89 protein-coding genes (2 of these 89 cut by a window edge) are annotated in these 115,343 nt (G+C 58.6%); 27 read left to right on the top strand and 62 right to left on the bottom strand.

Annotated elements, in window-relative coordinates; translation table 11 throughout:
• Nucleotides 1–1,019, bottom strand: partial view of a phosphoenolpyruvate synthase gene (ppsA, locus tag RYC18_RS21735; RefSeq protein ID WP_046835258.1) — the start only. 1,357 nt of this gene lie to the left of the window's left edge; 1,019 of the gene's 2,376 nt are visible here — the first part of the coding sequence; it begins with the start codon at nucleotides 1,017–1,019; its stop codon lies off the left edge, out of view.
• 205 nt (nucleotides 1,020–1,224) lie between these two features.
• On the opposite strand from ppsA, the gene RYC18_RS21730 reads away from it, so the two are divergent.
• Nucleotides 1,225–2,043 carry a pyruvate, water dikinase regulatory protein gene (locus RYC18_RS21730; RefSeq protein WP_002553036.1) on the top strand — a complete coding sequence of 273 codons (819 nt, stop codon included), beginning with the start codon at nucleotides 1,225–1,227 and terminating at the stop codon, nucleotides 2,041–2,043.
• A gap of 53 nt (nucleotides 2,044–2,096) precedes the next feature.
• Here RYC18_RS21730 and prpF read toward each other — a convergent pair whose 3' ends face one another.
• The 5 genes from prpF to RYC18_RS21705 form a co-directional block, all read right to left on the bottom strand.
• Entirely contained in the window at nucleotides 2,097–3,278 is a 1,182-nt protein-coding gene (gene prpF, locus RYC18_RS21725; protein WP_316886827.1) for a 2-methylaconitate cis-trans isomerase PrpF, read from the bottom strand.
• Between the two features lie 136 nt (nucleotides 3,279–3,414).
• The gene (acnD, locus tag RYC18_RS21720) at nucleotides 3,415–6,003 is read right to left on the bottom strand and encodes a Fe/S-dependent 2-methylisocitrate dehydratase AcnD (RefSeq protein WP_316886826.1); all 2,589 of its coding nucleotides are present in this window, start codon (nucleotides 6,001–6,003) and stop codon (nucleotides 3,415–3,417) included.
• A gap of 69 nt (nucleotides 6,004–6,072) precedes the next feature.
• Nucleotides 6,073–7,200, bottom strand: a complete 1,128-nt coding sequence (prpC, locus tag RYC18_RS21715) for a 2-methylcitrate synthase (protein ID WP_316886825.1) — start codon at nucleotides 7,198–7,200, stop codon at nucleotides 6,073–6,075.
• A 297-nt stretch (nucleotides 7,201–7,497) separates the two neighbouring features.
• Entirely contained in the window at nucleotides 7,498–8,391 is an 894-nt protein-coding gene (prpB, locus tag RYC18_RS21710; RefSeq protein ID WP_002553032.1) for a methylisocitrate lyase, read from the bottom strand.
• Nucleotides 8,388–9,095, bottom strand: coding sequence for a GntR family transcriptional regulator (locus RYC18_RS21705; RefSeq protein ID WP_316886824.1), 708 nt, complete (start codon nucleotides 9,093–9,095; stop codon nucleotides 8,388–8,390). The genes prpB and RYC18_RS21705 overlap by 4 nt, the downstream gene beginning before the upstream one ends.
• Nucleotides 9,096–9,391: 296 nt before the next feature.
• Between RYC18_RS21705 and RYC18_RS21700 the strand changes: the two genes are divergently transcribed.
• The 4 genes from RYC18_RS21700 to pabB all read left to right on the top strand — a co-directional run bounded on the left by RYC18_RS21700 (nucleotide 9,392) and on the right by pabB (nucleotide 13,879).
• Complete coding sequence (locus RYC18_RS21700) at nucleotides 9,392–9,943, top strand: ATP-dependent zinc protease (RefSeq protein WP_316886823.1); 552 nt, start codon at nucleotides 9,392–9,394, stop codon at nucleotides 9,941–9,943.
• A 4-nt stretch (nucleotides 9,944–9,947) separates the two neighbouring features.
• Complete coding sequence (locus RYC18_RS21695; protein WP_316886822.1) at nucleotides 9,948–11,483, top strand: inactive transglutaminase family protein; 1,536 nt, start codon at nucleotides 9,948–9,950, stop codon at nucleotides 11,481–11,483.
• Nucleotides 11,483–12,460 carry an alpha-L-glutamate ligase-like protein gene (locus tag RYC18_RS21690; protein ID WP_161794680.1) on the top strand — a complete coding sequence of 326 codons (978 nt, stop codon included), beginning with the start codon at nucleotides 11,483–11,485 and terminating at the stop codon, nucleotides 12,458–12,460. Before RYC18_RS21695 ends, RYC18_RS21690 begins: the two co-directional genes overlap by 1 nt.
• A gap of 75 nt (nucleotides 12,461–12,535) precedes the next feature.
• Complete coding sequence (pabB, locus tag RYC18_RS21685) at nucleotides 12,536–13,879, top strand: aminodeoxychorismate synthase component I (RefSeq protein ID WP_316886821.1); 1,344 nt, start codon at nucleotides 12,536–12,538, stop codon at nucleotides 13,877–13,879.
• 118 nt (nucleotides 13,880–13,997) lie between these two features.
• Here pabB and thrH read toward each other — a convergent pair whose 3' ends face one another.
• Complete coding sequence (thrH, locus tag RYC18_RS21680; RefSeq protein WP_002553026.1) at nucleotides 13,998–14,615, bottom strand: bifunctional phosphoserine phosphatase/homoserine phosphotransferase ThrH; 618 nt, start codon at nucleotides 14,613–14,615, stop codon at nucleotides 13,998–14,000.
• Between the two features lie 139 nt (nucleotides 14,616–14,754).
• Between thrH and RYC18_RS21675 the strand changes: the two genes are divergently transcribed.
• Nucleotides 14,755–15,489 (top strand): phosphoadenylyl-sulfate reductase, encoded by a 735-nt coding sequence (locus tag RYC18_RS21675; RefSeq protein ID WP_002553025.1) that lies wholly within the window; start codon nucleotides 14,755–14,757, stop codon nucleotides 15,487–15,489.
• Between the two features lie 91 nt (nucleotides 15,490–15,580).
• On the opposite strand, the gene cysB is transcribed toward RYC18_RS21675, so the two are convergent.
• From cysB to RYC18_RS21655, 4 genes are all read right to left on the bottom strand, one after another.
• Nucleotides 15,581–16,555 carry an HTH-type transcriptional regulator CysB gene (gene cysB / locus RYC18_RS21670; protein WP_002553024.1) on the bottom strand — a complete coding sequence of 325 codons (975 nt, stop codon included), beginning with the start codon at nucleotides 16,553–16,555 and terminating at the stop codon, nucleotides 15,581–15,583.
• 159 nt (nucleotides 16,556–16,714) lie between these two features.
• Complete coding sequence (locus RYC18_RS21665) at nucleotides 16,715–17,203, bottom strand: universal stress protein (RefSeq protein ID WP_005746089.1); 489 nt, start codon at nucleotides 17,201–17,203, stop codon at nucleotides 16,715–16,717.
• 76 nt (nucleotides 17,204–17,279) lie between these two features.
• Nucleotides 17,280–18,200, bottom strand: a complete 921-nt coding sequence (locus tag RYC18_RS21660) for a 5'-nucleotidase (RefSeq protein ID WP_316886820.1) — start codon at nucleotides 18,198–18,200, stop codon at nucleotides 17,280–17,282.
• A 3-nt stretch (nucleotides 18,201–18,203) separates the two neighbouring features.
• Nucleotides 18,204–19,175, bottom strand: a complete 972-nt coding sequence (locus RYC18_RS21655) for a putative 2-dehydropantoate 2-reductase (RefSeq protein WP_316886819.1) — start codon at nucleotides 19,173–19,175, stop codon at nucleotides 18,204–18,206.
• Nucleotides 19,176–19,418: 243 nt separating this feature from the next.
• Here RYC18_RS21655 and RYC18_RS21650 point away from each other — a divergent pair, with 243 nt between their 5' ends.
• Nucleotides 19,419–20,495 carry a 3-deoxy-7-phosphoheptulonate synthase gene (locus tag RYC18_RS21650; RefSeq protein ID WP_054995703.1) on the top strand — a complete coding sequence of 359 codons (1,077 nt, stop codon included), beginning with the start codon at nucleotides 19,419–19,421 and terminating at the stop codon, nucleotides 20,493–20,495.
• An 85-nt stretch (nucleotides 20,496–20,580) separates the two neighbouring features.
• On the opposite strand, the gene RYC18_RS21645 is transcribed toward RYC18_RS21650, so the two are convergent.
• Nucleotides 20,581–20,868: a GNAT family N-acetyltransferase gene (locus tag RYC18_RS21645; RefSeq protein ID WP_002553019.1), complete on the bottom strand. Its 288-nt coding sequence runs from the start codon at nucleotides 20,866–20,868 to the stop codon at nucleotides 20,581–20,583.
• A gap of 473 nt (nucleotides 20,869–21,341) precedes the next feature.
• Here RYC18_RS21645 and oprI point away from each other — a divergent pair, with 473 nt between their 5' ends.
• Complete coding sequence (gene oprI / locus RYC18_RS21640) at nucleotides 21,342–21,593, top strand: outer membrane lipoprotei OprI (RefSeq protein WP_002553018.1); 252 nt, start codon at nucleotides 21,342–21,344, stop codon at nucleotides 21,591–21,593.
• A 1,312-nt stretch (nucleotides 21,594–22,905) separates the two neighbouring features.
• Here the strand turns inward: oprI and RYC18_RS21635 are convergent.
• The 3 genes from RYC18_RS21635 to RYC18_RS21625 form a co-directional block, all read right to left on the bottom strand.
• Complete coding sequence (locus RYC18_RS21635) at nucleotides 22,906–23,871, bottom strand: L,D-transpeptidase family protein (protein ID WP_016981050.1); 966 nt, start codon at nucleotides 23,869–23,871, stop codon at nucleotides 22,906–22,908.
• A 112-nt stretch (nucleotides 23,872–23,983) separates the two neighbouring features.
• A complete protein-coding gene (locus RYC18_RS21630) occupies nucleotides 23,984–24,265 on the bottom strand; it encodes a hypothetical protein (protein WP_002553016.1) in 282 nt (93 codons plus the stop codon).
• A 56-nt stretch (nucleotides 24,266–24,321) separates the two neighbouring features.
• The gene (locus RYC18_RS21625; RefSeq protein ID WP_057404358.1) at nucleotides 24,322–24,927 is read right to left on the bottom strand and encodes an arylesterase; all 606 of its coding nucleotides are present in this window, start codon (nucleotides 24,925–24,927) and stop codon (nucleotides 24,322–24,324) included.
• Between the two features lie 10 nt (nucleotides 24,928–24,937).
• On the opposite strand from RYC18_RS21625, the gene RYC18_RS21620 reads away from it, so the two are divergent.
• Together RYC18_RS21620 and RYC18_RS21615 are read left to right on the top strand one after the other, a co-directional pair.
• Nucleotides 24,938–25,621 (top strand): ABC transporter ATP-binding protein, encoded by a 684-nt coding sequence (locus tag RYC18_RS21620; protein ID WP_004664748.1) that lies wholly within the window; start codon nucleotides 24,938–24,940, stop codon nucleotides 25,619–25,621.
• Complete coding sequence (locus RYC18_RS21615; protein WP_316886818.1) at nucleotides 25,621–28,137, top strand: ABC transporter permease; 2,517 nt, start codon at nucleotides 25,621–25,623, stop codon at nucleotides 28,135–28,137. Before RYC18_RS21620 ends, RYC18_RS21615 begins: the two co-directional genes overlap by 1 nt.
• Before the next feature lie 37 nt (nucleotides 28,138–28,174).
• Here the strand turns inward: RYC18_RS21615 and greB are convergent, their stop codons facing one another.
• The 5 genes from greB to RYC18_RS21590 form a co-directional block, all read right to left on the bottom strand.
• Nucleotides 28,175–28,648 carry a transcription elongation factor GreB gene (gene greB / locus RYC18_RS21610; protein WP_057433546.1) on the bottom strand — a complete coding sequence of 158 codons (474 nt, stop codon included), beginning with the start codon at nucleotides 28,646–28,648 and terminating at the stop codon, nucleotides 28,175–28,177.
• A 46-nt stretch (nucleotides 28,649–28,694) separates the two neighbouring features.
• Nucleotides 28,695–29,024, bottom strand: a complete 330-nt coding sequence (locus RYC18_RS21605; protein ID WP_002553011.1) for a hypothetical protein — start codon at nucleotides 29,022–29,024, stop codon at nucleotides 28,695–28,697.
• A 104-nt stretch (nucleotides 29,025–29,128) separates the two neighbouring features.
• On the bottom strand, nucleotides 29,129–29,437 hold the full coding sequence (locus RYC18_RS21600; RefSeq protein WP_002553010.1) for a hypothetical protein: 309 nt from the start codon (nucleotides 29,435–29,437) through the stop codon (nucleotides 29,129–29,131).
• A gap of 242 nt (nucleotides 29,438–29,679) precedes the next feature.
• Nucleotides 29,680–30,114, bottom strand: coding sequence for a DoxX family protein (locus RYC18_RS21595; protein ID WP_117139853.1), 435 nt, complete (start codon nucleotides 30,112–30,114; stop codon nucleotides 29,680–29,682).
• Nucleotides 30,115–30,220: 106 nt separating this feature from the next.
• Complete coding sequence (locus tag RYC18_RS21590; protein WP_117139854.1) at nucleotides 30,221–31,642, bottom strand: transglycosylase SLT domain-containing protein; 1,422 nt, start codon at nucleotides 31,640–31,642, stop codon at nucleotides 30,221–30,223.
• Between the two features lie 181 nt (nucleotides 31,643–31,823).
• Between RYC18_RS21590 and RYC18_RS21585 the strand changes: the two genes are divergently transcribed.
• From RYC18_RS21585 to RYC18_RS21575, 3 genes are all read left to right on the top strand, one after another.
• Complete coding sequence (locus tag RYC18_RS21585; protein ID WP_117139855.1) at nucleotides 31,824–32,660, top strand: TatD family hydrolase; 837 nt, start codon at nucleotides 31,824–31,826, stop codon at nucleotides 32,658–32,660.
• A gap of 84 nt (nucleotides 32,661–32,744) precedes the next feature.
• Nucleotides 32,745–34,220 (top strand): methyl-accepting chemotaxis protein, encoded by a 1,476-nt coding sequence (locus tag RYC18_RS21580; protein ID WP_016981045.1) that lies wholly within the window; start codon nucleotides 32,745–32,747, stop codon nucleotides 34,218–34,220.
• Between the two features lie 124 nt (nucleotides 34,221–34,344).
• Entirely contained in the window at nucleotides 34,345–34,587 is a 243-nt protein-coding gene (locus tag RYC18_RS21575) for a hypothetical protein (protein ID WP_016981044.1), read from the top strand.
• Between the two features lie 13 nt (nucleotides 34,588–34,600).
• Here the strand turns inward: RYC18_RS21575 and RYC18_RS21570 are convergent, their stop codons facing one another.
• The 12 genes from RYC18_RS21570 to kdpF form a co-directional block, all read right to left on the bottom strand.
• Nucleotides 34,601–35,398 (bottom strand): thioesterase family protein, encoded by a 798-nt coding sequence (locus tag RYC18_RS21570; RefSeq protein ID WP_316886807.1) that lies wholly within the window; start codon nucleotides 35,396–35,398, stop codon nucleotides 34,601–34,603.
• 121 nt (nucleotides 35,399–35,519) lie between these two features.
• Complete coding sequence (locus RYC18_RS21565; RefSeq protein ID WP_016981042.1) at nucleotides 35,520–36,281, bottom strand: CHAD domain-containing protein; 762 nt, start codon at nucleotides 36,279–36,281, stop codon at nucleotides 35,520–35,522.
• Between the two features lie 24 nt (nucleotides 36,282–36,305).
• Nucleotides 36,306–38,315, bottom strand: coding sequence for a DUF3488 and DUF4129 domain-containing transglutaminase family protein (locus RYC18_RS21560; protein WP_046832692.1), 2,010 nt, complete (start codon nucleotides 38,313–38,315; stop codon nucleotides 36,306–36,308).
• A complete protein-coding gene (locus RYC18_RS21555) occupies nucleotides 38,312–39,295 on the bottom strand; it encodes a DUF58 domain-containing protein (protein WP_039847526.1) in 984 nt (327 codons plus the stop codon). Before RYC18_RS21555 ends, RYC18_RS21560 begins: the two co-directional genes overlap by 4 nt.
• The gene (locus RYC18_RS21550) at nucleotides 39,265–40,182 is read right to left on the bottom strand and encodes an AAA family ATPase (RefSeq protein ID WP_002553000.1); all 918 of its coding nucleotides are present in this window, start codon (nucleotides 40,180–40,182) and stop codon (nucleotides 39,265–39,267) included. The genes RYC18_RS21555 and RYC18_RS21550 overlap by 31 nt, the downstream gene beginning before the upstream one ends.
• Before the next feature lie 393 nt (nucleotides 40,183–40,575).
• Nucleotides 40,576–40,854 (bottom strand): hypothetical protein, encoded by a 279-nt coding sequence (locus RYC18_RS21545; protein ID WP_002552999.1) that lies wholly within the window; start codon nucleotides 40,852–40,854, stop codon nucleotides 40,576–40,578.
• Between the two features lie 96 nt (nucleotides 40,855–40,950).
• Nucleotides 40,951–41,643 (bottom strand): response regulator, encoded by a 693-nt coding sequence (locus RYC18_RS21540; RefSeq protein ID WP_004664726.1) that lies wholly within the window; start codon nucleotides 41,641–41,643, stop codon nucleotides 40,951–40,953.
• Nucleotides 41,640–44,303, bottom strand: coding sequence for a sensor histidine kinase (locus RYC18_RS21535; protein ID WP_046832708.1), 2,664 nt, complete (start codon nucleotides 44,301–44,303; stop codon nucleotides 41,640–41,642). The genes RYC18_RS21540 and RYC18_RS21535 overlap by 4 nt, the downstream gene beginning before the upstream one ends.
• A gap of 66 nt (nucleotides 44,304–44,369) precedes the next feature.
• The gene (gene kdpC, locus RYC18_RS21530) at nucleotides 44,370–44,942 is read right to left on the bottom strand and encodes a potassium-transporting ATPase subunit KdpC (protein ID WP_004664723.1); all 573 of its coding nucleotides are present in this window, start codon (nucleotides 44,940–44,942) and stop codon (nucleotides 44,370–44,372) included.
• 54 nt (nucleotides 44,943–44,996) lie between these two features.
• On the bottom strand, nucleotides 44,997–47,075 hold the full coding sequence (gene kdpB, locus RYC18_RS21525; protein WP_005779898.1) for a potassium-transporting ATPase subunit KdpB: 2,079 nt from the start codon (nucleotides 47,073–47,075) through the stop codon (nucleotides 44,997–44,999).
• A gap of 10 nt (nucleotides 47,076–47,085) precedes the next feature.
• Nucleotides 47,086–48,780 (bottom strand): potassium-transporting ATPase subunit KdpA, encoded by a 1,695-nt coding sequence (kdpA, locus tag RYC18_RS21520; RefSeq protein ID WP_316886793.1) that lies wholly within the window; start codon nucleotides 48,778–48,780, stop codon nucleotides 47,086–47,088.
• A gap of 2 nt (nucleotides 48,781–48,782) precedes the next feature.
• Nucleotides 48,783–48,878 (bottom strand): K(+)-transporting ATPase subunit F, encoded by a 96-nt coding sequence (gene kdpF / locus RYC18_RS21515; RefSeq protein WP_003406089.1) that lies wholly within the window; start codon nucleotides 48,876–48,878, stop codon nucleotides 48,783–48,785.
• A 242-nt stretch (nucleotides 48,879–49,120) separates the two neighbouring features.
• Here kdpF and RYC18_RS21510 point away from each other — a divergent pair, with 242 nt between their 5' ends.
• Nucleotides 49,121–49,384, top strand: a complete 264-nt coding sequence (locus RYC18_RS21510) for a helix-turn-helix domain-containing protein (protein ID WP_004659166.1) — start codon at nucleotides 49,121–49,123, stop codon at nucleotides 49,382–49,384.
• 85 nt (nucleotides 49,385–49,469) lie between these two features.
• Here the strand turns inward: RYC18_RS21510 and RYC18_RS21505 are convergent, their stop codons facing one another.
• The 4 genes from RYC18_RS21505 to RYC18_RS21490 form a co-directional block, all read right to left on the bottom strand.
• Nucleotides 49,470–54,266 (bottom strand): RHS repeat-associated core domain-containing protein, encoded by a 4,797-nt coding sequence (locus RYC18_RS21505; RefSeq protein ID WP_316886786.1) that lies wholly within the window; start codon nucleotides 54,264–54,266, stop codon nucleotides 49,470–49,472.
• Nucleotides 54,267–54,357: 91 nt separating this feature from the next.
• Nucleotides 54,358–54,843 carry a hypothetical protein gene (locus RYC18_RS21500; protein WP_005753400.1) on the bottom strand — a complete coding sequence of 162 codons (486 nt, stop codon included), beginning with the start codon at nucleotides 54,841–54,843 and terminating at the stop codon, nucleotides 54,358–54,360.
• A gap of 51 nt (nucleotides 54,844–54,894) precedes the next feature.
• Nucleotides 54,895–60,084 (bottom strand): imidazole glycerol phosphate synthase, encoded by a 5,190-nt coding sequence (locus RYC18_RS21495; protein ID WP_316886784.1) that lies wholly within the window; start codon nucleotides 60,082–60,084, stop codon nucleotides 54,895–54,897.
• Nucleotides 60,085–60,133: 49 nt separating this feature from the next.
• Nucleotides 60,134–64,423 carry a hypothetical protein gene (locus RYC18_RS21490; protein WP_316886782.1) on the bottom strand — a complete coding sequence of 1,430 codons (4,290 nt, stop codon included), beginning with the start codon at nucleotides 64,421–64,423 and terminating at the stop codon, nucleotides 60,134–60,136.
• A 281-nt stretch (nucleotides 64,424–64,704) separates the two neighbouring features.
• Here RYC18_RS21490 and RYC18_RS21485 point away from each other — a divergent pair, with 281 nt between their 5' ends.
• The 5 genes from RYC18_RS21485 to RYC18_RS21465 all read left to right on the top strand — a co-directional run bounded on the left by RYC18_RS21485 (nucleotide 64,705) and on the right by RYC18_RS21465 (nucleotide 75,393).
• A complete protein-coding gene (locus tag RYC18_RS21485) occupies nucleotides 64,705–69,912 on the top strand; it encodes an RHS repeat-associated core domain-containing protein (protein WP_316886780.1) in 5,208 nt (1,735 codons plus the stop codon).
• A gap of 356 nt (nucleotides 69,913–70,268) precedes the next feature.
• On the top strand, nucleotides 70,269–70,823 hold the full coding sequence (locus RYC18_RS21480; protein WP_029240880.1) for a fimbrial protein: 555 nt from the start codon (nucleotides 70,269–70,271) through the stop codon (nucleotides 70,821–70,823).
• A 107-nt stretch (nucleotides 70,824–70,930) separates the two neighbouring features.
• A complete protein-coding gene (locus RYC18_RS21475) occupies nucleotides 70,931–71,677 on the top strand; it encodes a molecular chaperone (protein WP_031594897.1) in 747 nt (248 codons plus the stop codon).
• Nucleotides 71,678–71,713: 36 nt separating this feature from the next.
• A complete protein-coding gene (locus RYC18_RS21470; protein WP_316886774.1) occupies nucleotides 71,714–74,230 on the top strand; it encodes a fimbria/pilus outer membrane usher protein in 2,517 nt (838 codons plus the stop codon).
• Nucleotides 74,231–74,277: 47 nt separating this feature from the next.
• On the top strand, nucleotides 74,278–75,393 hold the full coding sequence (locus RYC18_RS21465) for a fimbrial protein (RefSeq protein WP_016981028.1): 1,116 nt from the start codon (nucleotides 74,278–74,280) through the stop codon (nucleotides 75,391–75,393).
• 41 nt (nucleotides 75,394–75,434) lie between these two features.
• Here the strand turns inward: RYC18_RS21465 and RYC18_RS21460 are convergent, their stop codons facing one another.
• The 3 genes from RYC18_RS21460 to RYC18_RS21450 all read right to left on the bottom strand — a co-directional run bounded on the left by RYC18_RS21460 (nucleotide 75,435) and on the right by RYC18_RS21450 (nucleotide 81,622).
• On the bottom strand, nucleotides 75,435–76,967 hold the full coding sequence (locus RYC18_RS21460; protein ID WP_044294584.1) for a hypothetical protein: 1,533 nt from the start codon (nucleotides 76,965–76,967) through the stop codon (nucleotides 75,435–75,437).
• A gap of 89 nt (nucleotides 76,968–77,056) precedes the next feature.
• On the bottom strand, nucleotides 77,057–79,252 hold the full coding sequence (locus tag RYC18_RS21455) for an autotransporter outer membrane beta-barrel domain-containing protein (RefSeq protein WP_080164691.1): 2,196 nt from the start codon (nucleotides 79,250–79,252) through the stop codon (nucleotides 77,057–77,059).
• 321 nt (nucleotides 79,253–79,573) lie between these two features.
• Nucleotides 79,574–81,622: a hypothetical protein gene (locus RYC18_RS21450; RefSeq protein ID WP_316886769.1), complete on the bottom strand. Its 2,049-nt coding sequence runs from the start codon at nucleotides 81,620–81,622 to the stop codon at nucleotides 79,574–79,576.
• 372 nt (nucleotides 81,623–81,994) lie between these two features.
• On the opposite strand from RYC18_RS21450, the gene RYC18_RS21445 reads away from it, so the two are divergent.
• From RYC18_RS21445 to xopAW, 3 genes are all read left to right on the top strand, one after another.
• The gene (locus RYC18_RS21445; protein WP_005745271.1) at nucleotides 81,995–82,744 is read left to right on the top strand and encodes a response regulator; all 750 of its coding nucleotides are present in this window, start codon (nucleotides 81,995–81,997) and stop codon (nucleotides 82,742–82,744) included.
• Nucleotides 82,741–83,766, top strand: a complete 1,026-nt coding sequence (locus RYC18_RS21440; RefSeq protein WP_004664713.1) for a sensor histidine kinase — start codon at nucleotides 82,741–82,743, stop codon at nucleotides 83,764–83,766. The genes RYC18_RS21445 and RYC18_RS21440 overlap by 4 nt, the downstream gene beginning before the upstream one ends.
• A gap of 115 nt (nucleotides 83,767–83,881) precedes the next feature.
• Entirely contained in the window at nucleotides 83,882–84,640 is a 759-nt protein-coding gene (gene xopAW / locus RYC18_RS21435; RefSeq protein ID WP_005779923.1) for a XopAW family type III secretion system calcium-binding effector, read from the top strand.
• Between the two features lie 45 nt (nucleotides 84,641–84,685).
• Here the strand turns inward: xopAW and RYC18_RS21430 are convergent, their stop codons facing one another.
• From RYC18_RS21430 to RYC18_RS21395, 8 genes are all read right to left on the bottom strand, one after another.
• Entirely contained in the window at nucleotides 84,686–85,735 is a 1,050-nt protein-coding gene (locus RYC18_RS21430; protein ID WP_004664709.1) for an AI-2E family transporter, read from the bottom strand.
• Nucleotides 85,736–85,826: 91 nt separating this feature from the next.
• Nucleotides 85,827–86,645, bottom strand: a complete 819-nt coding sequence (locus tag RYC18_RS21425) for a DUF4892 domain-containing protein (RefSeq protein ID WP_044299511.1) — start codon at nucleotides 86,643–86,645, stop codon at nucleotides 85,827–85,829.
• Between the two features lie 139 nt (nucleotides 86,646–86,784).
• Complete coding sequence (locus RYC18_RS21420) at nucleotides 86,785–87,639, bottom strand: alpha/beta fold hydrolase (protein WP_005779928.1); 855 nt, start codon at nucleotides 87,637–87,639, stop codon at nucleotides 86,785–86,787.
• Nucleotides 87,636–88,445 (bottom strand): alpha/beta hydrolase, encoded by an 810-nt coding sequence (locus RYC18_RS21415; RefSeq protein WP_316886760.1) that lies wholly within the window; start codon nucleotides 88,443–88,445, stop codon nucleotides 87,636–87,638. The genes RYC18_RS21420 and RYC18_RS21415 overlap by 4 nt, the downstream gene beginning before the upstream one ends.
• 119 nt (nucleotides 88,446–88,564) lie before the next feature.
• The gene (locus RYC18_RS21410; RefSeq protein ID WP_004664705.1) at nucleotides 88,565–89,008 is read right to left on the bottom strand and encodes a hotdog fold thioesterase; all 444 of its coding nucleotides are present in this window, start codon (nucleotides 89,006–89,008) and stop codon (nucleotides 88,565–88,567) included.
• Between the two features lie 60 nt (nucleotides 89,009–89,068).
• Entirely contained in the window at nucleotides 89,069–89,524 is a 456-nt protein-coding gene (gene sixA / locus RYC18_RS21405; protein WP_316886757.1) for a phosphohistidine phosphatase SixA, read from the bottom strand.
• The gene (locus RYC18_RS21400; RefSeq protein ID WP_316886755.1) at nucleotides 89,521–89,865 is read right to left on the bottom strand and encodes a DUF4389 domain-containing protein; all 345 of its coding nucleotides are present in this window, start codon (nucleotides 89,863–89,865) and stop codon (nucleotides 89,521–89,523) included. Before RYC18_RS21400 ends, sixA begins: the two co-directional genes overlap by 4 nt.
• A gap of 25 nt (nucleotides 89,866–89,890) precedes the next feature.
• Complete coding sequence (locus RYC18_RS21395) at nucleotides 89,891–90,916, bottom strand: NAD(P)H-dependent glycerol-3-phosphate dehydrogenase (protein WP_002552991.1); 1,026 nt, start codon at nucleotides 90,914–90,916, stop codon at nucleotides 89,891–89,893.
• Nucleotides 90,917–91,201: 285 nt separating this feature from the next.
• Between RYC18_RS21395 and RYC18_RS21390 the strand changes: the two genes are divergently transcribed.
• The 3 genes from RYC18_RS21390 (at nucleotide 91,202) to fabB (ending at nucleotide 95,110) form a co-directional block, all read left to right on the top strand.
• The gene (locus tag RYC18_RS21390) at nucleotides 91,202–93,139 is read left to right on the top strand and encodes an ATP-binding protein (RefSeq protein ID WP_316886752.1); all 1,938 of its coding nucleotides are present in this window, start codon (nucleotides 91,202–91,204) and stop codon (nucleotides 93,137–93,139) included.
• Nucleotides 93,140–93,360: 221 nt separating this feature from the next.
• Nucleotides 93,361–93,876, top strand: coding sequence for a 3-hydroxyacyl-[acyl-carrier-protein] dehydratase FabA (gene fabA, locus RYC18_RS21385; RefSeq protein WP_002552989.1), 516 nt, complete (start codon nucleotides 93,361–93,363; stop codon nucleotides 93,874–93,876).
• A 10-nt stretch (nucleotides 93,877–93,886) separates the two neighbouring features.
• Complete coding sequence (fabB, locus tag RYC18_RS21380; protein WP_002552988.1) at nucleotides 93,887–95,110, top strand: beta-ketoacyl-ACP synthase I; 1,224 nt, start codon at nucleotides 93,887–93,889, stop codon at nucleotides 95,108–95,110.
• 742 nt (nucleotides 95,111–95,852) lie between these two features.
• Here fabB and RYC18_RS21375 read toward each other — a convergent pair.
• Complete coding sequence (locus RYC18_RS21375; RefSeq protein ID WP_016982436.1) at nucleotides 95,853–96,581, bottom strand: dienelactone hydrolase family protein; 729 nt, start codon at nucleotides 96,579–96,581, stop codon at nucleotides 95,853–95,855.
• Nucleotides 96,582–96,671: 90 nt separating this feature from the next.
• Nucleotides 96,672–98,579, bottom strand: coding sequence for a molecular chaperone HtpG (htpG, locus tag RYC18_RS21370; RefSeq protein ID WP_005745258.1), 1,908 nt, complete (start codon nucleotides 98,577–98,579; stop codon nucleotides 96,672–96,674).
• 313 nt (nucleotides 98,580–98,892) lie between these two features.
• Here htpG and RYC18_RS21365 point away from each other — a divergent pair, with 313 nt between their 5' ends.
• Entirely contained in the window at nucleotides 98,893–99,153 is a 261-nt protein-coding gene (locus tag RYC18_RS21365; RefSeq protein WP_002552985.1) for a lipoprotein, read from the top strand.
• A 108-nt stretch (nucleotides 99,154–99,261) separates the two neighbouring features.
• On the opposite strand, the gene brnQ is transcribed toward RYC18_RS21365, so the two are convergent.
• The 10 genes from brnQ to sdhC form a co-directional block, all read right to left on the bottom strand.
• On the bottom strand, nucleotides 99,262–100,575 hold the full coding sequence (gene brnQ / locus RYC18_RS21360; protein ID WP_005745257.1) for a branched-chain amino acid transport system II carrier protein: 1,314 nt from the start codon (nucleotides 100,573–100,575) through the stop codon (nucleotides 99,262–99,264).
• A gap of 370 nt (nucleotides 100,576–100,945) precedes the next feature.
• Nucleotides 100,946–101,827 carry a succinate--CoA ligase subunit alpha gene (gene sucD / locus RYC18_RS21355; protein ID WP_004664700.1) on the bottom strand — a complete coding sequence of 294 codons (882 nt, stop codon included), beginning with the start codon at nucleotides 101,825–101,827 and terminating at the stop codon, nucleotides 100,946–100,948.
• Nucleotides 101,827–102,993: an ADP-forming succinate--CoA ligase subunit beta gene (gene sucC / locus RYC18_RS21350; RefSeq protein ID WP_002552981.1), complete on the bottom strand. Its 1,167-nt coding sequence runs from the start codon at nucleotides 102,991–102,993 to the stop codon at nucleotides 101,827–101,829. Before sucC ends, sucD begins: the two co-directional genes overlap by 1 nt.
• A 208-nt stretch (nucleotides 102,994–103,201) precedes the next feature.
• On the bottom strand, nucleotides 103,202–104,638 hold the full coding sequence (gene lpdA / locus RYC18_RS21345) for a dihydrolipoyl dehydrogenase (RefSeq protein ID WP_002552980.1): 1,437 nt from the start codon (nucleotides 104,636–104,638) through the stop codon (nucleotides 103,202–103,204).
• A gap of 170 nt (nucleotides 104,639–104,808) precedes the next feature.
• A complete protein-coding gene (gene odhB / locus RYC18_RS21340; RefSeq protein ID WP_005732400.1) occupies nucleotides 104,809–106,044 on the bottom strand; it encodes a 2-oxoglutarate dehydrogenase complex dihydrolipoyllysine-residue succinyltransferase in 1,236 nt (411 codons plus the stop codon).
• 41 nt (nucleotides 106,045–106,085) lie between these two features.
• Complete coding sequence (locus tag RYC18_RS21335) at nucleotides 106,086–108,917, bottom strand: 2-oxoglutarate dehydrogenase E1 component (RefSeq protein ID WP_004658941.1); 2,832 nt, start codon at nucleotides 108,915–108,917, stop codon at nucleotides 106,086–106,088.
• Between the two features lie 259 nt (nucleotides 108,918–109,176).
• Complete coding sequence (locus tag RYC18_RS21330) at nucleotides 109,177–109,881, bottom strand: succinate dehydrogenase iron-sulfur subunit (RefSeq protein ID WP_004658943.1); 705 nt, start codon at nucleotides 109,879–109,881, stop codon at nucleotides 109,177–109,179.
• 12 nt (nucleotides 109,882–109,893) lie between these two features.
• On the bottom strand, nucleotides 109,894–111,666 hold the full coding sequence (gene sdhA / locus RYC18_RS21325; protein WP_002552976.1) for a succinate dehydrogenase flavoprotein subunit: 1,773 nt from the start codon (nucleotides 111,664–111,666) through the stop codon (nucleotides 109,894–109,896).
• Between the two features lie 3 nt (nucleotides 111,667–111,669).
• A complete protein-coding gene (gene sdhD, locus RYC18_RS21320) occupies nucleotides 111,670–112,038 on the bottom strand; it encodes a succinate dehydrogenase, hydrophobic membrane anchor protein (RefSeq protein WP_003382006.1) in 369 nt (122 codons plus the stop codon).
• A complete protein-coding gene (gene sdhC, locus RYC18_RS21315) occupies nucleotides 112,032–112,406 on the bottom strand; it encodes a succinate dehydrogenase, cytochrome b556 subunit (RefSeq protein WP_002552975.1) in 375 nt (124 codons plus the stop codon). Before sdhC ends, sdhD begins: the two co-directional genes overlap by 7 nt.
• Before the next feature lie 362 nt (nucleotides 112,407–112,768).
• Here sdhC and gltA point away from each other — a divergent pair, with 362 nt between their 5' ends.
• Complete coding sequence (gene gltA / locus RYC18_RS21310; protein WP_002552974.1) at nucleotides 112,769–114,058, top strand: citrate synthase; 1,290 nt, start codon at nucleotides 112,769–112,771, stop codon at nucleotides 114,056–114,058.
• A 66-nt stretch (nucleotides 114,059–114,124) separates the two neighbouring features.
• Here the strand turns inward: gltA and RYC18_RS21305 are convergent, their stop codons facing one another.
• The 3 genes from RYC18_RS21305 to RYC18_RS21295 form a co-directional block, all read right to left on the bottom strand.
• Nucleotides 114,125–114,736 carry an START domain-containing protein gene (locus tag RYC18_RS21305; RefSeq protein WP_117139869.1) on the bottom strand — a complete coding sequence of 204 codons (612 nt, stop codon included), beginning with the start codon at nucleotides 114,734–114,736 and terminating at the stop codon, nucleotides 114,125–114,127.
• 57 nt (nucleotides 114,737–114,793) lie between these two features.
• Nucleotides 114,794–115,051 (bottom strand): YkgJ family cysteine cluster protein, encoded by a 258-nt coding sequence (locus RYC18_RS21300; protein ID WP_004664678.1) that lies wholly within the window; start codon nucleotides 115,049–115,051, stop codon nucleotides 114,794–114,796.
• Between the two features lie 94 nt (nucleotides 115,052–115,145).
• Nucleotides 115,146–115,343, bottom strand: partial view of a translation initiation factor 2 gene (locus tag RYC18_RS21295; protein WP_080900596.1) — the final stretch only. Its footprint extends 444 nt past the window's final position; 198 of the gene's 642 nt are visible here — the last part of the coding sequence; its start codon lies off the right edge, out of view — the gene reads right to left on this strand; its stop codon occupies nucleotides 115,146–115,148.

The raw sequence follows: 115,343 nt of genomic DNA, 5'->3' as shown, positions 1-115,343 counted from the left end.
GAAGCGCGGCTTTTCACGGTTTCCGGACGCGCCTGCACGATGTACAGCTTGCCGTCATCACCGTCCTTGGCCCATTCGATATCCATCGGGCACTTGTAGTGTTTCTCGATGATCATTGCCTGCTTGGCCAGTTCCGAGACTTCGGCATCGGTCAGGCAGAAGCGCGCACGATCAGCAGGCTCTACGTCGATCACCTTGACCGAACGACCGGCCTTGGCTTCTTCGCCGTAAATCATCTTGATGGCCTTGCTGCCCAGATTGCGCCGCAGAATCGCCGGACGGCCGGCAGCCAGCGTGTCTTTATGCACGTAGAACTCGTCCGGGTTGACCGCGCCCTGCACAACCGTCTCGCCCAGGCCGTAGGCACCGGTAATGAACACCACATCGCGGAAACCGGATTCGGTGTCCAGAGTGAACATCACGCCCGCCGTTCCGGTTTCGGAGCGCACCATACGCTGCACTCCCGCCGACAGCGCGACCAGCTTGTGGTCGAAGCCCTGATGCACGCGATAGGAAATGGCACGGTCATTGAACAGCGAAGCGAAGACTTCCTTGGCAGCGCGGATAACGTTCTCGACACCGCGAATGTTCAGGAAAGTTTCCTGCTGGCCTGCGAACGAGGCATCCGGCAGGTCTTCAGCGGTCGCGGAAGAGCGCACCGCCACTGCCAGGTTCGGATTGCCGGCCGACAGCTCGGCAAATGCAGTACGAATCTGGGCGTTGAGCGTCTCGGGAAACTCGGCTTCCATGATCCACTGGCGAATCTGCGCACCGGTGCGGGCCAGGGCGTTGACGTCATCGACATCGAGCGCGTCCAGCGCAGCATGGATCTGATCGTTCAGACCGCTCAGCTCAAGAAAATCACGGTAAGCCTGGGCCGTAGTCGCGAAGCCGCCGGGCACTGAGACGCCAGCACCTGCGAGGTTGCTGATCATCTCGCCGAGGGACGAGTTTTTGCCCCCCACGTGCTCTACATCATGGACGCCGAGCTTATCGAGGGAAACTACGTACTCTACCAAGGTGATCTCTCCACTAACTGTGTTTGTTGTTGGGAAAAGCTCATTCACCCGAGCCACCGTTATGTGACCTCGGGCGTGTCTGGCCGGGCGCAGGCCCATGCCTTGAAACCGTGCCTTCAAAAAAGATGCACCTGCAGGCCCTCAGAGCCGGCAGGCACGCCTATGATAGCCAGAATTCGTCAACTGCTTAAGGCCTGGGTCAAAAATGAAACGATCTGCTTTCTTCATCTCGGACGGCACCGGTATCACCGCCGAAACCCTGGGCCAGAGCCTGTTGGCACAATTTGAAAACATTACATTCAACAAGTTCACCAGGCCCTATATCGACAGCGTCGAGAAAGCGCGGGCGATGGTACAACAAATCAATAATGCCGCCGACAAGGACGATGTGCGCCCGATCATCTTCGACACGATCGTCAATCAGGACATCCGCGAGATTCTGGCGACGTCCAACGGCTTCATGATCGACATCTTTTCGACCTTCCTTGCCCCGCTGGAGCAGGAGCTTAGTTCACACTCCTCCTATTCGGTGGGCAAATCGCACTCCATCGGGCATAACTCCAACTACATGGAGCGCATCGAGGCAGTCAACTTCGCGCTGGACAACGACGACGGCGCGCGGACGCATTATTACGACAAGGCCGACATCATCCTGGTTGGCGTGTCGCGCTGCGGCAAGACCCCGACCTGCCTGTACATGGCCATGCAATTCGGTATCCGGGCCGCCAACTACCCGCTGACCGAAGATGACATGGAGCGTCTGCAACTGCCTGCGGCACTCAAGGAACACCGCAGCAAACTGTTCGGCCTGACCATCGACCCGGACCGCCTCACCGCAATCCGTCACGAGCGCAAGCCAAACAGCCGCTATTCCAGTTACGCGCAGTGTGAATTCGAAGTGCGCGAGGTAGAGAGCCTGTTCCGCCGCGAGAACATTCCCAACATCAACTCCACGCACTTTTCAGTGGAAGAGATCTCTGCCAAGGTGCTGGTCGAAAAAGGTGTGGAGCGCCGCTTCAAATAACCATTGAAAGTAGCCGCCTCAACTGATTTTTGCAGCTGACTGTTTCAGTCGTTTTACTGTGGCACTCGCACCCAGCCCTCCATCAGCACTCTGGCGCTGCGGCTCATGAGGGCTTTGGTGACTTTCCAGTCAGCGCCTTCCTGAACAGCCTGCGCACCGACTCGCAGTGTGCCGGAGGGATGGCCGAAGCGCACCGCACTGCGCGCCTGTCCGCCAGCTGCCAGACTGACCAGCGTGCCCGGAATGGCGGCGGCAGTGCCGATGGCAACGGCAGCGGTGCCCATCATCGCGTGATGCAACTTGCCCATCGATACGGCACGCACCAGCAGATCGATATCCTTTGCCGCAACAGGTTTGCCACTCGATGACAGGTAATCGGCAGGCGCTGCTACAAAAGCCACCTTGGGTGTGTGCTGGCGCGTCGCGGCTTCAGCAATGCTACGAATCAGGCCCATGCGCACGGCACCGTGGGCGCGAATGGTTTCCAGACGGGCGAGCGCCTGCGGATCACCATTGATATCGCCCTGCAACTCGGTACCGCTGTAGCCGATATCGGCGGCGTTGACGAAAATTGTCGGGATACCCGCGTTGATCATGGTCGCTTTCAGGGTTCCGATACCGGACACTTCAAGGTCGTCTACCAGGTTGCCGGTGGGAAACATCGAGCCACCTGCGCCCTCTTCGTCCGCTGCCGGATCAAGAAACTCCAGCGCCACCTCTGCGGCCGGAAAAGTCACGCCGTCCAGTTCGAAATCGCCGGTTTCCTGCACCTCGCCGTTGCTGACCGGCACATGGGCGATGATGGTCTTGCCGATGTTGGCCTGCCAGATACGCACCACCGCAAAGCCGTCCTGCGGAACGCGGTCAGGGTCGACCAGACCGCTCGTAATCGCGAATGGCCCCACGGCCGCTGACAGGTTGCCGCAATTGCCGCTCCAGTCGACAAACGGCTTGTCGATGGACACCTGGCCGAACAGGTAATCGACATCGTGGTCGGGCCTGCTGCTGCGCGACACAATCACGCTCTTGCTGGTACTCGACGTCGCGCCGCCCATGCCATCGATCTGCTTTTCATAGGGGTCAGGACTGCCGATGACCCGCAACAGCAACGCATCCCGCGCCGATCCCGGAATCTGTGCGGCTTCAGGCAGGTCCATCAGCCTGAAAAACACACCCTTGCTGGTGCCGCCACGCATGTAGGTGGCCGGGATGCGGATCTGGGGTAAATGAGCCATGAATTCGTTGTCCTGTTCAAAGAGCGCGCTGCGCGCTCAAAATCGGACGCAGAGCGTCCAGAACTGCATGCCCACGCGGAGCATGGGCACGATAGTGCTCTTGCGCACGCTTATCGTTCTTCACGCTCCAGCGTAGCTACGATGCAGTAGCCTCCAGAAAATCCTGAGCAAAACGCTGCAACACGCCGCCCGCCTCATAAATAGAAAGCTCTTCAGCAGTGTCCAGACGGCATGTCACCGGCACCTCGACGCGTTCGCCGTTACGGCGCTGGATCACCAGCGTCAAGGTCGCGCGCGGTGTGCGCTGACCGACCACGTCGAATGTTTCGCTGCCGTCGATGCCCAGAGTCAGGCGGCTGGTGCCCGGTTTGAACTCAAGTGGCAGCACGCCCATGCCCACCAGGTTGGTGCGATGGATACGCTCGAAACCTTCTGCGGCAATGGCTTCAACGCCCGCCAGCCTGACACCTTTGGCAGCCCAGTCACGGGACGAACCCTGCCCGTAATCGGCACCGGCAATGATGATCAACGGTTGCTTGCGGGCCATGTAGGTTTCAATGGCTTCCCACATGCGCGTAACCACGCCCTCGGGTTCGATCCGGGTCAGCGAGCCTTTCCTGACCTTGCCGTCGACCACCGCCATCTCATTGACCAGTTGCGGGTTGGCAAAGGTTGCGCGCTGGGCCGTCAAGTGGTCGCCCCGGTGGGTTGCGTAGGAGTTGAAATCCTCCTCCGGCAGGCCCATTTTCGCCAGATATTCGCCCGCAGCACTGTCCAGCATGATGGCGTTGGACGGTGACAAATGATCGGTGGTGATGTTGTCCGGCAGCACGGCCAGTGCGCGCATGCCCTTGAGCGTGCGCTCCCCGGCCAGCGCGCCTTCCCAATAGGGCGGGCGACGGATGTAAGTGCTCATCGGGCGCCAGTCATACAGCGGCTCGACTTTCGGCCCGGTGTGTTCTTCGATGGCGAACATCGGAATGTAGACCTGACGAAACTGCTCCGGCTTGACCGACGCCTGCACCACGGCATCAATCTCTTCATCGCTCGGCCAGATGTCCTTGAGGCGAATCTCTTTGCCATCGGCCATCCCGAGCACATCGTTTTCGATATCGAACCTGATGGTGCCGGCAATGGCATACGCCACCACCAGGGGCGGCGAAGCCAGAAAGGCCTGTTTGGCATAGGGGTGAATACGCCCGTCGAAATTACGGTTACCGGACAAGACCGCCGTGGCGTACAGGTCGCGGTCGATGATTTCCTGCTGGATCAGCGGATCGAGCGCGCCGGACATGCCATTGCAGGTGGTGCAGGCAAAAGCCACGACGCCAAAACCCAGTTGCTCCAGCTCCGAGGTCAGCCCTGCTGCGTCCAGGTATAGCGCCACGGTTTTCGAGCCGGGTGCCAGCGATGATTTCACCCACGGCTTGCGCAGCAGCCCCAGGCGGTTGGCGTTGCGTGCCAGCAGACCGGCGGCAATGACGTTGCGCGGGTTGCTGGTGTTGGTGCAACTGGTGATCGCCGCGATGATCACCGCGCCGTCGGGCATTTGCCCCGGCACCTCGTCCCATTGCCCGGCAATACCTCTGGCCGCCAGATCGGCGGTGGCAACCCGGGCATGAGGGTTGGAGGGCCCGGCCATGTTGCGCACCACACTGGACAGGTCGAAACTCAGCACCCGCTCGTAGTGCACCTCGCTGAGGCTGTCCGACCAAAGGCCAGTGTGCCGGGCATACAGCTCGACCAGTTTGACCTGCTCGTCCTCGCGCCCTGTCAAACGCAGGTAGTCGATGGTTTGCGAGTCAATGGAGAACATCGCCGCCGTCGCGCCGTATTCAGGCGCCATGTTGGAGATCGTCGCCCGGTCGCCCAGGGTCAGGCTCGACGCGCCTGCGCCATAGAACTCCAGGTAAGCGCCAACCACCTTCTGTTGGCGCAGGTATTCGGTCAGCGCGAGCACTACGTCGGTGGCGGTGATGCCTGGCTGGCGGCGCCCGGTCAGTTCGACACCAATGATGTCCGGCAGGCGCATCCACGAGGCGCGCCCGAGCATGACGTTTTCGGCCTCGAGCCCGCCGACGCCGATGGCAATCACGCCGAGGGCGTCGACGTGCGGCGTGTGGCTGTCCGTGCCCACCAGTGTGTCGGGAAAGGCTACGCCGTCGAGCACCTGCACCACCGGCGACATTTTCTCCAGATTGATCTGGTGCATGATCCCGTTGCCCGGCGGGATCACTTCGACGTTCTTGAACGCCTGCTTGGTCCAGTCAATGAAATGAAAACGGTCTTCGTTGCGACGGTCTTCAATGGCGCGGTTCTTGGCGAACGCCTGCGGGTCGTTACCGTCGGACTCCACTGCCAGCGAGTGGTCGACGATCAATTGCACCGGAACCACCGGGTTGACCAGCGCAGGATCGCCACCCTGCGAAGCGATCGCGTCGCGCAGTCCGGCAAGGTCGACCAACGCGGTCTGACCCAGAATGTCGTGGCAGACCACACGTGCCGGGAACCAGGGAAAATCCAGATCACGCTTGCGCTCGATAAGCTGGGTCAACGAGGCATTCAAGGTCGCCGGATCACAACGGCGCACCAGGTTCTCGGCCAGCACCCGCGAGGTGTAGGGCAGCGTGGCATAGGCGCCGGGCTTGAGCGCCTCGACGGCCGCCCGAGCATCGAAATAATCCAGTCGGGTGCCAGGGAGCGGTTTGCGAAATTCACTGTTCATTGCGGGACTCGATCACGGAGTGTTCGGAATACGGGTGGGGAGCTCGTCGGCGGCTCCCCTGCCCCCTTTTCAGCGCTGTTCCAAGGGTACGAACGCGCGCTGTTCGACGCCGATGTACTCGGCGCTCGGGCGAATGATGCGGTTATTGGCACGCTGTTCGAAAACGTGAGCGGCCCAGCCGGTCAGGCGTGAGCAGACGAAGATCGGGGTGAACAGCTTGGTCGGGATGCCCATGAAGTGATACGCCGACGCATGGTAGAAGTCGGCGTTGGGGAACAGTTTCTTCTGCTCCCACATGACCTTGTCGATGGCCTCGGAAACCGGGAACAGCACCGTATCGCCCACTTCGTCAGCGAGTTTCTTCGACCAGCCCTTGATCACCTCGTTGCGCGGGTCGGACTCCTTGTAGATCGCATGGCCAAAGCCCATGATCTTTTCCTTGCGTTCCAGCATGCCCAGCGTGCCTTTGGTGGCCTCTTCAGCCGAGGTGAAGCGCTGAATCATTTCCATTGCAGCCTCGTTGGCACCACCGTGCAGCGGGCCGCGCAAGGTGCCGATGGCTGCTGTGACGCAGGAATACAGGTCCGACAGCGTCGACGCGCAGACGCGGGCGGTGAAGGTCGAGGCATTGAATTCGTGCTCGGCGTACAGAATCAGCGAGACGTCCATGACCTTGCGGTGCAGTTCGCTGGGCGCCTTGTCGAGCAACAGGTGCAGAAAATGCCCGCCGATGGAGTCTTCTGCGGAGGTGCAGTCGATGCGCTTGCCGTCATGACTGAAGCGATACCAGTAGCACATGATCGCCGGGAACGCTGCGAGCAGACGGTCGGTTGAGTCGCGCTGCTGATCGAAGCTGCGCTCCGGCTCCAGGGTGCCGAGCATGGAGGCACCCGTGCGCATGACATCCATCGGGTGAGTGTCGGCGGGTATGCGTTCCAGCACTTCCTTCAAGGCCTGCGGCAGATCGCGCAGGCCCTTGAGTTTGTCCATATAGGCAGACAATTCGGCTTTATCAGGCAGTTCGCCGTACAGCAGCAGATAGGCAACTTCTTCAAAGCGAGCTTCGGCGGCCAGATCGCGCACATCATAGCCGCGATAGGTCAGCCCGGCACCGGCCATGCCCACCGTGGACAACGCCGTCTGCCCGGCCACCTGCCCGCGCAGTCCGGCACCACTCAATACCTTTGCTTCAGCCATGGTTCTCTCCAATTTTGTTTTTTTGATGTTGGACTGACTTTGGCTATCGTGCCAACGCCGGAGTGCTCATCGTTGTACACAAATCCGCTTTTGATTCTGGCCGAAGGCTGTGGGAGCGAACTTGTTCGCGAAAGGGCAGGTATGATCGCCAAAAATGCATAGCCCGAAACACCGTATTCGCGAACAAGTTCGCTCCCGCGCCCTTCGGGCAGAAGCCTGAAGCCCTGATTAAGGGCTCCCCAATACTTTTTTATAGCGCTGAGCGCTGAAGCGTGGGAACGATAGTCAGATGTGCTTTTACCCTTTCTTCTGCGCAAACAGCGCGTCCAGTTTTTGCTCGAATGTGTGGTAGTCGATGGCGTCGTACAACTCCATGCGCGTCTGCATGCTGTCGACCACGTTCTTCTGGCTGCCATCGCGACGGATTGCGCCATAAACATTTTCCGCAGCCTTGTTCATGGCACGAAAGGCAGAAAGCGGGTAAAGGACCAGCGACACGTCGGCCGCACGCAACTCATCGACGGTAAACAAGGGCGTAGCGCCAAATTCAGTGATATTGGCCAGGATCGGCACGCCTGCACGGTTGGCAAATTGCTTGTACATCGCCAGTTCGGTGATTGCCTCAGGAAACACCATGTCCGCGCCCGCTTCGATACAGGCCGCAGCACGCTCAAGTGCCGACTCCAGCCCCTCGACCGCCAGTGCATCGGTGCGCGCCATGATCACGAAACTGTCGTCAGTGCGTGCATCTACAGCGGCTTTGATCCGGTCGACCATTTCCTGCTGCGAAACAATTTCCTTGTTCGGGCGATGCCCACAGCGCTTGGCACCCACCTGATCCTCAATATGAATCGCAGCAGCCCCGGCCTTGATCATCGAGCGCACGGTTCGCGCTACATTGAAAGCCGAAGAACCGAAACCGGTGTCGACATCCACCAGCAGCGGCAGGTCGCAGACATCGGTGATGCGGCGCACATCAATCAACACGTCTTCAAGACCGGTAATGCCCAGGTCCGGAATACCCAGTGAACCTGCTGCAACGCCGCCGCCAGAAAGGTAGATAGCCTTGAACCCGGCACGTTTTGCGAGCAGCGCATGATTGGCATTGATTGCGCCGACCACTTGCAACGGCTGTTCACTGGCGACCGCATCGCGGAAACGCTGGCCGGGAGTACTGTTGTTGTGACTCATTGTTCACCTCGGTCGGGAGCCGCCTGAAAGTGGCGCTTAATGTTGCGTCTGGATGCACCGATATGGCGGCGCATCAACAATTCAGCCAGCTCACCGTCGCGATCAGCGATGGCATCGAGAATGCGGTGGTGTTCGGCAAAGGCCTGACGAGGCCGGTTGGGCGTTGTGGAATACTGGATGCGGTACATGCGCACCAGTTGGTACAGCTCGCCACACAGCATCTGGCTGAGGGTACGATTGCCGCTGCCCTGAATGATCCGGTAATGGAAATCGAAATCACCCTCCTGCTGGTAATAGCCGATGCCCGCCTGAAATGCAGCATCGCGCTCATGGGTGTCAAGGACGCCCCGCAACTCATCGATCTCGGCCTGGGTCATGCGTTCGGCGGCCAGGCGACAGGCCATGCCTTCCAGAGACTCACGGATCTCATAAAGCTCTATGAGCTCGGCATGGCTGAGCGCGACGACCCGGGCGCCGACATGCGGCACGCGCACCACCAGTCGCTGCCCTTCGAGCCGGTGAATGGCTTCACGCAACGGCCCACGACTGATGCCGTAGGTGCGAGCCAGTTCCGGTTCGGAGATCTTGCTACCAGGGGCAATCTCGCCTTTCACAATAGCGGATTGGATGCGTCGAAAAACGTTCTCGGAAAGGGTTTCCGAATCATCAACGACTGCCACTGCCTTCTCGACCGCACCCAGCATTGTCGACACCTTTGGTCTGTTAAGACGAAAATCTAGCCATAAACCGCAAATCAGTCAAAATAAAATAGGTGATTGTCGACAATATATCAAATGAACGTGAAAGCCTCCTGCAAGAGAACCTGAACAGACATACAGGTTGATCGCTGGCAGCGCCAAGGCTTCATGCTAGAATGCGCCGCATCCGCACAGCACGCTCCGCACCGAAGCGGCGACTGCGAACTGCCCGCCCTATCACCCTCAGGTCAACTCTATTTGCGCCCTGACCCTGAAGTTGTTCGCTCATCGCGCCAGGATTTATGAGACTGACTAGACTGCCCACACTGCTCTGCCTGCTGTTCTTTTCCGGCCTGCTGCTGCCCAGCGTCAGCCTGGCCGCCAACAAGACAGTCTATGGCCTCAACGAATACGCCAGCCTCATTGAAATCGACGTCGAGATTGCCGCCAAACTGGATACGGGGGCCAAGACCGCTTCACTGAGCGCCCGCGATATCAAGCATTTCAAACGCAATGGCGAAAGCTGGGTGCGCTTCTATATAGCCAGCGACAGCAAGCATATACACCCCATAGAACGGCCTCTGGCCCGGGTCAGCAAGATCAAGCGTCGCGCCGACGACGTTGACCCGAATGAAGAAAACAAATACTCGTCACGTCCGGTGATCAACCTCGATATCTGTATGGGTGAAGCTTTACGCAACATCGAAGTGAACTTGACTGACCGAAGTGCTTTCCAATATCCGCTTTTGATCGGCTCCGAAGCGTTGAAACGCTTCGATGCGCTGGTCGATCCAAGTCTTAAATATGCGGCAGGGAAGCCCGCCTGCGCTTCCGTCGCTCAAAACGCAGAGTAAACCCATGCGCTCTCTTACACTCCATCTGAAGATCCTGATCACTGCCCTTGTAACCCTGGGCATCGCGATCACGGCCTATCAGATACTGGCGCTCGGCATACCCGTCACCGAAGACGAAACCGATGACCTGTGGAACATCGACGCCAAAGTCGAATTCATCGCCAATCCAAAGGATTCGGTGAAGGTCCAGATGTTCGTGCCGCCACTGGCCCACGACTACATCAGCCTCAATGAAAGCTTCATCTCGAACAATTACGGCGTCAGCGTCAACCGCGCTGACGGCAACCGCAAGGTCACCTGGTCTGCCCGTCGTGCCACCGGCAACCAGACGCTTTATTACCGCCTGGTACTGACCAAGCGCTACAGCGGTGAGAAACCCAAGGTCAAAGGGCCGATCTTTCGCGACAGCATGACCGTCGAAGGCCCCGAAAAAATTGCGGCCGAGGCACTGCTGGCCCCGATTCGCCAGCACTCTGCGGACGTGGAAACCTTCATTACCGAAGCCATCAAACGCGTCAACAACCTGAATGACGACAACGTCAAACTTCTGCTGGCGGGCGATACCTCAGCCTCCAACAAGGCCCGGATTACCGAGTTGCTGCTGTCGATTGCCCACGTACCACTGGAAAAGGCCCACACCATTCGCCTGGATGCCGAGCAGCAGACGCCGGAACTCTGGTTGCGCAGCTTCAATGGCAAGGAATGGCTGTACTTCAACCCGGACACCGGTGAAGCCGGTCTGCCGGATGATCGCCTGTTGTGGTGGACCGGTGAAGACGCCCTGGTCAGTGTCGAAGGGGGCAAGAAAGTGCAAGTCACGTTCAGCCTCAATAACAGTGAAATGAACGCCATGCGTCTCGCCAAACTGACCGACGCCAGCACAGACTCCGACTTCCTTGCCTATTCTCTCTACGGGCTGCCACTGCAAACCCAGCAGACCTTCATGGTCATGGTCATGATCCCGATTGGCGTACTGGTCATCCTGATCCTGCGCAACCTGATCGGCCTGCAGACACTGGGCACTTTCACGCCCGTGCTGATTGCCCTGGCGTTCCGCGAAACCCAACTGGGTTTCGGCATTATTCTGTTTACGGTGATTACCGCTCTGGGCTTGTCATTGCGCTCGTACCTGGAGCACCTGAAGTTGCAAATGCTGCCGCGCCTGTCGGTTGTACTGACCTTCGTTGTGGTGCTGATTGCGGCCATCAGCCTGTTCAGCCACAAACTGGGGCTCGAACGCGGGCTTTCGGTAGCGCTGTTCCCGATGGTGATCCTGACCATGACCATCGAACGCCTGTCGATTACCTGGGAAGAACGCGGCGGCAGCCACGCCATGAAAGTCGCGATCGGCACGCTGTTCGCGGCATCGTTGGCACACCTGATCATGAGCGTGCCGGAACTGACCTATTTCGTTTTCACCTTCCCGGCAGTGCTGTTGATACTGGTCGGCTTCATGCTGGCGATGGGTAGATACCGTGGCTATCGCCTGACCGAACTGATGCGCTTCAAGGCTTTTCTGAAAGAGGAAAAGACTAAATGATCGGCTGGTGGAAGACCTGGAAGGCGCTTGAGGCCCGCGGCATCATGGGCATCAATCGGCGTAACGCCGACTATGTGCTCAAGTACAACAAGCGCAGCCTTTATCCAGTCGTCGATGACAAGATCATCACCAAGGAGCGGGCCATCGCGGCAGGCATTCACGTGCCGGAAATGTACGGAGTGATTTCCACGGAAAAGGAAATCGACCGGCTTGACGATATCATCGGCGCGCACAGCGACTTCGTGATCAAGCCCGCCCAGGGCGCAGGCGGCGACGGCATTCTGGTCATCGCCGACCGTTTCGAAGAGCGTTTTCGCACCGTCTCGGGACGCATCATCAGCCACGCGGAAATCGAGCATCAGGTGTCCAGCATCCTCACGGGCCTTTATTCGCTGGGCGGCCACCGTGACCGGGCGCTGATCGAATACCGGGTTGTTCCGGACCCGATCTTCAAAAGCATCAGTTATGAAGGCGTGCCGGACATCCGCGTCATCGTGCTGATGGGCTATCCGGTGATGGCGATGCTGCGCCTCCCGACCCGCCAGTCAGGTGGCAAGGCCAACCTGCATCAGGGCGCGATTGGCGTCGGTGTGGACCTGGCCACCGGCGTCACCCTGCAAGGCACCTGGCTGAACAACATCATCAGCAAGCACCCGGACACCACCCATTCGGTAGACGGCGTGCAACTGCCCAACTGGGACGGTTTCATGAAGCTTGCCGCCGAGTGTTACGAGCTGTGTGGTCTGGGCTACATCGGTGTCGATATGGTGCTGGACCAGGACAAGGGCCCGCTGATTCTGGAACTCAATGCCCGTCCCGGCCTGAACATTCAGATCGCCAATGACAGTGGCCTGACCCATCGCACTCAGGCCGTCGAGGCGCGTCTGGAACAACTGGCTCTCGAAGGACGCCAGGAATCTGCGCAGGAGCGGGTCAGCTTTGTCCAGGAACTGTTCGGCCACGTGCCCGGCATCTGAACGGACATACCGCTAGGACTGCCGCATCGGCAAGGCTACAATCGCCAGCCGCGTTTCCAAGACCGATATTCGACGATGCAGATCTGTTCGATACACCCCCTGCCCTACAGCGCCGACCCGATCGCGTTCTTTGCGCGAATCCGCGAAGCGCCGGGCGCGGTGCTGCTCGACAGCGGCAGGCCGACCGCCGAGCGCGGCCGATATGACCTGCTCAGTGCATGGCCGCTGCAGGAACTGACCGTTGCCGATGACGAGAATGGGGCCGCCTATCTCCAGCGGTTGCGCGACAGTCTCAAAGCGCTCGGCACAGCGCAATTGCCTGACGGGTGCGAACTGCCCTTCGCTGGCGGCCTGATCGGTTATCTGAGCTATGAGTTTGGTCGACGCCTGGAACCGCTACCGGATCAGGCCGTCGACGACCTGCAACTGCCCGAAGCGCGCCTGGGGCTCTACGCCTGGGCGCTGATCAGTGATCATCAGGAGCAGACCAGTCAGCTGATTTTTCACCCGTCCCTGCACGCAAGCGAGCGCAAACGGCTGATTGATCTGTTCTCTGTCTATATCCCTGAGCCGCACACGGAGTTCCGCCTCAGCCAGCCGTTTCAGGCCAGCATCAGCGCGGATCACTATCGACAGGCTTTCGAACGTATTCAGGCCTACATCCAGGCGGGTGACTGTTATCAGGTCAACTTCGCGCAACGCTTTCAGGCGCAGTGTACGGGCGACCCGTGGGCCGCTTATTGTGCACTGCGAGCGGCTTGCCCGACGCCGTTCGCCGGTTACCTGAGCCTGCCGGGGCACGATGCAATCCTGAGCCTTTCTCCGGAACGCTTCGTGCGGGTCAGCGCCAGACAGGTCGAAACCCGCCCCATCAAAGGCACGCGGCCGCGCAGCCCGGACGCCGCAGAGGATGCCGCGTTCGCCAACGAGCTGCTGGCCAGCGAAAAGGACCGCGCAGAGAACCTGATGATCGTTGACCTGCTGCGCAACGACCTCGGCCGCAGTTGCCGCATCGGCTCGGTGAAAGTCCCCGAGCTGTTCAGCCTCGAAAGCTACCCCAACGTGCACCATCTGGTGAGCAGCGTGACCGGGGAGCTGGCCGCTGGCAACGATGCTCTGGACCTGATCGGTGGCAGCTTCCCCGGTGGTTCCATCACGGGCGCGCCGAAGATCCGCGCCATGCAAATCATCGACGAGCTGGAGCCGACCCGACGCAGCCTGTATTGCGGCTCGTTGATGTACCTGGACGTACGCGGCGAAATGGACAGCTCGATCGCCATCCGCAGCCTGCTGGTCAAGGATGGGCGCATTTCCTGTTGGGGCGGCGGCGGCATTGTGGCGGACTCGAGCTGCGAGGCTGAATATCAGGAAACCTTCACCAAGGTCCGCGTGCTGCTGAAAACGCTTGAGGCGCTCTGAGATACTGCGCGATACGCCTACCTCGCTCCGACTATCGTGCCAATGCTCCGCGTTGGCATGCCTTTCTGGACGCTCCGCGTCCGATCTTGCGCAGGAACCAGAAGTGTAAGCCCTGCGTCTAGAGCGCCAGATCCCGATTCGACGCCTTGATGAACTCTTTTTTCAGCTCATCAAAGGTATGCACCGCCGGAAACTGCGGAAACTCGCGGATCACGTTGTCGGGGGCATGAAACAGGATACCGGCATCGGCCTCGCCCAGCATGGTGGTGTCGTTATAGGAGTCGCCCGCCGCAATGATCCGGTAGTACAGGCTTTTGAACGCCAGTACCGACTGACGCTTGGGATCTTTCTGACGCAACTGGTAACTGACGACACGGCCGGTTTCATCGGTGATCAGGCGATGACATAGCAGGGTCGGAAACCCCAATTGGCGCATCAGCGGCTGCGAGAACTCGTAAAAGGTGTCGGACAGAATCACTACTTGAAAACGCTCGCGCAACCAGTTGACGAACTCCACTGCACCTTCCAGCGGCTTGAGGGTGGCGATCACTTCCTGAATGTCCGACAGTTTCAGACCGTGCTCATCGAGAATACGCAGGCGCTGATTCATCAGGACGTCGTAGTCGGGAATGTCCCGAGTGGTTGCGCGCAGTGATTCGATACCGGTTTTTTCGGCAAAGGCGATCCATATTTCCGGGACAAGCACACCTTCAAGGTCCAGACAGGCAATTTCCACAGCGCACTCCTCAAGGCTTTGACTATCAACGCAGGCAGCACTCTAGCCTCTGGTAACGGCCACTGAACAGCGGATTTTGTTACCATTGCCACCATCACGAGCGCTTAAGCGCCACTCTTGCATTTTAGGAAGCCGCCTGATGAGCCAACCTTTCGACGTCGCTGAACTGGCGACGACCTATGCGAACAAGTCTGCACAAGACATTCTGAAACTGGCCTTCGAACACTTCGGTGATGAACTATGGATCTCCTTCAGCGGCGCCGAAGACGTCGTGCTGGTAGACATGGCCTGGAAACTGAACAAAAACGTCAAGGTCTTCAGTCTCGACACCGGGCGCCTGCACCCGGAAACCTATCGCTTCATTGAACAGGTCCGTGACCACTACAAGATCGAGATCGAAATCATCTCGCCGGACCAGAGCAAGCTCGAACCCTTCGTCAAGGAAAAAGGCTTGTTCAGCTTTTACCGGGATGGTCATGGTGAATGCTGCGGCGTCCGCAAGATCGAGCCGCTGCGCCGCAAACTGTCTGGCGTCACAGCCTGGGCCACCGGCCAGCGCCGCGACCAGAGCCCTGGCACACGCAGCGCCGTTGCCGCGCTGGAAATCGACAGCGCGTTCTCGACCGCCGAACGCACGCTGTACAAATTCAACCCGTTGGCGCAGATGAGCAGCGAAGAAATCTGGGGCTACATCCGCATGCTGGAACTGCCCTACAACAGCCTGCACGAGCGTGGTTTCATCAGCATCGGCTGCGAACCCTGCACCCGCCCGGTATTGCCAAACCAGCACGAACGCGAAGGTCGCTGGTGGTGGGAAGAAGCCACACAGAAGGAATGCGGGCTGCATGCAGGCAACCTGATAGCGCGCAACTGACGTTGCGAGCGGCAAGCCTCAAGCTGCGAGCCTCAAGTCAGAGCGCGTAAGGCTCTGGCTCCGGCTTGTAGCCAAAAGCTTGCCGCTGCTACTAGTGCACCGGCAATTCGACGTTGGCAAACAGCTCTTCCATTTCCTGTTTGTTGTGGCACTGAATCGCCTTGGCCATGACTTCGCGGGTCAGGTGCGGGGCGAACTTTTCGATGAAATCGCACATAAAGCCACGCAGGAAGGTGCCACGACGGAAAGCGATCTTGGTCACGCTGGACTCGAACAGGTCGCTGGCGTCCAGTACCACCAGATCGCTGTCGACCTCTTCGTCGACCGCCATCCTTGCAACAATGCCCACGCCCAGATTCAGTCTGACGTAGGTCTTGATCACGTCAGCATCCGCAGCCGTAAACACGACCTTGGGCACCAGTCCCCGATGACTGAACGCTTCATCGAGCTTGGAGCGGCCGGTAAAACCGAATACGTAAGTCACAATCGGGTACTCGGCCAGCAGCTCCAGGGTGAGCTTGGGTACCTTGGTCAACGGGTGGCCCTGTGGCACAACGACGCAACGGTTCCAGCGGTAGCACGGCATCATTACCAGATCGCTGAACTGCTCAAGCGCTTCGGTGGCAATAGCGAAATCGACCGTCCCGTCAGCGGCCATTTCGGCGATCTGCATTGGCGAGCCCTGATGCATGTGCAGGGCCACGTCAGGGTACTGCTTGATAAAATTACTGATAACCGACGGCAACGCATAACGCGCTTGGGTGTGAGTGGTTGCGATCGACAGTGTGCCCTTCTTCTCGTTGGAGAACTCCTGAGCAATCTGCTTGATGCTTTCGACCTTGCGCAGAATCTCGCCTGCGGTGGTGATGATCCGCTCGCCTGCGGGTGTCACGCGCGTCAGGTGCTTGCCGCTACGGGCGAAAACCTCGACGCCCAGCTCGTCTTCAAGCAGACGAATCTGCTTGCTGATGCCTGGCTGGGAGGTGTAAAGGCTCTGGGCCGTCGCAGAAACGTTGAGGTCGTGGTGCGCCACTTCCCAAATGTAGCGCAGTTGTTGGAGCTTCATATGTATCCCTCAAAGCAGATAAACCCTATGGGTATCAGCGACGGTATATAACTGGATTAATGGTGAGACGAATAATTCTAGAACTTTTTATCACCTTTGTAAGGTGATCGCACGCTCGATTTCACTAAAACCACCAATTGAACCTTCCTTTCCTTACCCTCACTCCTTTTTCAACATCATCGGAACCATGTAGACCGGCACATCGGAAAATTGCAGGACCCTGGCAGCCGTTCGGCCTATCGATGTGCCCTCTTCTATCCTGCGGCTGTGACTGCCCACCACCAGCAAATCCACCTCCAGCTTGTGCGCCTGCTCGATAATCACACTGGCAGGTTCTCCCTGAACGACACGTATCGTACGGATCAGGGAAAGGTCCGCGTGGCCGTCCCCCAGCTCCTCACGAAACCCGTCGAGCACTCGCTGCTCTATGGCGTCCAGAAACGTATTGACCCCCTTGCCACGAAGTTCTTTCAACGCCTCCTCGCCGAGATGACTCTGCAGTACCGACTCGGCGAACAGGCCCATCGGCTCAACGACATGGATTACATACAGCCCTGCGTTGAACGTTCGAGCCAGCGCCAGCGCGTGCTGCGTTACATAAGGCGCGTACAGACCAAGGTCTGTGGCATACAGCATCGAACGAACCATACAACCTCCCGAACAACCGGAATGGCGGAGATTGACTCAGCGTAGCAGCGCATCATCGGCTGCGACGACAGACTTCTCAGCTGCCGTCGGCAAGCGGCGTTAATTCATTGCTGATGCCATGCGGAACATGTCCGGTTGCCACCACTTCACGCGCCTTTTCGCAGTGACCGGGCTGATCGTCGAAAAACACATCGGCGGCAAATGCCTCAAGAAAAGCCGACTTCTGCAAGCCGCCGAGAAACAACGACTCGTCGAGACGAATATCCCATTCGCGCAAGGTGCGGATCACCCGTTCATGTGCGGGTGCAGAGCGGGCCGTGACCAGCGCGGTACGAATCGGGCAGCTCGCGTCGGGAAACTCGCGCTGCAATTGGTAGAGCGCGGCGAGAAACGGCTTGAAGGGGCCGCCACGCAACGGCTCGCGCGCCGACTCACGCTCGCTGGCCTGAAAGGCAGCCAGGCCGCCGCTCTGGTAAACCCGCTCCGATTCGTCGGAAAACAACACGGCGTCACCGTCGAACGCGATACGCAGCTCGGCGCTGGCTGCACGTCGTGCACCGCCTGAAAGGATGGTCGCCGCAGCAAAACCGGCATCCAGTGCGCTGCGCACATCCTCGGCGTGGGTCGACAAAAACAGATGGCAGCCAAACGCCGCCAGATAAGGATAAGGACTGCGTCCGCCTGCAAAGGCAGCACGACTGATGTCCAGGCCGTAATGCTGGATCGAGTTGAAGACCCGCAAGCCGGTATCGGCGCTGTTGCGCGACACCAGCACCACTTCCACGCGCGCCTTGTCCAGGCTGGAATTGAGGCTCAGAAGTTTTTCAACCAATGGGAAAGCGTCGCCCTGTTCGAGAATCTCATCCTCGTGCTCAATCTGATACTTGCGGTAGGCCTCCACGCCGTCGGCCATATACACCTCGTGGCTGTCGCGAAGATCGAACAGCGCCCGCGATGAAATCGCCAGGACCAGCTTATGGCCATCAGCCTCTTTCATGAATCATTCCTCGTTTGCCGAGCGGTTGGCACGGTCAATAAATGCCAGTGCCTGATAAAGCGCCCGCACGCGGGGCATGTCAAACCCTGCGGCAAGCGCGGCTGCGAGGGGCCGGGCGTAAATGGCTTCAAGCTCCAGTGGCCGCTTCTCGACCAGGTCGTGATACATGCTGGGCCTGTAGTCCGGCATGCTCTGGGTCACGGTAAACAGATGCTGCGCGAACCCCGGCGGCAAGGCATGACCACAGGCCTGGGCACCCTGCACCACTTCATCCATCAGCGCCTGGATCAATGCCTGACTGTCAGGGTCGGTCATCAATTGGCTGGTACTGGTCTGCAACAAAGCCGACAGACCGTTGTAGGGCACATTCCAGACCAGCTTCTGCCAGCGGGCCTGCTGCAGATTAGCCATGACAGGGGCGTCGATGCCGGCCGTCTTGAACAGCTCCGCGCAGGCTTCGACGACCGCCATGCGGCTCGCTTCGTCGCCTGCCGGGCCGCTGTGATAGCCGATACTGACCGCGCCGAAGGCTTCATGAGCGACGACGCCGGGCGCAACCCGGTTGACGCAGACGAAACATAGCCCGCCCAATATATGCAGGCTGTCGGGCAGCACGCTGCGCAACTGATCTTCGACGGCCAGACCGTTCTGCAGCAGCAACACTTTGGCGTCCGGCGCAGCAGCCTGGCTGATGATCGGACCCAGCGCGGCGTTGCCGGTGCTCTTGGTGCCCACCAGCAACCAGTCGCAAGGCGGCATGTCAGCCGCCGAGCGATAGGCTTGAACGGGCTTGAGATGCAAGTCGCCATGCACGGCACTATTGACCTGCAACCCCTCGCGCGCCACCGCCTCAAACTCGCTGCGCAGCAGAAAATGCACGTCGTATCCGGCACGCGCCAGCATCAGCCCGTAAAAGCCGCCGATGGCACCGGTACCTATAACGCCGACACGCGGACGACGGGAATCAACACTCATGACCTCTCCCTTGGCTGTCAGGTTATTTCGGGCCATACACTATCCGTCGCAGCGGATTGTCTTGCAATACAGCAGCGCGGCCCGGCGGGCAGTTACCCGTAACCTGCCCGATACCTCGTTTACTTATTGTCGAACAGCGCGATAACGCGCTAAGGTTCGGCTCCCCGCTGCGCTCAAACCTGCTGGGCACCGCCGCACGGGGTACCGTTGGCGGCCAGTACCCGCGACCTGATGAGTAACACGATGGCTGATTTACCGATTGACGACCTTAACGTTGCCTCCAACGAGACTCTGATCACCCCGGATCAGCTCAAGCGCGACATCCCTCTGACCGACGCCGCCCTGCACACCGTCAGCCAGGGCCGCGAGGTGATTCGCAACATCCTCGATGGCAATGATCACCGCCTGTTCATCGTGATCGGCCCCTGCTCGATCCACGACCTGAAGGCAGCCAAGGAATACGCCGAGCGCCTCAAGGCATTGGCGGCAGAAGTGTCCGACACGCTGTATCTGGTCATGCGCGTCTATTTCGAGAAGCCACGTACTACCGTGGGCTGGAAAGGCCTGATCAACGACCCATACCTGGATGACTCGTTCAAGATCCAGGATGGCCTGCACATCGGTCGCCAGTTGCTGCTGGACCTGGCTGAAATGGGCTTGCCAACCGCCACCGAAGCACTGGACCCGATCTCCCCGCAGTATCTGCAGGACCTGATCAGCTGGTCGGCCATTGGCGCGCGCACCACCGAATCCCAGACTCACCGCGAGATGGCTTCCGGCCTGTCGTCGGCAGTCGGTTTCAAGAACGGCACCGACGGCGGTCTGACCGTTGCCATCAACGCCTTGCAATCGGTCTCGAGCCCGCACCGCTTCCTCGGTATCAATCAGGAAGGTGGCGTATCGATCGTGACCACCAAGGGCAATGCCTACGGCCATGTCGTGCTGCGCGGCGGTAATGGCAAACCCAACTATGATTCGGTCAGCGTCGCGCTGTGCGAACAGGCCCTTAACAAGTCCGGCATTCGCCCGAACATCATGGTCGACTGCAGCCACGCCAACTCCAACAAGGACCCGGCCCTGCAGCCGCTGGTGATGGAAAACGTCGCCAACCAGATTCTGGAAGGCAACGAATCGATCATCGGCCTGATGGTCGAGAGTCACTTGAACTGGGGCTGTCAGGCGATTCCGAAGGACCTGTCGGAATTGCAGTACGGCGTATCCATTACCGATGCCTGCATCGATTGGGAAAGCACTGAAAAAACCCTGCGCAGCATGCACGCGAAACTCAAGGCTGTACTGCCCGCTCGCAAGCGCAAGTAACTGCCTGACTGATTAACCTGCAATAACGAAAACGCCGAGCATATGCTCGGCGTTTTTCATGCTGACGGTCAGTAAGCTCGATGTATCAGAGCTTGGCCGCCTGGGACTGCAGGTCATGCAGTTCCATGTATCGCTCGACGTAAGAGCAGGACGGTATGACGGAGTAGCCCATGCTGCCTGCATAGTCCAGGGCCTCCTTGGTCAGGGCGGCGGCTATACCGCGTCCACGCAAGGCATCGGGCACAAAGGTCCGGTAGAAATCCAGCGTCTGCTTGCCGAGATCCATGTACGTCAGGTAGGCACGGTGGCCGTCGATAATGATTTCGAAATGGTGGCCGACTTCGTCATGGTGGATGGACAACGCCTCGCTCATCGTTACTCCTCGCGGGTCTTGGAATTTGACCCCTACCTTACCGGTCTTTTTCAGGCGAAGGAACATCTACGCCGCCCAGTGCCTGTTTTCGACACCGGTAAGAGCATTGCCGATCTCGACGTACATCACATTCAGATAGTAGGCACCATTGCCGGATATCCTCAAGCGCAGTTGGATTAAAAACGCCTGGAAATGCTCCCGCACCGACCGACAGTCAGACATGTAAGGTTTTTGCAGATGTTCAAGCGAGTCCCGAGGAACCGCCGATACAGGCGGGGGGTCCAGTGAAAGTGGATAGTTTTTGTACAGAACGCTTGAGAAGTAACGCGGAACACTTTCAAAGCAGGGAATTTTAGCAGCTTCTTGCGCTGGGTCCGTTTACTTACTACAAACAATGGGTACTATGTACGCCGGTCGTTTTCTCATTTTCGAGAGATGACTAATTTGAACAAAATTCCTTGAAGGTGAACACGATGAACAACGTTCTGAAATTCTCTGCTCTGGCTCTGGCCGCAGTTCTGGCTACCGGTTGCAGCAGCGTATCCAAAGAAACCGAAGCTCGTCTGACAGCTACCGAAGACGCAGCAGCTCGTTCGCAAGCACGTGCCGACGAAGCCTACCGCAAGGCTGACGAAGCTCTGGCTGCTGCTCAAAAAGCTCAGCAAACTGCTGACGAAGCCAACGAGCGCGCTCTGCGCATGCTGGACAAAGCTAGCCGCAAGTAATAATCCCCCGGGATTATTGAAAGCCGATCCGGCAACGGGTCGGCTTTTTTTATGCCTGTTATCTGGCTGGGTGACTTTGTTATCCCAGACGCCTCTCGTTCCTCACGCTCCGCGTGGGAATGCAGTTCGTGACGCTCTGCGTCACACAGCGGTTCTGCGATGTCAGGTGGATCGGGGTTCGACTCAGGTCACCTTTGTTATCCCAGACGCCTCTCGTTCCTCACGCTCCGCGTGGGAATGCAGTTCGTGACGCTCTGCGTCACACGGCGGTTCTGCGATGTCAGGTGGATCGGGGTTCGACTCAGGTCACCTTTGTTATCCCAGACGCCGCTCGTTCCTCACGCTCCGCGTGGGAATGCAGTTCGTGACGCTCCGCGTCACACAGCGGTTCTGCGACTTGAGGTGGATTGAGGTTCGACTCAGGTCACCTTTGTTATCCCAGACGCCGCTCGTTCCTCACGCTCCGCGTGGGAATGCAGTTCGTGACGCTCTGCGTCACACGGCGGTTCTGCGATGTCAGGTGGATCGGGGTTCGACTCAGGTCACCTTTGTTATCCCAGGCGCCTCTCGTTCCTCACGCTCCGCGTGGGAATGCAGTTCGTGACGCTCCGCGTCACACAGCGGTTCTGCGATGTCAGGTGGATCGGGGTTCGACTCAGGTCACCTTTGTTATCCCAGACGCCGCTCGTTCCTCACGCTCCGCGTGGGAATGCAGTTCGTGACGCTCTGCGTCACACGGCGGTTCTGCGCTGTCAGGTGGATCGGGGTTCGACTCAGGTCACCTTTGTTATCCCAGACGCCGCTCGTTCCTCACGCTCCGCGTGGGAATGCAGTTCGTGACGCTCCGCGTCACACAGCGGTTCCGAGACATCAGTGATATATGTTTCTAGCTCAGGTCACCTTTGCGCCCTTACGGCGCCCTACTTTGAGGGACCAAAGTAGGCAAAGTCCTCGCTCCTGTTTCCGGCCCGACTTCGTCGGGTTCCTTCGCCCTGTCACTGATCCGGGGGCCGCCGCAACGGGCCATCCTTGGCCCGGTGCGGCTTGCTCGGCGTCCTGCCTCGCATCCCCCGGATCAGCGTCAGGGCTCAGCCGTCACTAACGTCGCACTCTGCGTCGTCTGTGCCATCGCGGTTGAAAAGCACTGCTCTGGCGGCGGCTGCGCGTAAGGCGTGGATGTTGTGCGGCAGCACAGATGTGACGCGGAGCGTCACGAGTTGCGTGTCTACGCGGAGCGTAGGCACGATGGTCATTCGCCTGATTTCGCAGAACCGTTGTGTAAGGCATAGCATTGGCGCGCGAACAGGTTGGACTACTGAAAAATCACAGGCTCTTCAGCACTCGCAGGCGCTTTGCCCGGTTCTGCGATTTCCACCGGCATGCCGTCTTCGGCCGCAACTACATCGCGTACTACGTCCCAGTTCATGCGCAGGTTGTTGGCCAGGTCGTCACGTTTGAGCAACGCATTAATGACCGCAGTGTGCTTGTCGACAACCGACGGGTTGCCCAGATCATCTACCGGTGTGTGTGCTTCAAGGTAAATCTTGCCGCCACTGATGCCGAATTTGTAGGGCTCGCTGATGATTCGCACGGTCGTACCGACCGGAGCCATGTCGGCCAGTTCCAGCACGTTGTTGTTGTACATGCGGAAACAGCCATGACTGGTGCGCATGCCAATACCGAACTTCTTGTTCGAACCGTGGATCAGGTAGCCGGAAAGCCCAAGACCGAATTTGAACGGCCCCAGCGGGTTATCCGGACCGGCGGGCACTACGTCAGGCAGCGGATCACCATCGGCAGCATGCTCGGCCTTGATCGAGGCAGGTGGCGTCCAGGTCGGGTTTGGCGTCTTGGCCGTTACCTTGGTCACCCCGATGGGCGAACCCCAGCCTTCACGACCGACACCCAGCGGATAGGTATGCACGACATTCTGCCCTTTGGGGTAGTAGTACATGCGGTACTCGGCAAGGTTGATGACTATCCCTTCGCGCGGGCCCGGCGGCAGAATGAAGCGGGTCGGCAGCACGATGTCCTTGCCTGCACCCGGCAACCAGGGGTCAACACCAGGGTTGGCCGCGATCATTTCCAGATAACCCAGATCGTATTTTGTGCCCAGATCAGCAAAGGTGTCCTCGTATTTGGCCTTGATGACCTGCACCTGGCCCACGATGTCCTCGCCGGGCGGCGGCAACGGAAACTCCAGAGCATGGACAGAGCTCGCCGCGCACAGAGCAGCAAGCGACAGACAGCGGGTAACGGCTGGTATGCGCGACAACATCCGGGAAGATCCTTCGGGTAACGACTAAAGAGATGGAAACAAGACCTGAAGTGTACACCGGCCCTTGCAGGATCGGGGATATCTGCGGTTGGCCTTCAGGCAGTCATGACAGCTAGAGCTCAGGCCAGATCGGGTTCATGCCCCTGCGCTGCGCATCCATGATGGCCTTGCACAGCGGGCACAGGCGCTCATCGCGCATGGCTTGCAGTTCGACGGCGCGCATCTGCGGCTGGGCAGGCAACAACGTGCCACACAACGTCCGGTCGATCGAGCCGCCCAGCTCCAATTGGCGAGCAATCAGATGGACGCGCACTTCCTGACAGGCGAACAGATCCAGCTGCTCATGGGGCTCAAGCATTTGATAGGCATACAGGGACCAGGCGGGACGCGGCATGGGGGGCTCCAGATCGGGGGCGCCACATTAGCCGAAAGCCCCCGTCCGGGAAAGCCTCAAAGCAGCGGTTTCAGGCTCGGCCAGACATTTTCCAGCAACTTGCCCTGAGCAGCCGCCGCCGGATGCAGACCATCAGCCTGCATCAGTTCGGGCACTCCGCCCACACCTTCCAGAAAGAAGGGCACAAACGGGACTTTTTTCTGCTCGGCCAGGTTGCTGTAAACCTCTTTGAACGCGTTGGTGTAACGCGGCCCGTAGTTGGGCGGTATCTGCATACCCAGCAGCAACACTTTCGCACCGGCTGCCCGAGAGCTGTCGATCATCGATGAAAGGTTTTGTTGCAATTGAGCGGGCTGCTGGCCACGCAGTCCGTCGTTGCCACCCAATTCGAGAATAACCAGTTCCGGCTTATGCTCTGCAAGCAGCGCAGGCAAACGCGCCAGGCCCCCGGCACTGGTGTCGCCACTGATCGACGCATTGACCACCTTGTCGTCGAATCCCTCCTTGCTCAGACGCTGCTCCAGCAGGCTGACCCACCCCACGCGGGTATCCAGTCCGAAAGCCGCACTGATACTATCCCCAACGATCAATACCGTGCCCGCCAACGCGCCCTGTGACAGCAGCAGTAACCCCAGGCCAGCACTTAAAAACAACGCACGCATCGGATTCTCCATGAGTGAAAGTATTCTCAGTGCCCAAAGCCTCAGCAAAGTAGTCCCCAGCACCGAAGGTGACCTGACCATCCTGCACGAACTCTCCCTGGAACTAAACAAGGGCGACACACTGGCCATCGTCGGTGCATCCGGTTCGGGCAAATCCACCCTGCTCGGCTTGCTTGCCGGGCTTGACCTGCCCAGCTCCGGTTCGGTCATCCTCTCGGGCCGCAACCTGAGTGAGCTGGATGAAGACCAGCGCGCCAGAGTACGCGCCGAGCACGTCGGTTTTGTATTTCAGTCATTCCAGTTGCTCGACAGCCTCAATGCGCTGGAAAACGTCATGCTGCCGATGGAGCTTGAAGGCCGCAAGGACGCCCGCGAAAAGGCTCGCGACCTGCTGGAGCGCGTAGGCCTTGGCCAGCGCCTGACCCACACACCGCGTCAGTTGTCCGGAGGCGAACAACAACGTGTCGCCATCGCCCGCGCGTTTGCCGCCGACCCGGACGTACTGTTTGCCGACGAACCCACCGGCAACCTGGACAGCCACACTGGCGAGCGTATCAGCGACCTGCTGTTCGAACTGAACAAGGAGCGCAACACCACGCTGGTGCTGGTGACTCACGATGAGCGTCTGGCGCATCGCTGCCGCCGCCTGATCCGTCTTGAAGGGGGCCGACTGGTCGCCCCGCTGGAGCCTTGATGGCACGTTTGCCTTTTGCCCGTCTGCTAAGCCTCGCCGCCCGCCAACTGCTGCGCGATGCACGCGCCGGAGAGTTGCGGGTGTTGTTCTTTGCCCTTCTGGTAGCCGTGGCTGCCAGCACCGCCATCGGTTACTTCGGCGCGCGCCTGAACGGCGCAATGCTGTTGCGGGCGACCGAGTTTCTTGGCGCTGATCTGATTCTTGAGGGTTCCAGCCCGGCGCGCGCCGAGCAGGTCGAGGAAGGCAAGCGCCTGCAACTCAAGCATGCGCAGATCGTGATCTTTTCCAGCGTGATCGCCACCGATGCCGGTATCCAATTGTCCAGCATCAAAGCAGTGGATGACGTTTACCCACTGCGCGGCGAGCTTAAAAGCGCAGCGGACCTGTATCAGACCGAGCAGGCTGGCAGCGGCCCCAGGCCCGGTGAAGCCTGGGCCGAGGCACGACTGTTTCCAGCCGTTGATCTGAAGGTCGGTGATGATATCGACGTCGGCTCGAAAACCCTGAAACTGACTCGGGTACTGACGTACGAGCCAGACCGTGCGGGCAACTTCTACAGCCTGACCCCGAGGGTGATGATCAATCTCCAGGATCTCGCCGCTACCGGCGTAGTGCAACCGGGCAGCCGAGTCAGCTACCGGGAAATGTGGAGCGGCCCGCCCGAAGCGCTGGCCGCCTACCGTAAAGCCATCGAGCCGACTCTGGAACCGCATCAGGAAATCAAGGACGCCCGCGATGGCAGTCAGCAGATTGGTGGCGCGCTGGGCAAGGCTGAACGTTATCTGAATATGGCGAGCCTGGTGGCCGTACTGCTGGCGGGCGTTGCCGTGGCGCTTTCGGCATCCAGGTTTGCCGCACGGCGCTTCGATGCCAGCGCCCTGCTGCGCTGTCTGGGCCTGTCACGCGGCGAGACCATGACCCTGTTCAGCCTGCAACTGGCGATCATCGGCCTGCTGGCCAGCCTGAGCGGCGCGCTGCTGGGCTGGCTGGCGCAATTGGGGTTATTTGCACTGCTGCAAAATCTATTGCCGGCCGCCGTACCTCCGGGCGGCATTTTGCCTGCGCTGGCAGGCATGGGCACCGGGCTGGTGGCGTTGGCCGGTTTCGCCCTGCCACCGCTGGCAGCACTGGGTCGCGTGCCGCCGCTGCGCGTGCTACGCCGTGACATGCTGCCGATCCCCGCCAGCTCATGGCTGGTGTATGGCGCGGCGCTGTTCGCGCTGGGCCTGATCATGTGGCGCCTGAGCCTGGACCTGGTGCTGACCTTTGCCCTGTTGGGCGGTGGCGTCGTCGCCGCGCTGATACTGGGCAGCCTGTTGCTGCTGGCGCTTAACAGCCTGCGCCGCCTGCTGGCCGGTGCGTCGCTGCCCTGGCGGCTGGGCCTGGGGCAACTGCTGCGTTACCCGCTGGCCGCTGCCGGTCAATCTCTGGCCTTCGGCCTGATCCTGCTGTCGATGGGTTTGATCGCGCTGCTGCGCGGTGAACTGCTCGACACCTGGCAAAACCAGCTGCCCAAGGACGCACCAAACTATTTCGTGCTCAATGTGTTGCCATCAGAGAAAGAAAACTTCGCCCAGACCCTGAGCAAGCTGTCCACCCACTCGGCTCCGCTCTACCCAGTAGTGCCGGGACGTCTGACCAGCATCAACGGTGAACCGGTGGGCAACTTCGTGACCAAGGACTCGCGTGGTGAGAACGCCACTCGCCGCGACCTTAGCCTGACCTGGGCCGCCGATTTGCCCGAAGGCAATACCCTGACTGCCGGTAACTGGTGGAAGGCGCTGCCGGCCTCAGGCCAGAGCGACGCGACGCCCGGGGTATCGATCGAGACCAAGCTGGCCGAGAGCCTGAAGATCAAGCTGGGCGACCGCCTGAGCTTCATTGTCGGTGGCCTTACGCGTGAAGCCGTAGTCACCAGCCTGAGGGACGTGAACTGGGATACCTTCCAGCCCAACTTCTTCATGATCTTCCAGCCTGGCACCCTGGCTGATTTGCCCACCACTTACCTGACCAGTTTCTACTTGCCGCCTGGCCAGGATAAACAGATTGTCGAGCTGTCGCGGGCCTACCCGTCGATCAGTATTCTGGGAGTGGAGGCCTTGCTGGCGCAGGTGCGCAGTATTCTTGATCAGGTCACGCTGGCCGTGCAATTCGTGCTGCTGTTTGTTCTGGCGGCCGGTATTGCCGTGCTGTTCTCCGGGTTGCAGGCGACCCTGGACGAACGCATCCGTCAGGGCGCGCTGCTGCGTGCACTCGGCGCAGAGCGGGCACTGCTGATCAAGTCACGGCGCATCGAATTCGGTTTGCTGGGGGCTGCCAGCGGCGTGCTGGCGGCGCTGGGCTGTGAGCTGGTGAGCTTCGTGCTGTACCGCTACGCCTTCTCACTGGAATGGCAGCCGCATCCGTGGCTATTGCTGCTGCCGGTAATCGGTGCCCTACTGGTGGGTGGCGCTGGCGTATTCGGCACACGCCGCGCACTGAACGTCAGCCCGTTGACCGTACTGCGCGAGGGTTGAGCTCGACTGGCCGGACTACGACGCTGTGCGTCCGGCCTCACTGCTCATAAACAATCGAATTCACGAACCACAGCTTTTCGCCTTCCGGCGTGTTGACCAGCACCTCATCGCCCTCTTCCTTCTTCAACAAGGCGCGCGCCATGGGCGAGTCGATGGAAATGTAATCGTTGCGCCCGTAGATCTCGTCATACCCGACAATGCGAAATTTCTTGAGGTCGCCCGCTTCGTTCTCGATCTCGACCCAGGCACCGAAGAACACTCGCCCTTCCTGCTCCGGCGAATAGTGGACGACACGCATGTCTTCAAGGCGCTTGCGCAGGTAGCGCACGCGCCGGTCGATCTCGCGCAGCAGTTTCTTGTTGTACTGGTAATCCGCGTTCTCGCTGCGATCACCCAACGACGCTGCCCAGGCGACCTTTTGAGTAATGTCAGGCCGGTGCTCTCGCCACAGGTAATCGAGTTCTTTCTTCAGGGCTTCATGCCCGCCCCTGGTGATGATCTTTGTACTCAAGACGTTTCTCCAGCCCTGCAAAAATCAGTTCGACAGGCATAAAAAGTCAGCGACGCGCCACCTCATGCTGGATGCAGCCGTCGTAATACACCTTGCTGACAGCATCAGGCTTCAAACGCGACTCGCTGTCGTAGGTCTGCTCGGTGATACGCAATGCCATGGGTCGCATCCACTGTTTGGCGAACTTGCGCGCCTGCAGCTTTTGCCGCGCCCCGTAACGGGTAACGCCTGACAGCTTGGAAGCCTGCGCACCACCGGCAATGGTCGAGCCCCAGCGACAAAGATAACGCTCGTTCTCCGTCGCGTTTCTGGCCTGAACGGAAAAAGCCAGCCCGGAAAGCGTCAGGCACGCCAGAGCACAATAGACCAAACGCATGCGAAAACCACCTAATCCTTTGATAAGGCGGCGATTTTGCCTGTCAGTTCACAGGCCGGGGGCCAGCAATATGCCTTCTATGCCAATTGAATACGTCCGCTGTTTCAACCCAGCGTAATCAGGCCCTGACGGGCTATACGCGTCAGGTCACAAATGAGCTGCTCGACGTCGTCAGCCTGCGGCGATTGCACCACCGCCAGGTCGAACTCATCGTTGCCAAAGTGGCTCAACGACGAGTTCGTATCGACAAACTGAATTAGAAACGCACAGTTACCAGCGCCCCGACGAGGCCAGCCATCGAGATAGCGCAACAGCGTAGGCTGATGAGAGCCGCTCAGAAGGATTTTCGGGTTCTTGCGTGACAAGACCGTGCTGATAGGGGAAAGACGAATGAGGGGGCGCAGGTTGTTCATGGTTATATCTCTGCCTCGCAAGATCCGCTGGGCAGCGGTGAGAGGCAACACCGAACCAACGTTTTAGCGGTATTTCGACAAGACCTGAGCCTTGCCAGGCGCCCCGCAAGTAGTTGTTAAATCGGCGCTTGAGCACGCATCCTAGAGAAACGCCCCATTCATTGTCAATCGTCATCCGTGACGCGAGCCTGCAAACGCACAAGGCCCGCCAGAAGCGGGCCTTGCAGGACAAGCATAGCCGGTTATCGGGAGATGACGCGGTCCAGCGACAACTTGCCTGCACCTTCAATAAGCACTGCCAGAGCGCCGCCGAGCAACGCCAGCGCATACTCATAACCGTTATTGGCCATGAAGAAACCGTTATGGATATGCACGGTAAAGATCGCTACCAGCAACAACAGGATCACCACTACCGCAGCCGGACGAGCCAGCAGCCCCAACAGCAGGCCCAGACCGCCAAAGAACTCGGCGCTGCCAGACATCAGCGCCATCAGATAACCCGGTGTCAGGCCCAGGCCTTCCATGTACTGCGCAGTGCCTTCCAGGCCATAACCGCCGAAGGCCCCGAACAGCTTCTGACTACCGTGAGCGATAAAGGCAATACCGACAATAACGCGCAACAGGGTAAGGCCGTAACCGGCGCGAGTGCTGAGAACCGATTTGATCATTGTGTTCATGTGGGTAATTTCCGGGATTGATTAAGTGAACGTGGCGCCATCATAATCAAATTTACTTATGTGAAAACCGCAAATAACAGCACGTAACAATCCAATAAATCGATGATTAGCGTTTTACGGCGGTTTTCGGCCCACTCTTTTCCAGCGAGTCTCGCTCGCGATCAAATGCCAGGTAATACTTGTTCACGCTGTTGACGAACGCGACGACGTTGGCACCGCCCTGCTCCATTGCCACGCGCTCGGTCTGGAAAAACCACTGATCTGGATTGAGCCCCCGCCGCCGCGCTTCCTCGCGCATGCCTTGCACACGCTCCGGCCCCAGGTTGTAGGCGGCCATCACAAACGCCATACGCTCGCGCTCGTTGACTCGGCTGCTGGAGAAATACTTGCGCTGGATCAGCGCCATGTAACGCGAACCTGCACGGACGTTGTCGTCAGCGCTTTGAATGCTCGGCACCCCGACGCTTTTTGCCGCCGACGGAGTGATCTGCAACAGCCCTGTCGCGCCGCCACTGCCCTTGGCCGCCGGGTCGAGCTTCGACTCCTTGAACGCCAGGGCAGCGAGGTCCAGCCAGTCCATACCCTGCGCATCGGCGTGGCGTTGCAGCATCGGACGCAGTTGCTCAAGACGTTGCAGGTTGTTGCGTACCAGCGGGTTGTTGACCTTGTAGGTGTTTTTGTAAGCCTTGGCGAGCACCTGATCCTGCTGAGCCGAAGGTTTATAGCCTTTGAGGAAATCATCGACACTGGCCCGCAGCTGGGTTGCGTTGTCGCGTACAAACCAGCTGATGTCGCCGTGGGTCTGCAAGGTAAGGCCGCGCTCGATACGCAGCTTGGGCATGATCTTCGCCCAACGCTCGGCAATAGGCTGCTCGACCAGTGTCATCGGGTAAATACCGGCCTGGACCATCTCCAGCACATCTTCGACTGCCAGGCTAGGGTCGACCCATTCGATCTTGGCCAGCGGCAGCTTGCGCAGCTCCAGTTGCCGATTGACCTGATGCAGGGCCTCGTCGGCCGCGCTGCCGGTGGGCAGGCTCAGTGTATGTCCCGACAGTTGCTCCACACGCCGTACGTTGCGCTGGCCACGCGTGCCGACCAGCACCAGAGGCACATCATGAATGATCGGCGCACTGGCCTGAACACCTTTGGCTTCGCTGACATCAAGCAGTTCGCCAGGCGCGATCATATCGCCTTCGCCGCGCTGCAACGCTGTCAGTAACTGGTTCTTGGCCTTGGGTATGACTTTGAGTGTGACCTTCTGAGCGCCGCGCGAATGGCTGTTGAGGTACTGTTCGAAGGCTTGCAGGCGATGATATTCGATGCCGATTTCCTGACCCTTGACGTCACCGGAGCTGTTGCGGCTTTGATTGACCAGCACGCGCAGCACCTTGCTGCTGCGAATGGCAGGCAGATCGCGCACCTGCGCGTTGTGCTGCACGGCCTGTGGGCCAGTCTGACGAGCAGAAACCTGCAGCGGCAGCAGCGCCAACAGACACATAAAAGACACAAGCGCGGATCGGATCATTCACTTCCCCAGGGCAACGCCGGAAAAAAAACAGGAAAAAGGAAATCTTGAGGTCACGCAGCAGCATCGAACAGCGAAGGAAATCGTTGAACCATCCGGCTCAATCGCTTGAATACCCAGCGTTTTCTTATTGTGGCCGGAGCTCTGGTATGCTCGACAGCCTTCAGCTGGAGGTAGCACCATGCAACTCATCGACATCGGCGTCAATCTGACCAACGCAAGCTTCGCCTCGCAACGACAGGCGGTACTCGATCGCGCCTATGCCGCACGCGTCGAGCAACTGGTGGTGACCGGCACCAGCGTCGAGGGCAGCGAACACGCCTTGCAGCTGTGTCACGAACTGGATGAAAGCGCGCAACGCCTGTTCTGCACGGCAGGCATCCACCCGCACTCGGCGAGCGATTGGACCGGTGACACCGAGAAACAGTTGCATGCGCTGCTCAAGGAAAATCGCGTTCGCGCCGTGGGTGAATGCGGCCTGGATTTCAATCGCGACTTCTCGCCTCGTCCGCAGCAGGAAAAGGTTCTTGAAGCGCACCTGGCCATGGCGGTGGAACTGCAATTGCCGGTGTTTCTGCATGAACGTGACGCCAACCAGCGCCTACTGGAGATTCTGCGTGACTACCGCGACCGTCTGCCGGCTGCGGTGGTGCACTGCTTTACTGGCGAACGCGCCGCGCTGTTCAGTTATCTGGACCTCGACCTGCACATCGGTATCACCGGCTGGATCTGCGATGAGCGACGCGGCACGCATCTGCACCCGCTGGTGGGCAATATTCCTCGCGGCCGGCTGATGCTGGAAAGCGATGCGCCTTATCTTCTGCCACGCAGCCTGCGCCCGAAGCCGAAAAATGGCCGCAACGAACCCGCTTACCTACCGGAAGTCTTGCGCGAAGTGGCTTTGCATCGAGGCGAAAGCCAGGAAGATCTCGCCCGTCACAGCACGGCCTGCGCGCGTGAGTTTTTCGATTTACCCACACTGGAACAGATAACCGGCGAAAATCTGCAGCTTCCTTGACCCGCATCAAGGGTCTCTTTGATGGCTGAGGCATCGTGATGGCATCTTGCTGCTACCTCACACGACCATCAAAGAAGACCGCTCATGGGCTCATGGCTTGGCAACCTGTCACTGAAATATAAATTCTGGGCCGTGAATGCGGTCGCCTTCGTCACAACCCTGTTGCTGGTGCTTTACGCCATGCAAGCAGAACAGCAGGCACGAGTAGATACGTCACGTCAGGCAGCGCAAGCTCAGGCCCGCTTGCTGGCCGCGTGGCCTGCCGACGCAGTGCTGCCCGCCAGTGATACGTTGCTGACTTACAACAAAGGTCAGACACCGACCTTCAATACCCTCGCGCTGCCGGAACTGGCAGACGCCCGCGACTGGGTTGCGCTGAATAAACCAGCCAACGACAGACTGCTGAGCGGTGCGCAGATCTTCACCCGTAGCACCGGCCAGCAGGTCGCGGTGCTGGCTTTTGCTCCGACCTTCCTGCAGGTATTTCAAGATCGCTTCAGCCATTACGCAGCCGCGGTTTTCGTGCTGATGCTGTTGATGCTCTGCGCCTCGCAACTGCTGATCCGTTTTCTGCTCAGCCAGCTCAACGCGCTCAAGGATGTGATGCTGCACGTCGAAAAAAGCGGCGATCTGGCGGCCCGCGTGCCTAACCGCAGTGACGATGAGGTCGGGCAGATGGCCAAGGCGTTCAATGCCATGCAGGCCGGGTATCAGCGGGTGGTCAATACAGTTTCGCAAACCGCAGGCCGACTCGATCAGGGTGCCGCGCATCTGGCTGCGGGCATGAAGGATGTGCGCCAGGGCATGCTCGGTCAGCAAAGCGAAACCGATCAGGTAGCCACGGCAATCAACGAGATGACCGCCACGGTCCATCACATTGCCCAGCACGCCACGGCCACACGCGACCAGTCGCAGACCGCCGACGCGTTGGCGGGCAGTGGCAAGGAAGTGGTCGACCGCGTGCAGGTATCCATCGCCGGGCTCTCCAGCGGCGTGCAACAGACCGCCGAAATGATCCAGCGCATGGCCCAGGACAGCCAGAAGATCAACGGCGTGGTCAACGTGATCCACAGCATTGCCGAACAGACCAACCTGCTGGCCCTGAATGCCGCCATCGAAGCCGCACGCGCCGGGGAAATGGGTCGCGGCTTTGCCGTGGTAGCCGACGAAGTGCGCAATCTGGCCAAACGGGTGCAGACCTCGACCGATGAAATCACCACAATGGTTTCGACCCTGCAAAGCGGCACCCGCGATGCGGTGGATTTCATGCAGGAAAGCTCGTACAAGGCCGATGAATGCGTGCAGCAGGCCAAGGAAGCGGGCGAAGCGCTGGCGGCCATTGCCGGTGCCGTGGCACAGATGCGCGAAAGCAATACGCAGATTGCCGTCGCCGCGCAGCAGCAAAGTCAGGTGGCCGAGGAAATGAACCGTGCGGTGGTGAGTATCCGCGATGTCACCGAACGCACGGTGGTGCAGACCGTGGACTCGGCCAGCACCAGTGACGAACTCGCCACGCTGGCGGGCGAGCTGAATGCTGCGATCGGCCAGCTCAAGTTGTAACAGACTATCGCGGCGATAGACACGCTTGAATCGTCAGCGATCGGCAGGCGGGCCTATGCTTCAGGCATTGAACGGCGCTTTACGCGTTGCCCTGAACAAGCGCTAACCTTAAGAGGACCGCCGCATGAACAAGCCACTTTCCGATCTGCAGCTCAATCAATGGCGTGACAGCAACGACAATCAGGAGCACTCGGCCAGCCTGGCCATGTACCTGATTGCCGTACCATTGTTCATTCTGGCGGCCCTGCTGATACTCAACGGCCTGTTCTCCGAGAGCCTGCCATCGATTGCCATCGGTGTGATCGGCCTGCTGGCTGCGCTGGGTTTTCAGCGCAAGGACGCTGCCCGCTCCGCCCGGAAATATTGACCTGCCTTGTCAGTCAGCCAAACACCGTCACCGTCTGGCGGCTGATTGCGATCAGTTCGCCGTCGGGGCTCCACAACGCTGCTGCGGTGTGACCATAGCCATCCCGGGCGTGTTCGATGACTGCGCGATAACTGCACCATTGCAGCGTATCGAGCACCGGCTGTGGCTGGACGAATTCGATGGTCCAGGTCAGCGAACTGCCCGGTGCGGGCTTGTTGAGGTGCGGCAATACCGCAGGCGGCCAGGTGTCGACCAGCGCCAGAATATGGGCCTCGCTCATGGGGCTGGCATGCGCCTCATCACGAAAACGCACATGACCACCAATTGCCGGTGACGGGGTATTGCTGAATGGCATGCCGCCCAGCGCCCAACGAATGTCCATGAAACGCAAGTAGTCGGGCATCACGCCCTTGGCAAAAGGCAGCTCCGGGCATTGTTCTACCGGCTTGAGCACTGGCGCGGCCTCTGCTGCAACCGCAATCATCGACTCACGGGGTGCGCCGAAGCTGCCTTGTATCAGGGTCATCACCTGACCGTTCTGCATGGCGCGCCCCGACAACTGACTGACAGCCTTGCCGTGACGCAGAATTTCAACGTCAAAGGCAATCGGTACGCCCGGCTCGGCCGGCCCGACAAAGGTAATCGCCAGCGAGCGAACCGGGCGCCCTTCCGGCACCTCGGCACGCATCGCTTCATAGGTCAGCGCCGCCATCAACCCGCCAAAGCAGGCGCGCCCCTGGGACCATTCGGCAGGGATCGTGACAGCACGCGGGTCGCGACGCACCGCATCGATCAATTCGGAAAAGGTCATGCTTACTCCAGCAAGTCGACACACAAGTGGATGGATGATAACCATCCTCTTAGTCAACGACATGCCGCATATTGGCCATTATTGCGGCCCGAATGACCTATTTCATAAAAAAGCCACTGCCTTAGAAACAGGCCTTGGCCAGCCGCTTGAGCGACGCCTCGGCCTTGCGCTCGGCACGCACGATGCCGATCTGCCAACCCGCAATGCACGGCGCCAGATCCGGCTGCTCTGCAGCCTGCGCCAGCCATTGCAAATGATCATGCCAGTCGCCCAGCTCGCCTTGTGCGGCCTTGAGCCGGGCCTGCATGTTTTTCGGCTGGTGGCTGAGTTCCGGGTACGCTTCGGCGGCGTAACGCACGCGTTTGATCAACAGGCGCAGGTCATGCCGATCATGCCCAGGCTCGGCGATGGCCACACGTAGCTTGCTCCATTGTTTGTCCATACGCTTTTCGATGGTCTTGCGCAGGCCGCGCAACATTCCCTGACGCTGTTGCAAACGCAGTAGCTCCGGGAATTGGTCGATCAGCTTGAGCAGGCGGCTCAGTTCAGGCGACGTCGCAACCCTGGGGCAGGCATTTCCCAAGTACTGGTTGCGCTTGAAAGCGGCCTCGTTCAGGCCCTGCTCTTCGAGAAACGCGGCGAGCACCTGCATGTCACGCAAAGGCGTGGTCAGTTGCCCTACCGCTTTTGCGGCCTCTTCCAGTTCTGCGGCAGCCGGGTTTTCCCGCAGGGGCCGCAGTACGCTACGCAGACGACGCACGGTGGTACGCAAATCATGCAGCGCTTCGCTGTCCGTCGAAACCGCAAGGCGTGCCTGGCACGCGAGCAATTTGACATCCAGCGCCAGCACCTCGGCCACCAGATGATCCACCATTGAAGACATGCAATTCCCCTTCGACACACTCATTCATGAATGCCTGTCCCTGACGGCTGACAACCTCCATGGCAGACGACGACGCAACGTGCTCAATGCATGCCTCAAGCGGCTGGCCGAAGCAAGCCGCCCGGCATAGCGCTGCGCCTGAAATTCGCGGATGAAAGCTTCGATGGCCTCGGCATGCTGCGGAAAATACAGCACCGCTCTGCGGCAGAATGCGTCAGCGCCTTCACCCGGCATACGACGCAGACCATGACGGGCGAGCAAGCGTTCAAATGCGTTGAACACCCGCAGTTGCGAGTCGCTTTCGCGTTGCCAGGGTTTGAACAGCCATAACGCTACCAGCCCCAGTGAAAACAGGGTTCCCAGGACGAAAACCGGCGCCTGGAAGCCAGAAAACCAACGGCCGAGAATTTGTAACTGCTGTTGTCCCTGATAGCCCAGCACCCAGCGCTGCCAGCCATAGTTGAGGTTGTCCCAGCTCAGGCGTATGGCGTTGACCCAAGGCACATTGCGATAGCGTAACGCTGAATAGGGCGAGTCCTGCAGAAAGGCTTCGTCTGCTGCCAGCGCTTGCTCCAAGCCCTGTTCGATACGCTGCGGTGCAACTGCTGCGGTGGGGTCGACACTGAGCCAGCCGATACCCGGCTGCCAGTATTCGACCCACGCATGCGCGTCGAACTGGCGCACGGTCAGGTAGTGCCCGTCGGGGTTCAGTTCGCCGCCTTGATACCCGGCCACGACACGCGCCGGAATACCCGCAGCGCGCAGCACAAAAGTCATTGCGCCGGCGTAGTGGGCGCAAAAACCCTGACGACTCGCAAACAGAAACTCATCAATGCTGTCATTGCCCAACGGTGCGGGCTTGAGGGTGTAGTGAAACGGCTGGTCGCTGAAATAACCCAGCATCGCGGCGACCATCGCATCCGCCGTAGTGTAGCGACGGCGCAGTTCAGCCGCCCACTGCCGGGCCTGATCATTCCCCTTGGCGGGCAATTGCAGGTTTTGGCGCTGGACCTGTTCGCTGGATTGCGGGTCGCGAATACTCAGCGGCCAGGAATTGACGGCATATAACAGCGATTGCTCGACGGGACGCCGGCGTTGCAGGCGGAAGTCGCTCATCTGCCGAACGTCCGGCAACGTGGTCTCGGCCACGTCGAGGCTCGGCAACCAGGGCCGACCGCTGGCTTCCATGACAATGCTGTAAGCCAGTGGATCGCCGCGCTTTTCCCACTGCGGGATCTGCACGGTCTGGGCACGTGCCGACTGTGACCAGCGCCGCCCATCGAACTGCTCAAGGGTCAGACCGCGCCAGTACAACTGATTACGCGCCGGTATCGGCCCTTCAAAACTGGCCCGAAATACCAGTGCCGGCGACTTGCTCAGCTCGGCCATGTCGCCCGGTGCCATGTTGTCGGACAGCCCAGTGACGCCCTTGTTGCTCGGTTGCGGCAACGACCAAAGCGGGTCCAGACGTGGAAAAAACAGAAACAGCACAAGCATCAACGGCACAGCCTGCGCCATCAGCTTGAACGCCAGCTTGAGCGTATCGGTTGATCTGCCAGCCAGATCCGCGTGCTGCAGACCAATCAACGCGGCCAGCAGCGCGCCGATCGGCAGCAGGCTGAAAAGCGCCCATAGCAGGTTGTCTTCAAACAGATAGCCGACCGCCACGCAAAAGAAACCGAGGAAGATCAGCACCCGAGCGTCGCGATGGTTGTTCATTTCCAGCATTTTCAGAACGAATGCCGCAACCAGTAAAGCCGCACCGGCGTCCAGCCCGACAAGGCTGCCACGCGCCAGATATACGCCACCGGCAGTGCCCACCAGCAACCCTGACTTGATCCATGTGCCGGGCAGCCGCGCGCGCATCCGGAACACCTGAACCCGCCAGCATGTGCAGCCCAGCCACAGAAGCGTGATCGATACCGGCACGTGCAGCGCGAACGGCAACACGACCAATGCCTGCGCCAATAGCAGCCAGGTAAGGCTGACACGCGGAATGGGTGCGGCTGCGAGCGCCTTATTCTTGTCACTCATGATCGATGACCATAAAGCGCCAAAGCGCGCAGGCAGGCTTCACGGTGCGCATCACCGCTGTCGACCGTGGACAGAAAACCTGGCAGGCGCAAGGCAAACGGCTGACGACGCTGGGACAGCTCCAGTACCCAATAACACAGGCGCGACAAACGCTCCTCGATATCGCCGCCCAGCGCCATGAAGTCCAGGCACAGATCGTGGCCGCTCAAATCAGTGAAATCCTTGACCAGCAACCCCTGACCACGGGAGTAGGCTTTCCAGTGCAGACGACTGAGGTTATCGCCCGGCTGGTAGCTGCGCAGCCCCTGATAATCATCGACACCGGCACCCTGAGTGGCCTGACCGTCGTCCTCGGCGTGGGGCTGCACGCCTTTTAGCAGCGGCATGGCACCCGACAGTGGCCGCGGATAGATCAAGGCGCTCTGCTCCAGATCCAGCCAGCTCCAGGCGCGGAAAATGCCCAGCGGAAACACACTCTCGACCCGCAGCCTTGGCGCATGCAGCCAGCCGCGCTTTTCGGCAGGCAGGGTCAGTTCCACATCGGTCAGCCCGCGAGGCAGTACATCGCCGGATTGCAGAGCTGTCGCAGTCCAACCCACGCCCAAGGCGTGGTGGGCCTGGCTGGCACTTTCCAGGCGCAGGCGCAATTGCACCGGTTCGCCGACAAACACTGAACGCGCCACACCCGCACTGAGAATCAGGCCGCTGACGTTGCGATACGTGTGCAAAATGGCCAGCACGCCAATCGACAACAACAGAAAGGTCAGCCCGTAGGCCAGGCTGTTTTGATAATTGATCGCCACCAGCAGCATGAGCACGATCACGACCGCAAAGGTCATGCCGGTGCGCGTCGGCATGATGAAGATGCGTCGATGGTCGAGCGTGATGCGTGACGCCGGAGGAATTCGTCTTGCCAGCCAGCGTTGCCAAAACGGTTTGAGCGGCTCGATCAAAGCACCGGCACCTCGCGCAATAACCACTGCACCAGCGCCCCGCCGCCATGCCCGGTCGGGTCGCTGCGCTCGCGCAGCCGATGGCCGACCACCGACGGCAATACCGCCTGCACATCCTCGGGAATGACGTAATCACGCCCCAGCAACATCGCCCAGGCCCGCGCTGCGGCCAGAATCGCCAGGCTCGCCCTGGGCGACAGTCCATAGGCGAATTGCGGCTGGCTGCGGGTTGCCTCGACCAGTCGCAGCACATAGTCGACCAGCGCATCGCTGGCCCGCAACTGCCGCGCATGCGCTTGCAACTGGCCAAGCATGGCGTGGTCCAGAATCGGCTGCAGGCGCGGTAAAAGTTCGCGGCGTGACTCGCCAAGCAGCAGCGCTTTCTCCGCCGCTCTCGCCGGATAGCCCATGGAGATGCGCATCAGGAACCTGTCCAACTGAGACTCGGGCAAGGCAAAGGTGCCACCGGAACTGAACGGGTTCTGAGTCGCAATCACGAAGAATGGATCGGGCAACAGACGTGTCGCGCCCTCGATGGAGACCTGCCCTTCTTCCATGGCTTCCAGCAACGCGCTCTGGCTCTTGGGCGTGGCGCGGTTGATTTCGTCGGCCAGCACCAGTTCGGCGAAGATCGGCCCGGGATGAAAGGTGAATTGCCCGCTGTCCCGATCAAATACCGAAGTCCCCAGGATGTCACCCGGTAGCAGGTCGGACGTGAACTGAATGCGCTGATAACTCAGGCCCAGAATTTTCGCCAGCGCATGGCTGAGCGTGGTCTTGCCCATCCCCGGCAAGTCTTCGATCAGCAAATGCCCGCCGCCGATCAGGCAGGTCATCGCCAGCCGTACCTGCACTTCCTTGCCCAGTACCACTTCATTGATGGCGCTCAGGCATGCATCGAGTTTTCTACCCATCGAAAGCCCCTTCCGGCAACTGCTTAATGACTGTGGGACTGCAAGCGATGCTAGTGTCCGAACACTTTAAGATGAGCGTAGGCCGTTTCGCTAGAGTCGGTAGGGATTTGATGTGATGCGAGCATACGGAGCGAGAGGTATCTGGACAAACACTGTGCGGAACGGGCGACGGTTCGCTAGTCCGCGAAGGCGATGTTGAGAGCGATATATCTCCTGCGAATTTAAGGCCCTTTTCGCGGACAAGTCCGCTCCCACGACTTGAACTATCGTAAGACGCTCCGCGTAAGCATGCCGTTTGCGGCTTTTGATTATCGTGCGACGCTCCGCGTCGGCATGCCGTTCTGGACGCTCTGCGTCCACGATGGCATGTACAACGCGGTGCAGGCTCAGCTATCAACGGCCAGCGCGGGACTCGCGGATGTAGAAGCGGGCTTTTTCGGCTTTTTCGGTGCAGCCTTCAAATGCTTCGAACTGTTGCTGGGTCTTGGCACCGGTCAGCAGCGACAGGGCCTTGGAGTAACTGACGGTGCCGGCGAAGCCTTCGGCCTTGGCCAGATCAAGCTCGTGCCAGGCAGCGTCTATCTGGGTGGCGCAGCTGTCTCGATACCCGGTCTTGCCAGCGCAACCTGCAAGAACCAAGACAAGCAATGGCAGACAGATAAAGGCTTTCATGGGGGTGTTACCTCAGGAGTGAATATGGAGTGTGCGGCTTTGACGGTTCGATGCAGTAAAAGTGCCTTGCCACGGGGGTATGGTCGCTTTTTTCATCTAGTGGTCGGCCAGCAGACGATACCCTATTCCAGGCTCGGTGAGGATGAACCTCGGGGCGGTCGGATCGTCTGCCAGTTTCTGACGCAAATGCCCGACCACAATGCGCAGGTAGTGGCTGTCATCGGTGTGGGTAGGCCCCCAGATATCCTTGAGCAACTGCTGCTGGGTAATGACCCGCCCAGGGTGGCGTGCCAACTGCGCCAGCACCGCGTATTCCTTGCGGGTCAGCGCCACTTCCTGACCATCGAGCAGCACCCGGCGATAGGCCAGGTCGACGGTCAGCGGACCGAATTGAAGGGCCGACTCCGGCTTGTCGCTACCGGAAACCTGCCTGAGCAGCGCTCTGATTCTGGCCAGAAACTCCTGAATGCCGAACGGTTTGGTCACGTAGTCGTTGGCCCCGGCGTCCAGCGCCTGGACTTTCTGTGCTTCGCTGGCGCGTACCGAAAGCACCAGTACCGGCACCGCTGACCACTCGCGAAACTCGCTGAGCACTTGCTGACCGTCCATGTCCGGCAAGCCAAGATCAAGCACCAGCAAATCCGGCTTGTTCAATGCCGCCTGGGTCAGGCCATCCCCGCCTGTGGCCGCTTCGAGCACCTTGTAGCCCTGAGACACCAGACTGATGCGCAAAAATTTGCGAATCTGCGGCTCGTCATCGATGACCAGAATGGTCGCCGCCTGGCTCAAGCTGACTCCTCCATTTCCACATCGGGCTGCGCCTGCAACGGCAGGAACAAGGTGATGCGCGTACCCTGCCCGTCAATGCCTTCCTCGACGCTGAGACGTCCACCATGCGCGCCAATCATGCCCTGACAGATCGCCAGCCCCAGGCCCGTGCCCTGCCCGCCCCGATCACCGCGGGCTGCGGTATAGAACATGTCGAAAATCTTCGCCCGTTCATCCTCCGGAATGCCCGGCCCTTCATCACTGACCGAGAAGAACAGCTCACTGTCGAGCACACCCGCCGCCACCTGCAAGCGCCCGTCGACAGGTGAAAAGCGTGCAGCATTTTCCAGCACATTGACCAGCGCCTGCTCGATCAGCGCCGCATGCACGTACAGCAATGGCAGCTCGCCGGTCACCTGGGTGCTGACCTGCAAGGGTGCCAGCACGGCGCGCAGCCGGTTGAGCGCACTGCCGACGATATCGGCAGGCGACACCCAGTCTCGTGCAAGTTTCAGCGCGCCATGCCCCAGGCGCGTCATGTCCAGCAGGTTCTGGATATACCGATCCAGACGTTCGGCTTCGTCGCGTGTACCTTCCAGCAGCTCGCGGCGATCCTCCAGCGGGATGGCTTCGCCCAGCGCCAGCAGGCTGTCGATGCTGCCGCGCATGGACGTCAGTGGCGTGCGCAAGTCGTGGGACACAGAGGCCAGCAAGGCGCTGCGCAATTGCTCGGTTTCACCATGCAGACGCGCGGCTTCAAGCTCTTGCGCCAGTTGTGCGCGAGCCAGCGCCTGCGCCAGCGGCTGAGTCAGCGCCGCCAGCAGACGCCGGTGTTGCGCGGTGAACGACTGGCCTTCACGCGCACTGACACCCAGCAGGGCCAGTGGCCCTTCTTCCGCGGTAATCGGCCACCACCACCAGCGCCCGGACGGTAGCGTGCCGGTGCCGCTGCCAGCCGGTTGATCGTGCTGCCAGGCCCAGTCGGCGGCGGCACGTTCGGCTTCCGAGAAGGTCAGCGGCCCACCAGTCTCAACAACCAAACCGCCCTGACCGTCACGATCAACCAGGCACAGATACAATTCCTTCCAGCCGGAAAAATGCTGTTCGGCGGCATTGAGCACCGCTTTGCGATCCGTGGCAGCGGTCATCTTGCGCGACAGGTCGAGCAGTTCGCTGGTCTGTTCCTGAGTATCACGCAACGCCTGCAACTGCCTGCGCTGGCGCGCCGCGAGCTTGCCGGTCAGCGCCGACATCAGCAGGAAGAACAGCAGCGTCAGCACGTCTTCTTCGCGCTGGATGTTCAGGGAAAAACTCGGTGGAATGAACAGAAAGTCATAGGCCAGAAATGACAGCCCGGCACACGCCAGCGCCGGTCCCATGCTGCTGCGCACCGCAACCAGTAACACCGCCGCGAGAAAGATCAGGGAAATGTTGGGCAGCGCCAGCACGCCCGACACACCCCAGGCGACCAGACTGGCAAGCAGCGTGGCCACAAAGGCCAGGCCGTAATCGAACCACACCACTTCGCGCGCCGGGCGTGCGCGGGGCGGTTGATCGGGTAGCTCTTCACTGTCGTCGAGCACCGAGATTTCCAACCCGTGCCCTTCACGCAGCAAACGTGCGGCAACGCCGCCGCCAAACACCCGGCGACGCCAGTGCCGACGCGACTGGCCGACCAGCACCACGCTGGCACGCCGTTCGATGGCATGCTGCACCAGTGTTCTGGCAACCTCTCCGGCACGTAATGAAACCGCCTCGCCACCCAGCCGCTCGGCCAGTTGCTGAGCGCTTTGCAGGCGCGCGCGGGACTGCTCGTCGAGGGTTTGCCCGTCGTCCACATGCACGGCGCTCCACGGCAGGTGGCGACGCTGAGCAACCCGACTGGCGTGACGCACCAGGCGCTCGGCATGGGTATCACCGTCGATGCCCACCAGCATCCGCCCACGAACTGCCGGAGCCGACTGGCCCAATTGCCGGTAGCCCTGCGCCAGATCGTTATCGACCTGCGCCGCAGCGGTCTGCATGGCCATTTCGCGCAGCGCAGTGAGATTGGTTTGCGTGAAGAAAGCGTCGATGGCCGCGCGCGCCTGCTCAGGCACGTACACCTTGCCGTCGCGCAGGCGCTCCAGCAGTTCGCGCGGCGGCAGGTCGATCAGCACCAGGTCGAAAGCTTCCTGCAACACCCAGTCCGGCAGCGTTTCACGCACCTGCACCCCGGTGATACCGCGCACCTGATCATTAAGGCTTTCCAGGTGCTGGACGTTGACCGTGGTGTAGACGTCGATGCCGGCAGCGAGCAGTTCCTGAATGTCCTGCCAACGCTTGGTATGCCGACTGCCGGGCGCATTGGTGTGCGCCAGCTCGTCGACCAGCACCAAAGCCGGTGCCGCCTTGAGCAAGGCATCAAGGTCCATTTCTTCGAGGGTCATGCCGCGGTATTCGGTGCGCAGCAAGGGCTGTTGCGGCACGCCATTGAGCAGCGCTTCGGTTTCCGCACGGCCGTGGGTTTCCACCACGCCCGCCACGACCCTGACGCCCTGACGCAACTGCGCATGGGCCGCCTGAAGCATGGCGTAGGTTTTGCCCACGCCCGGCGCGGCGCCGAGAAAAACCTTCAGCCGCCCGCGCCCTTCGCGGGGCAGCTGGGCCAGCAGTGCATCAGCTCGACCGGAATCACTCACCTTGGTTACCACCCCTCTCTAATCATCTACAGCTTAGTGAATCTGCTGCGAACACGGCGCACTTTGTTACAACTGCGCGTTGCGCGGTGCAGACGGTAACTGATTCAGGCTCATATTCAAGGCCAATACGTTGACCACGGGCGGGCCTATCAGCGGACGTTGCGTGTTGGCGTCGATCAGCGCCTGTACTTTCTCCAGCGGCAACTGGCGCGCCGCGGCAACGCGACCGGCCTGCCAGGCAATGGCTTCAGGCGAGAGATGCGGGTCCAGACCGCTGCCGGACGTGGTCAGCAAGGCCAGTGGCACCGGTTCCTGCGAGGCATTGGCCAGTTTCGCAACGTCCTCTTTCACGCGTGTCACCAGTGCCGGGTTGCTCGGCGCGAAGTTGCTCGCGCCACTGGCTACCGTCGCAAACGCGCCTGCCGAAGGACGCGACTGAAACCACTCATCACCCGTAAACGACTGGGCGATGAGTGCCGAGCCGCGCACTTTGCCCGCCGCGTCGTACACCAGGCTGCCATTGGCCTGCGCCGGAAACGCCACTTGCGCAACCCCGGTGACTACCAGTGGATAGGCCACGCCGGTGATCAGGCTCATCAACACGATCAGGCTCAAGGCCGGACGCAATACATTGGACATCTGCACATCCTCAATCAGGTGAGGCTGCACGCCGACCGGCGTGCAGCACAGGCTTCAAACAAGGCCGAGTGCGACCAGCAGCATGTCGATCAACTTGATGCCGAGAAACGGCACAACGATGCCGCCCAGGCCATAGATCAGCAGGTTGCGACGCAACAGATGCGCCGCGCTGGCGGCCTGAACCCGCACGCCACGCAGGGCCAGCGGGATGAGCACAACGATGATCAGCGCGTTGAAGACGATGGCCGAGACAATCGCACTTTGCGGGCTGGCCAGTTGCATGACGTTGAGCACGCCCAGTTGCGGATAAATCGAGGCAAACAGCGCAGGCAGCACGGCGAAGTACTTGGCCACGTCATTGGCAATCGAAAATGTCGTCAGCGCACCGCGTGTGACCAGCAATTCCTTGCCGATCTGCACCACGTCCAGCAGCTTGGTAGGGTCGCTGTCGAGGTCAACCATGTTGGCCGCTTCACGCGCGGCCTGGGTGCCATCGTTCATCGCCATACCGACGTCCGCCTGCGCCAGTGCGGGCGCATCGTTGGCACCGTCGCCGCACATCGCCACCAGTCGGCCTTCGCCCTGCTCCTGACGAATCCGCTCCAGCTTTTTCTCTGGCGTGGCTTCGGCCAGCACATCATCGACACCCGCTTCAGCGGCAATGGCTGCAGCAGTCAGTGGGTTGTCGCCAGTCACCATCACCGTGCGAATCCCCAGCTTGCGCAACTCCTCGAAGCGCTCGCGAATACCCGGCTTGACCACGTCCTTGAGATGAATCGCACCCAACAAGCGACCGTTGGCGCAGACCAGCAGCGGCGTGCCGCCGGTCTTGGCAATCTTGTCGACTTCCCGCGCCAGGGCAGGCGGCAGGTCGCTACGCTGCATGTTGATAAAGGCCAGCAGCGAATCCACCGCGCCCTTGCGGTACACATGGCCCTGATAATCCACACCGGACAGACGTGTATCGGCGCTAAACGGTACAGCGGTTACCGAACTCAGGGTGGGCTCGTTCATCGGGTGCAGGTTGCGCAGGAACTCGACGATGGATTTGCCTTCCGCCGTATCGTCGGCCAGCGAGGCCAGCAAGGCGCCCTCGCCCAGTTCCTTCGGGGTCACGCCGGGTGCTGCGTAAACGGCAGCGCAGCGGCGATTGCCGAAGGTGATGGTGCCGGTCTTGTCCAGCAACAGCACATGCACATCGCCCGCAGCTTCCACGGCGCGACCGGACTTGGCGATCACGTTGAGGCGCACCAGCCGGTCCATGCCGGCAATACCGATGGCCGACAGCAGGCCGCCAATGGTGGTCGGGATCAGGGTGACCAGGAGTGCTACCAGAAACACCAGCGGCAGGCTGCCCCCGGCAAAGTGGGCGAACGGCTGCAAGGTGATGACCACCAGCAGAAAGATCAGGGTCAGGCCGATCAGCAGAATATCCAGCGCGACTTCGTTAGGGGTCTTCTGCCGCTTGGCACCTTCCACCAGCGCAATCATGCGGTCCAGCGTCGATTCGCCGGGGTTGGTGCTGATGCGTATCAGCAGCCAGTCGGACACCAGTCGGGTGTTGCCGGTGACGGCCGAGCGGTCGCCGCCGGATTCACGAATCACCGGGGCTGACTCGCCGGTAATCGCAGCCTCGTTGACCGCCGCGATGCCTTCGATGACTTCGCCGTCGCCAGGGATCATTTCCCCGGCGTCGACACGCACCACATCGCCCTTGCGCAACTCGCTGGCGTTGATGGTGCGCAGGCTGCCATTCTCATCGCGAATGCGCGCCTTGAGCCCTTCGCTGCCGGCCTTGAGACTGTCGGCGCGGGCCTTGCCACGACCTTCGGCCAGCGCTTCGGCGAAGTTGGCGAACAGCACGGTGAACCACAACCACAGGGCGATCTGCACGCAGACCGAAGTTGGCACCTGCGGGTTGGGGATGACGCACAGCACGGTGGTCAGAATGGCAGTCAGTTCCACCACCAGCATCACTGGCGAACGCTTGAGCTGGCGCGGGTCGAGCTTGACGAACGCCTGCACTAGCGCCGGACGCCACAGGGCAGCGATGCCGGTCTTGGCTGACTCGCTGGCGGCCTGAGGCTCGGCAGTTTTTACAGCATCACGTCTTGAAAAATCAGTAGTGCTCATGATCGGTTCCTCAGAAACCCAGGCTCAGGTGTTCGGCAATCGGCCCCAGTGCCAGGGTCGGCAGGAAGGTCAAACCACCCACCAGCAAAATGGTGACGGTCAGCAGAGTGACAAACAGCAGGCCGTGGGTCGGGAAGCTGTTCAGACCCTGTGGTGCGGTTTTCTTCATGGCCAGGCTGCCAGCCAGTGCCAGCACCGGCAGGATGTAACCAAAGCGGCCAATGAAGATCGCCAGGCTAAGCATCAGGTTGTGGAACACGGTGTTGGCACTGAAACCGCCGAACGCCGAGCCGTTGTTGGCCGTGGCCGAGGTGTAGGCGTACAGCAACTGGCTGAAACCGTGCGGGCCGGGGTTGCTGACCGCACCGGCCGGGCCAGGCAGGCTGGCAGCAATCGCGCCCAGCACCAGCACGCCGACCGGCATCACCAGCAAGGTGGCGACCAGCAGCCGCACTTCCTGCGCTTGCAGCTTCTTGCCGAGGTATTCCGGCGTGCGGCCAATCATCAGGCCGGAGAGAAATACCGCAATCAGTACGTTCAGCAGCATGCCGTTAAGGCCCACACCCACGCCGCCGAAAATCACTTCACCGACCATCATGTTGACCAGCGCAACCATGCCGGTCAGAGGGTTGAGGCTGTCGTGCATACCGTTGACCGAACCGTTGGAGGCCGCAGTGGTAGCGACTGACCACAGCACCGTGCCGGTGGTGCCGAAGCGGGTTTCCTTGCCTTCCAGCGGTGCGGTCTGCTCGACACCGGCGATGTTCAGGGCCGGGTTGGGCTGGTACTCGGCCCACAGCGACACCGCGCCGCCGATCAACAGCAGTGCCAGCATGCAGCCAAGAATCGCGCGGCTCTGGCGCATGTCCTTGACGTAGTGGCCAAAGGTGAACACCAGCGCTGCCGGGATCAGCAGGATCGACACCAGTTCGAACAGGTTGCTCCACGCCGTCGGGTTCTCGAACGGGTGCGCCGAGTTGACGCCGAAGAAGCCACCACCGTTGGTGCCCAGCTGCTTGATCGATATCTGGCTGGCCGCAGGGCCCATCGGCAGGCTTTGATCCGCGCCTTGCAGGGTCAGCGCATCAATGTAATGACCGAAATTCTGCGGCACGCCCTGCCAGACCAGAAACACGGCCAGCACGATACTGATCGGCAACAGCCCATAGAGCGTGGCGCGGGTCATGTCGGCCCAAAAGTTACCGAGGCTCTGCGACGAGCGACGGCTGATACCGCGACATAGCGCGACCAGCACGGCGAGACCGGTGGCAGCGCTGACGAAGTTCTGCACGGTCAGGCCGACCATCTGGCTCAGGTAGCTGAGCGACGCTTCGCCGCTGTAGGCCTGCCAGTTGGTGTTGGTGATAAAGCTCATCGCCGTGTTGAAGGCCAGCGACCACTCCATGCCCGGCAATTGCTGCGGGTTGAGCGGCAGCATGCCTTGCAGCATGAGGATGGCGAACAGCACGACAAAGCCCGCAAGGTTGAACGCCAGCAAGGCCCACATGTATTGCTGCCAGGATTGCTCGGTTTTCGGGTCGACGCCAGAAATTCGGTAGCAGGCCCGCTCGACCGGCCCCAGCACCGGGCTCAGCCAGGTGCGCTCGCCTTCCATGACCCGATAATAGAAACGCCCCAACCAAGGCGCGGGTGCCAGCAGCAGGACCAGAAAGGCCAGGATCAACAGATAATCGTAACTGTGCATGATCACTCCTGACTCTGATCGGCGCGCAACAGCGCCACCAGCAGATAGATGAACAGCCCGACTCCCATCAGCAGCGAGATACCATCCATAACGCTCATTGAAATTTCCCCCATCAGGCAACACCGATACGGCACAGGCCGCGTGGGGAGATTGTCCGCAGGCGGGGTGTAAAGGCGCGAGATCGACAGGCTGGCCGGGGCGTAAAGAAGCTGTAAAAAAGCGCTACAGCCTTGACGGCGCAAGGCCTTCGCGGACCTCCAGCGCTGTCATTTATGTCAGGTTCGCGTTGGGGATTGCGGGGGTATCGTGGTGCGGCGATCTTCAGGAAAAGGACTTCACCATGCTTCGCGACAACGGAAAACCACCCGGCACCACGCCGCCCTCCCACACCACACCCGCCACTGTCCAGTTGACCGTCAAGGAACGACAAGTCCTGGAATGGGTGGCGATCGGCAAATCCGCGTGGGAGATATCCCGTATTCAAGGGTGCACGGAAGCGACCGTGCACTTTCATACCAGCAATATCCGCCGCAAGTTCGGGGTGACGTCATTGAAGGCGGCGCTGGTGATGGCGATCAGGCAGGGGGTTATTTTGGTGGAGTGAAGTATTTAAAACCGGTGCACCCCACAGGAGGTAATCTCCTGCGTTGTGCACTTGGATTGCGGATCAGCACTTATATTTATTAGTCTTAGTCGAAGCTATATCTATCCTTAGGTTTTCCAGGCAGGTACCGGTCCAATCCTACTTTTCCAGGAGCCGGATTTGGACGCCTTATGTTCTCTACGGTGGGAATTTTTTTAAGCTCTTTTCTGGCAAATGATAAATCTTTTTTAATCACAGAACGCGCATGAGCAGTCATTCCGGTTTTACCCATATTCTTCTGCATGTATCCTAATGCTTCGACAGCGTTGACTTCTTTGTCAGTAAGAAATTTTGCTGTTTTAAGCTTGTAATCACTTATGGCAGAATCAATTCTACTGCGATAACTTTTGGTAGTCTCAAGCAATCTAGCTGCGTCTTTTTGCCTGATGGTTTTTAATGCTGTTACGCTTTTACTACCACGAGAGGTAAGTAGTTCGGGGATTTTTGCGACACCGGGGGATTTAGTCGTCAAAGTAGGACTCTTCTTTAAAGCTCGGAACAACAGTTTGAATGGAGTAAATATCCCAAAGTGCCCCGACGGATCCACCCTGTTCACCGGATCGCCCTCGACATACGCATACCCATTCACCCCACCCTCGCCAAACGGACTCCAGCTATCGGGACTGTTGAAGCGCATCAACACCGGGCTGTAGGCCCGATAACCATTCCCCAGCATTTGCCAGCCGCTATCCGCCTCGGCCAGTTCGCCATTGAACCCCAGTTTACCGAGTGGTGGAGCTTCACCGCTGGCATGGCCGTAGGCCGTATACCTCCTCCGGTTGATCCCGTCGCCACCCACCTCGCCCAGCACACTGTCGCTGCCATCGGTGGCAAGCAGCAGCGTGTGATCACTCTGCTGTTCGGCCAGCAGGTAGTCGTCGCCACGCATGAAGGTGCTCTGGACATGGCTGCCAAGTTGATTGGCCAGCCCTGCGTCGCTATAGAAACGCAGGTCTCTGTCGTCGCCACGGGTCTCCCCGGTCAGTTGGTCCTGGGGGTCATACTGGTAATGAATGCCGGCCGAGGGCGTGCCTACTTCGATCAGGCGGCCGAGGGGATCGTATTTAAGCGTGCGCCCGGCTTCGTCGGTTTTGAGGTTGCCGTCCAGGTCGTACTCAAGTTTGATTTCAGACGGGTAGTATTTATCATTACTGTTCGTCACCCGGCTCAACTGCACCGGGTCGTCACCTTCGTAAAAATACCTGGCATTGTTGCTCTCGACATTGCTGTTGTCGTCGCTGCCGTCATTGAAGCGGGTCGTGACGACCGTCAGGTTGTTCGCGCCATCGAAAGTGAAAGCCTGCGCGCGGAGGGTCCTGCCATAGGGGTCCACTGGCCGCTGAGTTCCCGTGCATTGGTATTGACCCAGGCGACCGGACGTATCGTAAAGGTAGGTTTCGTCACGGAGTGTTTCCGTGCCTTGGCGCAGGGTACGCTGGACCATGTTATCCACATCATCATAGACCTGAACCATCTGTTGCTCGACTCCGTCGAGGTCAAACGTACGCTTTACTTCCCGACCCAGATCATCATATTCAAGGCTGATCGCGACGGTTCTCTCGCGGCTGCCGTCGGTCTTGTCGGTGGTGGTGATTTTTGCGAGGCGACCAAAGACAGTGTCGTAGTCGAACGTTGAATAGACCTCACCCAGCGAGGTTTCGTAAAGACGACCGCAGCTGTCATAGCGATTGACCTGCTCCTGTCCCAGTACGTCGGTGTAAGACAGCAGCAGGCCCAATCGGCTGTAGCTGTAGAACATGTCGTAGGTCTTGCCTGCCGAGGTGCGCTTCTCGCTTTTCAGCGAGCCGGTACTGTAATACTCGCGATCCAGTATCTCGCCCTGCTCCGAGGAATGAAGCAGACGAGCATTCTGCTTATCGTAACTGTAATCGGCAGCCAAACCCGGCTCCGCAGTCCGGACAGACCCGGACTCTTTCAGCGGATCAACTTCGCAGGTGATTTCAGGTTCAGGCACAGCTTCGGACTGCACCCTGCGCCACGGCTCATCGCCCACCTGGGGCTTGTATTCGTAGTCGATTTTCCGCTTGCTGGGCAGGGTTATCGTTTTGGGCTGCAGCAGACCGGGGTCGTAAACAAACGTACGTTTACGCCCCCCGGTTACAGAGCTGACCAGACGATCCAGCCCATCGAACTCCTGCTCTCCCAACACAATGCTTTTGTCGTTGTGCTCGATGCCGATACTGACGGGCAAGTCTTCGCTGCTGTAGCCAGCATAGCTGCGACGCACGATGGCCCTGCTTGGCAATTTGGACTCGATCACCCGATCAAAGACGTCGTAAACAGAGGTGGTGTGCCGCTCGCCGCCCGCTTCCCCGACAATTTCCTCGACACGGCGGCCAAGGCCGTCGTAATGGTACTGGCTCAGACTGACCGAGTTTTCAGCCTGATCCTTTCGCTCGCTGCGGGTCGGCTGTTCGAACAGGTTCATCCAGGTCTCGGTGAACTCGCTTTTACCGCCACCGTTGCCTTCGATCCAGCTACGTTGAATCGGGCCCTGCGATTGCGCCGTACCAATAGGGTCGGTCTCTTCGAACGTCTTGACGCCATCCGGCCCGGTGACGCAGCGCTGCTTGCCCCAATCGTCGTATTCGAAGACGCTCTTGAGCGCCAGATCCTGCTGGCCCAGCCAGTCAAACTCGGTCTCACTGCCCATAAGCCCCCACGCATCGTAAACAGCCTCGTAGGTCTGTCGGGGCTTATCGGCGCGTGCAGGATTATCTGCGTCATCCCGTTCCTCACGGACGACTCGGTTGAGGCCATCGAAGTGGCTGCAGGTTTTTACCCCTTTGACGTCGATGAGCGTCTGCATGGCCTGATCAGTCGCGTTGGCACATAGCTGATACTCGTAACTTCTGGTCGCGTTGTAGGTTTCATCATTTGGCGCCACGGTTTCACTCAGCACACGTCGCAGGCTGTCGTAGACATAACTAATTTCCACGTTGTTGTCGTCGCGATTGAGCAAGGGTTCGCCATCGAGCAGAGAATCCTCCAGCGTAATGACCTTCTTCGCGCCATCGAAGCCGGTTACGGTCTGTACGGTTTGCAGCACTGTCGCGGCATAACGGCTGCTCTCAGGGACGCTTTCGGGAGTGTTCTCGGGAGCACTTTCAGTGGTGTTCTTGAGGAGGCGCACAGGAATGCTGTAGGCGTACGCTGTGCTGGTCACCTTCCCACCCATGAACACTTGCTGCAATTTGAGCCGACCGTGCAGGACTGCATTGTTCGGCTCATCGAAGTATTCGTAGGTCGTGCGTTGCTGTTCCTGCTCACCGTCAGTAGCCTGCATCAGTAACGTCTCGCTTTGCGGTGCAAGCCATTTCTGTAGCTGGCCGCCACCCACTGCTGGCAACGCAAGGTAGCGATAGCGGGTGATCAGGACCGGTGCCTTGCCGTAGCCGGATATCGCCGGGGTGACCTTGCTGCTTTTCATCCAGCGGACGAAGCCTTCAGGGTCCTTCGGGCATCCGTCCTCGCCGTCGGCCAGATACCACTCACTGGCCTCGACCACACCGTTGGCCTGAGTCTGAGTGAGCAGATTACCGTGCTCGTCATACGTGCTGCTAACAGTCTCACTGCGCGGCACACTGCCGTCTGACGACAGCCGCCAGGTGGTCTGGACCTCTTTGGGCAACTGACAGTAGGCAAGCTGAGTCGAAAAGGGTTCTCCCGGCTTGATGTAGTAACGAGTGTCCACCTGCATGACGCTAAGGTTCTTGCGCGTGGTTTCTCGAGCGAGCAGGTGAAACTGGTTGAAGGTTCGTTCGATGCTGCGCTCGGCATCAGCCTTGCCCGCGACCTCGACACGCAATGTTTCGGTCGACGAGTACTCGTATAGCTCCGCCCCGCGGTACAGATACAGATTGTCCAGACCATTGTCTTCCCAGGCGATATCCAGCCCTGCGCCCAGAAAATTGTGCTCGCGCCCGGAGCTGTCCTTGTAAGTGTAATAAACGTCCATTTGCGCCTGCCCCACGCCGGGCGTCGTGCGATGGCGCGTGACTCTGGGGAGAGGCGCGCGTTCCGCCCTCTTAGGAAACTGATGGCCGCTGTCGGTATAAAAGATATCTTCCCGGCCGCCAGCGGGTGTTTCCACCGCCGTCATGCATAAATGCTCACGGATCGTGTTGTATACAAAACGCCAGGAGGCAGCATTGTCGGTCGGCAATTCGATACGGTTGACACGGTGATCCGATCCACCCAGCACCATCACGAATGTCGCATCCGGTTCCTCGCCAGCGATCATCCGCAACGTTACCGACGTTTCGTCGCGGCTGATGCCGAGCAGGAGCTGATCCGAGTCATCCTTGATTTCGCTGAGCATTTGATGCCCGCCGAAAGAAGCGTAATCCAGCGTGATACTGTGACCTTCAGGGGCAAATACGCGCACCGGCAGCGCGACTCTGTTGGTGCCGCTGCCGCGCATTTCGAGCTGCTCCACCAGACCGGACTTGTGCATCACCCGGTAGTGATTATCGTCCTCCTTGTACAAGTGAAAGCTGTCGATTTTCTTTTCCGACATCAGCATCTGGCCGTTGCCGGTTTGATCGACCTTGAATGTCTCGCCGCTGCTCAGCGATACGATCTGCTTACCCGGATCGTACTGCGACAATTGCAGGTTCCAGCCAAGACCAAAGCCGCTGTCCTGACGGTTGAGAGGATTATAGTTGAGTGCCAGTGGCATGCCCGGGCCACGCAACCCGTTGGTTTTGACATCGGGCAGGGTGATCGCCACTGTGTATTGCCCGGTGCGGGGGTCAACGCCGCTCTGTACATAACTGAGGAAGTTGAACGCGTTGGAGTGTACTGAAGTCGATGCTGTCATGTTCCATGAACCTCGAACTTTATGTATTAAGATAACCGCCGCCCACGGGGCAACGGTTAAGCAGGTCTGACAAGTCCAGTTGTACTAACAGCTAATCCGATACATCGACACGCACGCAGGACAACTTGCCTTTTATATTTTCATCACCGTCATACGCCTTGATCACAACAACGCCGCGACTGACGATGGTGTCGACCGGTTTGCTTCTGAGCTGGTCGATGGATATCCAGGGTGTTGTAAGGGGGTCGATATAAGTCTCGAGCCCAAATACCCAGCCTCCCGAATCATTACAATCTCTGGATTCCAGGTATATCTTCATGGCCGAGCGCACATTATCCAGCTTGATAAAACTCATCTCATCGTTCGTGCACCCATGATCTTCTTTGTTGAGATAAACCGTGTCGTCCTTGGCGGTAAAGTTGCAGTTCTTGCCTCCGCCATCAGCGTTTGCTGCGAGCATGATCAGTCGAACCGCCTGTGCCGGGGGCTTTGGCACCGGGCTGTGGGACGGGACGAGCGTACAGCCTGTCAAACCCGCAAGCACTACACAGGCAAAGGTTTTACTTAGCGCATTCATAATAATAATGACTCCCTGTCGGTGTGTGGCATCAATGCCTTATTCGGGCTTCTATACCGAATAGAGGGTATGCATGAGACGGTTGCGCCTGCCGACGCCGGTGGCCAGAAAACCGATTCGTCGTTTATGGGCATTGCCCTGCTTATCGAGCAACAGGACTACTATTTCCCCCATCAATTTGTCGCGTGAGTCACCTACCGGGATATATTTAAGGCCCCGGAGGCGGTGCAGGCTGATGACCAGTTTGCCGGTCTCGAATAAGGACATCTTGACGTCAATGTCCAACGTGTGGACATCCCCCATCACGTCCTGGAGCGCTTCGTCAAAGTTCACCTTGCTTACATCACCGATAACCGCAGGGTCGTCGAAAATAAAACCCGTCCAGCTGAACATTTTTTCTTCTTCCAGCTCGCTCTCCCAGAGAATGATCGACGTATTGATCCCGTCACCGTCAGGCTTGGAGGGCAGAAACTTCAGTGTCTCGAAATTCACCCATTGCTGGGTTTCGGGGTTAATGACAGTCAGCGTCCAGTAATCAGTGGTCTCGAACTGGTAATCGAAATGCACATCTTCCCCAAAGTCCGGAGCCCCACTCGACGGCGGATCAACCGGAGGATCTCCGCCATCCCCATGTGCACGCCGCGGAATGAAGGTGTAACTGCGGGCATCGAACCTGGGCAAGTTTCGCGGGGTGATTTCAACCTTGCTGTTGATCTCTTCAACCATCAAAGAGGTCCACCACTTGGCGTTGTCATCCTGAAATTTCGCGTGGAAGACTTTGACGAAACCCGATACCGCCCGGCTGTGCAGGAAGAAGTACTGCGTGATTGTCCGTGACGCATCCAGGCCCGATTCAGCAGCCAAGACGCCGGCCCCGGATAGCTCGAAGCGGTTATATTGACTGCGCACGCGCCACGTTTGGCCATCCCCCTCGGGTATGCCTTCGAGATGGGAGAGTACTGACTCGATACATTGATTGGATTCATCGTCTACCAGACGCATGGAGGCCCTTTCGGTGGGACTCAGCTCGTACTCGATGTTGTTGTGCGGCCTTATCTGGGTCTTGATCTGCAGCCTGAGTTGCTGATAACCGTTGGGGTACAGATTGCCTGTATTACCGTAAGGCGGTGACGAGCCAGGAACCGTGACGATAAACATCGACATTTCTTGCCAACTTTCTTCATCGATGACTTCGGATAATTCGATGACGCTATAGCCGTACGCCATAACCACCCCCTTGCTCAGCACTTCACAGCTCACCACGCTACTGGCGACAAACGCCTGATCGGGCGGCATGAAAAGCCCCTGCTGATCAACAGTGCCTAGCCCACCCGCCACTTTCCAGCGTCGCTCAAACCCAAGCAGCAGTGCGCTGTCATCGTGTAACTGCACCGCTACCTTTGGCCGTGCTCTGGGTACGAAAGCTGGCTCGATACGCAGCGTTTGCTGCCCTTTGGCAATAAGCACCGTAGCGATGCCACGGTCATTACCCAACGCCTGTATCTGTTGCACCGCCAGTGCTCTTTTTCCGGACCTGGCATCCGGACTGAAGAGCGCGCCCTTGTCGACCGTACTCAAACTGCCAAGCTCAGTGCCCAACAGCGCCCAGCTCACCGGGCTGCCGTCAAGCGTCGAAGCCGCCAGCGAGACCGGTTGCAGCGCATCCCCCCCTGGCACTACCGTTACACTTGGCGCCAACTCCATGCTGCGTGATACCACACCCACCAGCGCCGAGACTTTGACGACAGCGCCTGACTCTTCATACGTGGCTGTGATGACCACGCGCAACGCGTCATGGCCAATCGCCTCAAGCCCCGGCGCCGTGTAAACACCGCTGGAAGAGATGCTGCCGCTTCCCGCAGCCAGGTGGCTTTTAATGCTTAACGCACTCCAGCTGGTGGCCGGTATTTCTTCGCCTTGCGGGTTGTGCAGGGCAAATCGCTGAGTCTGCCCGGCCTTCAGGGTCGAAAACAGGGGTGTAATGCTGGCCTGTGTCGAACGAAGGCTGCCAAACAACAGCAGGTCATGTGGACGGTATTGCTCAAGTGGTTCGAATACGCGTCCACCGGTGAACTTCAGGCAGTCCGCCACGTGCAGACGTTCACGCTCGATCATCGACTGAGTCTCTTGCGAGAGCATCAGCACCGTGCCGTAGGTTGGCTGACCGTCTTCCCCACGATCATCAGGTATCGGATAAACGAAATCATCTGTCGGTGCAAACACGCCTTCAGCGTCGCCATCCTGCGCGCCCATGAACAGCACAAGCGCGCCATCACCGGTAGTAGTGTCCATACGCGCATCGCTTGAACGCGGCGCAGCGCGGGTAACAAGCCGCAAGCTGGCTGGCGTCTGAACATGATAGCGATTGAGCTGTGCCTGCAGCACAGAGAAAACCCGGCGATGAAGTGCAATCTGCTTGAACTCCTCAGCAAAGAAATCTGCCAGCCGCAGATTGATCACATCATCGAGGCCCCCCAGATTACAGGCAATGTCAACCCCGCCGGCCAGATCGAGCAGCACATGCCCCTCATCACCCACGAAGAGGTCAACAGTCATTGCCAGCCTGAAGCCCATGGGCTCGCTGATGATGGAGCTGCCGGACACGGTGGTTGCACTCCCCTCCGGCTGATGCAAGCCGCTGTAACGGCCAGACACCATGTTCATCGTGACGAGGACACTGCCGGAGCCCGGCGAGTCAGGCAGAAACGACAGGACCGGCACGCCCAGCTCGACCTGTTTCAGACGAACAGTGTCGCCTTGTCGCTCATCCACCACGATGTCGCCGGTGAACAACGGCAAGAAGGCCAGATCCTGATAGCGCTCGATGTATTGTTGCTCTATATGCCGGTTGAGCTCGCTGCGACTGACCGCCGCGACGGCTCCCCAGCCTTGGGTCAAGGTACCTGCACCCGCTCGCTGCACAATACCGCTCAATGAACGGGGCATTGCATTAGCCGCCGAGCCCCCCGCTGTCCCGGTCAGTGCCTGCACCACACCGGAGGAACCACTCAATGGCAGCGGCAGAATCAAGTGCCCGGCCATTGTGCCCAAAGCGTCGTCTTCAAATTCTGCAAACACGACAACGTAGCGTTCGGGTGCTTCGGCATCACAGCTGTACACGCCAGTGGCGTCTATAGAGCCCGGCCCATCAAGACTCCAGGTGACTGGAAGGTCATGGCCATTGACGACGACTTTCAGCTCGGCACGCTGATCATTGACGCTGACAAGCGTGATGAACAGCATCGGTGAGTGGCGAAGAACCAGAACCTGAATTGACTGGGTGTGCTGATCGTCGCTGACCGTTATTGTGTCGAGGACATAGGTATTCCCTGCCCCCCCTGCACCGGCGACGTAAAACTGCTCATGCGGTGCATCGACGCCGTCCTCAAGCGTCCCGCTTTCTCCGGCTACCGGATCGACCACCGTCCATTTCAGGGGAGTTGCACGCGAACTGCGTGCTGAAAGCGCTATCCGTTCACCGTAATTACACACCTGAATCAACGGGCTGACGCTGACGCTGCTGGTGAGCACCGTCAACACTGCGGTACTCTCATGCTCCGACACCGGGTCAATAGCCTTGATCAGTACACGCTGAAAACCCTGCCTTGCGGGCAGCGTTGCGGGAGCCGTATACCGGCCCTGCATATCGATTTTTCCCAGTCCTTCAGCATCGCCACCCAAAGGATCTTCCAGAGACCAGGCGATGCCCGCCCGCGCAGGCCGGGTGGTCAATTGCAGCTCTTCGCCTATACCGATCAGTGCCTGGTGCCCGGCGATACTGAACGTGGACGCACCGGGATCGATACGACCGAACACGGCCAGGTCATAAGGCAGACGCTTGAGTACGGGTTGCAAAACTTGCTCGTCAGGCAATAACCAGCCGCCCAGAAAACGCTCGGCGCCGGTAGCATCCAGAGTTTTGCTCAACCCTTGAAGCACAGCGTGTTTGACGGTGTAGGCCACGAAGCCGTTGACCTGCTCCAGCTCCCTGACACTCAGGTTGTCCAGCGTTCCTGGAACGGCGCTGACCTCATGATCGAACAGGTAAGGTGTATAAAGATGCCCTTCCACTGCTTGATCATCTGACTCACCTTCCAGCAGATGAAACTCATGCTTGAGGCTGATGTTGAAGGTAGCGTTGTGCGATTGCCATTCATCGCTGTCCAGCGCTCTGTAGCGAAAACCCAGCGTGCAGGGAAATTCCCAGGTCTGCGTGGTCTGGGCGTACTCGAAGTCAATGGTCAGGGGATGCTCGGCGTTGAAGGCCTGAACGTTGAAGGATTCCGATTCAAAGACGAATTCCGCGCTGCGATATTCTCCAGCCGGAACTTCAAACGTGCCGGCCTGAGCGACCATCTGCTTCAGTGGTTTATCGTTTGGAACGTTGTAGCTGAATTCAGACGCTTGCAGCATCTGTATCGCCGCATGACCAAAGGCAGCACGGTGCAGTGCGTGAGAGGAAAACACGGCGGTCGCCGAATACGAATGCTGAGTATCGTTGGGAATCAGGTAACGGAAGTCGGAGTCGCCACCCGGAATCCCGCCCGACACGCCGTATTGCATGGTCGTGAACAGCAGCAACGCGCCTTTTTTATGGACTGATACAGCATTGGGGCTTTCAAGCTGTGATCGCACATCAATTCTACGTACATTGAGCAATTCGTTGCTGTGCTCGTTGAAAATACCCAGCCTGAACTGCTGCTCCTGATTTTCCGGGTTGCTGAACCAATCCTGAAAAAAGTCGCCGATATTCTCTCGTTCGGTAGAATGGCCCGGAAAATCCAGTGAAAGGTTTTTAGCCAGACCAAGGTCCACCACCAGATCCGCGCTTTGACTGCTCATTTCCAGATCGAAATCCAGGCCCGGCGCATTCAGTGGGTCGTAGGCTGCGATTCTGTGAACATTGTGCTGCCCTAGAGCGTTCTCTACCACGGTATGCAAACCGGCGATAACCGGAATGCGCCAGGCCAGCAGCGAATTCTCCAGAACGCTGTGCTTGAACGACAAGGTTGGTGCCCCGAGAACACAGCCCGAAAAAAAATGGGAATCAAACGTATCGGGAATCGTGATACTTCCGTCCGGCACCGGACGCGACATTCCCTGAGCCAGACTCTGTTGGTAAACATGGTCGAGGAGCTCGTTGACCTTGTCGCCATCCAGAGCAATGATCGCGTCCCAGCCTCTGAGACGCGTGTTATCTTTCATCCATGCCAACAGACTTTCCGCTGAATAACCAGCCATGACATCACCTCCTGTGATGTTGATATAGATAAGACCGATGTGCCTTGGGTCAGGACGCCGGTACTTCTTTGCCCTTCATCAATTCCAGCTCCGTGGCAAACCCGTCCACCGGTAGCGGCAATATGATATGCCCCTCAATGACGTCAAAGACTGAATGATCGGCCTCGGCAAAAATAAGCACAAACCGGTCAGTCGACGATATGTCGGGGGTGTACAAGCCGTCACTGATGCTCCCGCTCCCGGCGCCTATTCTCCATTCGACGCCGGCCGGCGTAGCGCCATCGGCAAACGCTTGCAGTTGAACCTGATCGGCACGAATGGTCACAACGTCCACGGACTTGCCGACCTTCGCAACCTCCAGAACTTCCGAAACCTCCACGGTTCTTACGACTTTCACGGTTAACAGCGGGATTTGATGCTTTACCAGTACCCACGACGAAACACTCGCCTGCCCACTGGTCACGACTATCTGATCCAATAGGTAGGTTTTGCCGGACACCTGCTGCGCCGCGACGTAACGGTGATCACCATCAGCCAGTTGGCTGGGCTCCAGGACACCGCTTTCGCCGGGAACCGGATCCTTGAGCGACCAGTGCATTTCTTCTGTGCCGAGCGAGCCTGCCTCGAGCTCCACAATCTGCCCGGCGTCACACACCTGAATCAACGGATTGAGGGTGATCGGGTTGGTCACGATCGTGACCAGCGCCGAACTCTGATAGTTGGAGTTCATGTCAGTGGCCGTCACCCGAACACGTGTGAACGGAAACTCGGTTGCCGAGCTTTCTGGCGCGTAATACCGGCCGGCACCATTGATGGCACCGTAGTTCTGCGTATGACCATCCAGACGTTCGACACCCCACGTCACACTCAATCCCAGCGGTTGAGTGGTGAAGGTGGTGGAACTGTCGACTACCATCAGATGCTCCGCCGGGCTGACGACAAAGTCTGCCCCGGAACTATTGATGCGCCCGAAGGCGGCTATGTCTCTGGGCGCACGCAGTACATCAGGCACAATGGCTTCGTTGAAATTGAGATTGATACTGTCCCGGATGAACGAACTGATCGGCACACGGGTAGCGAGTTTGCCCTTTAGTACGGCCCTGATCCCGGACTCGAACGGATGAGTGTCCAGGGTCTCGAAATTCGTCTTTACTGCCACTATCAAAAACGCTAATGACGGGCTCAATGGTGGTGGATCCAAATCTCCGAAAGCCGGTTCACCGCTGGTGGTATTTATCGTGAGGCTGGGGGTCAGAACGAGGTCGTTGTTTTCTTCGGCGAAGGTATAAATGCACCGTACATCGACCGTGATGACCTTGCTCATGACCAGTACCGTCTGGCCTAGCAACGTAAGCACAACGCTGGGTGTAGCTTTGGGCTTCCAGGTCAATGCCACCGTGCCATCGCAAATGAGTTCCACTGACAAAGGCGTGCTCTCCAACGCCTCAAGCCAGGTCTCGGGTTTGTAAACATTTGCCATGACTGGCACGCGATCGATTTCAACCTCAACATCCCGGCTGCTCGACTCGGACGTCTTCAATCTGCCCGACTTGGCCGTCGCCTTGACCAGTCGGCCGGAGCCATCATGAACAAATTCGAAATCCACGTCTGCAATAACCGAAGCAATGGTCTTGGTCACCTCGCCGATGAACAGTGCCGCCTTGAACGTACGCTCAGCACTGAACAAAACTGTTGCTGAGTAATCTTTCCCGACATCATCCGGTATCAGGTATTGATACTCTACCGGGATGTCGCCGTCTTCCTGACTGCCTTCCAGACGAATGAACACCAGCACGGCCCCGTCGCCATAGTTGGCGGCATCCGGGTCGAGAGGTGCTGCAGGATTGGTCTGGGTGCGCAGTTTGAAAGACTGAGGGTGCATCAGATCATTGCTGCCACGCTTGATCACGCCAAGCGTCCATATGCGCTCATCGTCCGGCAAATCATTGAACAGGGCTTTGAAAAAATCTCCGCCGAGTGCCCGGTCAGCCCTGTCAGCCGCGAAGGTAAGAATGAAATTGTCACTGTCCTTGAGGTCGAGCCGCACCCGGCCATCGCTCTCGATATTGCCCGGGACCATTTCCAGCGCGAGATCCAGTGTCAGCTTCGGACCTTGCAGCGCATCGATATGGATAACCCTGTAGGCTTCCCAATTATCGACGTTATTCTTCATCGTCAATTGGGTTCCGCCCAGAATCGAACAGGTCAATGTCGCATGAGAATAACCGAGGTTATCGTTCGAGAAGGCCAGTCTGGGCGCATCCAGAATAAAATTGTGAATACATTCTTTAAACCCGTCGCTCAGTATCACCTCTCCGCTCACAGGCTTTATACAGGTGTCCGACGAAAAACGCGCAACATACTCCTGAAGCAACAGGTTATTCACCTCGCCTCGGGCCATTGCAGCGATGGAGTCCCAACCCCACATAACATTGTTAGCGGGGTCTTTCATCCACTCGGTCAGGTGGTTCAGCGTGTTATTGGCCATAGGGTTGCGTCCTTGCATGTGTGGGGTCATACCAGTGGCTGTTGCGTCCTGCGCCAGCCCGCCGGCCTGTAAAGAATGACCGTCCAGTACCTCGAAATCGATAGACGGAAACTGTGTGTAAGTCGCCCCGTCATCAAAGCTGACTTCAACCGCCACGGTGTTGGTCAGTTCGTTTCTCTTCAGACTCTCCAGAAAGTCCCTCGGGATGATCACCGACACCTGCTTGGATTGGTATTCCGCCTCACTGAGCGGTTCGGCTGCGCCGGTACGTAGCCCGAGCGCTTGTGGCGAACCCGATTGTGACAAGCCAATGGCCTTGATTCGTACCCGTTGCCCGGGTGCCATATAGGGCCAGGATGCGAGGTCCAGACCCGCACCTTCTGACGGCACAAGGTCGAGGTAAAGCTTGGTATCGGTAATGCGTGGTCGCATGATCTGGATAACCGGCCAAACACCGACAAGGCCTCTGACTTCCAGTTCGAATACTGGCGAAGTGCCTGACTGCGACAGCGAAACGACCTTGTAATACACATCTACCCACTTGCCCATATTGGCCGGAACCGCCGTGGACGGGATGATGAACAGGCGCGGATCGTCTGGTGAAGGATCAGCGATAAAGCTGCCCGTGCTTGTATTGCCATCCCAGTGCATCTGTACCGTGGAATCGTCACCGATGAAAGCATTGTCCGGTATGCGAATTTTCACCCCGCTCTGCAGCCACGAGGCATTGATATAGCCCTTTACTCCCCATTCTCCAGAGCTCTCGATCGTGGCGTGGTCGATAACGGGCACAGGAAGATCGAGCGCAAGACTCAGCATGACCTTGCGCGGCAACGAGCTGGCGGCATGGCCTGGTCGCGCGTACTGATACACCAGCTCGATTTCCTTGCCGTTATTGGCGCAAAGCCAGGCATTCGCCAGCGAGAACTGCAGTACGCCACTGTCGAGATTGGATATGTCGGCCCTCAGGGTCTGCACCAGCATATTGCCGCTGGAAACGTAAACCACGACATCGTCATCGATCTGCATGCCCGAAGGATCGATCAGCAGGGTGATGCCGCCAGGAAAGGCTTCCGGATCCAGTGAGCCACCGTTGAAATCCTTGATCCTCAATGCCGGCAATAACGCCGCTGACGGTGCGACGATGGCCAGTGACTGGGTGACTGAATCCGTTATCAATGTGGAATCGGCATACTCGATGCGGTAGCTCATCAGCGCGACGCCATTTGCAATTGGAAAAAATACGCTAGTGGTTATCGACCACCGCAAAGGCTGGCCCACCTCGTCCCCAGTCAATAACCGGGACTCGACCCAAGGGTCCGAGGGGCAGCCGTCGTCGAAATAAAGATCCAGTGTGAGGATCACTTTGTCGCCCTCGCGCATGGCCAGATACGGCGGCGTCACGATCGACACCTGATTGACGCCCCACAGCAGGTCGGGATCAAGCTTCAGATCGTGAGACTCCTTGCATTGCGGCACCCCCAGCCCGGCAGCCGTTGGTGGACGTTTGCCAACATAGAAAAACAGGCGCTGGGATTCCTCGATGCTGCCTTCGACTATGTACGAGTAAAACACCCAGCCATTGTCAAGCCTCGTCAGCAACGGGTTATTGATCTTCAGCAGCATGCCTTCAGGCTCCAGGTCCCCGACCTCGACAAGTTCGCCGACATAGTCCTCCACTGCGCCCAAGGCGCTGCAACCTCGCCAGTTGGGCATGAACCAATCACCTTTTTCGATACCTGGATAGTTGATCCAGGTGAGCAGGTCGGCGCCGCCCAACTGATCCAGGTCGAGGTAATTCCCGGGCTGCTGCAGGTCGGGCACCTTGGGGGCGGGAAAATCCAGCGCCATGAGTGAGACTCCTTTCTCGTTTCCGCCTGAATGGGTGTATCGCAAGGGTTGACCTTGCAAATGCGGATAGGACTTTTTTACGCCGGTGCCCACCAGTTGCCCACTAGCACTACTGCTAGGTTGTTGCCCGGGTTCGGACTGTTAGGGTTAGGCAAGACCTCCAGCCACACGGACGCCTCAGGGAGTTCAGGCTTGGGGGGCGTCAATGAACAGAGCGCAAGGACTGCACAATCGTCAGACACCGCAGCGCTTGTCCCGCATCAATCATCGAGGTCCGCTCCATGGCTGCTTCTACTTCCGTGCACTCCAACGCGTTCAATTTCATGAGTTGTCTGAAAAGCGGCGTTGACCCGCGCACCGGGCTGTACAACATATCGATCAGCATGCCCGAACTGCAAAGCAATGACCTGCGCGGACCAGGGTTCCGACTCGACCTGTCCTACAGTCAGCTAAATACGCTGGACAGCGGCTATGGCATGGGCTGGAATCTACAGGTTTCACAATACAACCCTGCCACTCAGATCCTGTCCCTCAGCACAGGCGAGACCTTCCTGGTCGACGGCACCGGCAGCAACGGCCTACGGACGATGACCGAGAAGAAAATTGACACCTTCCACTTCTACAAGCAGGACGATACGTCCTACCGGGTGGTGCACAAATCAGGTCTGGTGGAAATCCTCGAGTTGCACATCAGCGGCAATAAAAGAATGGCCTGGGCGGTGAAAATCATCGCGCCGTCCGGGCACAGCATCACGCTCAAGCACAAGCTGTTCAAAAGCAGCACCTACATGCTTGCTTCGATCACTGACGACCTGGGTCAGACGCTGTTGGAAATTGCACGCAGCGACGATTTCGTCGAGCTGAAACTGCATCCGTATGAGGGCATTGGCGGTGCTCCACTGGCGCGCTTTTTGATGACCCTCGTCGGCACCGACAGACGCGTATCGCGCATCACCCTGCCCACCGAGAATAATGCGTCATGGCGCTTTGAATATACCCTGGAGAACGACCATCAATGGTGCGTGAACCATGTAGAGACACCGTCTGGAAGCAGCGAAGATGTTTACTACGAGGATGAAGGCCATGCGTTTCCATACAGCGCCGGTCGCCCGCCCCTACCCAGAGTGACCAAGCACGTCATCGATCCCGGCCTCGGTCAGGCAAAGGTCGATGTGCGATATACCTATAAGGACGGCCAGCAACACTCACGAAATTTTCTCGGTGCAGAGCTGCGCATCGTCTGGGAAGACGACGGCCTGGACAACCTTTACAAAACCTTGCAGGACTACAACTATGTCTGTACCGAAAGCCTGTGGGTCGACAGCAAGGCCGTGCGCAGCATAGAGCGGACCTTCAACCGCTTTCACTTGCAGACCCTTGAAGTCACCACCCAAAACAACAACCAGCAAACGGTCGCGACCGCCTACAACATTCTGCCGGGCGAGCGTTACTCCATGCAGCCCAACAATTGTCAGCTACCCAGCGAAGTCACCACCCGTTGGCAACGGCTGGACGAGCCTGAGCGGACGCGCACAGAAACCGTCACCTATACCTATGACCTTTACGGCAATCCGCTGGTGCATACACGCGCCGACGGGATCCAAGAAGTCAGCAGTTGGTACCCGGCCGGCGGTGGCGACGGTTGCCCGGCCGATGCGGAAGGGTTTGTCTCCCGACTGAAAGAAAAAGTGGTCGAACCCGCGCCATCGTCGCAGTCCGGGGCCCCTACCCTGTCCACACGTTATCGCTACAGTACGCTGCCTGCACTGACGGGCAGCGAGTTACCCGACTGGATCGTGCCGGAAACCGAAACACTGCTGCAGCTTGAAAGCGGTGGAACCTCTGTGGAGTTGCAAAAGATCCTGCTGGAGCACATCAACCAGCCGGACGCGCCTTTCCAGCATGGTCGGATCGCGAAAAATATCGAGTCCGTGAACGGAAAGGACACCGTTACCGTCTACGAGTACAGCCACGCCAGCATCAGTCACAGCGACAGCAACAGCACCAATAGCAGCAGCCGCAAGAAAAAGGGTAAGGGCAAGATCAGGATCAAGATCAAAGGCAAGGGCAAAGACCGGATCAAGATCAAGATCAACAGCAAGGGCAACAGCAAGGGCAACAGCAAACACTTGCAGGTCCCGGTACAGCTGATAGAGATCACCACTATCGGCTTCGACAACACTCGCATAAGCAAGCAGCAACAGCAGTCGTTGTTGACCGGCCAGGTGCTGCTGATCCTGGAAGAAGGCGTGGAGATCCGCTATGTCTATGACGCGCTCAACCGGCTGACCAAAGAAACGATCGCACCGAATTCAAGTGCTGGCTATGAAGCCAGTCGCGAGTACGAGTACACCCTGTGTTCCGATACGGGACAGTGCGCAGAACAAGTGCTGACCGACGCCCGCAAGGTCAAGACCCGCTCTGTCATGGATGGCCTGGGCCGGGTAATACTCGAGGAACGGGACCACATCGACAGCAATGATCTGCAAGCAATGTGCATGATCCATAAAACGCAGTACAACGCCTGGAACAATGTGCAATACGAAACGGATTACGACTGGTTCGACAACCAGCAACTGTTCGCTATGCGAAACACCTACACCTACGACGACTGGAACCAGCAATCTGTCATTGCCTCGGATCACGGCATGCAGACTCACCAGTACCACGACCCCATCGGCAGTAAAGAACATAACGGTCCTGTTCAGAAGACCTGGGTGCAAAGCGGTGACGCAGAACCTCTGATCAGTGGTCGTAGCGAGACCTGGCTGAACATGTTCGGCAAACCGGACAAGATCAAGAGCCAGGACGCAGCAGGAAAAGATCTGGGCTCACAAACCTTTCTCTACGACGGAATTGGACGCTGCACGGAACAGACCGATGCGTCAGACCACAAAACGCAGTTCAGTTATGACGCCTGGTCGCGCATGGTCAGCACACGCTTGCCCGATAGCAGCGAGGCACATCGTGAGTATGAACCGTTCAGCACCACCGAGCTGCCGACCAGCCTGAACGTGATTCATCCGGACGGTATTACCAAAACCGCGGCAGGCAAACAGACGTTCGACGGGCTCGGGCGTCTGACACTGGCCCAGGCAGGGCAACGTATCGAGCATTACGAGTATGAGGACGGTCACCGGCAGATCAAAACCCGCAAAACGGCCAAGGGTGATGACATTAGCTACACCTACACCCTGGCACTCACCGATCAGATCGTCTCCAGTGTCTCCAGTACTGCACCGGATGACGCTGCCCGTTTCGAGTATGACAACGTCAGTGCCCGCCTGATCTCTGCCACCAATAAGCAGGGCAAGCGCACTTACGCTTATGACGCGCATAACCAGCTGACCAAAGAGACCTGGGAAGATCTGCAAGGCCGGACCTGGCAAACCCTTCATCGGACATCCTTGCAGGGCCGTGCGATGTATCGCACCGATGTCGAACAAAAAGACGTCAAAAACCCGGTTAAAGGTGTAGTCAAAGGCCGGAGCAAAGGCGGCGTCAAAAACAGTGTCAAAGGCGTTGAAACGATTTACCGGTATGACACGTTCGGCCGACTCGAAAGTGCCGTTCAGGGCAACGTGAAGGTGACCACCCGTTATGACACACTGGGTCAGCCCTGCGAGATGACGACCCATGACACAGTAGCCGGAACCAGCCTGGTAAACCGTATTGAATATGACGACCAAGGACAGGAAGTTCTCAGAACGCAGAATGCCGGCAATCACCCTGTACGTACGCTGACACAGCAATGGCAACCCGACGGGCTCATGCAAAGCCGTCATTTGCAGGAAGCGGGCAACCCGCTGCTGCTGGAAGAGTTCCAGTATGACGCTCGAGGTCGTCTGAGCGGCGTCGCCTATTCAGGCAGTACCCGGCCAGTGCACGCATCCGGCAAAGCGATCATCAACCAGAGGTTCATCTTCGACGAGCTGGACAACATGACCCTGACCACTACCAGATTTGACGACGTCAGCAATGAGGCCTGCTTCAGCACTGAGACGGCCATTTTCCGCTATGGCAAAGAAGGGGACCCCGATTCCAGGGACCGATGCCAGTTACTCGGCATCACCTACCTGCCTCCACGGGACACACCGCCCCCGACGTTCAGCTATGACGCCAACGGCAATCAGTCCGCTGACGAGCATGGCAACCTGTTGTACTACGACAGTGAAAGCCGCCTTGTACGGACGGACAAACCGACAGGTGAGCCGATCAACACATACGCTTACGACAGCAATGATCATCTGGCCACCACCCGCAATGGCAGTGACAGCGAAATACTGCGTTTTTATCAGGGCCAGCAGTTGAGCAGCACGGTGCAGGACGACCGACGAACTCAGTTTCTGCACATTGACGAGCAACCCATAGGCCAGCAGACCATCGGAGAACCTGCCGAAACCCTGCTGTTGCTGACGGATGCGAACCAGAGCGTTATTGGTGAGTTCCAGCAGGACACGTTGCGAACAGCTGTCTACAGCGCCTACGGAGAACGCCACAGCGATGACGCGCTGCTCAGCGTCACTGGGTTCAACGGCGAGGTATGCGAAAAAGACACGGGCTGGTATCTGCTGGGCAATGGCTACAGAGCCTACAACCCCGGCATGATGCGTTTTCACAGCCCCGATTCCTTGAGCCCCTTTGGCGCAGGTGGGGTCAACCCCTATACCTATTGCCTGGGCAACCCCATTGCCTGGCGCGACCCCACCGGGCATGACGCCAGCTCCCAGAGCGGCAGGCTGCGACGGCCCGATGAGGATGCGATACCGGCAGAGATGCGGGGTGACCTGGGCCTATGGACCTGGGTCTCGCTCGCGGCTGGCGTAGTGTTCACGCTACTCAGTTACTACGCGACAGTTACCACGTTTGGAATAGCCACCCCCGTCACGGCCCCTATAGCATTTCTAGGCTTATCGATGACCTCATACGCGGGCGCCAGCATTACAACCGCAGTGTTGGCGACAGGAACCTTTATCAGTGCTGCATCAACGGCTGCCAGTACTTATGGTGCGGTGACGGGAAACACCAAAGCCATGCAAGCAGGGCAATACCTCGGCTATATCGGGGCCGCTGTAGAGATCAGTGGGGGGATATTGAGACATACGCTTAAAAGAGCGGTCCATGCTGCGGTCCACGTTGGGGACGATGTAACTAAGCCGGTATTGACGGGCAGACTATTCAGGTTTTTGAACAGGTCGAAGTCCACGTCTGAGGATGGGGCTGCTCCAACGAATCCAGCGAATTCAGGCGCAGGTAACTTAGCAGAGAATACGTTGATTCCAAGAGCGGTCGGGAAGTCAAAGCCTGTGCCACCGCGACCCAACCCGCGGCCAATGACAGGCCCTTACGCCAGGCGCGACCAGCAATTGGTAACTAATGAAGCATCACCCAGCAGCCCTTCATGGCTGGCACGAAGCACAGCTTTTACAAAACAGCTTGGCAAATTAGGACAGAACGTATACATGCTTATATACGAGATTCGCAGGTGAGAGAACCGAACTTCCCGCCGCCGATAAAAAGCCCATCGCTGTCGGCGGCATTTCAGTCAACGCCTGTATTTCCATACCGTTACATTTGCCCCTTCGGATTCTCTGCCCGAACAGACAAGCACAGCCCCATGAAAAACCCGGAACAACGTAAAACTCAAGATTTTAAATGTATGACACTAATTTAGGAAATGTCCTACACCTCCCGCCACTAACCAAAGCCCGCCAGAGACTTCGCAACTAACGCACCTGCTGTAAACTCCCGCCCCGTCATGACGTACAACACAAACCGTCTCTCAAGACACCATAAATAGTTACATTTCCACTCTTGTAACGTTAATACTTATAAGGTTTTTATCGTGAATAAAATGCTATCCGTACTAGGCCTTGCTCTGGCAACCACACTGACCGGCACTGTCGCATCCGCCAACTCCGGCACCATCCGTTTCGAAGGCAAGATAACCTCCACCACCTGCCCTATCGAAGTGGTCAATCCGGGCGATGGCTCTGCCGGCAACCTGGTTAACATGGGCTCTATCGAGGCCAGCCGCTTCACCGGCATCGGTGACGAACTGTCTGGCAAGAGCTTTGCCCTGCGCGTCAATGACAACGGCAACTGTGGCCTGGCGAGTGGTAACTTGAATACGGCCAAAGTCACCTTCACCGGTGATGCGGACAGCAGCGGCGACTACTTCGACGTCACCCCTACTGCCGACGGGGCAAAGGGCGTTGCGATTGTCATCAAGGACCAGACCGGGGTCTCGATCAAACCAGGCGACATGTCGGCGCCTTACACACTGGTCGAAGGTGGTGTCACCGACATGGTGTTCAACGCCTACTACCGTTCGACAGCAGCTACCGTTGAAGCCGGTGCTGCCTCGGCGGATGTCCAGTTTGTTGTCGCGATTAACTGATACATCGACCCACTCGCTCACTGTGTAAGGATCAATAGTCTTTTCACGTGAAGCATCTTCAATACGTTCAGGTCCGTTTCGGATCTGAACGTACAAGGTAACTTTTCATGATGTGCCAACAGTCTTTTAAAAGACCTGCCCTCGCGGGGTGCACGATATTATTCATGTGCGCAGCCTATATACCTGCCAGCCAGGCAGCACTGACCGTCAACGCAACGCGCATAGTATTCGATGGCGACAAGCGCAGTACGTCGGTGGTCATATCCAATCCAAGTGATCGGCCGTTCGCGGTACAGACCTGGGTAAATACGGAGGCAGACGACACTGTCACCGTCGTTCCATTCGCACCTTCGCCGCCACTTTTTCGCCTTAATCCGGGCAAGGAACAACACGTACAGATCAATGGCCTGCCCCAGGACCTGCCCTCCGATCGTGAATCATTGTTCTACTTCAACGTGCAGGAAATACCTCAGGCCAACTCTTCGCAAGGCAATGTACTGAATATTGCCCTGCGTACCCGTATCAAACTGTTTTATCGCCCGGCTCTGCTGACTGACAACCCCACTGCCCGCCTCAAGGACCTGCAATGGTCGGTCCGGCAGATTGCCGGCAAGGCAGAGCTGACCGCCATGAATCCGACCCCCTTTCATGTGTCGTTCATTCGCCTCGACGTCTCCGGCGGTGGCAGGACTGAAAAGGTCAGTGAAGTCGCCATGCTTGGCCCGTTCAGCTCTCGCCATTACAAGCTCAACGAAACGAAAGCGGTACCGGGCCTTCAGGTGGTGTTTGCCGCGATCAACGATTACGGCGGCTACAGCCAGCCGCTGACAGCTACGGCCACGCTGACTGACTGAAACAGCGCAAGCCCGCTTCATCCCAGGACATTGAACATGACCCTATTACCCGATTCCGGGTTCATACCAGTGCGCCTGCGCTTTATGCAGGTGCTGATTGTGTGCGGCAGCGTTACCGTTGTACTGGAGCCGACCAGAGCGGCAACCGCCGTCAATTTCCAGCCCGGCTTCCTGCGTCAGGGCCAGGACTATGACAGTGCGGCCGCGGCCAGCGTGCTGAACCATTTGTCAGCTGTCGAGAGCCTCGGGCCAGGCGAGCATTGGGTAGAAATCCACGTCAATATGCGCTATTTCGGCCAACGTCAGATCCGTTTCGATGCCGACCCACAAGGCAACGGCCTGCTACCCTGCCTGTCGCCGGAGTTGCTGGAGCAGATCGGCGTACGTCTCGGCAGTCTGGCCGACCCGGCCTTGTTGCAAGTCGCCTGTGTCGCGCTGGGGCAACTGATTCCGGACGCCAGGGTCGTACTGGACGGGGGCAGACTGCAACTTTCGATCTCGATACCGCAGATCGCCATGCGCCGCGATGCCAACGGGCGAGTGGACCCGGCGCTTTGGGATTACGGCATCAACGCCGCCTTCATCAATTACCAGACCTCGGCGCAACAGACGACCCACAGGGAGACAGGCACCAGCAGCAGCGCAGACCTGTACCTCAACACCGGTATCAACCTGGGATCATGGCGATTGCGCAGCAATCAAAGCGTGCGTCAGGATGCACAGGGACATCGCGAGTGGACCAGAGCCTATGCCTATGCACAGCGCGACCTGCCCGGCACGCACGCTAACCTGACCCTGGGTGAAACCTACACCGGCGGCGATGTCTTCCGGAGCGTGCCGATCAAGGGCGGGTTGATCAAAACCGATCAGGAGATGCTCCCCGATTCCCTGCAGGGTTACGCACCGGTGATTCGTGGCGTTGCGCAAAGCAGGGCCAAACTGGAAGTGCTGCGCAACGGCTACCCGATCTACTCCACATATGTCAGTGCCGGCCCCTATGAAATAGATGATTTGAACACGGCGGGCAGCGGCGAACTGGAGATCGTGCTGACCGAGGCCGATGGTCAGGTACGGCGCTTTACCCAACCTTACTCGACCATGAGTAACCTGTTGCGCGAAGGCGCCTGGAAATACAGCGCCGCCCTGGGCCGCTTCAACGGTGCCTACGCCACCGAGCATCCCTGGCTGTGGCAAGGCACGCTGGCCGTTGGAACAGGCTGGAACTCGACACTTTATGGCGGACTTATAACCAGCGACTTCTACCACGCCGCTGCACTGGGCGTGTCACGGGACATGGGCACGCTGGGGGCGATGGCATTCGATGTGACCCGGTCAAGCGCCAGCATCGACCAACCCGGTCAGTCCAGCGCGCAAGGCATGAGTTACGCCATCAAGTATGGCAAGGCGTTCACTACCCAGACCAATCTGCGCTTCGCAGGTTATCGCTATTCCACCGAAGGCTATCGGGATTTCGACGAAGCCGTCAGTCAGCGCAGCAACGACGCTACGTTCACAGGCAGCCGCCGAAGCCGCCTGGAAGCTTCGGTTCATCAGAGAATCGGCTTACGCAGCAACGCTGGTCTGACGCTGTCGCAACAGGATTACTGGGGCAGCGATATCGAACAGCGACAATTTCAATTCAATTTCAACACCCATCGTGCCGGGATCACCTATAACTTCTACGCCTCACAGTCACTGAGCGCAGCCAGTAGTAGCCGCGGCAACGACCGGCAGTTCGGCCTGAGCATCTCGATGCCCCTCGACACCGGCCATTCGAGCAATGCCACATTCGACCTGCAAAGCAGCGCCAATCGCCACAGTCAACGGGGCAGCCTGAGCGGCAGCCTCTATGAAAACCGCGTCAACTATCACGCCAGTCTGAGCAACGATGACGGCAAGCAGCAAAGTGCAGGCCTTGCGGCCGGCTATCAGGCGCCCTTCGCCAGCCTCGGCGCCGGTGTGACCCAAGGCAATGATTATCGAAGTGCATCAGTCAACGCCAGTGGTGCCTTGTTGCTGCATGCGGACGGCATCGAGTTCGGCCCGAATCTGGGCGACACCATCGCCCTGATCGAAGTACCCGATACACCCGGCGTTGGCATACAGAACGCTACCGGTGTCAGGACCAATAGTCGCGGCTACGCATTGATGCCCTATCTGCGTCCCTACCGCCATAACCCGATCACCTTGCAAACCGACCGACTGGGGCCCGAGGTGGAAATCGATAACGCCAGTACTCAAGTAGTACCTGCCAGGGGTGCCGTGATCAAGACCACTTTCGCTGCGCGCACGGTGACACGCCTGATCATCAATGCAACCACTGACGGTGGCAAACCGTTGCCATTCGGTGCCCAGGTGAGCGATGCGCAGGGCAACATTCTGGGCATCGCAGGTCAGGGCGGGCAGATTTTGCTGTCCACCGGCATGCAGGCACAAACCCTCGATGTCCGTTGGGGTGAGAAAAGCGACCCTCAGTGTCATCTGCACATAGACCCCGCCGGCATGACTCTGGCCAAGGGCTACCGAATGCAAGACATGACGTGTGCCCAGTGACATCAGGTCTGAGCCATCCGCGACATTGTTATTTCAGGAATCCCCCCATGAACTCTGCATTGAACGCCCTGCTCCCCAGTCTGATCCTGTTGGGGACCAGCTATAGTGCTGCGGCTTATTCCGACGTACCGGATGACATACCGAGCAACGATTGCTATTGGATTTCCCCACCGGGAATAAAAGATTACCGGCGCGACATCGGCACGCTCTACGTCCCGAAAGACGCCCCAGTGGGCACCTTTATCGGTAGCATCGATATGCTTCAAGCCACGCCAGACAAGGCAGGTCTGGAGGCGGCCTGCAGAAATGACGGCACTGCTCTTCTGGAATTCAATGCAACGGCTACGGTTCCGATATTTCCTGGCACGCTGGAGCCGATAAACGGGGAAGACCTCACAGGCAAGATACTGCAAACCAATATTCCGGGCGTCGGAGTGCGGATAAGACTGGGGTATCCGTATGACAGGAACTGCAGCAATTGCTTCACGCCTGTAGGAGGAAGCGCCTCCGTTCCGTTCATCGGCCTCAACGACCACCAGAAAATGCTCACGAGCCTGCCTTTGGTTCATTTGCACAACTATGTAACGCTGGTCAAGACCGGACCGATCCCCTCCGGCCCCAATGTGCTCAATGGCAGCGAACTGTTCTCCGGAAGCGTGACAACGCTTGGCAGGATCATGAAGTACGGGCTAACCGGCACGATACTTCAGGCACAGTGCAGCGTTGGTGCAGATCCGGTCAGTGCCGACCCGGTGCAGTTGGGTGAGTGGGACAGCGCGGACTTCACCGGTCCCGGCTTCACCACACCGGCGGTGCCCTTCAGTATTGCGTTGAGTAACTGCGAGACCTACATGGACGCAGGCTTCGTGGCAACGGCGCATATCCAGCTCGATGGTGTCGAAGGCTCTGTTCCCGAGGGCCCTGTCGGCAGCGGGGTTTTCACCCTGACCAGCGACTCGGACGCCAAGGGCATGGGGATTCAGATTCTCAAAGGTGATGGAGTCACGCCCATGGAGCTGCAGACCGAAGTGCCAATGATGGTGATCACACCCGGTAACGTTGTGCTGAACTTTTACGCCCGCTTCTACCAGACACAGGCCAGCAGCGCGATCCGGCCGGGCAAGGCCAAAGGGGCCCTCAGCTTCACGATGACCTACAAGTAGCAATGCGCCGTGGACTGCCAACCTGGCGGTCCATGACCTCCTCAGGGGTACAACATTAGTCTGAGCGAAGGGAAAGACTGCCAGGAGAGCTTCTGGTCGAAACTCACACGCACCCGGACATCCAGCTGAGTGTCGATATTAAATGCCTTCAAATCCGTTTTGCTGATAACACCGGCGTCGATTCTATCGGCCACTAGCGGCACCGGGTATTCATCCAGAACGTTAACGATCAACAACTCATCATTAGCACCGCTGACACCACGCACATCAATGGTGATGAACTGATCAGTGCCCATGAATGACCAACTGTCGAGCTTGAACTGTGCGTAGCCTCCGTCGGGAATGTCCTGCAGGCTCAGAATCGCTCCGGAGACCTTGTCACACTGCACGACTGGAAAGCCTGTCATCCCCAGAATAGTCAGAGTATGCCGGTCCGAAAGATAAGGTGGGTCGGCGCCATTTTCGAACACCTCGTAGTACACCGGGATCGACTTGCCGAAATGCTGGGCAATCTGAGTGGAAGGCACGTTGAACAGCCTCGAGTCTGCTACCTCCGTAAGAAAGGAACCCACACTACCGGGCTCGGCCCACTGAACACGGACGGTGTCACCGGGAGCAATCACGGCATCCTCAGGTATCGATACCACTGCGCCCCGATAAGCATTTACCGGATCGAGCGTACTGGCGCTTGGCCGGCCTGTGGTCTTCTGAACCTGAGGGGGTGGCAGCACACGGGGTACTGGCCGAGCGCACACCAGCAGCGAAACAGCCAGCGCACGGGGCCCGGCATTCCCCGAGCGATCCTTCAACTTGTAGGACACATAACGAATGCCATCGCCACTCTCTAGAACCATTTGCTTGTCGAAGGCAATACTAATCGTGCTACCGATATCGGACTCTACAAGCGGCAGGGTTCCGGTGTGCTCCGATCCCGTCGGCGTACTGCTCCAGTACCAGATAACGAGATCCCCGGGGCTCGGCGAAAAATACGCGGGCACTTCGGCCAGCACGGTGTCGTCATGAGTGTTCAGCCAGGCCGCGGTGAGACCGTCGCTGACGATTTCCTGCGGAAAAATCAGCGCCTCTTCGTCTGCGAATATCGGTGCCGTTTTATCAATGACAAAGGCCAGTGTTTCGGATTCAGTCAGCATCTGGTTCGCGGTCTCGACGCTATAACGGAGTCGATGCCGGCCTTCGCCAAGGTGTTGCTGCGTGATCATGATGAACAGATCGTCAGGCTGTACAGGTCCGGTCCAGACCTTCTCGTCCAGCAGCACGTCATTCCAGTACACGCGCAGATACTCAGGGTAGTCCAGGCTGGGCCCGGAGTTTTGCCACATGGGAAAATCGACCCGCAACGGCACGAGCCAGGCACTGCTGGGAAGCAGATTGGGTTCGCCGCCGGGTATGTCAGGGAGGAGTTCGGCGATCAAGGGCGGCGCAAGCAGCACGCTCTTGCGCCATGAAGCCGACCAGAAAAGGATTCTGATCCGTTCGATCCACTTTGAAATGACAGACATGAGCCGGGCCTCCAGCACGAGAAAGCGGTGGCCGACCCGTTTGCCGACCGCCATGCCCGTCAGTTAACACCCAGTTTTCTTCTGCGGATACTGGCACAAGTGATAGGACCGTTGGCGCATCAGCGCCAGTCGCTTCACTGTCGCTACCAGCTGTAACGCAAGCCTGCACTGGCACCCCACGGCTGTTCGATGGCATCGCTGTTGCTGTAATCGAAATCAGCATGCAGCTGCAGGTTGTCAGACAGCGACACCGAAACGCCCGCACCCAATTCGCCACGGGAACCAGAGAGGTCGTTATTGAACATGTTGTCGTTGACCCTGACCTCGTTCCTGTTGACGAATTCGTGAGCCACGGCAACCCGCATGTAAGGTTGCAGCGTACGCCCCTGGCCCAGATCGAAACTGCGCCCCGCCGTCGTACCGACCTTGCCGAGCAGCGACCGGCTGCGGTCACCTTCAGCATGCATACCGTTATCCAGTTCATAGTCCTTGCCCTGAACGACCAGGCCCGCCAGTTGGGTATAGGGTTCGAGAAAATAACCGTTGTCCAGTTTGATGTGCCGCCCCAGCTCCAGTGACGCGCCAACCCCCAGATTGTCGTAGTTGCCGCGCGTGCGGGAACCATCGCTGAGATTGACTCTGGCCTTGTTTTTGAACTGATTGAGTTTGATCACGCCATCGACGTAGTAGCCGCTCTCGCTATCCAGCCAAGTGCTGTAAGCGCCCAGCGAGTAGCTGTCGACCTTGCCACTGGCACCGTGATCCAGGCTGAGGTCGGACGTGCTCTGTCCGATCATGACACCCGCCAGCCATTGCCCCGACCCCACAGGCAGCTTGCCATCTGCGCCAAGAGCAACACCGCTCTGAACCTGCTGATATCCGAAGCCCGAGGCGTCGGCGACATTGAATTTGTTGCCGTAGGTACGCATCCAGCCACCGGAACGGGCCTGGTCCATGCGCAACTCACCCATGCGCGAACGTAACGTGCTCAACTCTCCGTACCAGACAGTCGGTGCGGTATTGAACAACGCCATGACAGTCTGTGCGCCCGGGCTGATGGTTCGGGTGGCGGTGTCCAGATACCAGTCGTTTGCGCCATGCTTGATCAGGTCATAGGACCATGCCCCCAGATCCACGGCGCCGCCTGCCAGGGAAAAACTGGCATCGCCGGCTGCGGCATGTACTACGTGCAGAGAGGTGTCACTGAGAGGATCGGTACCGGTGCTGCCGATAAGCAAGGAATGGCTGCCGGTTGCATTGCCGGTGATATCCAGAAAGTCTGTGGCCGCGCCGCCGAAATCCACGTCCATCATGAACGTGCCGCTCCCTGACAGGCTTGCAAGTGACAAGGTGTAAAACGAGGCCGCGTCACCAAACCTGACCGACCCGCCATTCATGGAAACGTTACCCACCTGGCTGTTTTCGACCATCGTCCACTGCCCCCCGCTGGCAAGCGAAAAACTGGCGACGTTCTGCAGACGTCCGGTCAGGGTTGCATTGTTTTGTAATACCAGGCCAGCAGTACTGCCTGCGTCAGCGAATATGTCGCCCAGCAATTGACTGTTGTCGACGGTCATATTGGCTGTAGAACCGTTGATCAGCTCCAGTATCTTGCCGTTGCCGCCGGTCAGCGTGGAGCCATTTTTGACGAAAATAGTGGCAGTGGCAGGCGCCCCGGTGGGCGTTCCGACAATCAGTGCCGAATCCGTGACACCTTCGACCCGGGTCCCTTCCAGGGTCAATAGATTGCTCGAGGGCACGCCGGGGTCGGCACGCATACGGATCCCATATTGCTGCCCGGTGATGGTGCTGTCGGACGCCTTCACAGTGGAGTCAAACATCTCCACGCCTCTGCCGTTGGTGCCCGTGGCCGTTACTGCGCTGTGCTCCAGTGTCAGATTGGCGAGCGAGCCGGCATTAACGCCACGATTGGTTGCCGTGATCGTGCTGCCGATAACCGTTGCCGTGGAGCCAACCAGTTGCGCAGTGTTATTGCCCATCCCCATACCATCCGCGCCACCCGTCAGCTGGCTTCCGGTAATCAAGGCATTTGCCCCGGTCAACGAGACTGCTGTGCCGGTAGCCGCGCTGACCTGACTGCCATTGAGTGTCAGCTGCGCGCCGGTGACTGTAGATATTTGCAGGGTGGTCGCGCCATTGGCGGTCAGCACCCCATTGCTGCCCACCCGATAGCTGTCCAGCGGGGTCGTGGCCTCAATGGTCACGGGGCCATTGACAGAGGTTTGCGCAAAGACAGAACTGCTGGACAGGAAGGGGGAGAGAAACGCCATGATCTTTAGTGTTCGTGAGAGCGGAAGCAGCGCGAATGGAGCATTCATTATGGTGTATTACCTGAATGAAACGGCGTTGAACCCCGTGGTCTTTGCCCGAACCTGGCCACGAGAAAGAGGCCGGAAGATTACGGGGATCAAACTGAATGCTCTGTAGGACGTTTCCTATGTAAATGTAGGGAGGTTCTGGTATTGAGGCTCTGCCAGTCGTTAATTTACGGGGAGGTACCGGTAAGCGTAGGCAAAATGCCCCCATACGCACAGCTTCATTAAACTGTTTGGGAGCAACCTGGGCCGGCGCAATAACTGAAAACACGGCGCGCAGAGGATCGCAGGCACCTTCTGCCTGTGATCCGTCTTTAAAGCCCCCTACACGATAGGACACGATCCATTTGCCCAGTACATACCCACCTCGGCAGTGGTTTCCAGTGAGGTAATGGTGGAGCCCTTCAGAGTGAACGAATACTTGATCTTCCCGCGCGCGTTTCTGCCATGACCAGCAGGGTCATAAGTGGGCAGAAGATGTATCTCGTATGGCGTGACCAGCCAAGTAAAGCCCGTGACTGGATAATCGTCCCCCAACACAATATTTTCGGTCTTTGCGGCACCTGAAATAGGCGTATCGTCTTTCGGATCCTGCGGAAAAGCGTTCCAGTACAGAGTGACGGTATCGCCTGCCGCCAGATAGTTCGATAGATCAGGAACGACCACCCGCACACCCGGCTCTCCTGAGGATGGACTGGCAGGATCCTTATAGAGCGAGGTGCAATTCAGCCATCCGCCTGAACTGGTACCTTCAAAGACCGGGGCATCGGGAGTGATGACCACAGCACTCACGTCGACCCGCGTATCCGGCGATTGTTGCGAATTCTCTGAGTCGGCGGCACGAATGCTGTAATGAACCGGCAAATCAGGGCGATTACCTTCAAATTCGATATAACTCCAGGGTATTTCGACCTCGAGCTCGTCTCCGGCCGCATCAGTGTCTGCCACGGTGTATTGCACCTCAGGCACATGGCTTGCGCCCCAGTAGAAATCTACAACTTCGCCCGGCAGAAGCGGGTCATAAAGTTTGAATCTGACACTGGCATCCTTCTTATCGTCCGACGGCTTCAAGACATTCAGCTCGTTGGAAACTTCGCCGTAGACCTCGACCGGTAACAACTGATCGTTGATTGGATCAGGCCAGTCAGGATCAGGAAAGGGATCAGGTCCGATAGTGGAGAAATTGACATTGACACTGATGCTTTTCACTTCGGACGGAACAACGCCACGCAGGACTCGATAACTCACTGTAGTCGGCTGATCACCGCCAGTCGCTTGAACGTACTGATCACGCAACACCGTGTCAGGAACCCTGACCGAAAACGGAAACTGCGGGACCTCTCCCATGTATTCAGGCCACAGTACTGCTGTACCCCAGGTAACCTCGATACGATCGGTAGGCTTCCAGTTATCGAACGACTTGATCTGCACCTCGACGCCCATTCGTGCGTCAGGCAGGTTGATCAGATTATCCGGAGGCGACGCCAGTGGCACCAGCGGGTCCTTCAGATTGTCGGGCAGCAGACCCAACGCTACTTCTATGCGCTTGTAGTTGGAAAGCGGACTGCGGTTGGTCGCTTTGTCCACCAGAAAGTAAGCGACATAGTAGGCCTCATCCTTGGAGTCGCCAATTATATCAACCGGGAATGTCACCTTATTACCCGTCGCGCTGGCCACGTCAACGACATCGACAGGAGCCGGCAGATCTGCGGGCTCGTCGGGAAACGGAGTGCCAACCCAATAGAACGCTACCTTGTCGCCGGGTTTCCAGTCGTCGTAGTCAGGCAACGTGCCGACAATACCGCCCGGATTGTCATCCAGAAACGCCTGGGTCAACTGATCTGTGTTCAGACTCATCTGCCCGGGCTCAACATGCCCGCCGGGCGGCGTGGTATCGACGATCAGCTTGAGCAGCGGGCTGACAGTCTCCTGGTCGTTCGGCTGCCTGATCCGATAGCGAAGACTGTAAACACCGTCTGCCGGTTTGGGGAATCCAGGCGAAAGGGTGGCCAGCGGAATGTTGATCGTCTTTGGAAAGGTGCCAACGGCCACTGGCGCAGTGACCGTATCTGTAAACACTTCCACGAATCCGTCGTCAGCCGGTACTTCACCCACTGCCCAATCGATGAAAAAGGTATCGGATGCGCCATCCTCAGTGACCAACTGCGCCCACTGGGCGAGAGTAACGTCAAGAAATGTACCGAGCAAAACGTCCTTGTTCAACGTCCCGTCCGTCGGGTCCACGATGTTGGCCACTTGCGCCACTGCGAGCTCTGCCTTGAGGTCCATACCCCGCAGACTGCGCGCCAGCCGGTACGCGATGCGCGCCGCCTGGCTTTGTTCAGGTGTCAGTGTTGTTTTCGAATCGACCATAATCAGCACTCCTTTGCTACCGATTGCCGCCCCCCTCCCTTCACAGGAGCCCCGCGGCAGGTTGATGTGTGAAAAGCTCTCTCGATGAGCGCTTCTCTTTCAGCACACAGGTCATCCGGACCTGCGCTCCATCTGATTAAACGGCAGTTACCTGAGACGGGATACTGTCAGAACTACCAGTAGCCAGTAGCAGGGGCGAGCCGGAAAGCACATTCGACAGTTTTTGTATCAGGCCGGATACATTTCTGAAATGCCCCCGACATTCGATCACGTCACCCTTCCGCCGCAACTCCCGGCGAAGTAGCATGAGGAGCAGCGTTGATCTTCAACAGCGGCCGGACGACGGCGGCACACGCAGGCGACAGACGCACTATGCAAGCACTTCCCGATAACCCCCTGGATGCCACATCGACCGAACAACGCTGGAGCGTTCGCGCGCTGATTGTCGATGACGATGTGGCCATTCGCGAACTGCTCTGCGATTACCTGACGCGCTTCAATATCAACGCTCGTGGCGTCACCGACGGCACGCAGATGCGTCAGGCATTGACCGATGAAACCTTCGACGTGGTGGTGCTCGACCTGATGCTGCCCGGTGAAGACGGCCTGTCGCTGTGCCGCTGGCTGCGCAGCACCTCGGACATACCGATTCTGATGCTGACCGCACGCTGCGAACCGACTGACCGGATCATTGGTCTGGAACTGGGTGCCGACGATTACATGGCCAAGCCGTTCGAGCCGCGCGAGCTGGTCGCGCGTATTCAGACCATTCTGCGCCGGGTACGCGACGAACGCAGCGATCAGCGCACCACCATTCGCTTTGACGCCTGGCGGCTGAACAGCGTGCTGCGTCAATTGACAGCCGCCGACGGTCTGGTGGTGCCGTTGTCCAACGCCGAGTTCCGTCTGCTGCGCGTATTTCTCGAACGGCCGCACCGGGTGCTTAGCCGTGAACAGTTGCTGGACGCCGCCCGAGGCCGATCGATCGAGGCGTTCGACCGCAGCATCGATTTGCTCGTCTCGCGTTTGCGTCAGAAGCTCGGCGACGATCCGAAGAACCCGCAGTTGATCAAGACTGTGCGCGGTGAAGGCTATTTGTTCGATGCCAGGGAGCTGGGTTGATCCGCCGGTTCGACACGCTGTTTGCGCGCCTTTTCGGGGGCGCACTGCTGGCTATTCTGCTGGCGCATTTACTGGCTTTCATCTGGTTCACCCAATACGGCATGCGCCCTCCACCTGATGACCGCCCAGACGCGCAGCATTCGCAGGATGATCAAGGGCGACGTCATCGACCGCCACCGGGTGGCCCGCTGGTGCTGCTGTTCTTTCAGTTCGTCACCCTCATTGTTGCTGCATGGTATGGCGCCAAGGCACTGAGCCGCCCGGTACAGCGCCTGAGCGAGGCCGCCGAGCGCCTCAGTGAAGACCTGGACAGCCCGCCCCTTGAAATAAGCGGCCCGCAGGAAGCACGCCAGGCTGCGCAGACCTTCAACCTCATGCAGCGCAAGATCCGCGAACAGATGCAGCAGCGCGGGCGCATGCTGGCTGCGGTATCCCATGACCTGCGCACGCCCCTTTCGCGGCTCAAACTGCGTGTTGAACAGATCGAAGAGCCAAGGCTGCATGGCCAGATGACTCAGGACCTCAACGACATGATCAGCATGCTCGACGCCACGCTTGCCTACCTCAATGAACATCGGCGCAGCGAAGCGCTGCAGCAGTTCGACCTGCAGGCGCTGATCGAATCCCAGGCCGAGAATGCGCAGGACAATGGCGATGATGTGCAGTACCAAGGCCAGTGCAAGCCGCTCAGAACACAACCGATGGCACTGCGTTCGTGCCTGCAGAACCTGGTCGACAACGCGCTTCGCTATGCCGGTAGCGTCCATATCGTGATCGAGGACAGCGCCGAACGCGTACGCATATCGGTCGTTGATCACGGACCGGGCATTGCCCCAGAATTTCACGAAGCGGTATTTGAGCCGTTCTATCGCCTGGAAGGTTCGCGCAACCGCAACTCCGGCGGTATCGGCATGGGCATGAGCATCGCCCGTGAGGCTGCGCGAAGAATCGGCGGCGAGCTGACGCTTGCGCAAACACCGGGTGGCGGCCTGACCGCGATACTGAATCTGCCGCGCCTCTGACACATTCTGTATCACACCGCGTACAAAGCTTAAATCTCCAGGACAACTGACGCCCCGAGGCTGCAAAAGCCGGTACACCGCTACCGGACACATTTATCTCAGGGGAGTGAGACTCATGATCAACGGGATCAGCAGCAGCTTTTCCAGCTACACCAGCTCGACCAGTGCCACCGCCAGCACCAACAGCAAGAAGTTTCAGGAAGAGTTGCTGGCAAAACTGGACACCGATGGCGACGGCAGCATCGGCAAGGATGAGCTGAGCTCGGCCTTGTCGTCGAACAGCAAGGACGGCATTACTGTCAGCCTGAGCAAGGCGTTCAGCGATCTGGACAGCAATGACGACGACAGCCTGGATGCCGATGAACTGGCCGCCATGACGCCGCCACCGCCGCCGCCCATGCAGTCGGTCGATGAGCAGGCAGAAGACCTGTTCGGCTCGCTGGACAGCGATGGCGATGGCGCGATCAGCAGCGACGAGCTGACCACCGGCCTTAGCAATGCGGGCAGCACGGCGAACAGCAACCAGGTGTTCGATGCACTGGACACTGACGAAGACGGCACAGTCAGCCTTGAAGAGCTGGTCGCCGGTATGCAACCGCAACAGCCTCCTGCCGGTATGCCGCCTGCGCAAAAGAGCACCTCCGGCAGCACTGACGGCGCCAGCCTGTTCAGTACCCTCGACAGCGATAGCAACGACAGTATCAGCGCCTCCGAGTTGTCGGCCGCGTTGAAACAGAGTGACAACACTATTGATCAGGGCAACACCAACCAGATTGCGACTCAGGCCTTGAACAAGATGATCGCCGCACTCAGCGAAAAATATGACACCCAGAGCAGTAAGCCAGTCGGTAAGTACCTGAACACCGCTGCGTAAAGCGAGGCTCCGCCGCCCGTCCTGGTGCGGCGGAAACTTTCGCCGTCAGCGGCTGCTGCGGGCACGCTCGCTGCCGACCCAGTCGGTCAGCAGGCTATAGGCTACCGCCAGCAGGGTCGGGCCGATGAACAGGCCGATGAAGCCGAACGCCAGCAATCCGCCGAACACACCCAACAAGACAATCACCAGCGGCAGATTGCCGCCCCTGCTGATCAGGTATGGCTTGAGCACGTTGTCCACGCCACTGATGATGAACATCCCCCAGATGCCCAGAAATATCGCCATGCCGTACTCGCCCTGCCAGACCAGCCAGGCAGTGGCAGGCAGCCAGACCAGGGGCGGGCCCATCGGAATCAGACTGAACAGAAAAGTCAGAATACCCAGCACCAACGCGCCGGGAATGCCCGCGATCAGGAAGCCGATCAGCGCCAGTACCGCCTGGGCCGCTGCCGTACCGATGACCCCGTTGACCACGCGTTGCACCGTGCCAGCGACCAGATCCAGATAATACTGGGCGCGATCACCGATCAGACGCTCAAGCAGGCTGAGCACGAATGCGGCCAAGCGCGGACCGTCCCTGTAAAAGAAGAAGGCGAAGACGATGCTCAGGGTCAGTTCCAGAATCCCGCTGCCAATCTGCGCACTGCGTGCCAGCACCCAGTTACCGACCTGACCCAGATGCGGTTTGAGCGTCGCCATGAACGCCGCGCCTTGCTGATCGATGGTGGTCCACAGCGCTACCAGTCGTTCGCCCACCAGCGGAATACCCGCCAGCCACTGCGGTGGATCGGGCAAGCCGTCGACCTGAATATCCTTGATCAGGCCTGTAGCGTCACGCACATGGTCGGCGAGATTGAAGCCCAGCCATACCAGCGGCGCCGCGACCAGCAGCATCCAGCACAGGCACATCACCAGCGCGGCCAACGACTCACGGCCCTTGAACCAGCGGGTCAGCAAACGCATCAGCGGCCAGCTGGCAAACGCCAGCACCGCGCCCCAGATCAGTGCCGACCAGAAAGGTGCCATCACCCAGAGGCAGGCACCGAATAGCGCGAGCAGCAGAATCTGCACCAGTAAACGATCATTGTTGAACATGCGGCATCCACGAATAGGCTCGGAGGTCACGAGCATAAGGCTGAACAAGGCTGACGTCAGCCATTGTTCGCCATAACCTTACGCATCAGGGTTAGCGGATGACCTCGATCACCAGCCCCTGGCTATCGGCAGCGCCCGCTTCCAGACGCGCAGCGCGCACGCCCTTGGCCACCAGAGCGTCGCGCCATGCACTTGCACTCGGGCCGGAGACTGTTGCGCGCAGCGTGCTGTCCAGATTCAGACCGCGGGAAATCAGCGTGACCCAAGCTTCCTGTGGCTCGCCACCCAGCTTGGGCAATACCAGCTTGCCCGTGCTTTTCAGTTGGCGCAGCAATGTCGCCGAGGTTGGCAGCAGTTCACCCAGCGGCGCAGCCGATTCAAACTGCTCAACATGCAGGTACGCCCGACGGTTACCACGAGTGATGCTGTATAGCGCGACGAGGGTTTCACTCCGGGGCTCGGCCAGACGCAACAGCAGGTAGGCCTGCCGGTCGTCCGCACCATACAGCTTGGCATTACCAAACACCTCGTTGGCCCACAGACTGCTTTCTCCGCAATCACGCGCCTGACACCAGAACAGCAATTCTGCACCCTGCTGCTGCAAGGCTTCACGAGCGGCGGTAAAGGCGTCGTCGGATGCATGTTCGGCAGGCAGTTGATAGGTAACCGACGTCAGAGTGCCGCGTGCACTGATCTGGCCGTCGAAACGCAACTGACCGCTGATCTTGCGGATCGAGCCCATCGGATAGACACGCTCAAGCTCGGCGGCAGGACGATAGTCTACGATTTCGGTATCGGTCAGACGGGGCAAAATCTCCAGATCACGACTGCCCGGCGCATCGGCAGCGAAAAGGACAGCGCTGAACAGCGACATGCACAACGCCGCAACGGGAACACTTGATAAACGCATGAGTGCTCTCATCGGCAGGCAAGCAGGGGGCGAGAATAAAAAAGATCGCCGACAAGGCGGTCGCGAGAGGCTGCGGATTGATCCATCACGGTTGACTCCTGTTTCAACCCGCTCAGCGTCGGCAGTTGCCGGTCTCAAGTCAAGAAGCAGCGAAAAAGCGATTGATACAGTGTGCAACAGAAAGTGCTCCGTGCTCATCGTTCAGGTGCAAATGATGCCCGCCGGCCAGCCGTTCGACGTCAAAGGGTAGCGCTGACAGCAGCTCCTGCCTTTGCGCCAGCATGCCATCGGAGGCGACCACCAATTGCGTCGGGCAACGAATGCCGTGAACGAATGCCATGGCCTGTTGATCCGTGAAGCGTATTGCGGAGGGCAAGGTCAGGCGGCTGTCGCTGCGCCAGGTGTAACCGCCCGGCACCGGCATCAAACCCCGCTGAGCCAGCAGCTCGGCCGCCTCGCGACTGACCGCCACCACGCCTTTCATCCGCGCCTGAATGGCTCGATCCTGATCCTGATAAACCGGTTTTTTCTTGTTCGCCAGTTCGAGTTGCGCCTGCATGGCGGCACCCATTCGCTCGGCGGCGGATTCGGCCTTGCCCGTCAATGGCAGCAGACCGTCGATCAGCGCCAGGCGCGTGACCCGCTCGGGTAGCGAGCTTGCCAGCAACACAGAGATGATCGCGCCCAGCGAGTGCCCCAACAGGGCAAAGCGCTGCCAGCCAAGTTGCTCGGCGACGCGCAGCACGTCGAATGCATAATCAGCCAGTGTATAGGACGAGCCTGCCGGTCGGTGATCAGAATGACCGTGCCCCGCCAGGTCCAGCGCCACGACCTGTAGCCCCTCAAGACGTGGTGCGAGCCGGGCGAAACTGTTGGCGTTGTCGAGCCAGCCGTGCAGCGCGATAACCGGCTGACCGTCCTTGGGGCCGTACAGATGAGCCGCCAGCTCGATATGCCCCAGGCTCAGGCGCACTTCCTCCACCGCAAGCGTCATGCACTGGCCCTGGAGGCGCTGCGGGCGTTCCAGCGAGCAAATAGCGTCTTGAGCAGCAACGCCGTTTCATCCGGTCGTTCAAGTGGAAACATATGCCCTCCGGGCATGGACAGGTATTCGCCTTCGCGCATGCGTCGGGCAAGGTAACCATGATGAGGCATGATCACCCGGCTGTGTTGGCCACGCACCATGGCCAGCGGTACCTTGAGCTGCCGCGATGGTATTGGGCTGGTGTGAGGAATGCTGCGGTAAATACTGATTTCCGTCGCCGGGTCAAAGCGCAGACGCAACTGCTCGCCATCCTGCTGCAGGCCGTGTTCAAGGTAAGCGGTCAGGCAGTCGGGATCGAAACGGCGAAACAGGGTCTTGCTGGCAAAATAGGTGCGGGCGGCGTCCAGATCGGCAAATGCCTCGCGACGGCCCAGTGTGCGGCCCGCGGGCGTGATGCGGTCAATGAAGCCCAGACGTTTGGCTGCGCGGATGAACAACTGATCAGCCAGACCCAGCACCGGCGAATCCAGCATCACCACGCCACGGTAAAGCTGCGGACAGCGCAGCGCGGCATGCAGGTGCAGAACCCCGCCCAGCGAGTGCCCTACACCCCATACCGGGCCGGGCTGCTCACGCAGATGATGGATCAGCTCATCGACCAGGTTCAGCCAGTTGTCATCCACCGGAAAGCGCGGGTCGTGAGCATGCTGATCAAGGTGCATGACGGCATATTCCGGTGCCAGCGCGCAGAACAGCTTTCCATAGGTAGCCGATGGAAAACCGTTGGCGTGAGCGAAGAACACGGGCTGCGACATACCGATACTTCCAGAGGCCGTACGAGCCGCAATTGTGCGCAGCCGCTTCAAGCAACAGCAATGACTGGAACTGCCATCGCAGATGGCACTCCGGCCATCCACAAATCAGGCGCATGAACTCAGCGGGCAGGCGGCTCCTGGCCATGTGGCACAACCGCCACGGTCAGACGCGATATGCAGCTGAGCTTGCCTTCTTCGGTGCTGATGCGGATGTCCCATACATGGGTGGTGCGGCCGATGTGCACGGGACGTACAACACCGGTTACACGTCCGGTACGCACGCCGCGCAGATGGTTGGCGTTGACCTCGAGCCCGACGCAAAAATACTTGCTCGGGTCGACAATCAGGTAGCTGGCCATCGACCCCAGAGACTCGGCCAGCACCACGGATGCACCGCCATGCAGCAGCCCGAAAGGCTGATGGGTACGCTGATCGACGACCATGCTGGCCGTCAGGGAATCGTCCGTGAACGATTCGAAGCGGATATCCAGCACCTCGCCAATAGTGTTTTTCTGAGCCGCCATAAGGGCTTCGATATCAGGAGCCTGACGCCATACACTCATGTTAAATCCTTTTTCAAAGTGGGCCGCGTTCGCGGTGGTTCATTACTCGAACAGACCGTTTCAAACGTGTCGAACGCTGTTGAGCTGCATTGCGCCAGCCAGCACGAACTCGCCTTCCAGCTCGGCCAGACTGGCGGTACTCATAGGCTCGGCCTGCTGCGGACTGCCGTGAGCCAGCACGCCGATCAATTCGCCCACCAAGGGTTGATGACTGACCAGCAGCACTTCGTCGACGCCCAGCCTGTCCAGCTGGAGCAACACCTCACGCGGGCTGCTGTCCGGCGTCAGCCAGGGCACCGTCACGACCGGGTCATTGAACCCCAGCGACTGACGTACCAGCTCGGCAGTCTGCTGTGCACGAACATAGGGGCTGGCGATGATCCGCTGCACCGACTTGTCACTCAGGTGCACTGCACTTTTGAGCACTTCTTCACGCCCGTGTGCCGTAAGCTCGCGTTCGGCATCACTGCGCGCCCGCGACTGCGCTTCGCCGTGACGCAATACCCAGACCTTCACAGTTTTGGCTCTTCGTCACGCACCGGATGCGGCGCTGGCGGAACATGATGAGCCGCCTCGCCTTCAGGGGCGCGCGGCGCTGGCCAGTCGGCGAAGGGCCAGGGCTTATGGTCGCTGTGAAACGTCCCGAAACGACCAATCTGGGCCAGGTACTGGCTGACACTGTCGCCGAAATTCATCAGGCCGCCATTCGGTGCGCCATAGATAAGGCGATAAACCAATTGCACCAGCACTACGCCCGCCAGAATGATCTGTGCAACGTGCCATACACCCAGAAACAGCAGCATCCATAGAGTGCGCAGCAGGATCGATTCGTTATGCTGGATTTTCGACTCGTTCAAGACGTTCTCCCTGATCGGAATGAGTTCAATTAAAGCCGGTAATCGAAATGAAATCGACGTCCGTCTTGGGCTCGGCACGCATCAACGCCTCGATGACCTGACTGAGCGTACGGCCTTCAAAAAGAATCGCATGCAGCCCGGCGACCAACGGCATATAGACCTGAACCTCCTGCGCTTTGACCTTGAGCACCTTGAGCGTGTTCACGCCCTCGGCTACTTCGCCCAGACGAGTGACCGCCTCCTCCAGCGTCAGCCCCTGGCCCAGCGCAAACCCGACCTGATAATTGCGACTTTTGGGTGAGGAACAGGTGACGATCAGATCGCCCACCCCGGCCAGGCCGAGAAAGGTCATCGGGTTGGCACCCTGACTGACCGCAAAACGGGTCATTTCGGCCAGCGCCCGGGTGATCAGCATGCTCTTGGTGTTTTCGCCCATGTCCAGCGCTACGGCCATGCCAGCGATAATTGCGTAGACGTTCTTCAATGCCCCACCCAGCTCTACACCAAACCGGTCGTTGCTGGCATAGACCCGAAAAGTACGACCATGCAGCGCGGCCTGGACCTGCTGACACAGCGCCTCGTCTTCGCTGGCAACCACGGTGGCGGTCAACGCATGCTCGGCGATCTCCCGGGCCAGGTTGGGCCCGGACAATACGCCGATACGCGCCTGGGGAACGATCTCTTCGAGGATCTGGCTCATCAATTTGAAGCTCTGCGCTTCAATACCTTTGGTCAGGCTGACCAGCATCTTGCCGTTCAGGCGCTCGACATGGGGCGAGAGTACCGCGCGCAGTGCGCTTGAAGGCAGAGCGACGAAAATCAGCTCGCAGGCCTCAAGCGTGGCGGTGATGTCGGTTACCGGCTCGACTTCGGGCCGAACCTTGATGCCCTTGAGGTAACGGGGGTTCTCACGGTTGACGCGAATCGCCTGCGCCTGCTCCGGATCACGCATCCACTGGAGAACCTGATGGCCGTTCTCGGCCAGCAGATTTGCAATGGCAGTGCCGAAGCTGCCACCACCAAGAACCGCGACTGGTTGCTGTGTGGTCATAAAACTATCCATCCAGAGCCATGCAAGTGGCGATGCCAGCATTATACGGAGCGCCGCGGTATCGGCCAGCAACAAAGCTGATCTGTCGAGCATGCAGGGCGGCATGCGACAACAAGTTCGCTGGAAACGCGCGCTATCTCGGTTAACATGCGTGCACAGCATGAATTATCGAGACACCCGGCACTGCGCTGCACAGCCGGACCGGGTCGCGACCAACGGGCGAACAGGCATGGACGCATCAATCGAGTCACCAGCGCAAAGCATTGCGCGCAAGGCACGCAGCCGATGAAATTTCGGCACTGGGATATCAATACCCGCACTCAGATCATCAGCCTGGGCCCTGCCCTGTTGTTGACGGCTCTGCTGATCAGTTTTTTCACCTTCGTGCGTATTCAGGACTTGCGTCAGGAGCTCAATCACACCGGGCAGCTCATCGCCAATCAATTGGCCATGGCCGTCGAACCGGGTGTGGCGGCAGGCGATATCGACGGGTTGAAGGCGTTGATGCGCGCCACCCTGTCCATGCCCAGCGTTCGCTATGTAGAGATTCAGGACAGCTCCAATACGGCCATGATCTACATAGATCAGCCCCGCGAAAACGAGCAGTTGGTACGGCAGATGGAAATATTCCAGGCCTCTGTCTACCCACAGCGCGCAAAGGCCAACAGTCACCCCGCCACGTCGCCCAAAGGCAATCGCCAGGCACCTGAAAATACGTCGCAGAGCTATCTGGGACGAGTATTGGTCGGGATGTCCAATGAAGCCTTCAGTCGACGGCAACAGGAAATATTGCTCAAGGCCGGTGTTCTGGCGCTGGGCGCGTTGCTGTTCGCTTTTTTGCTGGCCCGCGGCCTGGCCTTGAGCCTGTCAAGACCCGTCAAGGAAATGGGCGAAGCCCTCAAGGCGATTCAGCAGGGCGACTACCATGTGCCCCTGCCGATCAGCGACGATGCCGAGTTAGGCGCACTGGCGCGGCACATCAACAATCTGGCAGAGAACCTGCACCGCACCAGCCTTGAACAGCAGCGCTCGGTGGCGCAGTTGATCCAGACACGTGAGGAAGCCGAACAGGCCAACCGCGCCAAGTCGGATTTTCTGGCAATGATGAGTCACGAGTTGCGAACCCCCATGAACGGCGTACTGGGCATGCTGCAACTGATGGAAACCACGCGCATGACCGCTGAGCAAAGCGAGTATGCGACGCTGGCGACCGAGTCAACCGAGCATCTGCTACGGGTCATCAACGACATTCTCGATTTTTCCCGCATTGAACGCGATGCCCTGCAAATGGAAGGCATAGCGTTCAACCTGGCCGAACTGGTCAGTGCCTCCACCCACGCGTTCAACCACAGCGCGCTGCAACGCGAGCTGCTACTGGAACTGCATATTCAGCCTGGACTGGACACAGTGACCGTCACAGGCGACCCGACCCGGATCAGGCAGATCCTGGTGAATCTGATCGGCAACGCACTTAAATTTACCGAGCAAGGCAAGGTCAGCGTTGTCGCCCAATGGGCGATGCTCGACAATGACCAACTGCACTTTACCTGTGCAGTGCATGACAGCGGCATTGGTATCGACGCCGAGCGACTGGAGTCGATGTTCGATGCGTTCAAACAGGCCGACAGCTCGATTTCCAGGCGCTACGGCGGCACGGGGTTGGGACTGCCGATTGCCCGTACCCTTGCCGAACGCATGGGCGGTACATTGCGTGCCGAGAGCCAGGAGGGTTCGGGCTCTGTGTTCACGCTGCAAATCCCGCTGCCCGTTTCACGCGATGTTTCAGTGGATATCGCCAAGCCGCTGTCTGTACTCGATGCACATGGCAAGGAGCGCAGCATATTGTTGGTCGAGGACAACCCGGTGAATCGAACCGTGGTGCAGGCCATGTTGCGTAATCTAGGCTGCGAAGTCGACGTGGCGGTGGACGGCGCCGAAGCGGTGATGAAGGCAAGTGCGGGAAACCACGCACTGATTCTTATGGATTGCCGACTGCCGGTCATGGACGGCTATGAAGCCACACGTCGAATCAGGCAACTTTCCGGCCTGGAACGAATCCCAATCATTGCCCTGACTGCCAATGCACTGCAGGGTGATCGGGACGCGTGTTTACAGGCAGGTATGGATGATTACCTGGCTAAACCTTTCAAACACGCTGATTTACAGCAGGTTTTACACCGCTGGCTGCCCTTTGACGCACCTGTGACTGGCGATAAATGTTAAATTGCGGCAGTCTTGGCACGCAAATCAGCCAGCAAAATCGGCTGAATGACAAAATTCAGTGAACAGGTGTACCTTGATTTCCACCTGAGCTGTGACTTTCATTACAACGCAACAGTCTATGAGTAGGCTGCCGGACAGGGTCCTGGCGAATTGGTACGACAGGACCAGCGTTCTAGCCAGTGACGCCACAACCTGCCGCACGAGATTATTGAGGAGCTCGCATGACCAAACAACACGCCTTTACCCGGGAAGACCTGCTGCGCTGCAGTCGTGGCGAGCTGTTCGGCCCAGGTAATGCGCAACTGCCCGCCCCCAACATGCTGATGGTCGATCGCATCACACACATCAGCGACGAAGGTGGCAAGTTCAGCAAGGGTGAATTGGTCGCCGAACTGGATATCAACCCGGACCTGTGGTTTTTTGCCTGCCACTTTGAAGGTGATCCGGTGATGCCTGGATGCCTGGGCCTTGACGCCATGTGGCAACTGGTTGGTTTCTATCTTGGCTGGCAGGGCAACCCCGGCCGTGGCCGCGCCCTGGGCTCGGGCGAGGTGAAGTTTTTCGGTCAGGTGCTGCCTACCGCCAAAAAAGTCACCTACAACATTCATATCAAGCGCGTCCTGAAAGGCAAACTGAACCTGGCCATCGCCGACGGCTCAGTGAGTGTCGACGGTCGTGAAATCTATACCGCCGAAGGCCTTCGGGTCGGCGTGTTTACTTCCACTGAAAATTTCTAAGGGTACTCGCATGCGCCGCGTCGTTATCACTGGTCTGGGTATTGTTTCCTGCTTGGGCAATGACAAAGAGACCGTCACCGCTAACCTGCGTGCTAACCGCCCTGGCATCCGCTTCAACCCGGAATATGCCGAAATGGGTCTGCGCAGCCAGGTTTCCGGCTCCATCGACCTGAATCTGGAAGAACTGATCGATCGCAAGATCTTTCGCTTCGTCGGTCATGCGGCAGCTTATGCCTACCTGGCGATGAAAGACGCAATCACTGATTCGGGTCTTACCGAGGAACAGGTTTCCAACGTGCGTACCGGCCTGATCGCTGGCAGCGGCGGCGCATCGACCCTGAACCAGATGGAAGCGCTGGATACCCTGCGCGAAAAAGGCGTCAAGCGCGTCGGTCCTTACCGTGTCACGCGGACCATGGGCAGCACCGTTTCGGCCTGCCTGGCCACGCCGTTCAAGATCAAGGGCGTGAACTACTCCATTTCGTCCGCCTGCGCCACCAGCGCTCACTGCATCGGCAACGCTGTCGAGCAGATCCAGCTGGGCAAACAGGACATCGTCTTTGCCGGTGGCGGCGAAGAAGAGCACTGGAGCCAGTCGTTCCTGTTCGACGCAATGGGCGCACTGTCCACTCAGTACAACGAGACGCCGGAAAAAGCCTCCCGCGCTTACGACGCCAAGCGTGACGGTTTCGTCATTGCCGGTGGCGGCGGCATGGTCGTTGTCGAAGAGCTGGAACACGCTCTGGCACGCGGCGCTAAAATCTATGCCGAAATCGTCGGCTACGGTGCTACATCCGACGGCTATGACATGGTTGCGCCAAGCGGTGAAGGTGCAATTCGCTGCATGCAGATGGCCCTGGGTGATATCAACTCCGGCGACATTGACTACATCAACACCCACGGCACCTCGACTCCGGTCGGCGACGCCAAGGAAATGGAAGGTGTGCGCGAAGTATTCGGCGCCAAAGCTCCGGCGATCAGCTCCACCAAGAGCCTGTCGGGCCACTCCCTGGGTGCCGCCGGTGTTCACGAAGCGATCTATTGCCTGCTGATGATGGAAAACAACTTCATCGCAGGCTCGGCGAACATCGACGAACTGGACCCGGTAGTTGCCGACATGCCGATCCTGCTCAAGACGCGTGAAGATGCGAAGCTTGACCTGGTCATGAGCAACAGCTTCGGTTTCGGTGGCACCAACGCTACGCTGGTGTTGAAGCGCTGGGCAGGCAAGTAATACTGCTTTTGCGACAAACAAAAAGGCGCCTTTCGAGGCGCCTTTTTTATGAGTCGGGCAAAGTAGCTAGTGTTCTCCGGCATGCCCAGGCGGAGAATGGGCACGATGATGCTCTCCGGTGTACCTACAATCTTCAGAACACCTCTCGTTCCTCACGCTCCAGCGTGGGAATGCAGTTCACGACGCTCTGCGTCGCAAGAGGACGCAGAGCGTCCAGACCGGCATGCCCACGCGGAGCATGGGCACGATGATGCTCTGCGGTGTGCCTGCAGGAACGATAAATCTTCAGAACACCGCTCGTTCCTCACGCTCTGCGTGGGAATGCAGTTCACGACGCTCTGCGTCGCAAGAGGACGCAGAGCGTCCAGACCGGCATGCCCACGCGGAGCATGGGCACGATAGTGTTCTTCGGTACATCTGCAGGAACGATAAATCTTCAGAACACCGCTCGTTCCTCACGCTCTGCGTGGGAATGCAGTTCACGACGCTCTGCGTCGCAAGAGGACGCAGAGCGTCCAGACCGGCATGCCCACGCGGAGCATGGGCACGATAGTGTTCTTCGGTACATCTGCAGGAACGATAAATCTTCAGAACACCACTCGTTCCTCACGCTCTGCGTGGGAATGCAGTTCACGACGCTCTGCGTCGCAAGAGGACGCAGAGCGCCCAGACCGGCATGCCCACGCGGAGCATGGGCACGATAGTGTTCCCCTGCACGCCCTAGGGGACGATAGGTGTTCCTTCAGCCGAACACTTCGCTCAACAAATCATGCATCGACTTGAACGCACGGCTCGACACTTTGGCGTCGTACATCATCATGCCGGGAACATTGGCGTGCGGGTCGGTGAAGGAATGGAATGCCCCACCGTAACTGTGCAACTGCCAGTCCACACCAGCGGCGTTCATTTCCTCTTCAAAAGCAGGTAACTGCTCTTTTGGCACCAGCGGGTCCGACGCGCCGTGGAGAACCAGCACCGAGCCCTTGATGCTCTTCGCATCAGCCGGGTTGGGCGTATCCAGCGTGCCGTGGAACGAAATGGCGGCCTTCAGCTCTGCCCCGGTACGCGCAAGCTCCAGCGAGCAGCAGCCACCAAAGCAGAAACCGAATGTTGCGATCTTGCTTGAGTCCAGAGACACATCCGCCTGGCTCAACAACTGGTCGAGGCCTGCTTGCATACGCTTGCGCAACAACGCGCGATCGTCCTTGAGCGGCATCATGGCAGCGCCCGCCTCGTCATTGTTACTCGGGCGAATCTGCTGACCGTAAAGGTCAGCCAGCAGCACCACATAGCCCTTCGCAGCGACCGCTTTGGCGATATCTTCAGCGCCCTGACTGACACCCATCCAGTTAGGCGCCATCAGCAACCCTGGCTGTGCAGCGCTAGCTTTCGGGTCGTACGCAAGACGGCTTTCATAAGTCTGGCCATCGATCTGATAGACCACAGAACGAATTTCAATGTTGCTGCTCATTACTGACTCCTGATCGTTAGGGAGATGAAAAACGTGTCGCGGGAACTGAAACAAAAAACCCGCCGAGGCGGGTTTCTTGTCAACCGGCTATCAAACCGACAGTTCTACCAACAGCTTGTTCAGACGACGCACATACGCAGCTGGATCCTTGAGGCTGTCACCGGCGGCCAGCGCCGCCTGATCGAACAGGATGTGCGACAGATCGCCGAAGCGCTCTTCGCTCTGCTCGGCATCGAGCTTGCCGATCAGCGGGTGGGCCGGGTTGAATTCGAAGATTGGCTTGGAGTCCGGAACCTTCTGCCCGCTGGCTTCCAGAATCTGACGCATCTGCAGCCCCATGTCCTGCTCGCCAATGGCCAGAATCGCAGGTGAATCGGTCAGACGATGGGAAACACGCACCTCACTCACAGACTCACCCAGCGCAGCTTTCAGGCGCTCGATCAGGCCCTCTTTGTCCTTGGCGATCTCTTCCTGTGCCTTCTTGTCCTCTTCGGAGTCAAGATTGCCCAGATCCAAGTCGCCACGCGCCACATCCACAAAGCCCTTGCCATCGAAATCGCTCAGGTAGCTCATCAGCCACTCGTCGATACGGTCGGTCAGCAGCAGCACTTCGATGCCTTTCTTGCGGAAGACCTCAAGGTGCGGGCTGTTCTTGACCTGTGCGTAGGATTCGCCAGTGAGGTAGTAAATCTTGTCCTGACCTTCCTTGGCACGCGCCAGGTACTCGGCCAGAGAAACGCTCTGTTCACCGCTGTCGTCGGACGTCGATGCGAAACGCAGCAGACCGGCGATTTTTTCCTTGTTGGCGAAGTCTTCTGCCGGACCTTCCTTGAGGACCTGGCCAAAGTTTTTCCAGAAACCCTTGTACTGCTCGGGTTCGTTTTTCGCCAGCTTCTCCAGCATGTCCAGCACGCGCTTGGTCAACGCCGACTTCATCGAGTCGATGATCGGGTCTTTCTGCAGGATTTCGCGGGAAACGTTCAGCGACAGGTCATTGGAGTCGACCACGCCCTTGACGAAGCGCATGTACAGCGGCAGGAACGACTCGGCCTGATCCATCACGAAGACGCGCTGCACGTAGAGCTTGAGGCCGCGCGGTGCTTCACGCTGATACAGATCAAACGGAGCACGCGCAGGCACGTACAGCAGCGAAGTGTATTCCAGCTTGCCTTCGACCTTGTTATGGCTCCAGCTCAGCGGGTTCTCATAATCGTGCGCGACGTGCTTGTAGAACTCCTGATACTCCTCATCCTTCACCTCGGTGCGCGGACGGGTCCAGAGGGCGCTGGCGCGGTTGACGGTTTCCCACTCCAGCGCCGGTGCCTCCTCGCCTTCGGCTGCCGGAGCCTGCTCTTTGGGCAGCTCGATCGGCAAGGCGATATGGTCGGAGTATTTCTTGATGATGTTACGCAGGCGGTAGCCGTCAGCGAATTCCTCTTCACCGTTTTTCAGGTGCAGAACAATACGGGTGCCACGATCAGCCTTGTCGACGGTGGCGACTTCGAACTCGCCTTCGCCCTTGGAGGACCAGTGCACGCCTTCATTCGCTGGCGTGCCGGCACGACGGCTGAACACTTCGACCTGATCGGCAACGATGAATGCCGAATAGAAACCCACGCCGAACTGACCGATCAGGTGCGAGTCCTTCTTCTGGTCGCCCGACAGGTTTTTCATGAAATCAGCGGTGCCGGACTTGGCGATCGTGCCCAGGTGGGTGATCACGTCTTCACGGCTCATACCGATGCCGTTGTCTTCAAGCGTAACGGTCTTCGCGTCCTTGTCGAAGCTCACACGAATTTTCAGCTCGGCGCCGCCTTCCAGCAACTCCGGCTTGGACAACGCTTCAAAACGCAATTTGTCGACCGCGTCAGACGCGTTCGAGATCAATTCGCGAAGGAAAATTTCCTTGTTGGAATACAGCGAATGGATCATGAGGTGCAGCAGTTGCTTTACCTCGGTCTGGAAGCCCAGGGTTTCCTTTTGAGTTTCCACACTCATAATCATCAAACTCCGATCTGGATGGTATAAGCCGTCACGATCAGGCATAAGCCCGTGTGACAGCGGGTAGTCATCAAGGTGGGGGCTGGGTCGGGGATTTCAAGAGCCAATGATGCGCGGAGCGTGTTTCATGCGCCGGATACCGCACGCATTGCGTTGGTGGGTGCTCGCCAGAACTGTCCGCAATCGGCACGGCGCTATCGGCCTGTAACGACCGCGAAACAACGGCCTCCGATATTGTCATCACGGGTGGAACTTAACTCACGACGGCAGGCTCTTAGCCTCGTGAACACTCAATAAGGAGAAACACCCCATGCGTAAATCTTTAGCCTATGCCTTGATGCTTTCTGCCACCCTGGGCCTTGCCGCCTGTGACAAAAAGTCCGAAAACACTCAGCAAGATGCCAACAAGGCAGCTCAGCAGTCCCAGGAGTCGATGGAAAAGGCTCAGGAAAAAGTGAATGACGCGGCCAAGGAAAGCCAGGAAGCCGCTCAGAAGAACGCTGAAGCCGCTCAGCAGCGTACCAATGAGAACGCCAACAAAGCGCCAGAAGCAGCGCCAGCCACCAAGTAAGGCTGAAACGCTTACAGAACTAAAAAAGCCCGCTTAAAGCGGGCTTTTTCATTTAACTCGTTTCACTTGGCACGTAACGTCAGTTCGACATTGCATCGTGTACCGACTTCAAGCCAGCGCCTCGCTGCGCTTGCCCATGAGCCTGTCAACGGCTACAGCGCCCGCCAGCGTGATTATCGAGGGCACCAGCCATGCCAGGCCTTGATCACTCAGCGGCAGACTGGTCAGCACACCCGGCAGATAGTCAGTAAAACCGGCACCCTTCAGCGCGTCGATCAGGCCAAAGATGAGCGATACCAGCATCACCGGTGCAACAACCCGTCCCTGGCTCTGCCAGAGGCCTTTGCAGAAGCTCAGCGCCACCAGCACGATACACGGTGGATAGATAGCGGTGAGTACCGGAATCGAAAACTGGATCAGCTTGGTCAGCCCCAGATTGGATACCAGCAGCGAGAACACCGCCAGGATGATCACTAGCGTCCGGTAGGACAGCGGCAGCACCTTGGCAAAGTATTCAGCACAGGCACAGGTCAGGCCTACCGCAGTCACCAGACACGCCAATGAAATCAGCACGGCGAGAAAACCGCTGCCCAATGAACCGAAGGTGTGCTGCACGTAGGCATGCAGAACCGCCGCGCCGTTGCTTGCGCCTGCCGCGACCGCATGGCTGCCGGAACCCAGGCGAAACAGGCTGACATACACCAGCGCCAGCCCGACACCGGCAATGAGTCCGGCAATGATCGCGTAGCGCGTAATCAGACGGGGTGACTCGACACCACGAGAGCGAATGGCATTGACGATGACAATCCCGAAGACCAGCGCCCCGAGGGTGTCCATGGTCAGATAACCATTGATGAAACCCTGGGAAAACGGCGCAGCGGCATAGGCGGGCTCAGCCTCGCCTATTCCGCCTGCGGGTAATGCGAATGCCGCGATCCCCAATACTGCAAGGGCGATAATCTTGAGCGGTGCCAAAAAGCGCCCGACCGTGTCGAGCAAGCGCCCCGGATACAACGAAACCCAGAACACCACCAGAAAATACGCCAGGCTGTAGAGGAACAACGCGACTGGAGTGTCACCGGTCAGAGGTGCCAGGCCGACTTCAAACGAGACGGTCGCGGTACGCGGGGTCGCGAACAGCGGGCCGACCGCCAGATAGCAGACGGCTGCGAGCGCCCCGCCAGCAATCTTGCCGATCGGGCTGCTCAGGGCATCCATTGCCCCCCCTACCCTGGCCAGAGCAATCACCGTAACGACCGGCAGCCCGACCGCCGTGACCAGAAAGCCCAGCGCCGCCATCCAGACATGTGGTCCGGCCTGCAGGCCGACAATAGGAGGGAAGATAATGTTGCCAGCCCCGACAAACAGGGCAAATGTCATAAAACCGAGTGCCAGGATGTCCTGGCCTTTCAACACTTTCATTACGAGGGACCACACGGAATCGAAATAAGGGATGGGACGTCACCCATGAATGGGGCAGACGCAGCCCGTCGGCGTAAGACGTGGCAGTACCTTGCGAAACGCCCCTCGTGAGGGCAACGCAAAAACGGCGGACAGGGTAGCCAACTTCGACCGAAAATGCACTGTCTCAGGGCGCGCCAGCCGACGACGCACCGTTTGTTGGCGGATGTAAAGCCCAGACAGTTGGAAATGCCGGCAATGAGAGGTCCAGGTGAACCAGACCGGGTAAGGCGAACCTTTTCAGGCGCCCAAACAAAAGCCACCCGAAGGTGGCTTTTGTCGATTGCTCGAATCAGGCAAGCGAGCTTACCTGATCAGCAAACAGTGAAGCTTACTTGGTTGGCCAGCCAGTCAGCTCGGCCAGGGCCTTGCCGATGTCTGCCAGGGAGCGCACGGTTTTTACACCAGCGTCCTGCAGTGCAGCGAATTTCTCGTCTGCAGTACCTTTACCACCCGAGATGATTGCACCGGCATGGCCCATGCGCTTGCCCGGAGGAGCAGTCACACCAGCGATGTAGGAAACAACCGGCTTGGTCACGTGTGCCTTGATGTAGGCAGCCGCTTCTTCTTCAGCCGAACCGCCGATCTCGCCGATCATGACGATCGCTTCGGTCTTCGGGTCTTCCTGGAACAGCTTCAGGATGTCGATGAAGTTCGAACCAGGGATCGGGTCACCACCGATACCTACACAGGTGGACTGACCGAAACCGGCGTCAGTGGTCTGCTTCACAGCTTCGTAGGTCAGGGTGCCGGAACGCGACACGATGCCTACCTTGCCTGGCAAGTGAATGTGACCTGGCATGATGCCGATCTTGCACTCGCCCGGAGTGATGACGCCTGGGCAGTTAGGACCGATCAGGATCACACCCAGCTCGTCGCACTTGACCTTGGCTTCCAGCATGTCGATGGTCGGGATGCCTTCGGTGATGCAGACGATCAGCTTGATGCCGCCGAACGCTGCTTCAAGGATGGAATCCTTGCAGAAAGGAGCCGGAACATAGATGACGCTGGCAGTAGCGCCAGTGGTGTCTACGGCTTCTTTCACAGTGTTGAACACTGGCAGGTTCAGGTGCGTGGTGCCGCCCTTGCCTGGAGTCACGCCGCCAACCATTTTGGTGCCGTAGGCAATGGCTTGCTCGGAGTGGAAGGTACCTTGCGAACCAGTGAAACCCTGGCAGATAACCTTGGTATCTTTATTGATCAGGACGCTCATTACTTGCCCTCCGCGGCTTTGACAACTTGTTGAGCAGCGTCGGTCAGGCTGGTCGCAGCGATGATGTTCAAACCGCTTTCTGCCAGTACTTTAGCGCCCAGTTCAGCGTTGTTACCTTCAAGGCGAACAACAACCGGGATTTTCACGCCGACTTCTTTCACTGCACCGATGATGCCTTCGGCAATCATGTCGCAACGAACGATGCCGCCGAAGATGTTGACCAGTACTGCGGCGACGTTGGTGTCGGACAGGATGATCTTGAACGCTTCGGTAACGCGTTCCTTGGTGGCACCACCGCCAACGTCAAGGAAGTTTGCAGGCTTGCCGCCATGCAGGTTGACGATGTCCATGGTACCCATGGCCAGGCCAGCACCGTTGACCATGCAGCCGATGTTGCCTTCCAGCGCTACGTAGTTCAGTTCGAACTTGGCAGCGTGAGCTTCGCGAGGATCGTCCTGCGAAGGATCGTGGAAGCCCTTCAGCTTGGGCTGACGGTACATGGCGTTGGCGTCGATGTTGATCTTCGCGTCCAGACAGTGCAGATCGCCGTCAGCCTTGATCACCAGCGGGTTCACTTCCAGCAGGGCCAGGTCATGGTCCTGGAACAGCTTGGCCAGACCGGTGAAGATCTTGGCGAACTGAGTGACCTGCTTGCCTTCCAGACCCAGCTGGAATGCCAGATCGCGGCCCTGGAACGGCTGAGCGCCGACCAGTGGGTCGATCGTGGCCTTGAGAATCTTTTCAGGAGTGTCGTGAGCGATCTTCTCGATGTCCACGCCACCTTCGGTGGAAGCCATGAACACGATACGACGGCTGGAACGATCGACCACAGCGCCCAGATACAGCTCTTTGGCGATGTCGGTGCACGATTCGACCAGGATCTTGGTCACTGGCTGACCGTTGGCGTCAGTCTGGTAAGTCACCAGGCGCTTGCCCAACCACTGTTGAGCGAACGCTGCAGCGTCTTCCTTGCTGCGAACCAGCTTTACGCCGCCCGCTTTACCGCGACCACCTGCGTGAACCTGGGCTTTGACGACCCACTCGGTTCCGCCGATCTTGTCGCAGGCTTCTGCTGCTGCTTCCGGGGTGTCTACCGCGTAACCCTTGGATACTGGCAGGCCGTACTCAGCGAACAGCTGCTTACCCTGATACTCGTGAAGATTCATGCTTATTACCGTCTTCGTTTAGGTACTGCGCATTCGGTGCTGCACGTCAGCGTGCCGCACCACCTGTGACCGCTACTCCGGGTGGACTTCGCAAGTGCCGTGGGACACTCATGGAGCCGCCTGAGAGGTCGAGTCCGGCGCAGATTCCGCGGTAAGCCCTGCTTGCAAGGCCAACGACGGGCACTGCGCCGTGGTTTCTCTTGTTGTCTTAGCGTTTCTTGCGATTCTGGATATGGATGGCGCCGCCATTCACAGCCAGTGCAGCTTCATGCAGCGCTTCGGACAGGGTCGGGTGCGAGAAGACCATCATGCCGATGTCTTCTGCGCTGCTGCCGAATTCCATCGCGATTGCGCCCTGCTGTACCAGTTCGGCAGCGCTTGGACCAATAACGTGAACACCCAGTACGCGGTCAGTCTTGGCGTCGGCAATGATCTTGACGAAGCCGCCGGTGTCGTTGGCTGCCATGGCACGGCCACTGGCTGCGAACGGGAACGTACCGACATTGACTTCAACGCCTTCGGCCTTGAGCGTCTGCTCGGTCTTGCCGACCCAGGCGATTTCCGGGTGGGTGTAGATAACCGACGGGATCAGGTTGTAGTTCATCTGAGCCTTGTGGCCCTTGATGCGCTCGACAACCATGATGCCTTCTTCCGACGCCTTGTGTGCCAGCATCAGGCCACGCACCACGTCACCGATGGCGTATACGCCAGGAACGCTGGTGGTGCAGTAGTCGTCAACGTAGATGAAACCGCGCTCGTCCAGATCAACGCCGCTGTCCGATGCCAGCAGGTCAGTGGTCACGGGACGACGGCCAACGGCAACGATCAGACGATCAAAGGTAATCGACTGCTCGCCAGCGGCGTCGGTGTAGCTGACCACCACTTCTTCGCCATCGACCTTGGAACCGGTCACGCGAGCGCCCAGCTTGATGTCCAGACCTTGCTTGGTGAAGGTTTTCAGCGCTTCCTTGGAAACTGCTTCGTCAGCCGCCGGAATGAACTTGTCCAGTGCTTCCAGAACAGTAACCTGAGCGCCAAGGCGAGCCCATACAGAGCCCAGCTCCAGACCGATCACGCCAGCGCCGATGACGCCCAGACGCTGTGGAACCTGTTGGAATTCCAGAGCGCCGGTCGAATCGACGATGACTTTCTGGTCAACCGGAGCTGGCGGGATGTCGATAGGACGCGAGCCCGAAGCCAGAATCACATGGTCAGCTTCGATGATTTCAACGGTGCCGTCGGCAGCCGTCAGCTCGACCTTCTTGCCAGCCAGCAGTTTGCCGTGGCCTTGCAGAGTGGTCACGCCATTGGCTTTGAACAGGCTGGCAACGCCGCCGGTCAGGCCTTTGACGATAGTCGACTTGCGACCGATCATGGCCGGCACATCGATATTCACTTCAGATGTCGAGATGCCGTGCACGCTGAAGCCGTTCTTGGCTTCATAGAACTTCCAGGAGCTGTCGAGCAGCGCCTTGGAAGGAATGCAACCAACGTTGAGGCAGGTACCACCGAGGGCCAGTTTGCCCTCCTTGTCCTGGTACTTCTCGATGCAGGCAGTCTTGAGACCAAGTTGCGCAGCCTTGATGGCGGCAACATAACCGCCAGGGCCTGCGCCAATCACTACCACGTCGAATTTCTGGGACATAACAAAGAGTTCCTCTTTAGCTGCGAGCTTTTAGCTGCAAGCTGCAAGTCGATCCGCGATCAGGCAAAAACGACTTGCGACCTATTAATCAGGTAAAACACACCAGCCCCGGCTGCACGCTTTATCGCTTCTGACTTGAAGCTTGAAGCTTGCAACCGCGGGCTGCCTCATCAGATATCCAGCAACAGACGAGCCGGATCTTCCAGCAGGTTCTTGATGGTCACGAGGAAGGTTACCGCTTCCTTGCCGTCAATCAAACGGTGATCGTACGACAATGCCAGATACATCATCGGACGAATCACTACCTGACCGTTGACTGCCATCGGGCGCTGAAGAATGTTGTGCATGCCCAGAATTGCAGCCTGTGGCGGGTTGACGATCGGCGTCGACATCATCGAACCGAAAGTACCACCATTAGTGATCGTGAAGGTGCCACCGGTCATCTCGTCGATGGACAGTTTGCCATCACGGGCCTTCTTGCCGAAGGTGGCGATGCCGCCTTCAATTTCAGCCAGGCTCATGTGCTCGGCGTTACGCAGAACCGGTACAACCAGACCACGGTCGCTGGATACTGCAACACCGACGTCGGCGTAACCGTGGTAGACGATGTCGGAGCCGTCGATCGACGCGTTGACAGCCGGGAAGCGTTTCAACGCCTCGGTAGCAGCCTTGACGAAGAACGACATGAAGCCCAGACGCACGCCGTTGTGCGACTTCTCGAACAGGTCCTTGTACTTCGAACGCAGTGCCATGACTTCGGTCATGTCGACTTCGTTGAACGTGGTCAGCATGGCCATGTTCGACTGGGCTTCGACCAGACGCTTGGCAACGGTTGCACGTACACGAGTCATCGGCACGCGCTTCTCGGTGCGGTCGCCAGCAGCGACAACCGGAGCGGCAGCGGCAGCAGGTTTGGCAGCAGGAGCAGCGGCTGGAGCGGATTTCTTCGCTTCAACGGCAGCGACCACGTCTTCCTTGGTGATACGGCCGTCTTTACCAGTGCCTTTGAGGCTGGCTAGGTTGATACCGTTTTCTTCAGCGAGTTGACGCGCAGCAGGCGCGGCAATCGGGTCTTCTTCGCCAGCGGCAGCCGGTGCAGCGGCGGGTGCCGAGGCAGGCGCAGCAGAGGCAGGCGCAGCAGCAGGTGCTGGAGCAGCAGATGCCGTGGCACCATCATTCAAAGTGCCAAGCACTTCGTTGGAGAGGACGATAGCGCCCTCTTCCTTGGTGATCGAGCCCATCACGCCGTCAGCTTCGGCCAATACTTCCAGAACAACCTTGTCAGTCTCGATATCGACCAGCATCTCGTCCCGTTTTACCGCATCACCCTCTTTTTTGTACCACTTGGAAATGGTGCCATCGGCAACGGATTCCGGGAAAGAGGGGGCTTTGATCTCGATAGCCATTATCTGTAATTCCTTAATTCGGTTTCTAATGCTCGAAGGCGTTAAACAGTGAAGGCATCTTGCAACAGTTTTTCCTGCTGCTCGGCGTGCATCGAAGCGTAACCACAGGCTGGAGCGGCAGAGGCGTCACGACCGGCGTACTCGAGAACGAGTTCACGTTTGTGGTTGCCCATGCTGCGGCGCAGGTGGTGCTGACTGCTGTACCAGGCACCCTGGTTCATCGGTTCTTCCTGACACCAGACCACATGCTGCAGGTTGGTGTACGGCGCGATGGTTTCCATCAGGTCGTCTTCAGGGAACGGGTACAGCTGCTCGATACGAACGATGGCAATGTCTTCACGCCCTTCGGCACGGCGCTTTTCCAGCAGGTCGTAGTAAACCTTGCCGCTGCACAGCACCAGACGCGTGACCTTGGCCGGATCGAGGGCATCGATTTCCGGAATGACGGTCTGGAACGAGCCTTCGGCCAGATCTTCCAGGGTCGAAACAGCCAGTTTGTGACGCAGCAACGACTTGGGAGTCAGCACGATCAGCGGCTTGCGCAGCGGACGAATGACCTGACGACGCAGCAAATGGTAGATCTGCGCCGGAGTCGTTGGCACGCACACCTGAATGTTGTGCTCGGCACACAATTGCAGATAACGCTCAAGACGTGCCGACGAGTGCTCTGGCCCCTGCCCTTCGTAGCCGTGAGGCAACAGCATGGTCAGACCGCACAGACGGCCCCACTTGTGTTCACCGCTGGTGATGAACTGGTCGACAACCACCTGGGCACCGTTGGCGAAGTCGCCGAACTGCGCTTCCCAGATAACCAGTGCATCCGGCTGGGTGGTCGAGTAACCGTATTCGAATGCCAGCACGGCCTCTTCCGAAAGGAACGAGTCGTACAGGTCGAAACGCGGCTGACCGGAGTACAGATTCTGCAGCGGGATATAGGTCCCGGCGTCTTTCTGGTTGTGCAGTACGGCGTGGCGGTGCGAGAACGTACCGCGACCGATGTCCTGCCCTGTCATACGGATCGGGTGACCTTCGAACGCCAGCGTGGCGTATGCCATGGTTTCGGCGTAACCCCAGTTGATCGGCAAGCCACCGGCCTGCATCTTCTGACGGTCTTCGTAGATCTTCTGAACCTGACGCTGCACGACGAAGCCTTCAGGCAGTTCCATCAGCTTGGCGGACAGTTCCTGCAGGGTCTTGAGGTCGAAGCGAGTGTCGTGACGCGCAGTCCAGGCGTGGCCCAGATAAGGACGCCAGTCGACGAACAACTCCTTGTTCGGCTCCTTGACCAGGCTTTTCACTACGTGCAGACCATTGTCCAGCGCGCTGCGGTAATCATCGACCTTGGCCTGAACACGGGCTTCATCGAGAATGCCGGTCTTGATCAGATGCTCGGCATACAGCTCACGGGTGGTGCGCTGCTTGGTGATCTGCTGATACATCAGAGGCTGAGTGCCACTCGGCTCGTCAGCTTCGTTGTGACCACGACGACGGTAGCAGACCAGATCGATCACGATATCGCGCTTGAACTGCATGCGGTAATCGATCGCCAGCTGGGTCACGAACATCACGGCTTCCGGATCATCACCATTTACATGGAGGATCGGCGCCTGGATCATCTTGGCAACGTCGGTGGCGTACTCGGTCGAACGCGAGTCCAGCGGGTTGCTGATGGTGAAGCCCACCTGGTTGTTGATGACGATGTGGATCGTGCCGCCCGTCTTGAAGCCGCGGGTCTGCGACATCTGGAAGGTTTCCATGACCACGCCCTGACCGGCAAAGGCCGCGTCGCCGTGGAGGGAAATCGGCAGAACCTTGTCACCGTTAGGATCGTTGCGACGATCCTGACGCGCACGCACCGACCCCTCGACCACCGGAGAAACGATCTCCAGGTGAGACGGGTTGAATGCCATGGCAAGGTGAACCTCACCGCCTGCGGTCATGACGTTGGAAGAGAAACCCTGGTGATATTTGACGTCACCGGAACCCAGTTCCACTTTTTTCTTGCCTTCGAACTCGTCGAACAGGTCGCGCGGGTTCTTGCCAAAGGTGTTGACCAGTACGTTGAGGCGGCCGCGGTGGGCCATACCGATCACGACTTCCTTGGTGCCATAGGACCCGGAACGCTGAATCAGCTCGTCGAGCATCGGGATCAGGCTTTCGCCACCTTCCAGACCGAAGCGCTTGGTACCCGGATATTTGGTACCCAGATACTTCTCGAGACCTTCGGCTGCGGTGACACGCTCGAGCAGGTGGCTCTGGATATCAGCCGAGAACGCTGGACGGCCGCGAACACTCTCAAGACGCTGCATGAACCAGTTGCGCTGCTCGGAATCCACGATGTGAGTGAACTCGGAGCCGATGGTGCGACAATATGTCTGCTGCAACGCTTCATGAATTTCGCGTAGGCTCGCTTCCTCTTTGCCGATGAACAGGTCGCCGGCACGGAAGGTCGTATCAAGATCGGCATTGGTCAAGCCGTAATGATTGATCGACAGATCCGCAGGCGCAGGGCGCTGCCAAAGGCCCAACGGATCGAGCTGAGCAGCCTGGTGGCCACGCATCCGATACGCCTGGATCAGTCGCAGCACTTCAACCTGTTTCTTCTCGTGCTCGCTGCTCACACTGCCGGCGGACACCGGTTGAGCGCGGCGCTGGTTTTTGGCCAGCAACACGAAATGATCGCGAATAGTCGAGTGCGATACATCAGTGGCAGAGCTGCCGTCTGCTGGCAACTTCTGAAAGTAGGTGCGCCATTCTTCTGGCACAGCGTTAGGGTCGTGCAGGTAAAGCTCATAGAGCTCTTCCACATAGGCAGCGTTACCACCGGATAGGTGGGCACTGTTCCACATGCGCTGCATCACGCTTTCTTGCATGCTTGGTCACCCTCGGTAAGGGGACACCACCGGCGAAGACACCAGAGCAATCCTGAAATAGTCGTGTGCAGCGACTGTATCAAGTCACCAGGGATCACGCAGATAGTCCGGGTACCAGCCCGGATGCCCCTGCTGGTCTCATTTCTTCAAAATAAGAGCGGCAGCTTTGCGAGCTACTGCTCAGGTTAAAACTACGGCGCCGGTTGAAGCCTGCGCCGCAGCCACTTCAGTGCAACGGTGTAACAGATAAAACGATGAATCAGACGCCGCTTTGCAACAACATGTTACGCACGTGACCGATAGCCTTGGTTGGGTTAAGGCCTTTCGGGCACACGTTGACGCAGTTCATGATGCCGCGGCAGCGGAACACGCTGAACGGGTCATCAAGCGAAGCCAGACGTTCATTGGTGCGGGTGTCACGGCTGTCAGCCAGGAAACGGTAGGCTTGCAGCAGCGCAGCAGGACCCAGGAACTTGTCGGGGTTCCACCAGAAGGACGGGCAGGAAGTCGAGCAGCAAGCGCACAGAATGCACTCGTACAGACCATCGAGCTTTTCGCGCTCTTCCGGAGTTTGCAGACGTTCGATGGCCGGAGCCGGCGTGTCATTCTGCAGGAACGGCTTCACCTTCTCGTACTGCTTGTAGAAGATGCTCATATCGACGACCAGGTCACGAATGACCGGCAAACCAGGCAGCGGACGTACGATCAGCTTGTTCTTGGCAACAACGGCAGACAGCGGCGTGATGCAGGCCAGACCGTTCTTGCCATTGATGTTCATGCCATCGGAACCGCACACGCCTTCGCGGCACGAACGACGGTAAGAGAAGCCTTGATCCTGTTCTTTGACCAGGGCGAGCACGTCCAGCACCATCAGGTCCTTGCCACCGGTATCGACCTGAAACTCCTGCATGAACGGCGCGGCGTCCTGCTCAGGGTTGTAACGATAAACACTGACTTGCAACATATCGGTCACCCCTTAATAAGTCCGAATCTTAGGTTCAAAAGTCGGAACAGTCTTCGGCGAGAAGTTCACGGCACGCTTGGTCACGCGCTTGTCACCCGGGAAGTACAGGGTGTGGCACAACCAGTTCTCGTCATCGCGATCTTCAAAGTCTTCACGGGCGTGAGCGCCGCGGGACTCTTTACGATGCTCTGCGGCGATCGCCGTGGCTTCGGCAACTTCCAGCAGGTTTTGCAGTTCAAGCGCTTCGATACGGGCGGTATTGAATGCCTGGCTCTTGTCGTTGATCTTGACGTTGGCGATACGCACGCGCAGGTCAGCCAGCTGGGCAATACCCTTCTGCATGTATTCGCCGGTGCGGAACACACCGAAGTAGTTCTGCATGCAGCTTTGCAGCTCTTTACGCAGCGTGGCGACGTCTTCGCCGGTAGTGCGCTCGTTCAGGCCGGCAACGCGTGCCAGCGCAGCATCGATGTCGGACTCGGAAGCACGGGCGTAGTCGATACCTTCGCTCAGCGCTTTCTCCAGGTGGATACCCGCAGCGCGACCGAACACAACCAGATCGAGCAACGAATTGCCGCCCAGACGGTTGGCACCGTGAACCGATACGCAAGCCACTTCACCTACCGCGAACAGACCCGGAATGATCTGATCGACACCGGCGGCGTCCTGAGTGATCGCCTGACCATGAATGTTGGTGGCAACGCCGCCCATCATGTAATGGCAGGTAGGAACTACCGGAATCGGCGCTGTTGCAGGGTCGACGTGAGCGAAGGTCTTGGACAACTCCATAATGCCTGGCAAACGGCTGTGCAACACTTCTTCGCCCAGGTGATCGAGCTTGAGCATTACATGGTCGCCATCCGGACCGCAGCCGTTACCGGCAATGATTTCCTTGACCATGGAGCGCGCAACCACGTCACGACCTGCAAGGTCCTTGGCGTTAGGAGCATAACGCTCCATGAAACGCTCGCCGTGCTTGTTGATCAGGTAACCGCCTTCACCGCGGCAGCCTTCGGTGACCAGTACACCTGCACCGGCAATGCCGGTCGGGTGGAACTGCCACATTTCGATGTCCTGAACCGGGACACCGGCGCGCAGCGCCATACCGATACCGTCACCGGTATTGATCAGGGCATTGGTGGTCGAAGAGTAGATACGGCCTGCACCGCCGGTTGCCAGCACGGTAGCGTTGGCACGGATGTAGGAGGTTTCGCCGGTTTCAATGCAGATGGCGATGATGCCGACAAAGGCACCGTCCTGATTCTTGACCAGATCCACGCCGTAGTATTCGTTGAGGAATACGGTGCCAGCCTTGAGGTTGGCCTGATACAGGGTGTGCAGCAGTGCGTGACCGGTACGGTCGGCAGCAGCACAGGTACGTGCAGCCTGACCGCCCTTGCCGAAGTCCTTGGACTGACCGCCAAACGGACGCTGGTAGATGCGACCCTGTTCGGTACGGGAGAACGGCAGACCCATGTGCTCGAGTTCGAAAACAGCTTCAGGGCCTACGGAACACATGTATTCGATAGCGTCCTGGTCACCGATGTAGTCGGAACCCTTGACGGTATCGTACATGTGCCAGCGCCAGTCATCGTTCGGATCGGCAGAGGCAATTGCGCAGGTGATGCCACCCTGGGCAGAAACGGTGTGCGAGCGTGTCGGGAACACCTTGGTGACCACGGCAGTCTTGTGACCGCCCTGAGCGAGCTGCAGGGCAGCGCGCATACCGGCACCGCCACCACCAATGATGATGGCGTCGAAGGAAAGCGAATTTATGTTAGCCATGAATCAGATACCCCAAAGAATCTGCACGCCCCAGACGAAGTAGGCGAACATCAGAACGCCGCATACCGCCTGAAACAGAAAACGTACTGCAGTGGCGGACTTGCCCAGCGCCATCGGCGTCAGGTAGTCGGTCGCGATGGTCCACATGCCGACCCAGGCGTGAGCGCCAAGGGCAACGAGGGCCAGCAGACTGAAGATACGCATTCCGTTGTGTGCGAACAGATCATGCCATTGGGCGTAACTCAGACCCGGATGAAAGACCATGTATCCGATCAGGAATATGAAATAAGCCGCGAGCACGACCGCAGAAACACGCTGAGCCATCCAGTCATAGAGGCCCGAACGCGAAAGGTTGGTGACGTTGGTTACCATATCCATACTCCCGCCAGAAGAATCAGTACCACGGAAACCGCGATAACGATTTTGGAGCCCAGCTTGCCGCCTTCGAGCGTCTCGCCTACCCCGGAGTCCATGATGAGGTGACGGATACCGGCCACCATGTGATACAGCAGGGCAGACAGAAGCCCCCAGATGATCAGCTTGGCCAGCGGGCTGGTCAGACACGCCTTGACTTCACCGAACCCTTCTTCGGACGCCAGCGACTTGTCCATTGCATACAGCATGATTGCAATACCGACAAAGAGGATGACACCGGAGATGCGGTGAAGGATGGACGTGTAAGCGGTGACTGGGAGCTTGATGGTCCTTAGGTCTAGATTTACAGGTCGTTGGCTATTCACGGCTTTTTTTCACACTGAAGAGCCCCTAACAATCAGGGCAAGTTGTTGGGAAGTGCACTGGTCAGGTACCCACCACCCAGGAAGTGACGACCCCCTTGAAACAGGCCAAAAAGCCTTTGGCGGTCGGACGCCGAGTATAGACAGTTAGGTTACTAATGACAACGCGCAGACTTACCGCCAATGGCGCATTGCGTTGCCGGGACAAAAGGCGTAAACGGCAGGAAACGGTCTGAAAAAATCCACGGCGGGCCCTTGCGGAACACGACTTTAGGCAAATTGACTTTAGAATTTATCTCACTATAGTGATGCGGGCCCTGCGTGGGGGGCCTGTCTGATGATTTGAAGCATAAATAGGAGGCCACATGGCTGACAAAAAAGCGCAGTTGATCATCGAGGGCGCAGCCCCCGTCGAGCTGCCAATTCTGACCGGTACAGTGGGTCCGGACGTGATCGACGTACGCGGCCTGACCGCCACCGGCCGCTTCACATTTGACCCTGGCTTCATGTCCACGGCCTCTTGCGATTCGAAGATCACCTACATCGATGGTGACAATGGCATTCTGCTGCACCGCGGCTACCCGATCGAACAACTGGCCGAGCAGTCCGATTACCTCGAAACCTGCTACCTGCTGCTCAACGGCGAACTGCCGACCGCCGAACAGAAAGCCCAGTTCGTGGCCGTGGTCAAGAACCACACGATGGTTCACGAGCAACTCAAGACCTTCTTCAACGGCTTTCGTCGCGACGCCCACCCGATGGCCGTCATGTGCGGCGTAGTCGGTGCCCTGTCAGCGTTCTACCACGACTCGCTGGACATCAATAACCCGCAGCACCGCGAGATTTCCGCTGTACGCCTGGTGGCCAAGATGCCGACCCTGGCAGCGATGGTCTACAAGTACTCCATGGGCCAGCCCATGATGTACCCGCGCAACGACCTCAGCTACGCCGAAAACTTCCTGCACATGATGTTCAACACCCCGTGCGAGATCAAACCGATCAGCCCGGTGCTGGCCAAGGCGATGGACAAGATCTTCATCCTTCACGCCGATCACGAGCAGAACGCCTCGACATCCACCGTCCGCATGGCAGGCTCTTCGGGCGCCAACCCGTTTGCCTGTATCGCTGCCGGCATCGCCGCGCTCTGGGGCCCGGCCCACGGCGGCGCCAACGAAGCGGTACTGACCATGCTGGATGAAATCGGTGACGTGTCGAACATCGACAAGTTCATCGCCAAGGCCAAGGACAAGAACGACCCGTTCAAGCTCATGGGCTTCGGCCACCGCGTCTACAAGAACCGTGACCCGCGCGCCACCGTGATGAAGCAGACCTGCGACGAAGTGCTCAAGGAACTGGGTATCACCAACGATCCTCAGCTCGAACTGGCCATGCGCCTCGAAGAGATCGCCCTGACCGACCCGTACTTCATCGAGCGCTCGCTGTACCCGAACGTCGACTTCTACTCGGGCATCATCCTCAAGGCCATCGGCATTCCGACCAGCATGTTCACCGTAATCTTCGCTCTGGCGCGGACCGTCGGCTGGATTTCGCACTGGAAAGAAATGCTCTCCAGCCCTTACAAGATCGGTCGCCCTCGCCAGCTCTACACCGGCAACGTGCAACGCGATATCGTCGCCCTGCAAGACCGCAAGTAAGCGTTACACGCAAAAACAAAGGGCTGCCACTGGCAGCCCTTTTTTGTGCGTACTGCATACTGCAGATTATTGCGTCTGCGCAGCCCGCTCTCTGAGCGCTTTCAGCGTATTGAACGGCGCGTCGACAACAAACTTGTTGGCCAGCATCGATGGCACACTACCACCCGGCTCGGTGTGAACCTGATAAGTCACCTCAGTCTGGTTCGGCCCCTTGGGCACCATCTTCCAGAACCCCTTGACCTCGGTCACACGCACGAAACCCTTTTCCTCGGGAATGTACGTGGGCTGCTCTTCAAGATTCCGGGTAATACTGCCGTCAGCCCCCTCCTGAGTAGTGATCAACAGCACCGAGTCACGAGGCGTCACCGGCCAGGGCGTGTTGAACTGGCTGTAGGTCCAGGTCTTGTTACCTTCATGCTTGAGTATCTTCTGTAACTTGCACTCATGAATCCAGGCGCAGGCCCCCGCAACATCCTCTTGAAGCGCACGCAGCTTGCTCACGCTGGCATTGATCAGCGCGACGCCCTGATAGGCCTTGTAATCGGACCCAGGCACATCACTCAACGAAACCTTGATGCCATCCTCGTTCTTGACCACTTTCCAGTCGTCAGCCTGCGCCGTTCCGGCAAGCATTACAGTCAAACCACAAGCAACAGCGATGCGATACAGCGGACTCATTGTTTTATTCCTTGTTTTGAAGTTCCGACAAAGCACTAGCGCCCAAAAACCGCCCTTTCATGCAACTGCTGTAGCTTTTTCCCACCAGCCAATAAGGCGAATGGCATCCGCCTGATCGACTCCGCAGACATCTTCCGCCGCCTTGAACTGACTGCATACCGCAGGGCGCTCGGGCCTGCCGAACAAGGCGCACAGAAGCTCGACCGACAAGTGCAGGCATCGCTCACCTGCCGGTTTTCCATCGGGCATGCCGGGTATGGGAGACGTGATGGAAGGCGCTATGCAGCACGCACCACAATCGGAACGGCAGTCCATGACCAGACACCCTTACTGAAAAATAGAAAAAGAGGAAGAATATTAACCGTCAAAACGTCTGTTTGAAAACGCCGTATCGGACGATAGGCAGGGCTTACTGCTTGAATTTGAAATCCAGCGCAGCACCTTCGACATCGCGACGGTTTTCGTTGCGCATCTGCAATTGCATTTCGTTGGTCAGCAATCGACCTTCAAGCTCAAAGGGGCCGGGGTTGGCCGAAGCCCCCTTGTCGCTGAACATCTGCGGCAATATCGGCTTGCGCTTGCTGGTGATCACATTGGCAGGCGGGTC

This window comes from Pseudomonas syringae group sp. 247E2, assembly GCF_032587795.1.
In the GTDB taxonomy this organism is placed as follows: Bacteria; Pseudomonadota; Gammaproteobacteria; order Pseudomonadales; family Pseudomonadaceae; genus Aquipseudomonas; species Aquipseudomonas amygdali.
The sequence above is the reverse complement of the archived record's forward strand: the minus strand, read 5'-3'. Positions and strand labels throughout refer to the sequence as shown.

Bases quoted from the DNA above. Each gene is read 5' to 3' on its own strand.
- RYC18_RS21465 (WP_016981028.1), top strand. From the start codon at position 74,278: ATGAACTCTGCATTGAACGCCCTGCTCCCCAGTCTGATCCTGTTGGGG.
- RYC18_RS21510 (WP_004659166.1), top strand. From the start codon at position 49,121: ATGCTTCGCGACAACGGAAAACCACCCGGCACCACGCCGCCCTCCCAC.
- RYC18_RS21605 (WP_002553011.1), bottom strand. From the start codon at position 29,024: ATGCGTTTGGTCTATTGTGCTCTGGCGTGCCTGACGCTTTCCGGGCTG.
- RYC18_RS21410 (WP_004664705.1), bottom strand. From the start codon at position 89,008: ATGAGTGTATGGCGTCAGGCTCCTGATATCGAAGCCCTTATGGCGGCT.
- sucD (WP_004664700.1), bottom strand. From the start codon at position 101,827: ATGAGCGTCCTGATCAATAAAGATACCAAGGTTATCTGCCAGGGTTTC.
- RYC18_RS21655 (WP_316886819.1), bottom strand. From the start codon at position 19,175: ATGAGTGTTGATTCCCGTCGTCCGCGTGTCGGCGTTATAGGTACCGGT.
- kdpF (WP_003406089.1), bottom strand. From the start codon at position 48,878: ATGAGCGTTATGGATGGTATCTCGCTGCTGATGGGAGTCGGGCTGTTC.
- RYC18_RS21430 (WP_004664709.1), bottom strand. From the start codon at position 85,735: ATGTTCAACAATGATCGTTTACTGGTGCAGATTCTGCTGCTCGCGCTA.
- acnD (WP_316886826.1), bottom strand. From the start codon at position 6,003: ATGAACAGTGAATTTCGCAAACCGCTCCCTGGCACCCGACTGGATTAT.
- RYC18_RS21600 (WP_002553010.1), bottom strand. From the start codon at position 29,437: ATGAACAACCTGCGCCCCCTCATTCGTCTTTCCCCTATCAGCACGGTC.
- RYC18_RS21665 (WP_005746089.1), bottom strand. From the start codon at position 17,203: ATGGTTCGTTCGATGCTGTATGCCACAGACCTTGGTCTGTACGCGCCT.
- RYC18_RS21390 (WP_316886752.1), top strand. From the start codon at position 91,202: ATGAAATTTCGGCACTGGGATATCAATACCCGCACTCAGATCATCAGC.
- RYC18_RS21570 (WP_316886807.1), bottom strand. From the start codon at position 35,398: ATGACCTTTTCCGAATTGATCGATGCGGTGCGTCGCGACCCGCGTGCT.
- odhB (WP_005732400.1), bottom strand. From the start codon at position 106,044: ATGGCTATCGAGATCAAAGCCCCCTCTTTCCCGGAATCCGTTGCCGAT.
- RYC18_RS21695 (WP_316886822.1), top strand. From the start codon at position 9,948: ATGCGCTCTCTTACACTCCATCTGAAGATCCTGATCACTGCCCTTGTA.
- RYC18_RS21490 (WP_316886782.1), bottom strand. From the start codon at position 64,423: ATGGCGCTGGATTTTCCCGCCCCCAAGGTGCCCGACCTGCAGCAGCCC.
- RYC18_RS21580 (WP_016981045.1), top strand. From the start codon at position 32,745: ATGGGCTCATGGCTTGGCAACCTGTCACTGAAATATAAATTCTGGGCC.
- RYC18_RS21620 (WP_004664748.1), top strand. From the start codon at position 24,938: ATGAGTGAAAGTATTCTCAGTGCCCAAAGCCTCAGCAAAGTAGTCCCC.
- RYC18_RS21445 (WP_005745271.1), top strand. From the start codon at position 81,995: ATGCAAGCACTTCCCGATAACCCCCTGGATGCCACATCGACCGAACAA.
- RYC18_RS21470 (WP_316886774.1), top strand. From the start codon at position 71,714: ATGACCCTATTACCCGATTCCGGGTTCATACCAGTGCGCCTGCGCTTT.
- RYC18_RS21630 (WP_002553016.1), bottom strand. From the start codon at position 24,265: ATGCCGCGTCCCGCCTGGTCCCTGTATGCCTATCAAATGCTTGAGCCC.
- RYC18_RS21660 (WP_316886820.1), bottom strand. From the start codon at position 18,200: ATGAAAGAGGCTGATGGCCATAAGCTGGTCCTGGCGATTTCATCGCGG.
- RYC18_RS21545 (WP_002552999.1), bottom strand. From the start codon at position 40,854: ATGAAAGCCTTTATCTGTCTGCCATTGCTTGTCTTGGTTCTTGCAGGT.
- RYC18_RS21645 (WP_002553019.1), bottom strand. From the start codon at position 20,868: ATGAGCGAGGCGTTGTCCATCCACCATGACGAAGTCGGCCACCATTTC.
- prpB (WP_002553032.1), bottom strand. From the start codon at position 8,391: ATGAGTCACAACAACAGTACTCCCGGCCAGCGTTTCCGCGATGCGGTC.
- RYC18_RS21335 (WP_004658941.1), bottom strand. From the start codon at position 108,917: ATGCAAGAAAGCGTGATGCAGCGCATGTGGAACAGTGCCCACCTATCC.
- RYC18_RS21330 (WP_004658943.1), bottom strand. From the start codon at position 109,881: ATGTTGCAAGTCAGTGTTTATCGTTACAACCCTGAGCAGGACGCCGCG.
- kdpC (WP_004664723.1), bottom strand. From the start codon at position 44,942: ATGTCCAATGTATTGCGTCCGGCCTTGAGCCTGATCGTGTTGATGAGC.
- RYC18_RS21375 (WP_016982436.1), bottom strand. From the start codon at position 96,581: ATGAGCAGCAACATTGAAATTCGTTCTGTGGTCTATCAGATCGATGGC.
- RYC18_RS21575 (WP_016981044.1), top strand. From the start codon at position 34,345: ATGAACAAGCCACTTTCCGATCTGCAGCTCAATCAATGGCGTGACAGC.
- RYC18_RS21705 (WP_316886824.1), bottom strand. From the start codon at position 9,095: ATGCTGGGTGCGGTCGAGAAGGCAGTGGCAGTCGTTGATGATTCGGAA.
- kdpA (WP_316886793.1), bottom strand. From the start codon at position 48,780: ATGCACAGTTACGATTATCTGTTGATCCTGGCCTTTCTGGTCCTGCTG.
- RYC18_RS21305 (WP_117139869.1), bottom strand. From the start codon at position 114,736: ATGAGTCCGCTGTATCGCATCGCTGTTGCTTGTGGTTTGACTGTAATG.
- RYC18_RS21635 (WP_016981050.1), bottom strand. From the start codon at position 23,871: ATGTTGTCGCGCATACCAGCCGTTACCCGCTGTCTGTCGCTTGCTGCT.
- sucC (WP_002552981.1), bottom strand. From the start codon at position 102,993: ATGAATCTTCACGAGTATCAGGGTAAGCAGCTGTTCGCTGAGTACGGC.
- RYC18_RS21625 (WP_057404358.1), bottom strand. From the start codon at position 24,927: ATGCGTGCGTTGTTTTTAAGTGCTGGCCTGGGGTTACTGCTGCTGTCA.
- cysB (WP_002553024.1), bottom strand. From the start codon at position 16,555: ATGAAGCTCCAACAACTGCGCTACATTTGGGAAGTGGCGCACCACGAC.
- RYC18_RS21495 (WP_316886784.1), bottom strand. From the start codon at position 60,084: ATGGCTGGTTATTCAGCGGAAAGTCTGTTGGCATGGATGAAAGATAAC.
- RYC18_RS21730 (WP_002553036.1), top strand. From the start codon at position 1,225: ATGAAACGATCTGCTTTCTTCATCTCGGACGGCACCGGTATCACCGCC.
- gltA (WP_002552974.1), top strand. From the start codon at position 112,769: ATGGCTGACAAAAAAGCGCAGTTGATCATCGAGGGCGCAGCCCCCGTC.
- RYC18_RS21415 (WP_316886760.1), bottom strand. From the start codon at position 88,445: ATGTCGCAGCCCGTGTTCTTCGCTCACGCCAACGGTTTTCCATCGGCT.
- prpF (WP_316886827.1), bottom strand. From the start codon at position 3,278: ATGGCTCATTTACCCCAGATCCGCATCCCGGCCACCTACATGCGTGGC.
- prpC (WP_316886825.1), bottom strand. From the start codon at position 7,200: ATGGCTGAAGCAAAGGTATTGAGTGGTGCCGGACTGCGCGGGCAGGTG.
- pabB (WP_316886821.1), top strand. From the start codon at position 12,536: ATGCAGATCTGTTCGATACACCCCCTGCCCTACAGCGCCGACCCGATC.
- lpdA (WP_002552980.1), bottom strand. From the start codon at position 104,638: ATGTCCCAGAAATTCGACGTGGTAGTGATTGGCGCAGGCCCTGGCGGT.
- brnQ (WP_005745257.1), bottom strand. From the start codon at position 100,575: ATGAAAGTGTTGAAAGGCCAGGACATCCTGGCACTCGGTTTTATGACA.
- htpG (WP_005745258.1), bottom strand. From the start codon at position 98,579: ATGAGTGTGGAAACTCAAAAGGAAACCCTGGGCTTCCAGACCGAGGTA.
- kdpB (WP_005779898.1), bottom strand. From the start codon at position 47,075: ATGAGCACTACTGATTTTTCAAGACGTGATGCTGTAAAAACTGCCGAG.
- xopAW (WP_005779923.1), top strand. From the start codon at position 83,882: ATGATCAACGGGATCAGCAGCAGCTTTTCCAGCTACACCAGCTCGACC.
- RYC18_RS21485 (WP_316886780.1), top strand. From the start codon at position 64,705: ATGGCTGCTTCTACTTCCGTGCACTCCAACGCGTTCAATTTCATGAGT.
- RYC18_RS21700 (WP_316886823.1), top strand. From the start codon at position 9,392: ATGAGACTGACTAGACTGCCCACACTGCTCTGCCTGCTGTTCTTTTCC.
- RYC18_RS21585 (WP_117139855.1), top strand. From the start codon at position 31,824: ATGCAACTCATCGACATCGGCGTCAATCTGACCAACGCAAGCTTCGCC.
- fabB (WP_002552988.1), top strand. From the start codon at position 93,887: ATGCGCCGCGTCGTTATCACTGGTCTGGGTATTGTTTCCTGCTTGGGC.
- RYC18_RS21650 (WP_054995703.1), top strand. From the start codon at position 19,419: ATGGCTGATTTACCGATTGACGACCTTAACGTTGCCTCCAACGAGACT.
- RYC18_RS21450 (WP_316886769.1), bottom strand. From the start codon at position 81,622: ATGGTCGATTCGAAAACAACACTGACACCTGAACAAAGCCAGGCGGCG.
- sdhD (WP_003382006.1), bottom strand. From the start codon at position 112,038: ATGGTAACCAACGTCACCAACCTTTCGCGTTCGGGCCTCTATGACTGG.
- RYC18_RS21455 (WP_080164691.1), bottom strand. From the start codon at position 79,252: ATGAATGCTCCATTCGCGCTGCTTCCGCTCTCACGAACACTAAAGATC.
- RYC18_RS21565 (WP_016981042.1), bottom strand. From the start codon at position 36,281: ATGTCTTCAATGGTGGATCATCTGGTGGCCGAGGTGCTGGCGCTGGAT.
- RYC18_RS21460 (WP_044294584.1), bottom strand. From the start codon at position 76,967: ATGGCGGTCGGCAAACGGGTCGGCCACCGCTTTCTCGTGCTGGAGGCC.
- oprI (WP_002553018.1), top strand. From the start codon at position 21,342: ATGAACAACGTTCTGAAATTCTCTGCTCTGGCTCTGGCCGCAGTTCTG.
- RYC18_RS21550 (WP_002553000.1), bottom strand. From the start codon at position 40,182: ATGGGTAGAAAACTCGATGCATGCCTGAGCGCCATCAATGAAGTGGTA.
- RYC18_RS21300 (WP_004664678.1), bottom strand. From the start codon at position 115,051: ATGGACTGCCGTTCCGATTGTGGTGCGTGCTGCATAGCGCCTTCCATC.
- RYC18_RS21590 (WP_117139854.1), bottom strand. From the start codon at position 31,642: ATGATCCGATCCGCGCTTGTGTCTTTTATGTGTCTGTTGGCGCTGCTG.
- fabA (WP_002552989.1), top strand. From the start codon at position 93,361: ATGACCAAACAACACGCCTTTACCCGGGAAGACCTGCTGCGCTGCAGT.
- RYC18_RS21420 (WP_005779928.1), bottom strand. From the start codon at position 87,639: ATGACGCTTGCGGTGGAGGAAGTGCGCCTGAGCCTGGGGCATATCGAG.
- RYC18_RS21560 (WP_046832692.1), bottom strand. From the start codon at position 38,315: ATGAGTGACAAGAATAAGGCGCTCGCAGCCGCACCCATTCCGCGTGTC.
- RYC18_RS21395 (WP_002552991.1), bottom strand. From the start codon at position 90,916: ATGACCACACAGCAACCAGTCGCGGTTCTTGGTGGTGGCAGCTTCGGC.
- RYC18_RS21500 (WP_005753400.1), bottom strand. From the start codon at position 54,843: ATGAATGCGCTAAGTAAAACCTTTGCCTGTGTAGTGCTTGCGGGTTTG.
- RYC18_RS21675 (WP_002553025.1), top strand. From the start codon at position 14,755: ATGAGCCAACCTTTCGACGTCGCTGAACTGGCGACGACCTATGCGAAC.
- RYC18_RS21615 (WP_316886818.1), top strand. From the start codon at position 25,621: ATGGCACGTTTGCCTTTTGCCCGTCTGCTAAGCCTCGCCGCCCGCCAA.
- sdhA (WP_002552976.1), bottom strand. From the start codon at position 111,666: ATGGCTAACATAAATTCGCTTTCCTTCGACGCCATCATCATTGGTGGT.
- RYC18_RS21505 (WP_316886786.1), bottom strand. From the start codon at position 54,266: ATGACAGCATCGACTTCAGTACACTCCAACGCGTTCAACTTCCTCAGT.
- RYC18_RS21425 (WP_044299511.1), bottom strand. From the start codon at position 86,645: ATGCGTTTATCAAGTGTTCCCGTTGCGGCGTTGTGCATGTCGCTGTTC.
- RYC18_RS21595 (WP_117139853.1), bottom strand. From the start codon at position 30,114: ATGAACACAATGATCAAATCGGTTCTCAGCACTCGCGCCGGTTACGGC.
- RYC18_RS21365 (WP_002552985.1), top strand. From the start codon at position 98,893: ATGCGTAAATCTTTAGCCTATGCCTTGATGCTTTCTGCCACCCTGGGC.
- RYC18_RS21475 (WP_031594897.1), top strand. From the start codon at position 70,931: ATGATGTGCCAACAGTCTTTTAAAAGACCTGCCCTCGCGGGGTGCACG.